This is a genomic window from Blastococcus haudaquaticus (assembly GCF_900230285.1).
Taxonomy (GTDB): domain Bacteria; phylum Actinomycetota; class Actinomycetes; order Mycobacteriales; family Geodermatophilaceae; genus Blastococcus_B; species Blastococcus_B haudaquaticus.
In genome coordinates, this window is sequence record NZ_OCNK01000003.1 from 848,649 (window position 1) to 950,647 (window position 101,999).

A 101,999-nucleotide genomic window follows, 5' to 3' on the forward strand; every position below is an offset into this window, starting at 1 on the left:
CTTGATCGACTTCGCCGACTTCTGCGAGTGGTGCGCGTCGTGCGGTGACTTGTCGCCCATGGCGGTCTCCGTCGATGAGGGCCGGATCGATGCCGGGACGCTACGCCGGTCCGGGCCGCTGATCGACGGGTCCGATCGCGCTGTCTCCCGCCGGCCGCGACGTGCCTCTGAGAGGTGACGACGGTCCGGCACCCGGCCGGACCGCTCCCTCGGGAGGTGGCCCGTCATGGCCGGCACCAGCGCACCCGCGTACCTGCAGCTGCTCGAGGAGGCCCTGGAGCTGGGCAGGGTCGACGGCCGGTTCGCCGCGGCGTTCGAGCCGGCGACGGCACCACGAGGGGACCGCTGTCTCGGCCGGACGCCGGAAGAGTTCGCCCGCCTCCTGTGGGAGGACCGGCCCGGCACGCCTCCGGCCGGCCTCGAGCTGAGCGCGCCGCACTGGTACGCCACCGGCTTCGGCGAGGGGATGGCCGCGGCCGGGGTGGGGCGGACCCGGGCCGGGGGAGCGCTGCTCCACCGGCAGGTCTTCAGCTGACCGGTGCCGCCCGGCCGGTCATCATCGACGCATGGTCCGGACGGCGTTCGTGGTCGTGGGCGTCGTCGTCGTGGTGCTCGCCCTGATCACCGGCCTGCTGTGGGGGTTCCAGCGGAAGCTGGTCTACCTGCCCGACGCCGGACCCGTGGGGTCGGCCGACGCGCTCGTCCCGGGCGCGCGGGACGTCGTGCTGCGGACGTCGGACGGCCTCGATCTGGCCGCCTGGCACGTGCCCGGCCGGTCGCCGGATCTGGTCACGGTGCTCGTCGCCAACGGGAACGGCGGGCACCGCGGGATGCGTGCCCCGCTCGCCCGTGCCCTCTCGGCCGAGGGCCTCGGGGTCCTGCTGTTCGACTACCGGGGGTACGGCGGCAATCCGGGCGATCCGACGGAGGACGGGCTCGCCCGCGACGTGCGGGCCGCCCGGTCGTACCTGGTCGAGGAGGCCGGGGTGCGTCCCGACCGGCTGCTCTACTTCGGCGAGAGCCTCGGCGCCGCCGTCGTCACCGAGCTGGCCACCGAGCATCCGCCGGCGGGGCTGGTCCTCCGTTCGCCGTTCGTCGACCTCGCGTCGGTGGCGGCCGTGCACTATCCACTCCTGCCGGTGCGGTTCCTGTTGTGGGACCGGTTCCCGGTGGCGGAGCGGGTCGCGCGGGTCGACGTCCCGACGACGGTCGTCCTCGGCGCCGGCGACACGATCGTGCCGCCGGAGCAGAGCCGGGCCGTCGCCGATGCCGCGGCGGAGCTGCACCGGCTGGTGGAGGTGCCCGGTGCCGACCACAACGACCCCGTCCTGCTGGACGGCGAGGCGGTGGTCGAGGCCGTGCTCGAGCTGGCGTGAGCCCCATGCGCCGGCCGGATCGCCCGAGCCGACCGCTCAGCTCGCCGTCACCAGGCCGGCCCGCCACGCCATCGCCACCAGCTGGGCCCGGTCGCGGGCGGCCAGCTTGGTCAGCACGCGACCTACATGGGTGCGTGCGGTCGCCGGGCTCATGTGCAGCTCCCGCCCGATCTCGTCGTTCGAGAGCCCCTTCGCCACCGCGACGAGCACCTCGCGCTCGCGGTCGGTCAGGTGCTGGAGCAGGCTCGAGTCGGTCGGCGGGGGAGCGTGCAGCGCGGCGGCCAGCACGCTGCGGGTGACGGCGGGATCGAGGACCGCCTCGCCCGCGGCGGCGGCGCGCACTGCACTGCGCAGGGCCTCGGGTTCGGCGTCCTTGAGCAGGAAGCCGCTGGCGCCCGCCCGCAGCGCGCCGAACACCAGCTCGTCGTCGTCGAAGGTGGTCAGCGCGAGCACGGCGACGCCGCCGAGAGCCGGGTCGGCGACGATCCGCCGGGTGGCCTCGATGCCGTCGAGCACCGGCATCCGCAGGTCCATGAGGACGACGTCGACGTCGCGAGCCACCCGCAGGCGGTCCAGCGCCGCGCGCCCGTCGCCGGCCTCCCCGGCGACCTCCAGCCCGTCCCCGCGCTCCAGCACCGCGCGGATGCCGGCCCGGACCAGTGGCTGGTCGTCGACCACGAGCACCCGGATCACGGCAGCGCGCCGACCCGCAGTGGGGTCACCGGCAAAACTGCGGTCACCGGCAGCACTGCGGTCATGGCGAAACCGCCGCCGTCCCGGTTGCCCGCCGTCAGGCGGCCGCCCAGCAGCGCCACCCGCTCGCGCATCCCCTGGAGCCCGTGCCCGGGGGTGCCGGTGCCCGGGTCGCCGGCGCCGTCGTCCGCCACGGTGACGGTGAGGTCGGCCGGGCCGTGCTCCACCGTCACGGTGGCGGACCGGGCGTGCGCGTGCCGGAGCACGTTGGTCAGCGACTCCTGCACCAGCCGGTGCACCGTGGCCTCGACGGCCGGGGGCAGCGGGCGCTCCTCACCCCGCACGTCGAGTCGGACGTCCAGGCCGGTCGACGCCGTCGCCGCGACCAGGTCGGCAAGATCGGCCATCCCGGCCGCCGGCTCGACGCTCGTGGCGTCGTCGCCCCGGAGCAGGCCCACGGTGTCGCCGAGGTGGTGCAGCGCGTCCCGGCTCACGGTGCGGATGGTCTCCAGCGACCGGCGGGCGGCCGCCGGGTCGTCGTCCAGCGACTCGGCGGCGACAGCGGCGTGCAGGGTGACGACGGCGACGGCGTGGCCCAGCAGGTCGTGCACGTCCCGGGCGATACGCATCCGCTCGTCGGCGACCCGCCGTTGCGCCTCGGCCTCGCGCTCGTGCTCGGCCAGCCGGAGCCGCTGGTCGAGCTCGGCCTGCCAGCCCCGGCGGGACCGGACGGCGTCGCCGAGCGCCAGCACCGCGGCCAGCAGCGCCAGGGAGAGCGCGCCGTCGTACCCGATGACGACCCCGGGGTTCTCGTCCCGCTCGCCGCCGAGCAGCCGGAACAGGGTGGACAGCAGGAGGCCGGAGCCGCCCACCAGCGCCCCCAGCCGTGCCCGGCCGGCCTGGGCGACGATGAACAGCGCAGGGGCGAGCGGGAGCACGAGCCCGATCGCGGCGTAGCCGGTCAGGTAGTAGCCGAAGAGCAGCGTGATGCTCAGTGCCAGCGCCGGCACGGGGGCTCGGCGGGCGAACAGCATCGGCAGCCCGACGACGACCACGAGGGCGAACGCGAGGGCGTCGGGAGGCCGCGCCTCGGCCTCGAGGTGGCCGGCCAGCGCGGCCCAGGCCGGCAGCACGGACGCGAACACCAGTGCGACGTCGACTCGCCCCGGGCGCCAGGTCATGCCGGGAGGCTAGGGCGTTCCGGCGGTACCGGGAATCCACGCGACGACGTAGCCGTGCCGTCCCGGCGTACGCCGAGATCCGTAGCGGAGTCGGTCCGTGCGGCGGACGCCCTGTCGCTCCGGCGTTCCTAGCGTCCTCGGCGTCCTGTCCGGTCAGCCGTCTGGAGACACCGTGCTCGCCTCCCTCGCCCGATCCTGCGTCCGCGCGCGCTGGCTGGTCACGGCCGCGTGGATCACCACCGTCGTCGTCCTGTCGGTGCTCGCCGGCGCCTTCGCCGGCCCGACCAGCGACGACTTCTCGCTGCCGGGTTCCGAGAGCCAGCGCGCCGCCGACCTGCTGGCCGACGCCGGCTTCACCGCCCGGTCGGGCACCCAGGCGCAGGTCGTGCTGCACGCCGAGGACGGCGTGGACACCGCTGCGACACGGGACGCGGTCGAGGACCTCGCCACCGGCATCCCCCGCGAGCTGCCCGGGGCCGAGGTGACCAGCCCGTTCGACCCGGGCGGTGAGCGGCAGATCGCCCCTGGCGGGGACATCGCCTACCTGCAGGTCGACCTGCCGCTGAAGGACCAGGTCGAGGTGGCCGACGCCGTGGACCGGCTGGAGGAGCTGCGGGACGACGTCGACGTGCCCGGACTGCAGGTCGAGATCGGCCTGCCGTCGGCGGAGGAGTCCAGCGGCCCGCCGGCCGAGGTGTTCGGCGTCCTGGCGGCAGCAGTCATCCTGCTCATCGCGTTCGGCTCGTTCGTGGCGATGCTGCTGCCGCTGCTGGTCGGGGTGCTCGGGGCGCTGGGAGGGGTGGCGGCGATCGAGCTGGCCGCCCACGGAATCGACGTGCCCAGCTATGCCGCCGCTGCCGCCGGGATGATCGCGATCGGGGTCGGCGTCGACTACGCGCTCCTCGTCGTCACCCGCTTCCGGGAGGCGCTGCGCGACGGGCTGCCGGTGCCCGAGGCCGTCGCCCTGGCGCAGCACACGGCGGGCCGGTCGGTGCTCTTCGCGGGCATCACGGTGGTCATCGCCTCGCTCGGCCTGGTCCTCATGGGCATGGAGCTGATCACCGGCATGGCGATCGGCATCGCGGCGTCGGTGCTGGTCACGATGCTCGGCGCGGTGACGCTGCTGCCGGCCCTCCTCGGGATCGTCGGTCCGCGCCTCCAGCGGGCCCAGGGCCGGCCGCGCCGGTTCGGCCGGCGCGATCGCTCCGGGGCGGCGGCCGAGCGGTGGTCGCGCTCGGTGCAGCGTCGTCCGCTGGTCTTCGCGGTGGCTGCGCTCGGCACGCTGCTGGTGCTGGCCATCCCGGTGCTCGACCTGCGCCTCGGCTTCAGCGACGCGGGCACGCTGTCGGAGGAGAGCAGCGCCCGCAAGGCCTACGACCTGGTCGCCGAGGGCTTCGGTCCGGGGGTGAACGGGCCGTTCGTCGTGGCCGTCGACGCGCCCTCCGGCACGGCGGGGCCGGCGGCGGAGGAGCTCGCCCAGGCATTCGCCGCCGACCCGGGCGTGGCGTCGGTGAGCCCGGCGATGCTCTCCGAGGACGGCGGCACCGCGGTGCTGCAGGTCGTGCCGACCTCCGCGCCACGCGACGAGGCGACCGCCGACCTGGTGCACCGGCTGCGCGACGACGCCGTTCCGCCGGTGGTGGACGGCACGGGCGCGGAGGTGGCCATCGGCGGTGCGCAGCCGGCGGCGATCGACTTCGCCGACTACACCGCCGAGCGGCTGCCGCTGTTCCTCGCCGTCGTCCTCGGCCTGTCGTTCCTGCTGCTGACCGTGGTGTTCCGCGGCCTGCTCGTGGCACTCAAGGCGGTGGTGGTGAACCTGCTGTCGATCGGTGCGGCGTTCGGTGCGCTGGTCGCCGTCTTCCAGTGGGGCTGGCTGACCGACCTGCTCGGCATCGAGGGGGTGGGGCCGATCGAGGCGTGGGTGCCGATGCTGCTCATCGCGATCGTGTTCGGCTTGTCGATGGACTACGAGGTCTTCCTGCTGTCGCGGATCCGGGAGGAGTACGACCGCACCGGCGACAACGCGACCTCGGTCGCGACCGGGCTGGCGCGGACGGCTCGGGTGATCACCGCGGCCGCTGCGATCATGGTGTGCGTCTTCGGCAGCTTCGTCCTGGGCTCCGATCGGGACCTGCAGCTGTTCGGCTTCGGCCTCGCGGTGGCGGTGCTGATCGACGCGACGCTGGTCCGGATGGTGCTGGTGCCGGCGACCATGGAGTTGCTGGGCAGGGCGAACTGGTGGCTGCCCGCGTGGCTGGACCGGCGGCTACCGCACCTGACGGTCGAGGGCTCGGTGAGCCTGCCGCGGGAGCCGGAGCGGGTGCCGGCCGGCGCGCGGTAGCGGCGTCAGCCGGCGATGCGGGTGCACTCCTCGCACCGGCCGGCGCCGGACGGGGCTGCCCAGTCCTGTCCGGCGCGGACGGTCACCAGCACGCCGCACACCGACTGGTCGAGGCCGTCGACGACCGGGCGGGCGACGGCGTGGCTGAGCCTCGCGGCGCCCGGAAGGTGGGCCGCCGAGGTGGCGTAGGTGCTCGTCGCGTGCAGGGTCGCCGTCATGGACGAGAGCGTGCCCGAGACATGTGACGATCTGACTGCGGTGATGCGTTGATCCCGCGATGATCCGTCCCTCGACCGGCTCCGGCCGGGGCGCCGGCCTCTGCGCGCCGTTCACCTGACCGGGTGGACCTGCCTCCTCCAGGCGCTGCTTTGTCCACAGAACGGCTGATCCGGCGCCCGCGGACTGATCCGTTTCCATACAGTCCGGCTGTTCCGTCATGATCGACCGGGCTCGACGGGGGTGCCGTGCCGACCGCTCTGGATGTCGTGGACGGCGAGGTCCGGGAACTCATCCGGCGTCGCGGCCTCGACCCCTTCACCGACCCCGCGCCCGTCCGGGTGCTGGTCCGCGACGTCGTCGCCGACTACTCCGAGCGCTCGCTCACCTCGGCGCTGCCGCCGATCGGTGACACCGAGTCCGTGGTCCGCGACGTCCTCGACCGGGTGGCCGGCTTCGGCCCGCTGCAGCGCTACCTCGACGACCCGGAGATCGAGGAGATCTGGGTCAACGAGCCGGGCCGGGTGTTCATCGCCCGCCGCGGCCGCAGCGAACTGACGACGACGATCCTCGCGCCCGGCGAACTCGCCGACCTGGTCGAGCGGATGCTGCGCACCTCGGGTCGACGGATCGACATGTCGACCCCGTTCGTGGACGCGACCATGCCCGACGGGTCGCGGCTGCACGTCGTCATCCCCGACATCACCCGCCGCCACATGGCCGTGAACATCCGCAAGTTCGTGCTGCAGGCGCACAGCCTCGACGAGCTGATCGCGCTCGGGACGATCACCACCCAGGCGGCCCGGTTCCTCGAGGCGGCCGTGGCCGCCGGGCTCAACGTGCTGGTGTCCGGCGGTACCCAGGCGGGGAAGACGACGCTGCTCAACTGCCTCTGCGCGGCCATCCCCGCCCAGGAGCGGGTCATCACCTGCGAGGAGGTCTTCGAGCTCCGCGTCCCGCTGCCCGACGTCGTCGCGATGCAGACCCGCCAGGCCAACCTCGAGGGCGCGGGCGAGATCCCGCTGCGCCGCCTGGTCAAGGAGGCGCTGCGGATGCGGCCCTCTCGCATCGTGGTCGGTGAGGTGCGCCAGGAGGAGTGCCTCGACCTGCTGATCGCGCTCAACTCCGGGCTGCCGGGCATGTGCACGCTGCACGCCAACAGCGCCCGCGAGGCCGTGGTGAAGATGTGCACGCTGCCGCTGCTGGCCGGCGAGAACATCGGGACGGCGTTCGTCGTCCCCACCGTGGCGTCGAGCGTCGACCTCGTCGTGCACGTCGGCACCGACGTGTCGGGTCAGCGGCGGGTGCGCGAGATCGTGGCCCTGCCGGGGCGGGCGGAGAACGGCGTGATCGAGACCGCCGACATCTTCACCACGCGCGAGGGGCGGCTGGTGCGCGCCGACGGCTACCCGCCGCACCCCGACCGCTTCGCCGCCCGGGGCCTCGACCTCGCCGGACTGCTGGCGTGACCGGGCAGCCGAGATGACGCAGTCGGGTGCGCTGCTGGGGCTGCTCCTGGGTGTCGGCCTGCTGCTGATCTGGCGCAGCGGTCCGCGGGCGCCGCAGGCCCGCTCCACGCCACGGTCACCAGGGCGGCGTCAGGTGCTGCTCGCCGAGGCCGGCCTGACCGGCATCAACGCCGCCCAGCTGCTGGCGCTCCAGGTCGGTCTCGGACTGCTGGTCCTCGTCGTCGTACTGCTGACCACCGGCACCGTGACGGTCAGCCTGGTCTTCGCGCTGTTCGGCTTCGCGCTGCCGTACGTGCAGGTGCGCCGCCTGGCGGCCCGCCGCAAGGCCGACCTGCGCGAGGTGTGGCCCGAGGTCGTGGACAACCTGGCGTCGGCCGTCCGGGCGGGGATGTCGCTGCCCGAGGCGCTGGCGGCGCTGTCCACGCGCGGTCCGGAGGTGCTGCGGCCGCCGTTCGCCCGCTTCGCCGCGGAGTACCGGTCCACCGGCCGGTTCAGCACCTGCCTGGACCGCCTGAAGGACGACCTCGCCGACCCGGTGGGCGACCGCATCGTCGAGACGCTGCGGGTGGCGCGCGAGGTGGGTGGTACCGACCTCGGCCGGGTGCTCCGGACGCTGGCCACCTTCCTGCGCGAGGACGCCCGCGCCCGCGCGGAGCTGGAGACCCGGCAGGGCTGGGTGGTGTCCGCCGCCCGGCTGGCCGTGGCCGCGCCCTGGGTGGTGCTGCTCCTCCTCGCGACGCAGTCGACGACGCTGGCCGCCTACGACTCGGCGCTGGGCACCGCGATCCTGCTGATCGGCGGTGCCGTGTGCGCCGTCGCCTACCGGCTGATGCTGCGGATCGGGCGGCTGCCCGAGGACGTGCGGGTGTTGCAGTGAACGAGCTTGCGAGTTCACCAGCGGACACAGCAGCGCCGCGAACGCGGTCGACGAGCGCCAGCGAGGAGAACTCGTGAGCGCGGGACTGACCGGGATGCTGCTGGGCCTGATGGCGGCGGTCGGGCTCGTGCTGGCGGTGAGCTACGCGCCGCCGTTCCGATCGGTGCGGCTGGTCGACCGGCTGGCGCCCTACGTGCACGACACCCCACCGCCGTCGCGGCTGCTGGGCACCGCCACCGAGCCGGGTCTGCTCACCGCCGTCCGCCGGGTCTTCGGTCCGGCGATCGGCGACGGCGCACGGCTGGTCGACCGCATGCTCGGCGGGCGGGCCGCCGTCCGGCGCCGCCTGGACGCGCTGGCCACCGACACCACCGTCGAGGACTTCCGGGTCGAGCAGGTCGTCTGGGGTGGCCTGGGGCTGCTCGGCGCCGCGGTCGTGGCGGCCGTCGGCTCCGTCGCTGCGGGCGGGCTGAACGTGCTGTCCGCCGGGCTGCTCTGCGTGGCGGGGCTTCTCGGTGGTGTCCTGGGGCGCGACTGGTGGCTGACCCAGCAGGTGCAGCGCCGCGAGGAGCTGCTGCTGGCCGAGTTCCCCGTCGTCGCCGAGCTGCTCGCCCTCGCGGTGACGGCGGGAGAGAGCCCGACCGCGGCGATCGCCCGCGTCACGCGGCTGTCCGGTGGGGAGCTGGCCAGGGAGCTCGGCGAAGCCCTCGGCCGGGCGCGGTCGGGTGTGCCGCTGGTCGACGCGCTCCAGGGAGTGGCCGACCGCACCTCGTTGGACCCGCTCGCGCGGTTCATCGACGGGCTCCTGGTGGCCATCGAGCGCGGCACCCCGCTGGCCGAGGTGCTGCGCGCCCAGGCCGCGGACGTCCGGGAGGCCGGGAAGCGCCGGCTGCTCGAGGCGGGTGGCCGGAAGGAGATCGCCATGATGGTGCCGGTCGTCTTCCTGGTGCTGCCGGTCACCGTTCTCTTCGCCCTGTTCCCGGGGCTGATCAGCATCGTCTCGCTGGCGCAGTGAGCCAGCGGGACACGAGGAAAGGACTTTCCATGCGCGGTATCGCGTACCTGACCGCCGCAGCCGCGGCCCTCGCCGCGCGGGTGCGCGGCGAGGATCCCGAACGGGGCGACGTCCCGGGCTGGGTGATGATCACGGTGATGACGGCGGCCCTCGTGCTGGCCATCCTCATCCCGTTCCGGGAGGCGATCGTCTCCGCCGTGGAGAACGCGCTCACCTCCGTCACGAGCGGTGGCTGAGCAGCCGGTTCCATCAATGGACGACGGCGAGCGAGGCAGCGCCGTCGTCGACTTCGTCATGGTCTCGTTGTTGATCGTGGCGCTGCTGCTGGCCGTGCTGCAGGTCGCCGTCTACGTGCACGTGCGCAACGTGGTGACGGCGAGCGCGCAGGCCGGTGCCCGGTACGCCGCGAACGCCGACGTGGACACCTCCGCCGGGGCGCCGCGGACGGTGGAGATCGTCGCGCGGGCCACGTCCGTGCAGACCGCGGAGGGCCTGGCCTGCACGTCGGCGGAGGAGGTCGACGCCAGCGGGCTGGTGCTCGTGGTGGTGCGCTGCACCGGATCGGTGCCGTCGCTGCTGGCGGCGCTGGGCAACCTGCTGCCGCTGGAGGTCACCGGCCGCGCGGTGAAGGAGCTGGCATGACCTGGCTGCGGCGCCGGCTGGCCGACGAGCAGGGGTCCGCTCTGGTGGAGTTCGTCTTCATCGCGCTGGTCGTGTTCGTGCCGCTGATCTACATCATCGCCGGGTTCTCGGCGGTGCAGCGCGGTGTGTTCGCCTCGACCGCAGCCGCCCGCGAGGCCGGCCGGGCGATCGCTACCGCGCCCGACCCGGTGACCGGGCAGGAGCGGGCACTGCGGGCCGCTGAGCTGGCGGTCGAGGACCAGTCGGTCGACGTCACCGACCTGCAGCTGGCCTACGCGCCGGCGGGTGCCGACTGCGCGGCGGCCGGCGGGTACACCCCGACGCTCACGCCGGGGGAGGAGTTCTCCGTCTGCGTCACGGTGACCGTCCGCATCCCGCTGCTGCCGGAGTTCATCGACGCGAACACGGCGACCGGCCAGTTCGTCGTCGAGCGCGACCGCTACGTCGACGCCTGATGCCGTCACCGCGGCGGCCGCGCTCCGGCGTGCGCGACCGCCCCCGCTCCGGCGGCGGCACCCGCCCGGGCGGCATCCACGACCGAGGCGCCTCGCGCCAGCGCCGCCGCCAGGGCTCCGACGAAGGCGTCACCGGCGCCGGTCGTGTCGACCACCGCCTCGACCGCCGCCCCCGCCACCCGCAGCGGGCCGGCGCCGTCGGCGGTCACGTGCCCGTCCGCGCCGAGGGTGACGCACACCGAGCGAGCCCCGGTCGCCGCCAGCAGCGACGCCGCGAAAGCTGTCGGATCCGTGGCGACCGGGGCGCCGGCCAGCCGCAGCAGGTCCGCGGCCTCGTGGCGGTTCACCACCACCGGGTCCGCGGCCGCGAGTGTCGGAGGCGAGAGCTCCACGACCGGCCCGCAGCTGACGACCAGCCGCGCTCCCTCACGGGCCGCCAGCTCGGCGGCGGCGTCCACCACGGCGGCGCCCAGTTCAGTCTGCGCCAGCACCACCGCCGCCGCCGCAGGAGCTGCGTGCACGATCTGGGGAGTGACCGTCTCGTTCGCGCCCGCGCAGACGACGATCGCGTTCTCCCCGGCGGCGTCCACGACGATCACCGCGGTGGACGTGGGCACGCCCGCAACGACGGCGACCCGTGACACATCGACTCCGCGGGCGACGAGGTCGTCGAGCTGGGCGCGCCCGCCGTCGTCGCCACCCACCGCACCGAGCATCGCGGTGACGGCACCCGCCCGGGCGGCCGCGGCCGCCTGGTTGCCGCCCTTGCCACCGCTGGTGGTGGAGAGCCGCCCGCCGGTGACGGTCTCGCCCGGCGCCGGCCGGCGCTGCGTCCGCGCCACCACGTCGTGGTTGAGCGAGCCCACGACGAGCACGTCCACGGCGGGCGGCGTCGTCACCGGGCCTGGCCCTCGCCGGCCAGCCAGCGCACGGCCTGCTGCCACAGTCGGGCGAAACCGGGCCACGAGGTGAACTCCTCGGGTGCCCAGTGCGGGCCGATGTCGCTGGCGTAGGCCAGTGTCCGACCGGCCCCCGCCACGCCGAGCACGAGCAGCGGGTGGTCGTCGAACGCGGCCACGGTCTGCGCGTCGTCCTTGGGCACCAGCCGCTGGTAACCGAGCAGCGCCGGCGTTTCGGCGTCCAGGCCATCGGTCACCGGGTGGGTGCCCACCAGCCGGGCGCGCACCCCCTGCGGGGTCTCCTCCCGGTCGTCGCCGGTCTCCATCACCACCGGCAGCACCTCGGCCAGCGCGCCCGACCGGTAGTTGGCCTTGGCTTCGATGCCTTGGAAGGACAGGTAACCACCGACCATGGCGAGGCCTCCGCCGTCACGTACCCAGTCACGCAGCAACGCGAGCCGGTTCGGGGAGGCCTGCCCGCGGACGAAGGTGCGCGAGGGCAGCAGCAACGTGTTGGCCCCGATGTCCGACAGCAGGACGACGTCGTAGGCGTCCAACTGCTCCCGCGTGGTGGGGAAGTGGGTCGCCGCCACGTGCGACGGCATGTAGGTCAGGTCGATGCCGCCGTCCTCGAGGGCGGCGATCAGCGCCTGACCGCCCTCGGCGTAGTCGACGGTGGTGAAGCTGTCGAAGCCCTTGGTGTGGATCGAGGTGACGGACCAGGACTCGCCGGCCAGCAGGGCGCGCGTCATGTGGATCTCCTTGCAGCAGCAGCAGTGGTGGGGATGAAGAGGGGACGCGCGGGCTCAGCCGCAGATGTCGGCGATGGTCAGGGCGAAGACCTTCGTGGCGGCGAGGAGGTCGGCCTCCTCGACGTTCTCGTCGGCCTGGTGGGCGACACCCATGTGGCCCGGGCCGAAGTTGATCGTGGGGCTGCCCGAATCGATCATCAGGCCCATGTCGGTGTGCGACATGCAGCCCTGCAGGTCGCTGGCGATGCCGACCTCACGGGCGTGGGCGAGGGTGCGCTGCACGACGGCCTCGGTGTCGGGGGTCTCGCCGCAGTCGGCGTCGACGAGCCAGGTGATCGTCGGCGGGTTGGCCGTGAACCAGTCGTCGTCGGTGACGAAGGTGGTGAAGAGCTCCTCGAGCTCGGCCTTCACGACGCTGCCCAGCCCGTGGGCGTCCTTCTGGCCCGGCAGGTACTGGGCGTTGAACCGGATCGCGCAGCGGGAGGCGTAGGTGGTGGGGTACTCGCCGGCGTCGATCTGGGCGACGTGGATCTGGCACGGGATCGGCAGGTATCGGTGGTTCTTCACCGGGTCTGCGGCCCATTCGGCGTTCTTGGCCCGGATGGCGTCGAGCAGGCGGTGGCCGTAGGCGATCGCGTCGACGGCGCCGCCCTCCTGCCAGGGCTTCTTCTCCAGTTCGATGTGCCCGGCGCGGCCGTGCAGCACGACCTCGCCCCACAGGATTCCCCGGCACAGCGGCGCGATGTTGAGGTCGGTGGCCTCCGGGACGATCGTGCCCAGCGGCGCCACGTACCCGCGGTCGACGAGCGCGAGGGTGCCCATGCCGCCGGCCTCCTCGTCGGCGACCGAGGCGATGATCAGGTCGTTGCGCAGCCGGACACCGGCAGCCTTGAGCGCGGCGAGCCCACCGAGCGCCGCGGCCATGCCGCCCTTCATGTCGACCGTCCCGCGGCCGTAGATCTTCCCGTCCTTGCGGGCCCCGCCGAAGGGGTCCTCGGTCCACAGACTGCCGACGCTGACGACGTCGCAGTGGCCCTGGATCATGAAGGCGGGCGCGTCGGGGTCGGTGCCCTTGAAGCGGGCGACGACGTTGGGCCGGCCGGTGAAGTCGCGGCCCGGGTAGTAGCCCGGCCCGTCGGCCCGGTGGGCGAGTTCGTCGGCGCTGGGCTCCCAGACGTCGATCTCGTCGGCGCCCAGCTCCCGCAGCCGGCGTTCGAAGACGGCCTGCACGGGGGCCTCGCCGGAGATCTCCGCCGGGTCTCCGAACCACGGGTTGACGCTGGGAGTGCGGATGAGCTCCTGCAGCAGCTCGATCGTCGCCTCCTCGCCCGCTTCGACGGCAGCGAGGATCTGCTCGCGGGTGACGGTGGTGGGTGCGGTCATGGGAATGCCTTTCCGTGGGTCAGAGCGCGGGCTGCGCGGTCTGGGACCGCGAGCGCACGAGCATGGAGACGATGAGCACGGCCCCGAGCAGGCCGATCTGGTAGGTGCTGCCGACGCCGGCCAGCTGGAGGCCGGAGTTGAGGACGGCGACGAGCAGCAGCGCGAGGAAGGTTCCGGACAGCCGCCCGGTCCCGCCGGTGATCGCGGTGCCGCCGAGGACGGCGATGGTGATGGCCTGCAGCTCGAAGCCCGTGCCGGCGGTCGGCCGGGCGTTGAGCAGCCACGACGCCGTGACGATCGCGCCGACCGCCGCCAGCGTCGAGGCGATGACGTACAGCGAGAGGCGGATCCGCTTGACGTCCACCCCGACCAGGCCGGCGGCACGCTCGTTCGAGCCGACCTGGTAGACCCGCCGGCCGAAGACCGTGCGTTGCATGACGAAGGCGCCGATCACGAACGCGGGGATGAGCACGCAGAGCACCTGGAAGGGCACCCCGGCGATCGAGGTCTGGCCGATCGTCGAGAACCCCGCGCGGTCGAAGCCGTTGATGTCGACACCGTCGGACAGGACGTTCGCCGCCGACGAGAACAGATAGAGCGTGCCGAGGGTGACGATGAGCGGCGGCAGCTGGAGCCCGGTGATGAGGCCGCCGTTGACGAGCCCGAGCAGGGCGCCGACGACGAGGGTGAGCAGCGCGGCCAGCCAGGGGTTGAGCCCGCCGTTGACCGCGAGGAGCCCGAACACCACCGAGCACAGCGAGAGCGTCGAACCGATCGAGAGGTCGATGCCGCCGCCCCCGCCCAGAATCACCAGCGTCTGCCCCAACGCCAACAGCCCGATGACGGCGCTGTACTGCAGCAGACTCAGAAGGTTGCCGGTGTTGAGGAAGTACGGCGAGATGAGGCTCATGGCCACCATCGCGACGGCGATGAGCGCCAGCAGTACGACGCGTCGGTCGCGCAGGGCGGCGCTCACTCCGCCACACCCGAGCGCCGGCGCAGCAGCACGACCGCGCCGTTGACGCCCACGGCCAGCAGGATCACGCAGCCGACGAGCAGCCCGTTCCACAGTGACGGCACCCCGGCCAGGACGATGCCGTTCTCGAGCAGCGCGATGAAGACCACCCCTCCCAGGGTTCGCAGGACGGAACCTTCTCCGCCGAGGATCGAGGTGCCGCCGACGACGACCGAGGCGATGGCGAGCAGACTGAGTTCGCCCCCGCTGGATGCCTGGACGACGCCGACGCGCGCCAGGTACGTGCAGGCGGCGAGCCCCACGAGGAGCCCGAGGACGAGCGACCCGAGCAGGCGCACCCGCCGCACGTCGATGCCGGCCAGCCGGGCGGCCTCGACGTTCGACCCGATGGCGAACACCGACCGGCCAACGCGGGTGCCGACGAGCACGAGGTGCAGTGCCGCGTAGACGACCAGGACGACGAGGAGCATGAGCGGCACCCCGGCCGCCCGCTCGCTCCCGGACAGGAACGGCAGGACCGGACCGGAGAACACGTCGCGGCGGTTCCACAGCGCGAACAGCGCGGTCTGGAAGAGCGCGCTGGTGCCGAGGGTGGCGACGATCGACGGGATCGACAGCCGCGCCGTCAGCAAGCCATTCAGCAGCCCGAGCAGCGCACCCCCGATGAGCGCCACGATCAGCGTGAGGGCGCCCGGGGTCCCGCTGGACATCAGGGTGGCGAGGAACCACGAGATCAGGCCGACCGCGTATCCGGTGGACACGTCGATGCCGCCCATGAGGACGACCACCGTCAGGCCCGCGGCGATCAGCGCGATGTCGGCGGCGTTGACGGCCACGTTGACGAGGTTGTCGGCCGACAGGAACCGCGAGGAGAGCAGGGCGAAGACGATCACCTCCCCGATCAGCAGAGCCGGTAGGAGCAGGCTCTGCACCCTCTCCAGCGCGACGAGCGCCGGGCTGCGGGACGGGCCGGTGACGGTGACGGCGCTCATGCGGCCACCCCCGTCGCGGCGCGCAGGATCGCCTGCTCGGTGATCTGCTCGCCGGAGAGGCGGGCGGTGACCCGGCCCTCGTGCAGGACGGTGACGTCGTCGGCCAGGGTGAGCATCTCCGCCATCTCGCTGCTGATGACGAGCACGGCGGCCCCCGCCGCGGCCAGCTCGCGCACCCGTCGGTGGATCTCGCTCTTGGTCGCGACGTCGATGCCGCGGGTCGGCTCGTCGAGCATGAGCACGGTCGGCTCGGTGGCGACCAGTCGGGCGAGGAGGACCTTCTGCTGGTTCCCGCCGGACAGGGAGGTGATGGGGGCGCCCGACCCCTGCGCCTTGATCGCGAGGTCGTCGGACCAGCGCTTGACCAGGGCGGCCTCCCGGGCCCGGGAGAGCACGCCGAACCGGGTGAGCACGGCGAGCGAGGCGGCGGCGAGGTTCTCGCCGACGGTCATGTGCGGCAGCAGACCCTGCGTGCGCCGGTCCTCCGGCAGGTAGGCGATCCCGCGGGCCAGCGCGTCCCGGCTGGATCGGGGCCGGTAGGGGACGCCCCGATAGGTGACCTCCCCGGCGTCGATGCGGTGCTCGCCGAACAGGGCCATGGCCAGCTCGGTGCGCCCCGCGCCGACCAGGCCGTACAGCCCGCTGATCCACCCGGCCCGCACCTGCAGGTCGACTCCGGCGAACGCGCCGTGGGCGGTCAGCCCGTGGGCTTCGAGCATGACCGCGCCGCCGCCGTGCCCGCCGGTGGGGGCTTCGGTGGTGGACGTCTCGGCGACCAGGTGTCCCGCGCGGTCGACCTCGATCTCCCCGCTCGATCCCATCATCGCCAGCAGGGCCTCCCGGTCGGCCTCGTGCGTCTCCCCGGCGTTGCGGCCGTCGCGGAGCACGACGAATCGGTCGGCCACCCGCTCGAGCTCGTCGAAGCGGTGGGTGATGTAGCAGATGCCGGTGCCCTCGCCGGCCAGCTGGTCGACGAGGGCGAACAACCGGTCCGCCTCGGTGGCGGTGAGGATGGAGGTCGGCTCGTCGAGGATGAGCAGCTTCGCGCGCATGGAGATCGCGCGGGCGATGAGCACCTGCTGCTGGTCGGCCAGCGACAGGTCGCCCATCTTCCGGCCCAGCAGGCGGGCCGGCAGACCGAGCCGGTCGAGCAGTGCGCTCGCCTCGTCGCGCATCGCCCCTCGGTCGAGGCGCCCCCGGCGGGTGGGCTGCCGTCCCATCCACAGGTTCTCCAGGACCGACAGGTGCGGGAACCCGGAGGGCTCCTGGTAGACGATCGAGACGCCGGCGCGATTGGCGTCGTCCGGGGAACGCGGCGCGAACGGGGCGCCGTCGAGCGTAATGGACCCGGCGTCCGGGCTGTGGACGCCGGCGAGCACCTTCATCAGGGTCGATTTGCCGGCGCCGTTCTCGCCCATGATCGCCACCCGCTCACCGGCGGCGACGACGAGATCGACGTCGGAGAGGGCCCGGGTGGCCCCGAAGCGCTTGGTGATCCCGGAGGCCGTCAGCAGTGGTGGGGCACCACCACTGCTGACGACCGTCCCGGTGCGGTCGGTCATCGCGCTCAGAAGTCGTAGTCGGCGTAGTTCTCGGCGGTGAACACCGAGGGCTCGCCCAGCAGCAGGATCCCGGTGGCCTCGTCGTAGGTGACCGGCTCGTCCAGACCCGGCACCTCGTTCTCGGCGGCGAACTCGTTGCCCTCGACCAGCTGGGCGAGCGCCCAGACGGTCAGGTAGCCGAGGTCCTCGACGTTCCACAGCACGGTCGAGGTCATCGCGCCGCTCTCGAGGAAGGGAGCAGCGGTCTGAGGGGAGCCGAACCCGGTGACGGCGACGGTGCCGATCTTGTCCGCGGTGGTCACGGCCTGACCGACGCCGGGCACGGCCGTCGATGGCACGGCGATGATGCCCGCCAGGTCGGGGTAGGCGGTCATGAGGTTCTGGGCCTCTTCGAGGGCCTGCGCAGTGTCGGTGGTGTACCGGATGCCGCCGACCAGCTCCATGTCCGGGTACTCGGCCGCAGCTTGCGCCTCAGCGGCGTCGATCCAGGCGTTGAAGGTTGCCGAGTCGGCGCTGCCGGAGATGATCCCGTACTGCCCAGTACCGCCCGTCGCGTCGGCGAGCTGATCCATCACCGTGGCGCCGAGCTGCTCGTCGGAGGCCTGCGAGACGAACACCGAACGGTCGCTGTCGGGTGCGTCGGCGTCGGACGTGGCGATCTGCACGCCGTCGTCCTGCGCCCGAGTGATCGAGCTGTTGATCGAGGTCGGGTCCAGCGGGCTGATGGCGATCGCATCGAAGCCCTGGGAGACCAGGTTGTCGAGGATGCGTACCTGCTCGGTGGCGTCGACGGTGGCCGGGCCTGCCTGCTCGTACTCGACGCCGAACTCCTCGGCAGCGCGCTGGGCGCCTGCGTCGAAGCCGTTGAAGTAGGGGATGCCCTCGACCTGCGAGACGAAGGCGACCCGCGTTCCGCCGTCGTTGGCGGCGGCCGACTCACCCGTGGTGGAGGACTGGGTCTCCGAGCAGCCGGAGGCGAGGAGCACCGTGATGGCGAGGGAGGCGGTAGCAACGACGGACCTTTTCACGGTCACTCTCCTTGGGTGGTGCACCGCCCGAAAAGCTTGAGCCGTGCAATCGATTGCCGATGTCCCGGACGCTAGGGTGGTCCAGCGCTCGGGGTCAAGCAGCGGTCTGGCGTGGTAACAGGATGTTTACGTGCGGACGGAAAGGTAAGCGATTGCCTCAAGTCACCCTTGCGATGGTCGCCGAGGAGGCTGGCGTGTCCACCGCGACGGCCTCGCGCATCCTTTCCGGGGCCCGGGCGGGCAGTCCCGAGACGGCCGCCCGCGTGCGGACGGCGGCCCGGGACCTCGGCTACACCGGCAACTCCATCGCTCGTGCGCTGCGCCGGCGGACCACCGGAAACGTCGGCATGGTCGTGCCAAGCATCGGGAACCCGTTCTTCACGAGCCTGGTGGAGGAGGTGGAGCACCACCTCGCCGGGATGGGGCTGAACCTCTTCCTCTGCGACGCCCGCAATGACCCGGAGCTGGAGGCCGAGAGGCTCACCTCGCTGACCCGGGGCAACGTCGATGGCATCCTCATCAGCCCCGTGGACTCCGAGCGGAGCCGCGCCGCCCTGGAGGCGACCGCCGCCACGGTGCCGGTCGTACAGCTCGACCGCTTCGTCCGGGGAAGCGACGGCGACCGGGTGATCCTCGACGACGACCACGCGATCCGCCTCGTGGTCGAGCATCTGGCCGACGTCGGGGCGACGACGGCAGCCTTCGTCACCTCCACCGCGGGCAGCTCCTCGGCGCACCTGCGGCTGGCCGGCGTGCAGCGCTGGGGGCTCCAGTACGGGGTCTCGATCGCCCCTGATCATGTGCTGGACGGCGAGTTCACGCTGCTCTGGGGTGCGCGGGCCGCCGATCGGCTGCTGGCGACCGGGCCGCTGCCCGACGCCGTCATCTGTTCCGACGACCTGCTCGCGGTGGGCATGGTGATGCGCCTCGCGCAGCAAGGTGTGCACGCGCCGACCGACGTCCTCGTCTCGGGCTTCGACGACATCGACCTGGCATCGCTGACGGTCCCGTCGATCACCACTCTGCGCCAGCCCCGCGAGCGGATGGCGGCCGAGGCGGTCCGCCTCCTCGCGGCCCGCACGGCCGACCCGTCCCGAGCCGGCTCCACTGTGTCGCTGCAGGGCGTGCTCGTCGCACGGGCCAGCACCGCGCGGCGGCACGATGCAGCGCCGGCCGGGCCGTCCTGATCGCCGATCACGGGGGCGGGAAGGCTCGCCGCAGCTGGGACCGCGACGCGCTGCACTGCGCTGGACACGCCGAGGTGAACCGGGGCGCCGCGGACGGTGGAGATCGTCTCGCCGGCCACGTTCGAGCAGAGCGCGGAGGGTCTGGCCTGCACGTCGGCGGGGACCGCTACGTCGACGGCCGCTGACCCGTGTCCACCCGGCGGATGACGTAGGGTGCCGCGGCCTACGACTTTGGTCGTACCGGAGTCGGCACCTCCGGGCGATGTGGAGCACCCCTCGCGCCGGACACGCTCATGCCATGACCCACGTGCAGGGCTCCACCGTCCAGCTGGACCCGGACCGCGGCTTCCGCGGCGCCGCGGTCACGGACGTCATGGCGATCCTCGGCCTGGTCTTCGCCGTCGTCCTCTTCCCCCTCGGCATCGTCTTCAGCGCCCTCGGCCTCCGCAACACCCGACGCGACGGCACCCGCGGACGCGGCCTCGCCCTCGCCGGGATGACCGTGTCCCTCCTGGTGGCGGGGACCATCGTGCTGCTCGTGGCACTGACCGGCCTGTGAGCACCGAGGTGAGGGAACGAGGTCCCGCGGTGCCCTCGACCGTTCCTGACCCGGCGAGCGTCGTCGCCGCCCGCCAGCTCGCCGAGGAGGCGCACCAGCGCCGTCCGCACGTCCGCCGGTCCCGGCCTCTGAAGCTCCGGCCACTCCGTCCCCGACCGGGCCCGCCGGCCGGCACCGGAGCCGCCGGATAGCGACCGCCGGCGCCGTCGCGGTGCAACGCGTTGCGCCGCTCTGGACGCCCGACACCGACCACGCCACACTCCGCTGACCAGCACCGGACGACGACGTCACGGAGGTCGGCATGGCGTATCCGTTCGACCGCAGCGGCATCGAGACGGGCCCGGACGGAATCCGCCGGTACGCCAACCTCCCGCAGAACCTCCTGGCGCTCCTGAGATCGGCGGTCGACGGCCGGCCGGACGGCGAGGCGCTGGTCGAGCTCGGCGGCGAGCGGGTCACCTACCGGCAGCTGTGGGACCGCGCCGCCCGCGTCGCCGGCGGCCTGCGCGCGGCAGGCGTCCAGCCGGGGGACCGCGTCGCCAACCGCCTGCCCAACGGCAACGACTGGGTCTACGGGTTCTGGGGCACGCTGCTCGCCGGCGCCGTCGTCGTCCCGGTGAACACCCGCTTCGCCGAGCCCGAGGTCCGCTACGTCCTCGACGACTCCGGCGCCGCCTACGCCTTCGAGCCCGGACAGCCGCTGCCCGACGGCGATCCGCTCGAGACCACCGACCAGGGGCTCACCGACCTGGCCGCGATCTTCTACACGAGCGGCACGACCGGCTTCCCCAAGGGTGCGATGACCACCCACGAGAACTTCCTGTCCAACGTCGAGACCTGCCTGCGCTGCCTCGCCGTCGACCGGTCGGAGCCCGCGTCCACGCTCATCTCGGTGCCGCTGTTCCACGTCACCGGCTGCAACTCCCAGCTCCTGGTGGTCACGGCGCTGGCCGGGACGTCGGTGATCATGCCGGCGTTCGAGGTGCGGGCCTTCCTCCGCGCCATCCAGGACGAGCGCATCTCGCTGCTCACCACCGTGCCGGCGATCTACTGGCTGGCACTGCAGCAGCCGGACTTCGGCGACGTCGACACCTCGTCGGTCCGCTCCCTCAGCTACGGCGGCGCCCCCATCGCCCCCGACCTGGTGCACCGCATCCAGCAGGCGTTCCCCACCGCCCGGGTCGGCAACGGCTTCGGGCTCACCGAGACCGCGTCCGTCTCCACCTACCTGCCGCACGAGGACGCCGCCGAACACGCCGACACCGTGGGTTACCCCGCGCCGGTGGTCGACGTGCGGCTGGCCGACCCCGACCCGGTGAGCGGGGTGGGGGAGCTGCTCATCCGCGGCCCGAACGTCGTCCCCGGGTACTGGCGCAAGCCGGAGCAGACGGCGGAGACGTTCGTCGACGGCTGGCTGCACAGCGGCGACCTGGCCCGCATCGACGACGACGGACGCGTCTCGATCGTCGACCGCAAGAAGGACATGATCAACCGCGGCGGGGAGAACGTGTACTGCGTCGAGGTGGAGAACGCGCTGGCCGCCCACCCCGACGTGGGCGAGGTCGCCGTCATCGGCGTGCCCGACTCGATGATGGGCGAGAAGGTCGGCGCGGTGGTGGTGCCCCGGCCCGGCCGCACACCCGACGTCGCGGACCTGACCTCCTTCGCGGCCGAGCACCTGGCCGACTTCAAGGTGCCCCAGTACGTCGTCATCCGGTCCGAGCCGCTGCCCCGCAACCCCGGCGGCAAGGTGCTCAAGCCCTCCCTGCGCGAGCAGACCGACTGGCCCACCCAGCGCTGAGACCCGTCCACCGAAGGGAAGACATGCCCACCGTCGAGACCGTCCGAGGCCCGATCGACACCGCGGACCTGGGTCCCACGCTCATGCACGAGCACGTGTTCGTGCTCTCCACCGAGCACCTGCAGAACTACGGCGAGAACGACTGGTGGGACGAGGACGAGCGGGTCGCCGACGCGGTCGAGCAGCTGAACGCCCTCAAGGCGCTCGGCATCGACACGATCGTCGACCCCACGGTGTGGGGGCTGGGCCGCTACATCCCGCGCGTGCAGCGGGTGGCCGAGCACACCGACCTCAACATCATCGTGGCCACCGGCCTCTACACCTACGACGAGATCCCGCACCAGTACGAGCACCGCGGCCCGGGCCTGCTGCTCGACCTCCCGGTCGACCCGATGGTCACCGACTTCACCCGCGACATCCGCGACGGGATCGCCGGCACCGGGGTCAAGGCGGCGTTCCTCAAGTGCGTGGTGGAGGCCAAGGGCCTGACCCCGGGCGTGGAGCGCAACCTGCGCGCCTGCGCCGCCACCCACCGCGACACCGGCGCGCCGATCACCGTCCACACCTCCGTCGGCAACCAGGCCGGGCGAATGGCCCTGCAGGTGTTCCGCGACGAGGGCGTCGACCTCACCAAGGTCGTCATCGGCCACGCCGGCGACAGCAACGACCTCGACTACCTCTCCGAGCTGGCCGACGCCGGCTGCCTGCTCGGGATGGACCGCTTCGGTCTGGACATCTACAACCCGACGTCGTCGCGGGTGGACACCATCGTCGCCCTCGCCGAGCGCGGTTACGCCGACCGGATGGTGCTGGCCCACGACGCGAGCTGCTACATCGACTACTTCCCGGGCGCCGAGGCGCAGGCGGCCAAGCAGCAGATCGCGCCGAACTGGAACTACACGCACATCAGCACCGACGTGCTGCCCATGCTGCGCGAGCGGGGCATGACCGACGACCAGATCCGGCAGATGCTGGTGGAGGCCCCGCGGCGCTACTTCGAGTGACCGGGACGGCGCCCCGTCGGGGATCGTGTCGTCATGGCCCCGCCGCCGTCCGACCAGCCGTCCGGCGACCAACTGCCCGACGACCCGCCGCCCGGCCCCGAGTCGGCCGCGCTGGTGGCGGCCGGCGAGCCCGGTCCGCACAACGCCGTCACCGTCGCGGCCGTCTTCTGGACGGCGGTCACCGAACCCGACGGGCCGGACCTCGAGATCCTCGGCCTCGTCGTCACACCGGAGAGCTGGCAGTGGTGGGGCGACTTCGCCCGCGCCGCCCTCCTGCTGCCCGGCTGCGGCATGGCCTCCGAGGCGCAGCCCTCGGCCGACGACCCCGACGTCGTCTACCTGAGCTTCCTCCCCGAGGCGGGGGAGGGGGATGCCGTCATCGCGACGCTGGTCTGGCGTCCGGGGCTCGGCGGCTGGCGAGTGCACGCGCTCGGCGAGCGGGTGCGGCCGGACCACGTGCCGCACGACCGCTGACCCGGGCCGCCGGGCTCACCGGCGACGACGGGTGCCGAAGAGACCGCGGGTGAGCTCCCGGCCCAGCGCGGACGCGGCCGAGCGGGTGAAGGACCGGAAGGCCGACGAGCCGAGCACCTTCGCCACCAGGTCCTCCTCGGCCGGCTCCGGTGCCCGGCGGCGGGCACGGGACCGCGGCGTCGGCGGCGCGTCCGGGATCTCCGGCCACGGGTTCGGGAGTTCCGCCTCGGGAGCCGGCACCGGGGCGGGCGGTGGGGGAGCGAGCCGGGCGGCCAGCCGCTCGTAGGCAGAGTCGCGGTCCACCGGCTCGCCGTACTTCGGCCAGAGCGGCGAGGCGGCGACGGCCGCCGTCAGCACGGCCGGATCGACCGGTGCCATGAGTGACCGCGGGGCGCGCAGCATGGTCGCGGCGACGGGCGTGGGGGAGCCGCGCTCGGACAGCACGGTCACCGCGGCCTCGCCGGTGCCGAGCGACGTCAGCAGCTCCTCGAGGTCGTAGTCCTCGCTCTTCGGGAACGTGGACACCGTCTTGCGGAGGGCCTTCGCGTCCTCGGGGGTGAAGGTGCGCAGCGCGTGCTGCACGCGGTTGCCGAGCTGCCCCAGAACCGCGCTCGGCACGTCCGTCGGGTTCTGGGTGACGAAGAAGATGCCGACGCCCTTGGAGCGGATGAGCCGCACGGTCTGGGTCACCGACTCGAGGAACGCCTTGCTCGCGCCGCTGAACAGCAGGTGTGCCTCGTCGAAGAAGAAGACGAGCTTGGGCTTGTCCAGGTCGCCGACCTCGGGCAGCTCCTCGAACAGCTCGGCGAGCAGCCACATGAGGAAGGTCGAGAACAGCGCCGGCCGGTCCTGGACGGCGGCCAGCTCGACGGCGCTGATCACCCCCTGGCCGTCGGCGGTGGTCCGCATGATGTCGGCGGGCTCCCACTCCGGTTCCCCGAAGAAGACGTCCCCGCCGATCTCCTCCAGGCCGATGAGGTTGCGCAGGATGACGCCCGCGGTGGCCGGCGAGAGCCCGCCGAGGTTCTTCAGCTCCGGCTTGCCCTCGTCGCTGATCAGCCAGCTGACGACCGACCGCAGGTCCTTGAGGTCCAGCAGCGGCAACCCCGCGTCGTCGGCGTAGTGGAAGATCAGGCCGAGGGAGCTCTCCTGCGTCGGGTTGAGGTCGAGCACCTTGGACAGCAGCACCGGGCCGAAGCCGGTCATGGTGGCCCGCACCGGCACGCCGGGCCCGATCCCGCCCAGGGACAGGAACTCCACCGGGTAGCCGGTGGGCGTCCAGGCGTCACCTGTCTGCTCTGCCCGGGCGGCGACCCGCTCGCCGGTCGCGCCGGGCTGGGCCAGCCCGCTCAGGTCGCCCTTGATGTCGGCCAGGACCACCGGCACCCCGGCGGCCGACAGCTGCTCGGCCATCACCTGCAACGTCTTCGTCTTTCCCGTGCCCGTCGCGCCCGCGACGAGGCCGTGCCGGTTGAGCATCGCCAGCGGCAGCCGCACCCCAGCCGCGGGATCAGTCACACCGGCGTGCATCACCGACCCGAGCTCCAGGGCTCTGCCCGCGGTGGCGTAGGCGGCGGCGATGCGCGCCTGGACTCCGGCCCCTGCTCCGTCTGCTGCTCCCGGCTCGGTCACAGCGGGACCGTAGCGGCCGGCGCGGCTCCCGGCCGGGGACCGGTGCGACTTTCCATGGCGCGCCATGGAATGGCATGAGCCTCTCTGGCGTGGGGTAGGCCCGGGCGGCCAGCGAGGTGCCGGGAAACAGTCTGCGGTCTCGCTGCACCTCTCATCGGAGTTCTCCGGCATGCGCATGTTGTCCCGGCTCACCCTCGTCCCAGCGGCAGTGCTCGGCGCTGTCCTCCTCACCGCAGCACCCGCCCTCGCCGCGCCGTCCGAGCAGGACACCGCCTGGATGCAGCTGGCCCACCAGAGCAACCTCACCGAGATCGCCGCGGGTACTGCGGCTCAGCAGCAGGCGACCACCCAGGAGGTGAAGGACCTGGGCGCGATGTTCATCCAGATGCACACCGAGCTGGACACGGCGCTCACGCAGGCCGCCCAGCAGCTGGGGGTGCAGCTGCCGGCCGAGCCCAGCCCGGAGCAGAAGCAGCAGCTCGCCGCCGTCCAGGCCAACACGGGCCAGGCGTTCGACACCGCCTGGATCGCCCAGCAGATCGGCTCGCACAGCACCACGCTCGCGGCGACGCAGAAGGAGCTGGCGTCCGGTTCCGACGAGACGGTCCTGACCCTGGCGCGCACGTCCACGCCGGTGGTCCAGCAGCACCTCGTCGAGCTCCGGACGGTGGCCGCGAAGTACGGCGTCCCGACGTCGGTGCCCGGCGGCACCGGTGGCCAGGCCGCTGACGACGGCACGATGGGTCTCGGCTGGGGCCTCGCCGGTCTCGGCGCGGTGGCGATCGGCGCCGGCGCCTTCGGCCTGGTGCGCCGTCGCTCGACGGTTGCCTGACCGACGCATGACCGCCCCGCGACGCCGGACCCTCATCGGTCTGGTGGTCGCGGGGCTGCTGCTCGTCGGCTCGGGGCTGGCCCTGACCCTCGCCTCGCCCCGGGCCGACGCCCAGGCCTTCGGTCCACCGCCGGTTCCGCCGTCCCGGTCCGCGGACCGGCCGACCGCGAACCCGCCGGCGCCGGAACCCACTGATCCCGCACCGCTGCCCGAGGTGCCTGCCGCGCCGGTCGGGATCTCGCTCCCGCTGACCCCGGGTCCCGTTCCCCTGGTCCCCGTCGGCGTCCTCGACACCGGCGCCCTGCTGCTCCCCGAGCGGCCGTCCGTCCTGGGTTGGTACGCCGCGGGCGCGCTACCAGGCAGCCCGTCCGGCACCGTCGTCGTCGCCGGGCACGTCGACTCGGCCGAGTTCGGCGCCGGCCCCCTGGAGACCCTCCTCGAGGTCGGCATCGGGGACGCCGTCGAGCTGACCGACGCCGCGGGCGGCACCCACCGGTACGCGGTCGAGTCGCGGACCTCGTACCCGAAGTCGGCACTGCCGCGAGAGCTGTTCCGCGCCGACGGACCACCCCGCCTGGCCCTGGTCACCTGCGGCGGCGCCTTCGACGAGGGCACCGGCCAGTACGCCGACAACGTCGTCGTCCTCGCCGTGCCCGCGCACTGAGACCGGCTCCGGCCGCTCAGCGCGGCAGGTGCTGCCAGTCCCGCGGCGAGAGCCCGAAGGCCGCACGGAAACGTCGTGCGAAGTGGCTCGGGTCGGAGAAGCCGCAGGCCTGCGCCACCGAGGCGATGGCCCGTTGCCGGCCCGCCGGGGCGGCGAGGAGCGCGCGAGCCTCCTCCAGCCTCCGGCCGATGATCCACTGCTCCAGGCTCAGCCCCGCCTCCGCGCACGACCGGTAGAGCAGGCGGACCGAGACGTTGTGCGCCCGCGCGATCCGCTCCGGCGTCAGGTCGGGCTCGGCGAGGTGCTGCTGGGCGTAGACGAGCACCCGGCTCACCAGCGTCTCCGCCCGCACCTGTGGCCGGATCGCGACGTCGCCGGCGGCGGACACCAGAAGTGCCCGGACCAGCTCGGTCGTCGCCCGCCCCAGGGATGCCGCACCCGGGTCCAGGGACAGCTGCTCGGCCCGGTCGGCCAGCCGTTGCAGGTGGGCGCGCACGAGCCCGTGCAGTGGGCTCGCCCGAAGGCGGGGACCCGCTCGCCGCACGACGTCTACCGGCAGTGCCAGGTGCTCGTACGGGATCTGGAAGGCGCGCGACCCGCCCCAGCCGCCCCAGGAGAAGGCGTAGGGGCCGGTCAGGTCGCTCAGCATCAGCGAGTCGTCCCGGACGGCGGACTCGGCGTCGAACTGGCTGAACCGGCCCACCCCACTGGCCTGGAAGGCGAGCGCGACGACCGGCGTCGCCTCCATGCGCAGGTGACGTGACGTGCGCAGCAGCCGGAAGCCGGTCGAGTCCGCCGTGAACAGGTTGGCGGAGCCGAACTCCCACAGGTGCATGCGTGCCCGGACCCCGCCGGACGGGTCCTCGTGGTCGATGCGGCAGGGCACCGAGGCCTCGCCCATGGCGGCGCGGAAGGCGTCGACGCGCTCGGCGCGCGGTACGGCCGCGGTGTCGAGGAGGAGCATCCGGCCTTCCTGGAGTCGGGGGCAGGCGCGGCAGTGGTGCGCAGGTCGGGCCGCTGACGCCGCCGAGCGTGGCAGAGGCCGTCGCCACGCGGAACGTCCCGACGCGCGAAACCTGCGTGCAGCGTGGGTCCGGAACCGTGCAGCGACAGCACATAGGCACCGGTCCCGCGCTGCCAGGCTCCGTCCATACGGATGCACGGACAACTGATCCACGCGGAGAGCGGCATGGGCCTCGTCACCACCCCGGACGGCACCGACATCTTCTACAAGGACTGGGGGAGCGGTCAGCCCGTCGTCTTCAGCCACGGCTGGCCGCTCAACGCGGACGCCTGGGACGGCTCGGCGCACGTCATGGCCTCGAACGGCTTCCGGACGATCGCCCACGACCGGCGTGGTCACGGGCGGTCGAGCCAGACGTGGCACGGCCACGACATGGACACCTACGCCGACGACCTCGCCGCGCTGATCGACTCCCTCGACCTGCACGACGTGATCCTCGTCGGGCACTCCACGGGCGGCGGCGAGGTGACCCGGTACCTCGGCCGGCACGGCACCGGGCGGGTGGCCAAGGCCGTGCTGCTGGGAGCGGTCCCGCCGCTGATGCTCCGCACCGATGCCAACCCGGAGGGGCTGCCGATCGCGGCCTTCGACGCCATCCGCGCGGGGGTGACCGGCGACCGCTCGCAGTTCTACAAGGACCTCGCCGTCCCCTTCTACGGCATGAACCGTGAGGGGGCGCAGATCTCGCAGGGCGTCGTCGACGCGTTCTGGCTGTGGAGCATGCAGGTCGGGCTGAAGGGCGCCCTGGACTGCATCCGCGCCTTCTCCGAGACCGACTTCACCGACGACCTGCGCCAGATCGACGTGCCGGTGCTGGTCGCCCACGGCGACGACGACCAGATCGTCCCGTTCCTCGCCTCGGCACCGAAGACGGCCGATCTGCTCAAGGACGCGCAGCTGAAGGTCTACCCCGGGGCGCCGCACGGCTTCACCGGGGCGCTCGAACAGGAGTTCACCGCTGACCTGCTCGCCTTCGCGCGGGCCTGAGAGGAACGCAGAGATGACCCCCGTCCCCACCCCCCGCCCCTCGCAGACTCCGCCTCCCGGTGGTCCCGACACCATCGTCCTGGTGCACGGGTTCTGGGTCACCCCCCGCAGCTGGGAGGACTGGAAGGCGCACTACGAGGCCAAGGGCTACCGCGTCCTGACCCCCGCCTACCCCGGTTTCGAGGTCGAGGTCGAGGCGCTCAACGCCGACCCGACGGTCATCGCGGAGCTCACGCTGCCGACGATCGTCGACCACTACGCGGCTGTGATCGAGGAGCTGGACACGCCGCCGATCATCATCGGCCACTCCGCAGGCGGGACGCTGACGCAACTGCTCCTCGACCGCGGGTACGGCGCCGTCGGTGTCACCCTCAACTCGGCGCCGACCGAGGGCGTGCGGGTGCTGCCGCTGTCGCAGCTCAAGTCGACGTTCACCGCCTTCAAGAACCCGGCCAACCGGCACCGCGAGGTCCCGCTGACCGAGGCGCAGTGGCACTACGCCTTCACCAACACGTTCAGCGAGGAGGAGTCGCGGCGGCTCTACCAGCGGTACGCGATCCCGGCCCCGGGCCGGATCATCTGGAGCGGGGTGCTGGCCAACTTCATGCCCGGCCCACAGGACGCGCACGTCGACTACGCCAAGCCCGACCGCGTCCCGTTGCTGTTCATCTCCGGCGGCGAGGACCACATCATGCCGCCGAGCGTGCAGCGCTCGAACGCCAAGCACTACACGACGGGCGTCGTCGAACTGGAGGAGTACCCGGGGTACGCGCACCTGCTGCCGGCGCAGGAGGGCTGGCAGGCGATCGCCGACCACGCCCTGGAGTGGGCGCTGGCCCACGCGGTGACCCGGAAGCAGGAGGCCGGCCAGCAGTGAAGGACGTCCGGCTCACCCACATCGGCGGGCCGACGGTCCTCATCGAGGTGCACGGCTGGCGGCTGCTGGTCGACCCGACGTTCGACGCCCCCGGACGGAGGTACGCCTTCGGCTGGGGGACGTCGTCCCGGAAGGTCACCGGACCCGCCGTCCCGGCCGCCGCCGTGCTGCCCGTCGACGCGGTGCTGCTCAGCCACGACCACCACGCCGACAACCTGGACGACGCCGGTCGCGCCCTGCTCCCGCGGACCGGCGCCGTCGTCACGACCGAGGCCGGAGCGCGGCGCCTGGGCGGAGCGGCCCGCGGGCTGCGTCCCTGGGGGACGACGGAGCTGACGGCTCCCGGGAGACCGACCATCGAGGTGACCGCGACGCCCGCCCGGCACGGTCCGCCGTTGAGCCGGCCGGTGGCCGGCGCGGTCGTCGGCTTCGCGCTGCGCTGGGACGGCCTGGACGACGGCGTCCTGTGGATCTCCGGGACACCGTGCTCTTCGGCGGCGTGCGCGAGGTGGCTGACCGGTTCGACGTCGACACCGCGTTGCTGCACCTGGGCGGGGTCCGCTTCCCGGTGACCGGGCCGCTGCGCTACTCGATGACCGCGGGCCAGGCGGTCGAGCTGTGCCGGGTGCTGCGGCCGCGGACGGCGATCCCGGTCCACTACGAGGGCTGGTCGCACTTCCGCCAGGGCCGCGACGCGATCGAGGCCGAGTTCGCCCGCGCGCCGGCCGACGTCCGTGCGCGCCTGCGCTGGCTACCGCTGGGAGAGGCGGTGCAGCTCGCGGCGTGATGCGGTGGGGTGGGCGCGCGCGGCCCACCCCACCGGGCCCCGTCAGCCGCCGCGCTCGACCTCTGCCTGCACCACACCGCGGAGGGCGGTCAGCAGCGCCCCGTCCGACGTGTCGCCGCGGTCGAGCGCCTGGCGGGCCGGCTCGGGCAGCAGCGAGAGGTCGACGGTGTCGAGCCACGCCACGTCGTCGCCGTTGCGCCGCCCCACCTGCAGCCCCTCGCCGTCCCTGCGCAGGACGTACTTCTCGCTGTCGATGCTGATCGTCATGTCGTCGCTCATGGCGGGCCCCTACCCGCGAGGACGGCCGTTCCACGCCCCGATGCCGGGGCGATGATGACGCCGTGGACGAGGAGTGCTGCGAGGTCGTGGTCACCGCCGCCGACGCCGACTGGCTGGCCGGCTTCACCCGCACCCTGGTCGAGGAACGGCTGGCCGCGTGCGGCCACCAGCTCGCCGCCATCCGCTCGGTCTACCGGTGGGAGGGCGCAGTGCACGAGGAGCCCGAGGCCCGGGTGGCGCTGCACACCCGCCGCTCGCTGGTGCCCGCGGTCGTGGCCCGCACCGGGGAGCTGCACCCCTACGAGGTGCCGTGCGTGATCGCGCTGCCGCTGGTGGACGGGAACCCGGCGTACCTGCGCTGGGTGGTCCAGGAGACGCGCGAGCCCTGACGGGCCGGTGGGCGGCCTCACCCTTTGGGGCCGGTCCGGCCGGCGGGGCCTGTGGCTCCGGTCACCGCTGCCGATGGATACCGGGACGAGGGCACCACGGACGGTGGCCCTCCCGGAGCAGGGTGGTGACGTGGAAGTAGCACGCAAGCGCTTCGAGCTGCCCCCTGACGTGCGCCACCAGCGGGACGCCGACCTGGACGCCGCGCTCCTGCACACCGTGCTCGACGCGCTGCCCTCGCCCACGGTCCTGCTCGACCCCGACGGCATCATCGCCATGACCAACCGGGTGTGGGTCACCTCCGGTGAGGAGCACGGCACGATCATCCCGCCGGGCGCGGACTACTACGCGGCGGCGACCGCGGTGCACGGGGACGCCGAGGGACATGCGCTGGTCCGGTCCCTCCGGACACTGGCGCGGGGCGAGTGCGACGCCGTCGCGGTGGACCGCGAGGTGCCCAGTCCGAGCGACGAGAAGCCGCGCTGGTACCACGTGCAGGCCTCGCGGGTGGGCATCTACGGCCACGTCGTGGTCACCCACACCGACGTGACGGCCCGCGTCCTCGCCGAGCGCACCTCGCTCTGGCGGGCCCGGCACGACCACCTCACCGGGCTGCCCAACCGCGCCCACCTGCACGAGCTCATCGACGAGGAGCTGGGGCGGGGCGACCAGGCCCCCGTGGCCGTGCTCTTCCTGGACGTCGACGGGTTCAAGGACGTCAACGACTCCCTCGGGCACGACGTCGGCGACGACCTGCTGCGGCAGCTCGCCGCTCGGCTCGCCGAGTGCACCCGTGCCGGCGACACAGTCGGGCGGCTCGGCGGTGACGAGTTCGTCGTCATCGGCCGGGATTGCGACGAGGACGGGGCACTGGCCCTGGCCCAGCGGTTCCACGACTCGTTCGACCGTCCCTTCGACCTGGCCGGCCGCACCGCCCGGCTGACCGCCAGCATCGGCGTGGCCACCACGGACGGTTCGGGTACCTGCGTCCGGTCGACCGACCTGGTCCGCGACGCCGACCTGGCGATGTACGCGGCGAAGGCCGCGGGCCGCAACCGCGTCGAGGTGTTCACCCCCGACCTGCGGACGGCGGCCGAGCAGCGGGCGACGCTCGCCGGTGAGCTGCTGCTCGCCATCGAACGCGACGAGCTCGTCCTGCACTACCAGCCGGTGATGGGCCTGCCGTCGCGCCGGTGCACCGGCGTCGAGGCGCTGGTCCGCTGGCAGCACCCCGAGCGCGGTCTCCTGTACCCCGGTGACTTCCTGCCGACGGCGCGGCAGCACGACCTCATGACGCCGCTGGCCCGCTGGGTCCTGCGCGAGGCGACGCGGCAGACGGCCGCCTGGCGGGACGCCGGGCTGGTGCTGGTCACCGGCGTCAACATCAACGCGACCCACTTCACCTCGGGCACGCTCGTCGACGACGTCATGGGCGCTCTGGCCGACGCCGGGCTCGACGCGTGCCAGCTGGTCGTGGAGCTCACCGAGACCTCCGTCGCCGACGATCCCGAACGGGCCGCGGCCCAGTTCGCGGAGCTGCGCACGCGCGGCGTCGAGGTCTCCATCGACGACTTCGGCAGCGGCTTCTCCTCGATCGGCCAGCTGGTCAACATGCCGGCGGGGGTCCTGAAGATCGACCGGAGCCTGGTCGCCTTCACCGAGGGCCGGCGCCGGCAGACGGCCGCAGCCATCGCGGCCGTCGTCGCCCTGGGACAGGCCTGCGGCATCCGCAGCCTGGCCGAGGGCGTGGAGACCGCCGAGCAGCTGGACCTCGCGGAGTCGCTCGGCTGCAGCTTCGCCCAGGGCTACCACATCGCGCGGCCCATGCCGGCCGGCGAGCTGCCGAGCTGGATCGCCGCACACCCGCCGGCCACGATCCCCGTCGCACTGGTCTGAGGGGGACTGCTCAGCCGGGCTCGCCCCGCGCCTTGCGGCGCAGGATCACCGCGATGTCCACGACGGCGACGGCGCCGAGCACGAGGAGCGCGATCCCGGGCCAGGCCGGCAGCTCATCGACCGCCAGCCAGCCCAGGCCGCCGCCGACGCAGACGACCAGCCCGAAGACGGCCAGGACGAGCCGGAGGGTGAGCGCCGACCGGGCCGGCGCGGCTCCGCCGAAGCCGGCGGTGGGGTCGTGGTGGTCGGGCAGGCCGCGTTCGTAGTCCGCCCGGGATCGTCGTCGGCGGGGCTCGCTCATGCCATGGATGCCTACCCCCGCGCCGGGCGCACTACCCTGGCTAGACGTGGCTGCCGACTTCTCCGTCGTACTCGACGAGCTCAACACGACCCTGGAGTCGATCGAGGCCGTCCTGCGCATCGACGACATGCGCAACGAGATCGCCGACCTGGAGCAGCAGTCCGCCGCGCCGGACCTCTGGAACGACGTCGAGGCCGCGCAGGCCCTGACCTCGCGCCTCTCCTTCCTGCAGGGCACGCTGCGCCGGGTCGAGGAGCTGCGCAGCCGGCTGGACGACGTCGGCCTCATGCACGAGATGGCCGCGGAGGAGAACGACGAGGCCACGATCGCCGAGACCGAGCGCGAACTCGTGAGCATCCGCTCGGTCATCGACGAGCTCGAGGTCCGCACGCTGCTCAACGGCGAGTACGACTCGCGCGAGGCCCTGGTAACGATCCGCTCGGAGGCCGGTGGCGTGGACGCCGCCGACTTCGCCGAGATGCTCATGCGCATGTACCTGCGCTGGGCCGAGCGCCACAAGTACCCGACCGAGGTCTACGACGTCAGCTACGCCGAGGAGGCCGGCATCAAGTCGGCCACCTTCGCGGTCAAGGTGCCGTACGCCTACGGGACCCTCTCGGTGGAGCAGGGCACCCACCGCCTGGTCCGCATCTCCCCGTTCGACAACCAGGGCCGCCGGCAGACCTCCTTCGCCGGCGTCGAGGTGCTGCCCGTCGTGGAGCAGACCGACCACGTCGACATCCCCGAGAACGAGATCCGGGTCGACGTCTTCCGCTCGTCGGGACCGGGTGGCCAGAGCGTCAACACCACCGACTCCGCCGTCCGGATGACGCACATCCCGACCGGCATCGTCGTCTCCTGCCAGAACGAGAAGTCGCAGATCCAGAACCGGGCCGCGGCGCTGCGGGTGCTCCAGGCCCGGCTGCTCGTCGTCCGCCAGGCCGAGCAGCGCGCCGAGATGGACGCGCTCAAGGGGGAGGGGAGCAGCTGGGGGAACCAGATGCGCTCCTACGTCCTGCACCCCTACCAGATGGTCAAGGACCTGCGGACCGACGTGGAGACCGGCAACCCGGCCGACGTGCTGGACGGCGGCATCGACTCCTTCATCGAGGCCGGCATCCGCTGGCGCCGTCAGCAGGAGACCGTCGACGCCGGCTGACAGCCTCGGGAGCATCGCAGCGAAGAACGAGCGAGGAGCGGACCCAGGCGCGGAAGCCGGCCAGTGTCATCGCCCCCTGACGCGGACGTCGGCGATGCCGGCACGTGGGTCCTTTCACACGGAACGGGCCGATCCGGAGCCGGACGCAACCGTCCGTGACGGGTGACCGGGGCGTTCGCGGGAGCCGGTGACTCAGCGCGAGAACGAGTCCCGCGCGTTCTCCCGAGAACGGGGCCCCGGCACAGCCGGGGCAGGTACCGTGGCGCCTCGTGATCGAACTGCAACACGTCACCAAGCTCTACCCGGCCAGTGGCCGGCCGGCTCTCGACGACGTGTCCACCGAGATCGACAAGGGCGAGTTCGTCTTCCTCATCGGGTCCTCCGGTTCCGGGAAGTCGACGTTCCTCCGGCTGCTGCTGAAGGAGGACACCCCCACCTCGGGCACGATCAGCGTGAACGGCAAGGTCCTGAACACGATGAGCAAGTGGCAGGTGCCCAAGCTGCGCCGGACCATGGGCTGCGTCTTCCAGGACTTCCGCCTGCTCCGCGACCGCACGGTGGCCCAGAACGTCGCCTTCGCGCTCGAGGTGATCAACAAGCCCACGCGCACGATCAAGCGGGTCGTGCCCGAGGTGCTGGAGATGGTCGGCCTCGAGGGCAAGGCCCAGCGGCTGCCCAGTGAGCTCTCCGGTGGTGAGCAGCAGCGGGTGGCCATCGCCCGCGCGTTCGTCAACCGGCCGCTGGTGCTGCTCGCCGACGAGCCGACGGGAAACCTCGACCCGGAGACCAGCGAGGGCATCATGCTGCTGCTCGAGCGCATCAACCGCACCGGCACCACGGTGATCATGGCGACGCACGACTACCACATCGTCGACTCCATGCGCCGTCGCGTGATCGAGCTCAACGGGGGAGTGCTGACCCGCGACCAGTCGCGCGGCGTCTACGGGGTCGGCCGCTAGCCGCGCGGCTGCTGTGCCGTCAGGCCACGTGCCGCTGACCGTCCCGTCCTCGTCTCCCGCCGTGCAGAAATCCAGATAGGGAATCCATGCGCGTCAACTTCGTCCTCTCCGAGGTGGCCACCGGGCTTCGTCGCAACCTGACCATGACGGTCGCGATGATCCTGACGACGGCGATCTCCCTCGGACTCATGGGCACCGGCCTCCTCATCGCCGGGATGATCTCCGACATGAAGGAGATCTACTACGACAAGGTGCAGGTCTCCATCTTCCTGGCCGACGACGTCACCGAGGAGCAGCGGACCGCCATCCAGTCCCGGCTGGAGGACTCCGACGAGGTCAAGACCTTCATCTACGAGTCCAAGGACGAGGCGTACGAGCGCTTCCAGCAGCAGTTCAGCCAGCAGCCGGAGCTCGTGGAGAACACCCCCGCGGACGCGCTGCCCGAGAGCTTCCGCGTCGAGCTGATCAACCCCGAGCGCTACGAGGTCATCAAGGCCGAGTTCCCCGCCGGCGCCGAGGGCGTGGACCAGGTGCGCGACGAGGGCGACTTCCTGGACCGGCTGTTCAGCCTGCTCAACGGCGCCCGCAACGCCACGATCGCCGTGGCGGTGGTGCAGGCGCTGGCGGCGCTGCTGCTGATCTCCAACACCATCCAGCTGGCCGCGTTCAACCGCCGCAACGAGACGAACATCATGCGGCTGGTCGGCGCCTCGCGCTGGTACACCCAGCTGCCGTTCATCCTCGAGGCCGCGGTCGCCGGGCTCATCGGTGCGCTGCTCGCCATCGGCGGGCTGGTGCTCACCAAGGTGCTCTTCGTCGACCGGACGCTGGCCGGGCCGATCAAGGCCGGGATCATCCCGCCGGTCGACTGGTCGGCGATCGCGTTCATCGCCCCGGTCATCGCGGCCGCCGGCGTCGGCCTGGCCGGCATCGCGGCCTACGTGACGCTCCGGTTGTACGTCCGCCTGTAGTCCTCACGCGAGTGCGACGAACTCGTGGTCATCAGCACGTGATGGCCACGAGTTCGTCGCATTCGGGGGCCGACCGCGGGCCAAGTAACCTGGTGGGATGCCGCGTGAGACCGGGCGCAAGCTCATCGCCCAGAACAAGAAGGCGCGGCACGACTACTCGATCCTCGACACCTACGAGGTGGGCCTGGCGCTCACCGGTACCGAGGTGAAGAGCCTGCGTGCCGGCCGGGCCTCGCTCGTCGACGGGTTCGCCTCGATCGACGACGGCGAGGTGTGGCTGCAGCACGTCCACATCCCGGAGTACATGCAGGGGACGTGGACCAACCACGCCCCGCGCCGCAAGCGCAAGGTGCTGATGCACCGCGCCGAGATCGACAAACTGCTCGGCAAGATCAAGGACGGCGGGCTGACGCTCGTCCCGCTGGACCTGTACTTCAAGGACGGCAAGGTCAAGGCCACCCTCGCGCTGGCGAAGGGCAAGAAGTCCTACGACAAGCGGCAGGACCTCGCCGAGCGCGACTCGCGCCGGGAGATGCAGAAGGCCTTCGGCCGGTACGTGAAGGGCCGGCGCTGACCGTCCCGACCTGACCGAGGCCACCCGTCGCCATCGGCCTACGGTGGTCGGCATGCGCGGAATGGCCTACGACCGGTTCGGCGACGACGACGTCCTGCAGCTCCGGGACGACCTGCCCGACCCGCCGGTGGGGCCCGACACCGTCCTCGTGCGGGTGCACGCCGCGGGCGTGAACCCGGTCGACCTGGGCATCCGTGCCGGCGGGCTGCAGAGCTTCTACCCGCACCACTTCCCGATCGTCCCGGGTTGGGACGTCGCCGGTGTCGTCGAGGCGGTCGGCCCCGCCGTCGTCACCTTCGCGCCCGGTGACGAGGTGTTCGGCTACGTGCGCCGCGACGACGTCCAGTGGGGGACGGCGGCCGAGCTCGTGCCGGCGCCGCAGCGCTGCCTCTGGCACAAGCCGGAGTCGCTCTCCTTCGCCGAGGCCGGCGCACTGCCGCTGGCCGGGCTCACCGCCTACCAGGCGCTGACCGAGGCGCTCGACGTGAGCGAGGGCGACCGCGTCCTGGTGCACCGGGCCTCGGGGGGTGTCGGCTTCAACGCCGTCCAGATCGCCGTCGCGCTCGGCGCCCACGTCATCGGGACGGCCAGCCCGCGCAACCACGGCTTCCTCCGGGACGCCGGCGCCGCCGAGGTGCTCGACTACTCCGCCGGGCCCGTCAGCGCCCAGCTGTCCGAGCCGGTGGACGCCGTCCTCGACCTGGTCGGTGGCGACACCCTGGCCGACGCCCCGAAGCAGGTCCGCGACGTCTCCCGCATCGCCTCGATCGTCGATCCGTCGGTCAACGACATGGGCGGGCGCTACGTCTTCGTCCGGCCCGAGCAGCACGACCTCGAGGAGCTCGGCCGCATGGCCGACGCCGGCCAGCTGCGGGTGCCGATCGCCAAGGCGTTCCCGCTCGAGGACCTCGTCGCTGCTCACCGGATGGTCGGCGAGGGGCACGTGCGCGGCAAGGTCGTCGTCACCCTTCGCTGAGGCGGCCGTCCCGGCGTCGCCGGCCGACGGCGAGCGCGACGGGCAGCGCCGTGAGGCACCCGCTGACGGTGCGCACCGCCGCCGATGCGGCCACCTGCCAGAGCGGGTTCCGGGTGCCCACCACCGTCGGGCGGACCACGCCCGCGGCAGCGGGCAGGAGGAGCACCGCCGCGGCGAGGCCGACCCGGGCGATGACGCCACGGCGTCCCGCCGCCCGGATTGCCCACCGGCCCCACCGCGGGGCCGCCGCGGCGACACCCAGGGTCGCCAGGGTCGGCCCGAGCTGGATCCCGCGATCGCGTCGGGCGAAGCGGACCAGCGCGACCGCGAGGTCGGGCACGGTGCCGAGGACGACCACGGCCTGGAACGCCAGCGCGTCCACCTCCCCGGGCGTCAGCTCGGCGCCGACGGGGCTGGGGCTGGTCACCGCGTCAGCATGGCAGGCGGCACGCCGCGAGGAGCCGTCCTAGGGTTCCGGCCATGGTGCGACCGCCGGCCGACGACGCCGACGTCCCGCGGTACTGGCGGGAGCTCGGCCTTCCCGGGCTGCTGGACGTGCACGTGCACTTCCTGCCCGAACGGGTGCAGGCGAAGGTCTGGGAGTACTTCGAGGCGGCCGGCACGCACTACGGCTCGGACTGGCCGGTCGCCTACGCCCTGCCGGAGGACGAGCGGCTCGCGGTCCTGGACCGGCTGGGGGTGCGGGCGTTCCCGACGCTGCCCTACCCGCACAAGCCGGGGATGGCTGCCTGGCTCAACGAGTGGTCGGCCGGTTTCGCGGCCGGCCGGCCGCAGATCCTGCAGTCGGCCACGTTCTACCCCGAGCCGGGAGCGGACGGATACGTGGCGGCGGCGCTGGACGCCGGTGCCCGGGTGTTCAAGGTGCACGTGCAGGTCGGGTCGTTCGACCCTCGCGACGCGCTGCTGGAGGACGTCTGGTCGCGGCTGGAGCATTCGGGCACGCCCGTCGTCATCCACTGCGGCTCGGGTCCGCTGGCCGGGGAGCACACCGGACCGGCACCGGTCACCGGGCTGCTCGAACGCTTCCCCCGGCTGCAGCTGATCATCGCCCACCTCGGCATGCCGGAGTATCGCGAGTTCCTCGACCTGGCGGACCGGTACGAGCGGGTGCACCTGGACACCACGATGTTCGCCACCGACTTCACCGAGCGGCTGATGCCCTTCGACCCGGCCGACCGGCCACGGCTGTCGGCCCTGCGTGCCAAGGTGCTGCTCGGCAGCGACTTCCCCTCGATCCCGTACGCGTACGCGCACCAGCTCCAGGCGCTGCACCGGCTGGACCTGGGGGAGGAGTGGCTGCGCGCCGTCCTCTGGGAGAACGGCGCCCGCCTGTTCGGACTGGAGACCTGATGCCGAGCTTCACCCTGACCGCCGCCGTGCTCGGGACGCCGGACCCGCGCGGGCTGGCGCGCTTCTACCAGCGGCTGCTCGACTGGCCGATCCGCGACGACACCGACGAGTGGGCCACCCTCCGGCCGGCCGACGGGAGCACCGGGCTGTCCTTCCAGCTGGAGGCCGACCACGTGCCGCCGGTGTGGCCGCCCGAGCAGGGGACCCAGCAGATGCAGCTGCACCTGGACCTCCTGGTCGACGACCTCGAGGCCGCCTGCGCCGTCGCCGAGGACGCAGGCGCGGAACGCATCGGCGGCCACGAGGACGACGACGAGATCGTGCGGGTCTACCGCGACCCCGCCGGGCACCCGTTCTGCCTGTTCGTCCGTCGCTGAAATCACTGGCCCCGTCGCCGACGGCTGCCTAGCCTTCGGCGACGTGGCCGATCTCCCTGTCCTGCCCGGCGGCCTGGCCGTGCGTCCCCTGAGTCCCGACGACGTGACGGCCGCCGCCGCGCTGTTGGAGGCCGCCGAGGCGGTCGACGACACCGGCGAGCACTGGAGCCCCGACGACCTGACGGAGTGGTGGGTCAACGACCTCTTCGACCTGACGCTCGACAGCGTCGCCGTGACGACGACGGGCGGTGACCTGGTCGCCTGGGCGACCGTGCTCGCGCTCCCCACCTTCCGCGACGCGTTCCGGATCACCCTCGAGGCGCGCGTGCACCCGGCCTGGCGCAACCGCGGCATCGGCCGGGCGCTGCTGGCCTGGCAGCTCGAGCGGGGCCGGGAGCTGCACGCCGAGCGGCATCCGGGCTCCCCGGCCGTCCTGGCGGTGGAGGTCTACACGTCGATGTCCTCGCTGGAGGGCCTGGTCCGCCGGGCCGGACTCACGCAGGAGCGCTGGTACTTCGTCATGGAGCGCCCGCTCACCGACCTGCCGGCCGTTCCGCCGGTCGAGGGCGTCGAGCTCGTCGCCTTCACCTGGGACCGCGACGACGAGATCCGGCGCGCGCACAACGCGGCCTTCACCGAGCACCACGGATCGGCCGAGCGGGACGAGGCCACCTGGCAGACCCTCTTCACCGGCCAGCGCGGCTTCCGGCCGGAGCTGTCGTCCCTCGCCGTCGCCGACGGCGCGGTCGTCGCCTACGCCCTGGCCTACGTGTTCGAGGCGGACACGGCCGCCAACGGCTACGAGACGGTCGACCTCGGCCAGATCGGCGTGCTGCCGTCCGCCCGCGGCCGCGGGCTGGCGAGGGCGACCATCGCATCCGTGCTGCGGGCGGCCGCCGACCGCAAGTTCGGCAGGGCCGCGCTGCAGGTCGACAGCGAGAACGTCACCGGCGCGCTCGCCCTCTACGAGGGGCTGGGGTTCAGGAAGCGGCGGACCCAGGTCCAGTGGGTGCTCGGACTGGCTCCGGTGAGCACCGGCACACCTCAGTAGGGTGCGGCGCATGGTCAGCGCCGATCACTTCGACCCCGCCCTCGTCGGTCGTGCTCACCGCGCGATCGACCCGCTTCACTCGCAGCTGTACTTCGCGCCGGAGCACGACGAGCACCTCAGCGCCATCGGGCTGCGGCCGGGGCGGATGTCCTACTTCGCCGGGCGGGCGGCGCCCATGGGCGCCGTCGGCGCGGGCGTGGTGACGGCGACCTTCTACAACTTCTCGCCGTCGCTGGTCGCGCACATGATCCCGCGCGCGTGGACCCTCGCCTCCCCGGAGCAGGTGCTCGCCGCACGGCTCGACGCGGCCCGGGCCTCCCTCACCCGGTTGCTCGGCGAGGCCGCCGCCGCCCCGGAGGTTGCCGAGCTCGCCGGCCTGCTGCAGGAGGCGTGCGCGGCGCTGACCACCGAGGGCCGCCCGCTCTTCGCGGGCCACGCCGACCTGCCCTGGCCGGAGGAACCGCTGCTGGCGGTGTGGCACGGGGCGTCCCTGTTGCGCGAGCACCGCGGCGACGGGCACGTCGCCGTCCTCCTGCACGCGGGGCTGACCGGCCTGGAGGCACTGATCACGCACAGCGCCACCGGTCGTGGGTTCACCGAGCCGGCCGCCAAGGCGACCCGGGGGTGGAAGGACGAGGAGTGGGCCGCCGCCTGCGCCGCGCTGGCCGACCGCGGCCTGCTCGACGACGCCGGCCTGACCGCCGAGGGCGAGGAGCTGCGCGCGCGCATCGAGGTGCAGACCGACGCACTGGCCGCCGATCCGTGGCTGTTCCTGGGCGCGGAGAAGACCGCGCGGGTCGTGGAACTCGGCAAGGGGTTCTCCCGGCGGCTCGCCGAGGCAGGCGCTTTCGGGCAGGGGATCTTCGGCCGCTGACTCGCTCGCCTGCGGCGTCCTCAATATGGTCGGGGTCTCATCCCGGCCGAGGGGGGCGCCATGACCGCGACGGAGCGGGCACCAGGGCAGCAGACGAAGCGGACCGACGTCGAGGCGGCCTTCCGCGGTAGCGCGACCTACCGGAGCCTGGGGGAGCAGACCCTCAGCCCGGCCGAGGAGCGGTTCGAGAAGGGCCGCCGCACCGTCGGGCTGTTCCTCGCCCCGGTCGTCACGATCGTCTTCGCGCTGCTCCCGGTCGACCTCCCGCGCGCCCAGCACCTGCTGGCGGCGATCCTGCTCGGGGTCATCGTCCTGTGGATCACCGAGCCGGTGCCGATCCCGGTGGGCGGCCTCATCGGCATCGGCGCGATCGTCGTCCTCGGCGTGGTGCCGGCCGACGACGCCCTGGCCCCCTTCGGGTCCACGACGGTCTTCACCTTCATCGGCGCCTTCATCCTGGCCATGGCGATGCTCAAGCACGGCCTGGCCCGCCGGTTCGCGATGTTCGTGCTGTCGCTGAAGTGGGTGGGCACGTCGACGTACCGGGTGGTCATCGCCTTCGGCGCGATCACCGCACTGCTCTCCGCGTTCGTCTCCAACACCGCGACCGTCGCAATGCTCCTGCCCACCGCCCTCGGCATCATCGCGGTCATCGCCAAGCTCCTGCAGGACAAGGACCTGGTGAAGCCCGACTTCGACCCGCTCCGCCTCCGGGTCGGCGTCGCGGTCATGCTGATGCTCGCGTACGGCGCGAGCGTCGGCGGCCTGCTCACCCCGGTCGGCACGCCGCCGAACCTGATCGGCCGAGGCCTCATCGAGGAGGCCACGGGGGAGCGGATCGGCTTCCTCGACTGGATGCTCATGGCCGCCCCGATCTGCCTGCTCATGTTCGTCGCGCTGGCCGCCGTCCTGCTGCTGCTCAACAAGCCGGAGATCCGGCGGATCGAGGGCGTCAGCGAGTACGTGCAGAAGGAGCGGTCGGAACTGGGGACGTTCTCCCGCGCCGAGAAGAACACGCTGATCGCCTTCTCGATCACCGTGGCGTGCTGGATCTTCCCCGGTGTCATCGCGCTCACCGCCGGCACCGAGTCGGACCTGTACGCCACCATCAGCGACCGGATGGACGAGGGCATCATCGCCGTCCTGGGCGCGTCTCTGCTGTTCCTGCTGCCCACCGACTGGAAGGCGCGGGAGTTCACGCTCAACTGGAGCGACGCGGCGAAGATCGACTGGGGCACGATCCTGCTGTTCGGCACCGGGATCATCTTCGGCTCGCTGCTGGCGAGCACCGGCCTGGCCGAGACGATCGGTGAGGCCTCCGCGGAATCCCTCGGGCTCACCAGCACCTTCGCGATCACGATCTTCGCGGTGATCCTGGCGATCATCATCAGCGAGACGACGAGCAACACCGCGTCGGCCGCCGTGGTGGTGCCGATCATCATCCCGGTGGCGATGGCGGCGGGGATCAACCCGTTCGTGCCGGCGCTCGCGGCCACGTTCGCCGCGTCGTTCGGCTTCATGCTGCCGGTGTCGACGCCGCAGAACGCGATCGCGTACGGGTCGGGCGTCGTGCCGATCACCAAGATGATCCGGTCGGGCTTCTCCTTCGACATCCTCGGCGCCCTGCTGATCGTGGTCCTGCTGCCCGTGATGGTCGACCTGGTGCTCGGCTCGGTCGGCTGAGCTTCGCCGGGTGTTCACCCGGAGGAGCGACGCCTCCTGGACACCCCGTGACACGATGGACGACGGCCTCCTCGACGGGAGCAGGCGAGAACCGGAGGGAGAGCGACGCATGCCCAGCGAACCTCCCAGTACCGGTCCCCGGGTCCTCCCCGCCCGGCGCTGACCCGGTCGGTGCTGCGCGAGGACCTCCCGGTGTTCCTCGCCGTCCGCAACTCCCGGGAGTCCGTCATGACCGAGCGCCGCCTTGCGCCCCTGAACGCCCTCACCACGCTGACCCGTCGTCCGGCCCGGGTGGAGCGTCTCGTCCCCGCCCCCACCTCGTCCGTACCCGCACCGCGGTCCCGGGTCGTCGACAACGCCGTCTACTCCGACGGACGGAGGGTGGCGACACCCGCCAGCGCGGAGGAGAGCCGCGAGGAGCTCGCCCACGGGGAGGGCCGCCTCGTCTGGCTCGGCCTCTACCGGCCCGAGCCCCAGGAGCTGGGCGGGCTGGCGGAGCTCTTCGATCTCCCCGAGCTGGCGGTCGAGGATGCGATCCAGGCCCACCAGCGGCCGAAGTTCGAGCGGTACGGGGACACGCTCTTCGTCGTCCTCAAGGCGGCCCGCTACCTGGACGCGACCGAGGAGGTCGAGTTCGGCGAGCTGCACCTGTTCCTCGGTGCGGACTTCGCCATCACCGTGCGGCACAGCGAGTCCCCGGACCTCTCGCGCGTGCGGCGCCGTCTGGAGAGCGAGCCCGCGCTCCTGGCCAAGGGCAGCGAGGCGGTGCTGTACGCCATCCTCGACGCCGTCGTCGACGGCTACTCGCCGGTGGTCGCGGGCCTCGCCAACGACATCGACGAGATCGAGACGCAGGTCTTCGGCGGCGACCCGGGGGTGTCCCGGCGCATCTACGAGCTGTCGCAGGAGGTGCTCGAGTTCCAGCGCGCCGCCGCGCCGCTCACCGGCATCCTCGCCGCCATCACGGCCGGCTTCGACAAGTACGGGGTGGACGAGGAGCTGCGCAGCTACCTGCGCGACGTCGCCGACCACGTCACGCAGGTCAACGAGCGGGTGGAGGCCTTCCGGCTGCAACTGCGCGACATCCTGACCGTCAACGCGACCCTCGTGGCGCAGCGGCAGAACGAGGAGATCCGCGAGCTGACCGAGGCGTCGATCGCGCAGGGCGAGGAGGTCAAGAAGATCTCCGCCTGGGCGGCCATCCTGTTCGCGCCGACGCTGGTCGGCACCGTCTACGGCATGAACTTCGACGACATGCCGGAGCTGCACTGGGCCTGGGGCTACCCGCTGGCCCTCCTGCTGATGGTCGGGGTCAGCCTGACGCTCTACCTGGTGTTCAAGCGCCGCGACTGGATCTGATCCGACCCCTTGCTCTTCTCTGTCAGTTGTCGCTAACGTTAGCGCACGCTAACAAAAGGGGAGTGTCATGGGACGTCCCGTGGCGATGTTCGAGATCGTGAGCGACCAGCCCGCCCGTGCCAAGGAGTTCTACTCCGGGTTGTTCGACTGGTCGGTGGACGAGGACCCGGAGTGGGGCGGCTACGCACTGGTCGACACCGCCTCGGGCGACCAGTCGATCCCCGGGGGGATCGGCCCGTCGACGGGGGAGGGCGACACCGGCGTGAAGATCTACGTCCGCGTGGACGACCTCCCCGGCTACCTCGAGCGCGCGGAGCGGCTCGGGGGCCGGCGGCTCGTCGAGCCCACCGAGCTGCCGGGCGGCTTCGGCACCTTCGCGGTGCTCGCCGACCCCGACGGGAACCAGGTCGGGCTGTGGGCGTGACCGCGGAAGAGGCCACGGACGACGTCTTCCGGGCGCTCGCCGACCCCCGCCGGCGGCAGATCCTGCGCCTGGTCGCGCAGGAGGAGCTGGCCGCCGGCGAGATCGCGGGAGCGTTCGACGTGACGAGGACGGCGGTCAGCCAGCACCTGAGCGTGCTGCGCTCCGCCGACCTGCTCACCGAGCGGCGCGACGGCACCCGGCGGCTCTACCGAGCGAACCCCGACCGGATCGCGGACCTCCGCGCGGCGCTCGACGAGCTGTGGGCCTCCTCCCTCGACCTGGGCCGCCGGCTGGTCGAGGCCGACCGCGCGGCCGGCGGCGACGCGCAGGGAGGGGTCCGGTGAGCGCGGCCGACGCCGTCCCGGACAACGTCCGGCCGCTGCGGCCCCCGATCCGCCGGTCGACGCTGGTGCGCAGCGATGCCGACCACACCTTCCGGGTGTTCACCGAGCAGCTCGCTGCCTGGTGGCCGCTGGTGCCGTTCTCGGTCGGCCGGGAACGGGTCCGCGACGTCACGCTGGAACCGCGGACCGGAGGACGCGTCTACGAGACGTGGGACGACGGCACCGTGTGCGAGTGGGGCGAGATCCTGCAGTGGCAGCCGCCGTCCGGCCTGAGCATGACCTGGAACGCCACGGGGACGCCGACGTGCGTGGAGCTGCGCTTCCGAGCCCTCGGAGCGCGGCTGACCGAGGTGCAGCTCGAGCACCGCGGCTGGGACGCCCTCACCGACCGCGAGCTCGGCGAGGACTGCGCGCTGCCCGGCGGCTACCTCGGCGGCAGCTTCGCGCAGGGCTGGACGACCATCCTCGGCCGGCTCAGCGACGCGGCCGGCCCCACCCTTCCGGTCGAGAGGTAGAGGAGTCGACATGTCGGTCACCGACGAGGACATGCAGCAGCTGCTGGCCGCCAGCCGGACCTACACCCTGATGGTGCTGCGGGACGGGCCGAACATGGGCTCGCCGGAGACGCCCGGCCTCATCTGGGAGCACGGACGCCGGAACCTCGGGTTGAAGTCCGACGGCGCGATGCCGGTCGTGTGCGCTGTCGACGACGACTCCGACCTGTGCGGGATCGCCGTCCTCGACATGGAGCTGGAGGAGGCGCGCCGGGTGATGGACGGCGACCCCGGCGTTCAGGCCGGGATCTTCACCTACGAACTGCACACCACCCGCAGCTTCCCCGGGTCCGCGCTGGCCTGACGTGCCGGAGGGGCGGAGCTGCGCGGCTCCGGCCCTCCGGGCAACCGGTGTTCGCGTGCAGGCGGACGGGTGACCGGAGAATGGGGCCGGTCGTCATGATCGGCACCGTGACGCGTGCGTGGGTGGACGAACCGGGTGTCGTCCGGCTGCCCGGCGGCGGATCGGTGCGCGGCCGGCGGCTGGGCGATGCTGCCGTGCCGGCGGACTTCGCCCTCGTGCTGGCCGCCGGCCCGGCGCCGTCCTGGCCGCACCGGCGGGTGCGCTGGTCCGACTTCTGGGTGCCCCGGGACACCGCCGACGCCCTCGACGCGCTGCACGAGGCGCGCCGTCGGGCCGCTGCAGGCGAGCGGGTCGAGGTGGCGTGCGGGGGAGGGGTCGGCCGGACCGGGACGGCGCTCGCGGCCCTCGCCGTCCTGGACGGGCTGACCCCCGACGACGCGGTGGCGTGGGTGCGGCGCGAGTACCACCCGCGCGCGGTCGAGACGCCCTGGCAGCGGCGCTGGCTGCGACGGGTCCGCTGAGGACACCCCCGGCCGGGGGAACACATCGCGGCAGGGAGCCGTTATCCTCCTTGCACAACTACACAGGGGGTGAATGGTCTCGACTTCGGTCGGGTGACCAGGGGAAGCGAGCCGAGGAAGGCAACGATGAGCTCGTTAACCATCCGTTGCAAACCACACAAGCGCCGATTCCAATCAGCGCGACTTCGCTCTCGCTGCCTAACAGCAGCTAGACGAGTCTGTCAGCCCGGGTTCGTCATCGGCCCGGATCCTGGCATCAGCTAGATGACTCACTGCACGCACCGGTCGCGGGTGCGTGTGGGACACCAAACAGCGACTGGGCCTGTCACGTCGACTTGTTCGCATGATCGACGGGGTCGAGCAGAGGCAACGCGGACTGCGCTCGGAGAAGCCCTGGTGATGCGTCGAAGGACGCGGGTTCGATTCCCGCCACCTCCACCACCCCTGTTGTGTCGAGAGCCCCGGTCGGGTCACCGACCGGGGCTCTCGTGCGTCCGCGCGGGGCGCACGACGTTCCGGCAGCCGAGGAGCCCGAGTCCTGCCATCCTCTTCTCGACGGCGCGACGTCGAGCGGTGCGCCGTGAGCGTGCGGGCTCGGCTGATGACGACGCAGGAGGGCGCATGAGTGCGACGGCGGGGCGAGCTACGGCGCAGCCGGACCAGGAGGGCCGCCGCGGCGGGTTCAGCTCCCGGCGCGTCTTCATCCTGGCGGCGATCGGATCGGCCGTCGGGCTCGGCAACATCTGGCGGTTCCCCTACGTCGCCTACGAGAACGGCGGCGGGGCCTTCGTGGTGCCGTACCTGGTCGCCCTGCTGACCGCCGGCATCCCGTTCCTGCTGCTGGACTACGCGATCGGCCACCGCAACCGCGGCTCCGCACCGCTCTCCTTCGCCCGGCTGCGCCGCGGCGCCGAGGGGCTCGGCTGGTGGCAGGTGGGCATCTGCTTCGTCATCGCCATCTACTACGCGGCGGTCATCGCCTGGGCGCTGCGCTACACCTTCTTCTCCCTCGACGAGGCGTGGGGCGCCGACCCGGAAGGATTCTTCTTCGGCGAGTTCCTCCAGGCCGGGGACGTCGAGGTCACCGCCGACGTGGTGCCCGGGGTGCTCGTCCCTCTCGCGCTGGTCTGGCTGGCAGTCCTCGCGATCATGGTCCTCGGCGTCCAGCGCGGGATCGGCGCGACCTCGGTGATCTTCATCCCGGTGCTGGTGCTCGCCTTCGCCGCCCTCGTGGTGCAGGCGCTCTTCCTGCCGGGGGCGGCCGACGGCCTCGACGCGCTGTTCACGCCGGACTGGTCGGCACTCACCTCGGCCCCCGTCTGGGCCGCCGCGTTCGGCCAGATCTTCTTCTCGCTGTCGATCGGCTTCGGCATCATGATCACGTACGCCTCGTACGTCGGCCGTCGCGAGGACATGGTCGGCTCCGGCCTCGTCGTCGGCTTCTCCAACTCCGGCTTCGAGCTGCTCGCCGGCATCGGCGTGTTCGCCGCCCTGGGCTTCATGGCCCAGGCCGGCGGGGTCGCGGTCGGCGAGGTCGCCAGCGGCGGTATCGGCCTGGCCTTCATCGCCTTCCCGACGATCATCAGCGAGGCCCCGGCCGGCGCCCTCATCGGCGTCCTGTTCTTCGCGTCCCTGGTCATCGCCGGCATCACCTCGCTGGTCAGCGTGATCGAGGTCGTCATCTCCGCGGTCCGCGACAAGCTCGACACCAGCCGTCGCGCCGCGACCGTCGCCGTCGTCGTCCCCGCCGCGCTGCTGAGCCTGGCGCTGTTCAGCACCACGAGCGGTATCTACGTGCTCGACGTCGTCGACCACTTCGTGAACCAGTACGGCATCCTCGTCGTGGCGCTGGTCAGCATGCTGGTCGTCGCATGGGCGCTCCGGGCCCTGACCGGTCTGGGTGAGCACCTGAACGTCCACGGCCGCCCCCGGGTCGGCACCGGCTGGCGCGTGCTGACGAGCGTCGTCGCCCCGGTGGGCCTGGCCCTCGTGCTCGTCTTCGCGCTGCGGGACGATCTCCGGGCGCCGTACGAGGACTACCCGTCCTGGCTCCTGCTGGTCTTCGGGTGGCTGCTGGCGGCGGTGCTCCCGCTGGTCGGTTTCCTGCTCGCCCGGCTGCCGTGGCGTGCCGGCACCCACCTGGACGGGCCGCCACCCGGGTCCGATCCGGCGGCGCCGTTGGACGTGACAGCCACCGCGGACCCGACTCCCCGGGACCGTCCGGGGTCCGGGCACGACGAGGGAGGGCTCCGATGAGCACGGACGCGATCATGATGATGGTCGTGGCGATGATCGTGATCTGGGGCGGCCTCGCCCTGGCCATCGTCAGCCTGGTGCGCCACGGCGCCGTCGAGGAACGCACCGAGAACCTGACCCGGGACCTCTGACCTACCGGCGCGCGGCCTCCATCGCGGGCGGCAGCTGCTCCGCCCACGGGCCGGCGGCTGTTTCTCCGTCCGTGCCGACCGCGACGCTGCGGCCGTGATCACGACGGCACCGCAGCCGGCGGACCGCGTCACGCGGCCCGGAGGTCGAGGGCGCCGGAGCGGAGGGTGTCCAACGACCGGTGCATGCCGACGCTGACCGCGCCCAGGGCGAAGAAGCCCTCGTCGTCGCCGACGTCGGAGGTGCGCAGCAGCGAGGTCAGCCGCTGCAGCGCCGCCTCCGCGGTCGCGATCGCCGACTCACGGCGGTCGGTGCCGGTCTCGTCGAGCACGGCGTAGGGCGTGCAGACGACGCCGGCGAGGCCGTCCAGCGCGTCGGCCAGCACCCAGCCCGTCCCGCCGTCGATGCGGTCGATGCCCCGGCGGTGCGGCTGGAACTCCACGACCAGCGTCGTGAGGTCGTCCACCAGGACGGCGACGCGGTCCAGTGCCCGGGACTGCTCCCGGATCCGCAGCGCGGACCCGCCCCAGTGCCGGGCCCGCGGGTTCGCCCGCCGGGCGCGTTCCACGATCCGCTCCGCGGCGCGCATCCCGTCCAGCGCGACGTCCAGCCCCCGGCCGCGGTCGGCCCACTGGTCGGGGGTGGGCATCTCGCCCTCCCGGAGTCCGGCAGCGATGTCCCGCAGGTGCTGGGCCAGCAGGGCCCGGGTGACGTCGATGCGGCGCTGGGCGGCGGTCAGCTGCAGCGGCGGGAAGAGCAGCGTCGTCACCAGGACGCCGATCGCCGCGCCGAGCAGCGTGAGCCCGGCGTACGCGGCGGCGTACCGGGCCGGGTCCTCGGCGCCCACGGTGAGCATCAGCACCGCGGCGAAGCTCACCCAGCTCGCGTGCTCCCGGAGCACCGGCCACTGCTCCAGCGCGATCGCCAGGGCCACGATCAGCGCGATGGTCAGCGCGCCGGGCAGCCACAGGGTGAGCTCGTGCACGGCCACGGCGAGGCCGAAGCCGAGGAGGATCGCCAGGACCGTCCGCCAGGCCGCGGACGCCGAGTCGGCGACCGTGGGGTGCACCGCGATGACCGCGCCCAGCGGGGCGTAGTAGGCGTAGTCGGCGAGCGGTGACGGCAGCATGATCGCCACCTGCCACGCGAGTGCCGCCGCCAGCGCCGCCCGCACACCGCGCTGCACCCACGGCCGCCGGCGCAGTTCCCCCGTCGGTCTCACCCCTCCGGCTACGGCCGCGCGCTGCGCGGGGCCGCCGAAGCGCCGTCGCCGGACTCCCCGGCCTCGACGACCAGCACGAAGTCGTCGCCGTGCCGGGTGATGCCGTCGACGACGGCCTGCTCGACCGCCTCGGTGGCGTACGTGCGGCGCAGCACCATCGGGTCCGAGCGCACGTCCTTGGCCAGGGAGACGGCCAGGCCGACCATCACGAGGGCGAAGGGCAGGGCGGCGATGATCGTCAGGTTCTGCAGCCCGGTCAGGGCCGCGTCGCCGCCGATCAGCAGCATGACCGCGGCCACCGCGCCCATCACGACGCCCCAGAAGATCACCGTCCGCCGGCTCGGCGACAGGGTGCCGCGCTCGGACAGCGAGCCCATCACGATCGAGGCGGCGTCGGCACCGGACACGAAGAAGATCGCCACGAGCACCATGACCAGGACCGTCATCGCCGTCGCCAGCGGGTACTGCTCGAGCACGCCGAACAGCTGGCCCTCCGACGTGGCCTGGCCGGCGACGTCCGCGCCGTCGCGCTGGGCGGCGATGCCTGCCCCGCCGAAGATGGCGAACCACATGAGCGACACCACGCTGGGCACCAGCAGCACGCCGGTCACGAACTGCCGGATGGTGCGGCCCCGGCTGATCCGGGCGATGAAGACGCCGACGAACGGCGTCCAGGAGATCCACCAGGCCCAGTAGAAGACGGTCCAGCCGCGCAGCCACTCGGCCATCGCGTCGCCGCCACTGGCCTCGGTGCGGGCGGCCATCTGGGCCAGGTCGGAGAAGTAGCTGCCGATCGCACCGGGCAGCAGGTTGAGGATGAGCACCGTCGGGCCGACGACGAAGACGAAGGCGGCCAGGACGACGGCGAGCACCATGTTGATGTTCGACAGCCACTGGATGCCCTTGGCGATGCCGGACACCGCGGAGGCGACGAAGGCGGCGGTCAGCACGGCGATGATCGCCACCGTGATGCCGTTGCCCACGTTCCCGGCCCAGCCCAGGATCTCCATGCCGCTGCCGATCTGCAGCGCGCCGAGGCCGAGCGAGGCGGCCGAGCCGAACAGCGTCGCGAAGATCGCCAGGACGTCGATGACCTTGCCGGCCGGCCCCTGGGTGCGGCGCCTGCCGAACAGCGGCTCGAACGCCGCGCTGATCAGCTGCCGGCGTCCGCGGCGGAAGGTGCCGTAGGCGATGGCCAGGCCGACGACGGCGTAGATCGCCCAGGGGTGCAGCGTCCAGTGGAACAGCGTCGTCGCCATCGCCGTCTGGATCGCCTCGGGCGTCTCCGCCTCGACGCTGCGCGGCGGGGGCGAGACGTAGTGCGCCAGCGGCTCGGCGACGCCGTAGAACATCAGGCCGATGCCCATGCCGGCGCTGAACATCATGGCGATCCACGAGACGGTCCGGAACTCCGGCGCCTCGTCGTCGCGACCCAGCGGGATGCGGCCGTAGGTGCTGGCCGCCAGCCACAGGACGAAGACGACGAATGCCGACGCCAGCATCACGAACAGCCAGCCGAGGTTGGTCTCGATCCAGGTGAGCGCATTGCCGCTGGCGGAGCCGAGGCCGGTGGGGCTCAGGAACCCCCAGGCGACGAAGGCGAGGGCGAGCACGGCGGACACGGCGAAGACGCCGCGGTCGAGCCGGCCCTTCTGGTCGGCGGTGGCCGCCGGCGGCTCCGCGATGGCTGGGTGGGAACCGGTGTCGGCCGGCGACGTGGCAGGGGCGCCGGACTCCGTCGGCTCCGGATCGCGCGGGCCCGTCGGTGCAGTGGGTGTGAACGTCACAGCAGTTGCTGCGCCCCCCGTGGGGCGCCCTCCGTTCGTGGTGCGGAGACGCGGTCAGCGCGTCAGAGGCGGTCGGTGCGCGCGGTTTCGGCGCTCGAGCGTCCGGTCACAGGGTCGTCGGGCGGCCCGGCATGCGCAAAGTGAGCGGACGTCGGTGGTTCATGTCCGCGGCCGCCCGACGAAAACTGTATGTCCCTCGGACGGGGGGGACGGCGTCGGCGGGTGAGGGGACACCCGCGTCCGCATGGTCATGCACGAGCATGCATAATCGTTCTCGTGTCCAAGGTGCTCACCTCCCTGCCCGTCGGCGAACGCGTCGGCATCGCCTTCTCGGGCGGTCTCGACACCTCAGTGGCGGTCGCCTGGATGCGCGACAAGGGCGCGGTGCCGTGCACGTACACCGCCGACATCGGCCAGTACGACGAGCCCGACATCGGCTCGGTGCCCGGCCGTGCGACGGCGTACGGCGCGGAGATCGCCCGCCTGGTCGACTGCCGTGCCGCACTGGTGGAGGAGGGGCTCGCCGCCCTGACCTGCGGCGCCTTCCACATCCGCTCCGGCGGCCGCAGCTACTTCAACACCACCCCGCTCGGCCGCGCCGTCACCGGCACGCTGCTCGTGCGGGCCATGCTCGAGGACGACGTCCAGATCTGGGGCGACGGGTCCACGTTCAAGGGCAACGACATCGAGCGGTTCTACCGGTACGGGCTGCTGGCCAACCCGTCGCTGCGCATCTACAAGCCGTGGCTGGACGCCGACTTCGTGACCGAGCTCGGCGGCCGCAAGGAGATGTCGGAGTGGCTGGTCGCTCACGACCTGCCCTACCGGGACAGCACGGAGAAGGCCTACTCGACCGACGCCAACATCTGGGGCGCCACCCACGAGGCCAAGACGCTGGAGCACCTCGACACCGGCATCGAGACCGTCGAGCCGATCATGGGCGTCCGGTACTGGGACCCCGCCGTGGAGATCCCGACCGAGGACGTCACGATCGGGTTCGCGCAGGGCCGGCCGGTCAGCATCAACGGCAAGGAGTTCGCCTCCGCCGTCGACCTGGTGCTCGAGGCCAACGCCATCGGCGGCCGGCACGGCCTGGGGATGTCCGACCAGATCGAGAACCGGATCATCGAGGCCAAGAGCCGGGGCATCTACGAGGCGCCGGGCATGGCTCTGCTGCACATCGGCTACGAGCGCCTGGTCAACGCCATCCACAACGAGGACACCCTCGCCACCTACCACGCCGAGGGCCGTCGGCTGGGCCGGCTCATGTACGAGGGCCGCTGGCTGGACCCGCAGGCGCTGATGCTGAGGGAGTCGCTGCAGCGCTGGGTCGGCATGGCCGTCACCGGGGAGGTCACCCTCCGGCTGCGCCGCGGCGAGGACTACTCGCTGCTCGACACGTCCGGTCCGGCCTTCAGCTACCACCCGGACAAGCTGTCGATGGAGCGCACCGAGGACTCGGCCTTCGGCCCCGTCGACCGCATCGGGCAGCTGACCATGCGCAACCTCGACATCGCCGACTCGCGCGCCAAGCTGGAGCAGTACGCCCTCCTGGGCATGGTCGGCGGCGCGACGCGGGCACAGATCGGGGCGGCGCAGGCAGCCTCGACCGGCCTGATCGGCGCCATGCCCGAGGGCGGTGCGGAGGTCATCGCCTCGCGGGGTGAGGTCTCCGACGAGGACCAGATGCTGGACCGGGCCGCGATGGAGTCGGGCACCGACTGAGGAAGGACTCCTCTGCCCCCACGCCTCGCGTGCTCGGCGCGGGCCCCTGCGGAGGGGCCGGTTCCAGCATCTCACCGCCGCTCGCGCGGGGTCAGCGCTTGCCGCTGCGGGTGAACGCCAGCGAGATCTGCTCGGCGGTGACCAGCATCAGCGGGAGGAAGTGGTCCCGCAGGTCGTCGAGTCCCACCCGGGGTGCGGCGGCGGCGATGTTGAGCGCGGCCACGGTCCGGCCGTCGCTCCCGCGGATCGGCGCGGAGATCGAGCGCAGCCCCGTCTCCAGCTCCTGGTCGACCATCGACCAGCCCTGGCCACGTACCTGCGTCACCACGGCCCGGAGGTCGTCGGGGTCGACCGTCGTCCGCTCGGTGAACGCGGGGAACGGGCCCGTGGCGAGGTAGGCGTCGAGCTCCTCGTCGGGCAGGTCCGCCAGCAGGACCCGCCCCATGGAGGTGGCGTGCGCGGGCAGCCGGGAGCCGAGCCCCAGGGAGATGGCCATGATCCGCCGGGTGGGGACGCGCGCCACGTAGACGATGTCGGGCAGGTCCAGCGTGGCCGCCGAGCACGACTCGTGAGTCTGCTCGACGAGCTCCTCCATGAGCGGCTGGGCGATGTCCCAGAGGTTCAGCGACGACAGGTAGGCGAAGCCGAGCGACAGCACCCTGGGGGTCAGGGAGAACAGGCGCCCGTCGGCGCGGACGTGGCCCAGGTGCTCCAGGGTCAGCAGGATCCGCCGCGCCGTCGCCCGGGTGATCCCGGCCAGCCGGGCGACCTCGCTGAGGGTCAGCCGGGGGTTCTCCGTCGAGAAGACCTGCAGCACCGCCAGCCCGCGTTCCAGCGACTGCAGCGTGTCGGCACGGGCCGGTGTCTCCATGGGGCTCAGGGTAGGACGGTCCGTGCGCTCTGCGAACAACTCGTCCGGGGGACGTCGGGCGCGGCGGTTCGGCGCGGAGCCCGAGCACCCACGATCATGAGCGGATGATCACGATCGGGTCGACGGCCGTGTCCCTGCGGCCACGCCGGTCGTTGCGCCGGTCGTGACCACGCGGGGCGGCAGCGACACGGTCGGCCGGGACGGCGGCCGGGGGTCGTGGGAGCCCACCGGGCGGGCCGCCGTACCCGCGATCGTGCTGCTGGTCATCGTGGCCAACCTGGTCGGCGTCGCCACCGTCGTCCTCCTCCTCATCGGGGTGGAGGACGGCAGCGGGGACGGGGGCCGCGGACCGGTGCTGTGGGCCGTCGCCGCGTACCTGGTGCTGGCCCTCCCCGCCGGGACGATCGCGGGGTTCCGGCGGCAACGGGTCACCAGCCGCTGGCTGATGGCGCGCCGGGAACCGACCGGCGAGGAGGCGGGCCAGGCACTCCGCCTGCCGGTGGACACCGCCCTCATCGCCGGGCTCATCTGGCTCGTCGGGGCCGTCCTGGTGGCCGGGGTGTCCGCGGTGTCCTTCCCCGATCCGCTGGTCGGGCTGCGCACCGGGATCGCCACCCTGCTGGGGGGCATGGCGACCGCCGGCGTCACCTACCTCCTTGTCGCCCGGGCGGCGCGCTCGGTCACCGCGCTCGCGCTGGCCGCCCATCCGCCCGCCGGGGCGCTGACCCTCGGGGTCCGCCCCCGCCTGCTGCTCACCTGGGGCCTCACCAGCGCCGTCCCGATGCTCGGCGTCGTCCTGCTGTTCGTCGACCCCAGCAATCCGCGCGGGCCCGGCCGGGGTGCCGTGGTGTTCCTCGTCGTCGTCGCGCTGCTCGTGGGCGGACTGGCCACCCTGCTCACGGCGCGCGCGGTCGGTCAGCCGCTGCGCGACCTCCGGACCGCCGTCCAGCACGTCGGGCGCGGGGAGTACGACGTCAGCGTCGTCGTCGACGACGCCGGCGAGATCGGCCTGCTCCAGGAGGGCGTCAACACCATGGCCGCCGGTCTGGCGGAGCGGGAGAAGCTGCGCGACCTCTTCGGCCGCCACGTCGGGACGTCGGTCGCCGACCGGGCCCTGGCCACCGGCGTCTCCCTGGGCGGGGAGGAGCGCACCGTCGCCGCGTTGTTCGTGGACATCGCGGGCAGCACGTCGCTGGTCCGCCGCACCAGCCCGGCGGAGATGGTCGGGCTGCTCAACCGGTTCTTCCAGGTCGTCGTCGAGACCATCGAGCGCGACGGCGGCCTGGTCAACAAGTTCGAGGGCGACGCCGCGCTCTGCGTGTTCGGCGCGCCGACCGACCACACCGACCCGGCCGGTGCAGCCCTGCGGGCCGCCCGGAGGATCTGCGACGCCGTCCGCGAGGCCGGCGAGGTGGACGTCGGCGTGGGCGTCGCCTGCGGCCGCGTCTGGGCGGGGCAGGTCGGCGCGGCCAGCCGGCTGGAGTACACGGTGATCGGCGACCCGGTGAACGAGGCCGCGCGGCTCACCGAGCTCGCCAAGGACCACGTCGGCCGCGCCGTCGCCAGCGAGTCGACGGTGCTCGCCGCCTCGCCCGAGGAGCGGGAGCACTGGGTGCGCGACACCGATGTGGAGCTCCGCGGACGGGGCGAGACCACGACGACCTGGGTGCGATCGACCTAGCCGCCGTCGAGGGCGGTCGTGGGCTGATCCACCTCATCCGCGCGCCAGGACGCGGATGACCGCACGATCGCCTAGTGGTGCGAGCGGACCACCACGAGGACGTCCTCGGGCTGGAGCGTGCCGATCAGCGGGTCGTCGAAGCGCAGCGTCCGGCCGCCCCGGGTGACCGAGAGGACGATGTCGCGCAGCGAGCGCGAGTCGAGCCCGACCTCGCTGGAGCTGACCGTGCGCTGGTGCAGGTCCAGGCCCTGGCCGCCGGTGACGAGGTCCTCGACGACGGCGACCACGCGCGGGGCGTCGGTGGAGAGGCCGAGCAGCCGCCCGGACGTCGCCGAGGTGGTGATGACGGTGTCGGCGCCGGACTGGCGGAGCAGGTTGGCGTTCTCCTCCTCCCGGACGCTGGTCGTGATCGGCACGCTCGGGTTGATCTGCCGCACGGTGAGCGTGATCAGCACGGAGGCGTCGTCCCGGTTGGCCGCGACGATCACCGCGCGGGCCCGTTCGACCGATGCCCGGCGCAGCACCTCGGTGCGGCCGGCGTCGCCGACGATGCCGGTGAGCCCCAGGGAGTTGGCCTCGTCGATCGCCCGCGGCTCCGGGTCGACGACGACGATCTTGTCCGGTGGTGTCCCGTTGGCGATGAGCGAACGGATGGCGCTGCGGCCCTTGGTGCCGTAGCCGCACACGATGACGTGCTGGCGCACGCGGGACCTCCAGCGTCGGATGCGGAACTCCTCCCGCGAACGCGCGGTGAGGGCTTCGAGCGTCGTCCCGATGAGGACGATCAGGAACATGATCCGCAGGGGCGTGATCAGCAGGATGTTGATGAGCCGGGCCTCGGCGGTGACCGGGGTGATGTCGCCGTAGCCGGTCGTGGAGAGCGTGACCGTCGCGTAGTAGGTCGCGTCGAGGAGGGAGATCTCGTCCCCGCGGCTGTCCTCGTAGCCGTCCCGGTCGATGTAGACGATCAGCACGACGACGACGAGGACGATCGCGGCGATGAGGACGCGGCGCAGCACCTGCCGTACCGGGGAGACCTCTTCGTGGGCGATCTGGACACCGGTGTGCTCGGTCTCGGTGCCGACAGCCTCGAACTTCACTCCGCGGACAGTAGTGAGCGGGCCGGTCGCGTGCGCGCCGCCGCACCCGTTCGGGTCATCCGATCCGGACGGGTGCGACGGCGCGCGTCAGCGGCCGCGGTTCAGGAGGAGACCTTCTCCCGCTCCTTGGCGGCCAGTTCGCGCTTGAGCACCTTGCCCGCGGCCGAGACCGGGATGGCGTCGATGAACACGACGTCGCGGAGCCGCTTGTACGGCGTCACCTTGTCGTTCACCGCGGTCATGACCGACTCGGCGGTCAGTGCGCTGCCGGCGTCGTCGCCCTTGCGGACGACGTAGGCGACCGGCAGTTCTCCGGCCTCCTCGTCCGGACGGCCGACCACGGCGGCCCCGGCCACCCCGGGCACGGCGAAGAGGATCTCCTCCAGCTCGCGCGGGAACACGTTGTAGCCCTTGTAGAGCAGCATGTCCTTGGTGCGGTCGACGATCGACAGGTAGCCGTCCTCGTCCAGGATCCCGACGTCGCCGGAGTGGAACCAGCCGTCGGAGTCGATGGACTCCGCCGTCGCCTCCGGGCGGTGGGCGTAGCCACGCATGACCTGCGGGCCGCGGATGCACACCTCTCCGCGCTCGCCGGCCGGCAGCGGGTCGCCGCCGCCGAGCGGGCGGATGCTGATCTCGGTGTCGAAGATCGGAACGCCCACGGTGCCGGGCTTGCGGGTGCCCGAACGGAACGAGGGTGCGCCGGTGGCCTGCATGGTGACCTCGGTGAGGCCGTAGCCCTCGCCGATGGTCGCGTTCGGCAGAAGGCCGGCCATCTTGTCGATCAGCGACTTCGGCAGCGGAGCCGCCCCGCTGCTCACCCCGCGGACGGAGGACAGGTCGGCGTCGGCGAACCCCGGCACCTGCAGCAGCGCCACGAAGATCGGCGGTGCGCCCCCGATGGCCGTGACCTGGTACTTCACCATGTCCTCGACGTACTTGACCGGGTCGAAGCGCATGTGGATCACGGTGGTCGTGCCCGCCATGACCATGCCGCTCAGGTAGCCGATGGCCCCCATGGCGTGGAACCACGGCGTGAGGTTGATGATCCGGGCCTCGCCGAGGCGGGTGGAGATCTCCTCCTCGCCGAGCACCTGCCGGAGCGTCACGTTCCCGTCCTCGTCCAGCTCCGGGAGGGATCCCGACGTCCAGCAGGCCGACTGCAGCACGTTGGTCACGATGTTCCGGTGCGGCAGCTCGACCCCCTTGCTCACGCCGGTCGTGCCGCCGGTGTACGCGAGGTGGGCGAGGTCGTTCGCGATGTCGACGTCGGCGTCGAGGTGCCGGTCGGTGGGGTCGCCCGCCAGCAGGTCGGCGAGGTCGATGTCGCCGTCCGCCAGGTCGAGGCGGGCGGCGAAGTCGGCGATGTGCGTCTCGCCCGTGACGACGACGGTCTGCACCGGGGTCTGCGCCAGCGCGCCGCGGACGAACGGCAGCACCTGGTCCCAGGTGACCAGCAGCTTCGCGCCGGCGTCGGTGAGCTGGGCAGCCAGGTCGGCCGCCGGGAGCAGCGGGTTGGTGGGGGAGAACGTCGCCCCGGACAGCATGATCCCGTAGTACAGGGGCGGGTACTGGCGGCAGTTCGGGATGTGCACGGCAACGACGTCACCGCGCCCGATCCCGTGGTCGGCCAGCCACCCGGCCACCGCGTGGGCGCGACGGCCCATCTCCGCGAACGTCAGCTCGACGTCGCGGTCGATGAACGCGGTCCTGTCGCCCCACCGCCGGACGGCGGCGCGCAGGATCGACCCGACCGGCACCTCCGGGTAGTCCAGCGAGCGCGGGAGTCCCGGCGGCCAGCTGGAGGTGGTGGTCGACTCCGACTGCGTGGCGGTCATGCATGTCCCTTCGTTGATGGGTCTCTCCTCGTTGAGCGTCGGCACCCAGCGTGGCCCAGCTCACACGCCCTGTCGAGATCCGGCCGGTCTGTGACTATGTCCCGATGAGCGACCAGCGCACGGCACTCGTCCTCGGCGGTGGCGGCATCACCGGCATCGCGTGGGAGATCGGCGTCCTCGCCGGCCTGGCCGAGGCCGGCACCGACCTCAGCGGCGCCGACCTGGTCGTCGGCACCTCGGCCGGCTCGGTCGTCGGCGCGCAGGTGGCCTGCGGCGTCGGCCTCGAGGAGATGTACGAGCGCCAGCTCGCGCCCGCGACGGGGGAGACGGTGGCTCGGCTCAACCGCGCGACCCTCGCCCAGTTCGGCTGGGCGATGCTGCGCAGCCGCGGCCGGGACGTGGACTTCCGCCGCCGCATCGGCGCGCTGGCGCTGGCGGCGGAGAAAGCCGGGCTCACCCCGTCGGAGCAGGAACGCCTCGACGTGATCGGTGCCCGGCTCGGCGGCAAGGAGTGGCCCGAGCGGGATCTCCGGATCACCGCTGTCGACGCGGAGACCGGCGAGTTCACGCCCTTCGACAAGAACTCCGGCGTCCCCCTGCTGCACGCGGTGGCCGCGAGCTGCGCCGTCCCCGGCGTCTATCCGCCGGTGACCATCGACGGGCGGCGCTACGTCGACGGCGGCATGCGCTCGGCGGCCAACGCCGACCTCGCCCAGGGCTACGACCGGCTCGTCGTCCTCGCGCCGATCCCGCGCGGCTTCGGGCCGATGGCCAGCGTCGACGCCCAGGTCTCGGGCATGGTGTCGCGGGTCGCGGTGGTCTCCCCGGATTCGGACAGCCGGACGGCGATCGGCCGCAACGTCCTCGACCCGGCCGCCCGGGCGCCGTCGGCCCGGGCCGGTCGCGCCCAGGCGGCGACGGTCGCCACCCGCATCGCCGACGTCTGGAACGGCTGACCCGTCGATCGATCACGACGTCGGCGGGGCGACGCTCCGACCTGAGCGGGGACGTCTCCACCGCGACGTCACGATCGCGGGGCAGCGGCCGGGTGTCAGCCGCGACGCCAGAGCCAGACGCCCACGCCGGCGAACCAGAAGGCCATCAGATAGGTCACCGCCCACCCGACCGGCGGCAGCAGCAGACCGAGCGCGCACACGGCGCTGACCACGACCAGCGCCCGCGAGGCCGCAGCCGTCCGCGCGGCCAGTGCGACGGCGATCAGGAATCCGGCGCCGACCCAGGCCGCCATGGGGTGAGCCGTGTTCATGAGCACCAGTGCCGCTTCGGTCGCGTTCGCGCTGACGCCGCCGTCGAACACGTACGTGCCGACGCCGACCGCGGCGCCCGGTGCGGCGAAGGTCGCGGCCAGCAGCAGGACGTGCACCGCACCCAGGAGCGGGAGCAACCGGACGGCCGCGCTGTCGCCGCCCCGCCGGAGCCGAACCGCCAGCCCGCCCGTCACTGCGATGGCCAGCAGCGCGTAGCCGCCGACCAGGACGGCGGCGAGCTGGGCATGGGACGACTCCAGCGCGGCGGCCGCCTCGGCCGGCGTGTCCGACCCGCCCATCGAGTCGCCGGAGAGGACGGTCGCGGCGGCGAAGCAGGCGAGGGCGCCGACTCCGGCCAGGGCGCTCAGGGGCGAGTGGGTACGTGAGGTGACGGAGCCCTCGACGGTTGCGGTGGTCATGGCAGATCCCTTCTCGATCGGCGCGCGGGCCGCCCGGCGCGGGGACCACGCTGCTCGGCGCCGGTCGCTGGTCCGTATGTCCGAGGAGCCATTCGGAGGTGGTCTTCGGCTGCCTGGAGGAACCGAGCGGCAGACCCGGCATCGGTCGTGCGGGGGACCCCGGTTGCCGCTCCCGCGTCCTACGCTCCCGCCATGTCGGGTCCGGGTTCGCGGTGGCGGGCGCTTCCGCTGTGGGCGCGTGACGGGCTCCTGGCGCTGGCACTCACCGTCGCGGGCCAGGTCGAGTTGGTGCTCCTCGGCGACGAGGTCGCCGGGTCGCGGCCCCTCCAGCACGTCGCGTTCGCGGTGATGACCGGCAGCCTGCTGCTTCGTCGACTGCGACCCGTGGCCGCGGCCGGAACGGTGGCAGCGGGGCTTGCGTTCCAGACGCTGCTCGGGGACGCACCCGCGGTCGCCGGTTTCGCCGCCCTGCTGATCGCCACGTACTCGGTCGCGCAGTACGCCGAACGGCGGATCGACGCCCTGCTGGGGCTGCTCGCGATCCTGACGGCGATCGAGGTCTACCCGTTCGTGGTCGACGACGTGAGCATCGGGGACGAGATCGGGAACGTGGCCATCCCGATCATCGTGTGGGTCTTCGCGCGGCTCGCCCGCGAGCGCCTCGACCGGGCGGTGCAGGCGGAGCGCGACGCGCTGGCGGCCCACGACCAGCTCCGCGAGGAGGAGCTGGCCCGCACCGCTGCGCTGGCCGCCGAGCGCCGGCGGATCGCCCGGGACATGCACGACGTCGTCGGGCACGGCGTGACGCTGATGCTGCTGCATGCCGACGCTGCGCAGGCCAGCCTCCGCGGTCGGGAGCCGGCTGCGGTACAGGCGCTGGACGTCGTCCTCACCGCGGGTCGGACGGCGCTGGTGGACCTGCAGCGGATGCTGCGGGTGCTCCGGGACGACGCGACCGGCGAACCGGGGGACGCCCAGCCCGGCACGCTCGCGGCCGTCGAGGGGTTGGTCGACGCGGCCGCGTCGGCCGGGCGGGACGTCCTGCTCTCGGTGGACGGCCAGGTGCGACCGCTTCCGGCGGCCGTCGAGGCGACCGCGTACCGCGTGGTGCAGGAGTCGGTCACGAACGCGCTCAAGCACGCGCCCGCTGCCCGGATCCGCGTTCGGCTCAGCTACACGGAGCGGGCGCTACAGGTGGACGTGGCCGACGACGGGCGGGTGGAACCGGGCGGGCCGAAGGGGGCCGGCTTCGGGCTGGTCGGCATCCGCGAACGCGTCGCTCTCTTCGACGGCCGGGTGAGCGCCGGACCGCGGGAGGACGGTCCGGGGTGGCGGGTGCGGGCGCAGTTGCCGGTCCCCTCGCCCGAGGCGGCGTCGGTGTGACCGTACGGGTCCTGCTGGCCGACGACGAGGCGCTCGTGCGGGCAGGCCTGCGCATGATCCTCGAGGCAGAGGCCGACCTGGAGGTGGTCGGTGAGGCATCGGACGGCGTCGACGCCCTGCGCATGTGCCGCGACCTGCACCCCGACGTGGCGCTCCTGGACATCAGGATGCCCGGACTGGACGGCATCCAGGCCGCGCGCCGGATCACGAGGGAGCCGGAGAACCGCACGGCCGTGGTCATGCTCACCACGTTCGACGCCGACGAGCACGTGGTCGAGGCGCTGCGGGCAGGGGCGTCCGGCTTCCTGCTCAAGTCGATGCCGCGCGACCAGCTCGTCACCGCCGTCCGGGCCGCCGTGAGTGGCGACTCGCTGCTGGCGCCGACCCTGCTGCGCCGCCTCCTCGACGACTTCGTCAGCCGCGCCCGGACACCGCTCACCACCGCCCCGGGAGTCGATCAGCTCACCCCGCGGGAGGAGGAGGTGCTCCGCCTGGTCGCCCGTGGCCTGTCCAACGCCGAGATCGCCGCAGCCCTCGTGCTCGGCGAGGGCACGGTGAAGACCCACGTCGCCCGCGTGCTCGCGAAGCTGGGTGTCCGCGACCGCGTGCAGGCGGTGGTGGTGGCGTACGAGTCGGGCCTGGTGCGCCCAGGTGGCTAGACGACCGGCTCGGCCACCAGTGAGCCGGCCGAGTGCTCCTGGCGCAGCGCCGTCTTGAGCACCTTGCCGCTGGGGTTGCGGGGCAGGGCCCCGACGACCGAGTACTCGCGCGGGTTCTTGTAGCGCGCCAGCTTCTCGCGGCAGTACGCCGCGAGCTCCTCCGGCGTGGGCGGGTCGGCCGCGTCGCGGGGCACGACGACGGCCAGCGGCGCCTCGCCGTACCGGGTGTCGGGGATGCCGATCAGCGCCACCTCGAGGACCTTGGGGTGCGCCGACAGGACGTTCTCCACCTCGGCGCAGTAGATGTTCTCCCCGCCGGAGATGATCATGTCCTTCTTGCGGTCGACGACGTAGAAGTAGCCGTCCTCGTCCTGGCGGACCAGGTCGCCGGAGTGGAACCAGCCGCCGGCGAACGCCTCGGCCGTCTCCGCGGGTTTGTTCCAGTACTCCTTCATGACCATTGGGCTGCGGTAGACGATCTCGCCCACCTCGCCCGGCGCGACGTCGGCCATCGCGTCGTCGACCACCCGCACCTCGACGTTGAGGATCGGGGTGCCGACCGAGCCGATCTTCCGCACGGAGTCCTCGCCGCGCAGCAGGCAGGTCACCGGGCTGCACTCGGTCTGCCCGAACGCGGTGACCACCTCCGCCTGCGGGAACGCGTCGATCAGCGCCCGCAGCAGCGTGGTGGACGCGGGCGCCGCTCCCCAGGACACGCGGCGCAGGTGCGAGAGGTCGCGGGCGCCCAGGTCGGGGACGGCGAGGACGGCGGCCCACATCGCGGGCACCAGGAAGATGCTGGAGACCCGCTCGCGCTCCATCAGGTCGAGTGTCTCGGCGGGATCGAAGGCGCCCGACCGCAGGATCACGTTGGTGCCGCCGAGCAGCAGCGGCGGCAGGCCGCCGGCGAGGCCGGCGATGTGGAACAGCGGCGCTCCCGGCACGCCGACCCGGTCGTCGGGGTCCCAGCCCAGCGTGGTGATCTGGCTGAACGCGTGCATCAGCAGGTTCCGGTGCGTGAGCACCGCACCCTTGGGGCGGCCGGTGGTCCCGGAGGTGTACATGATGAAGGCCGGCTCGTCCTCGTCGACGACGACGTCGAGCGGCTCGGTGCCCGCCGCGGCGAGGGCCTCCTCGTAGTCGTCCCCGATCACGAGCACCGTGGTGAGCGACGGCGCCTGCTCGCGCGCCTTCGCGGCTACCTCGGCCAGCGGGGCGTCGACGACGAGGGCCACGGCGCCGGAGTCGGTCAGCACGTAGGCGACCTCGTCGGCCACGAGCCGGAAGTTGACCGGGACGACGACCGCGCCGAGCCGCACGCCCGCGAGGTAGGTCTCCCACGCCTCCATGCCGTTGAGCGCCAGCACGGCGATCCGGTCGCCCGTCGCGACCCCGCGCTGCCGCAGCGCCCGGGCGAGCCGGGTGACCCGTTCGTCGAGCTCGGCGTAGCTGCGCCCGCCGCCGTCGAACCGGAGCGCCGGCGCGGCGGGCGTCGTGCGGCTCCAGCGGGCGAGCTGATCGCTCATGGTCATGCCGCGGCCCTGCAGGACGGGGATCCGGTCGGTCATCGGGACTCCTCGACGTCCAGCAGGTTGTGACCTGCGTCATGCTGTCGGGGGGAGCGGCGGACGGTCAACCCTGACTGTCGAGGTCGAGCATCCGGGCGGCGAGCCGCTTCCACAGGGCCAGGTGCGGGTCGGTGGTCGCGGGCCGGTCGTCGAAGGCGTAGACGAGCGCGACGCCCCGCATGCTCGTGAACAGCAGCTCGGTCAGGTCCGGGTAGAGCGGGGCGCGGGCGATCTCCGCACCCCAGATCCCGTCGGCCACCGCCGCGATCGCGGCCCGCAGCCGCCGCTCCTCGCCGCGCAGCGCACCGCGCAGGGCGGGGTCGGTACGGGCCGCGGTCCAGAGCTCCATGGCCGCCCAGAACGGCGGCTCCTGGAACGTCGTCCACATCAGGTCGATGGCCCGGTCGACGCGCTCGCGCCCGGTCGGCCCGTCGTCCATGAGTGCGGCGGCCCGGTCCCGCACCTCCTCGAGCCGCGTCGTCGCCACGTGCTCGGCCGCGGCGACGAGCAGTTCGGCCCGGGAGGGGAAGTGGTGCAGCAGCCGGCCGCGCGACACCCCGGCCCGCGCCTGGACGGCCAGCGTGGAGGCGCCGGCGTACCCCTCCTCGACCAGGCAGGCGACCGCGGCGTCGAGGATGAGCAGCCGGCTGTCGGCGGTCCGCTCCGACCGGGAGCGCGGCCCGGCGACGACGCCGCTGTCGAGGGGCTCGGCGGTCATCCGGCGAAGCGTAGGCCGAAGGCCCGGTCAGCAACAGTCACCGTTGACCGTTCCGGGTGACGGCTGTCACGCTGCGGCCGACCCGCTCATCGAGGAGAGGCGCCGCCCGTGGACTTCGACGACAGCCCCGACGAGGCCGCCTACCGAGCGCGGGTGCGCGAGCTGCTGGAGCGGCACTCGGGCGAACTGCTGCGGCTCTCGCCCGGGCAGGAGAACGTCGACGCCCGCACGCACGAGGCGGAGATGCGCCGGACCCAGCGCGTGCTGGCCGACGCCGGGCTGGTCGGCGTCCCCTGGCCGAAGGAGTTCGGCGGGCAGGGCGGCACGCTCGTGCAGCAGTCGATCGTCTCGCAGGAGCTGGCCCGGGCCCGCGTGCCGGTGCTGATCAACCACATCGGCATCGGGATGTGCGGGCCGACGGTCATCGGGCACGGCAGCCAGGACCAGCGCGACCGCTACCTCGCCCGCCTGCTGCGCGCCGACGACGTCTGGTGTCAGCTGTTCAGCGAGCCGGCGTCCGGATCCGACCTCGCGGCCCTGCGCACCACGGCGGTCCGCGACGGCGACGACTGGGTGGTGAACGGCCAGAAGGTCTGGACGACGCTGGCGCACGTCTCCGACTACGGGATCCTGCTGACCCGGACCGACCCGGAGCGCCCGAAGCACGCCGGTCTCACCATGTTCGTCGTCGACATGCACGCGCCGGGCGTCACCGTGCGGCCGCTGCGCCAGATGGGCGGGCAGTCGGACTTCAACGAGGTCTTCTTCCACGACGTCCGCATCCCCGACAGCGAGCGGCTGGGCGAGCCGGGGGAGGGCTGGCGGGTGGCCCTGACCACCCTGATGAACGAGCGGGTGGCCATCGGCGGTGCCGGGGGCGCCATCGGACCGACCGTGGAGACGCTCGCGCAGCACGCGCGGGACCGCCTGCCCGCCCTCGACCCCGAGCGGCAGGTGCTCGCCCGCCAGGCGGTGGGCCGGGCCGTCGTCGCGGCCCTGGGCGCCCGGTACACCGGCTACCGGCGGCTGACCGTGCTGAGCCAGGGCGGGATCCCCGGACCCGAGGCCAGCGCCGGGAAGCTCGCGGGCACCGAGGCGGCCCGCCTGGTCGCCGACGCCGGGGTCCGGCTCCTCGGTGACGACGCCCTCTACGCCGCCACGGCCGACGGCGACGACCAGTGGCAGCGCACGCAGGCCTACGTCCCGGGCATCGCCATCGCCGGCGGGACCGACCAGGTGCTGCGCAACATCCTCGGCGAACGGGTGCTGGGCCTGCCCCCCGAGCCGCGCAACGACAAGACCGCGGCCTTCTCGGCGAGTCGCTCCGACGGAGGTGCCCGGTGAACTTCGACCTGGACGACGACCAGCGGGACATCGCCGCCGGTGCCCGCGACTTCTTCCGCGGCTCCGCGTCGCCGGCCGCGGCCCGCGCCGGGCTGGAGGGCGGCCGGCTGGAACCGGGACGCAAGGCGCTGGCCGACATCGGCTTCACCGGGATCACCGTGCCGGAGGAGTCGGGCGGGTCGGGTCGGCCGCTGCTCGACCTGGCGGTGGTGGCCGAACAGGGCGGCGCGGTCCTCGCCGCGCCGTCGCTGGTGACCGCGGCCCGGGCGTCGGTCCTGCTCGCCGGGGAACCGCACCTCGCCGCTCAGCTGGCCGACGGATCGACGGCGTTCGCCGTGCTCGACGGCAGCCCGGACGGCTCGGCGCCGTCGATCGACGCCGCGGACGCCTCCGCCTTCCTGGCGCTGGACGGCGACGACCTCGTGCTGGGGGAAGGTGAGGTCGTCCCCGGCAGGCCGCTGGACGCCACCCGCGGGCTCGCCTCGGTGCGGCTGACCTCGCGCCGGGTGCTGGCGACCGGCGCCGCCGACCTGTGGGCGCGGGCCCGGCAGGTGGGCGCGGTCGTCCTGGCGGCCGAGGACCTCGGAGCTGCCGAGCGCTGCGTGCAGCTCGGGGTGGCCTACGCGCAGGAACGCGAGGCGTTCGGCCGGCGGATCGGCTCGTACCAGGCGGTCAAGCACATGCTCGTCGACGCCTGGGTCGGTGTGGAGCAACTGCGCTCGCTGGTCTGGTGGTCCGCCTGGGCCGCCGACTCCGCGCCCGCCGAGCTGCCCCTGGCCTCGTCGGCGGCCAAGGCGTGCGCGGCGGGTGCCTTCGAGCAGGCCGCCGCGACGCTGATCCAGGTGCACGGCGGGATCGGGTTCACCTGGGAGCACGACGCCCACCTGTTCTGGCGCCGCGCCAAGGTGGACCGGCTGCTGCTGGGCGACGAGGCCGAGCACCTCGACGTCGTCGCCCGGCTGGCGGTGTCCGGAGCGTTCGCCGCGTGACTCCGACGGACCTCACCGAACTCCGGTACGACGTCGCCGACGGGATCGCGACCGTCACGTTGCACCGGCCGGAGCGGCTGAACGCCTTCACGCTGACGATGGCCGACGAGCTCGCGCGCGTGGCCGCTGCGGCGGACGCCGACGACGACGTGCGCGTCGTGGTGGTCACGGGCGCGGGGCGGGCGTTCTGCGCGGGAGCCGATCTCGGCGGCGGGCCCGGGACCTTCGGCGACCGGCGGTCTCGGGCCCGTCCGCCGGGCCCCCTCAGCCAGGACATCGGCGGCTTCCCGCGCGACGCGGGCGGAGTGGCCGCGCTGCCGTTCGCCGCCCTGCGCAAACCGGTGATCGCCGCCGTCAACGGACCCGCCGTCGGCATCGGGGCGACGCTCACCCTGCCCATGGACATCCGCATCGCCGCCGAGTCGGCCCGCTTCGGGTTCGTCTTCGGCCGGGTCGGCATCGTCCCGGAGGCGGCGTCGTCGTGGTTCCTGCCGCGCGTGGTGGGGATCAGCCAGGCGATGGAGTGGGTCGCCACCGGCCGGGTCTTCGACGCCGGGGAGGCGCTGCGCGGCCGGCTGGTCTCCCGGGTGGTCCCCGACGCCGACCTGCTGCCGACCGCCTACGCGCTCGCCCGCGAGATCGTGGCCAACGCCAGCGGCGTCGCGGTGGCCGCCGCCCGGCAGCTGCTCTGGTCGATGCTCGGTGCGCCGTCGCCCTGGGACGCCCACCGGGCGGAGTCGCGCGCCCTGGTCGAGCTGGGCGACGGGCCGGACCCGGGCGAGGGGGTGGCCGCCTTCCTGGAGAAGCGGTTCCCGTCGTTCACCGCGCGCCTGGCTGACGGTGCCGTCGCGGGAGTGCCGCGGTGGCCCGATCCCCCGGACGATGTCGCGGCGGGGCCGGCGTGACGCCGGAGGCCTACCCCTTGCGCAATAGCGAATAGTCCATTCACTATTGCGGGGTGCTGATCCCCTTCGACGACTACGCGCGGTGCGACGCGGTGGAGCTCGCCCGTCTGGTCCGCACGGGGGCCGTCTCCGCCGCGGACCTGGCCGAGACCGCCCGAGCCCTCATGGACCGCCGGTCCGCCCTCAACGCGGTGGCCGATCTCGCCGGCCCGCCCGACGACGTCCCGCCAGGAGGCGGCCCGCTCGCCGGCGTGCCCTTCGCCGTCAAGGAGCTGCTCGCCTGGCCCGGCCTGCCGTGGACGTTCGGTTCCCGCCTGATGGCCGCCAACCCGGCACCCGGCTTCTCGCCCTACGCCGCCCGGATCCGGGACGCCGGTCTGAACGTGCTCTGCTCGACGGTCAGCTCGGAGTTCGGACTGCTCGGGAGCACCGAGACCGCACTGCGCGGCACCACCCTCAACCCGTGGCGCGAGGGGCTCTCCGCCGGGGGGTCCTCGGGCGGGTCGGCCGCCCTCGTCGCCGCCGGGATCGTCCCCATGGCACACGGCAGCGACGGGGGCGGCTCCCTGCGCGTGCCCGCGGCCATGAACGGGCTCTTCGGTTTCAAGCCGTCCAACGGGCGCTGCGTGCCCACCGGTCCGGCGGCGGCGGGGCTCGCGGCCCTCGTGGTCGAGGGGTCCATGAGCCGCACGGTGCGCGACACCGCGCACTTCCTCGCGGCCACCGAGCGCACCGACGCCGGGGCGCCGTACCCGCCGGTCGGCCTGGTCGCCGGCCCCGACCCGGTGCGCCTGCGCGTCGGCGTCCTGATGGACACGCTCATGGGCCGCGCGCCCGACGAGGACGTGCGCCGGGAGGTGGACCGCGCGGCCCGCCTGTGCGAGTCGCTCGGCCACCACGTGGAGGCCGCCGACCCGCCCGACATCGACGCCGCGGCGTTCAGCCGGGGATTCTTCACCGCGGCCGCGATGACGATGACGGACGTCGCCCGGATGGTGACGCCGATGCTGGGGCGCCCACCCGGACCGGACGAGCTCGAGCCCTTCACGCTGGAACTCATCGACTGGGCCGCCACGCTGCCCCCCGGCGCACCGGCGGAGCTGGAGCTCACGCTGGCCGACGTGGCGCGCCGCTACCTGGTCCTGTTCGAGCGGTACGACGTCGTCCTGAGCCCGACGCTCGCCTCCGTGGGCTGGCCGCTGGGACACCTCGCGCCGGACGTGGGCCGGGAGACGCTGATCCGGCGCACCGAGGAGGCCGTCGGCTACACCCCGCCGCACAACGTGGCCGGGTGCCCGGCGATGTCGGTGCCGCTCGGCTGGTCCGACGGCCTGCCCGTCGGGGTGCACGTCGCGGCGGCGCCGGGCGCCGACGGGCTGCTGCTGGCGTTGGCGTCCGAGCTGGAGGAGGCCGCCCCGTGGTCCGGTACCGCGCCCGACCCGACCTGGCTCGAGCGGCCGTCCTGATGGCGCAGGTGCTCAAGCCCGAGATGCGTGCGCGGATCGAGCGCGCCGCACTGCGTTGCTTCGCCGACCGCGGGTTCGCCGGCACCTCCATGGCGGAGATCGCGGCCGCTGCCGGGACCGCCCCCGCGAACGTGTACCGCTACGTCGCGTCCAAGGAGGAGCTGCTGGCAGCGGTCGTCCCGGCCGACCTGCCCGCCCGGCACGACCGGCTCCTGGACGCGCGGGTCGCCGCGCTCGCCGGACAAGCTGCCGACCAGGGAGCCGCCGACGAGTTGCTGGAGTTCTGGTCGGCCCAGCCCTTGGCGGTCGTCGTCCTCCTCGATCGTGCCGAGGGCACGCCGTTCGAGGGCTATCCCGCCGCCTTCGTCCGCCGGTTGGTCGCGCACGTCGAGCGCTCCCTGGACGACCCGCCGTCCCCGCTGCAGCGGGAGATGCTCGACCTCGTCTTCGACAACACCCGCCGCGCGATCGCCCGCATCCTGCGGACCGCGACGGAGCGCGACCACGTGCGCGAGCTGGTCGTGGCCTTCTGGAGCTACCAGCTGCCCGGCCTCGACGGGTTGCTCGCCCACCTGCGGGACCGAGCGGAGGGCCGCCCGCCCGCGCAGCTCTGATCGGGGGCTCGCTGCACCGTTTGTCCACACCCGGTGCCGGGGCAGGACGGCCGCGTGGACAGCCAGATCACCCTGCGGGTGGACGGGGCGGCGCATCCGCTGGCCGTCGACACCCGGACGACGCTCCTCGACGCGCTCCGGGAGCGGTTGCGCATCACCAGCCCGAAGAAGGGCTGCGACCACGGTCAGTGCGGGGCGTGCACGGTGCTGCTCGACGGCCGGCGCGTGAACAGCTGCCTCGTGCTGGCCGTCACCGTCGGGGACGCGGAGGTCACGACCTCCGACGGCCTCGCGGTCGACGACGTACCGCACGCCCTCCACCGCTCGTTCGTCGAGCACGACGCGTTCCAGTGCGGCTACTGCACCCCGGGGCAGGTCTGCTCGGCGGCGGGGATCCTCGCCGAGGCCCGGGCCGGCTGGCCGAGCGCCGTCACCCCGGACGTCGCCGCCGACACCGTCGAGCTCACCGACGACGAGATCCGCGAACGGATGAGCGGCAACCTCTGCCGCTGCGCCGCCTACGCGAACATCGTCCCCGCCGTCGCGGACGTCGCCCGCGCCGAGGGCGTGCGGCGATGAGGGAGTTCCGCTACGAGCGGGCCGCCGATCCCGCCGCCGCCGTCGCCCTGCTCGCCGCCGCCCCGGACGGCGCGTTCCTGGGCGGCGGCACGAACCTGGTCGACCTGATGAAGCTGGGCGTCGCGACGCCCGACGTGCTGGTCGACGTCCGCGAGCTCACCTCCCGCGAGGTCGCCGACCTGCCCGACGGAGGGCTGCGCATCGGCGCGGGCGTGCCGAACGCCGACCTCGCGGCCGACCGGCGGGTCCGGGAGCGGTTCCCGGTCCTCGCTCAGGCGCTGCTGGCGGGCGCGTCCGGGCAGCTCCGCAACCGGGCCACCACCGGCGGCAACCTGCTGCAGCGCACCCGCTGCGGGTACTTCACCGACGTCACGAAGCCGTGCAACAAGCGGTCGCCGGGCAGCGGGTGCGGCGCGCTCGAGGGCGTGCACCGCAACCACGCGATCCTCGGCCAGACGATCGCCGGCAGCGACGACCCGGCGACCTGCGTGACCACCCACCCGTCGGACATGGCGGTCGCGATGGTGGCGCTCGACGCCGTCGTCCGGGTGCTCGGTCCTGACGGGGAGCGCGAGATCCCGATCGCCGAGCTGCACCGCCTCCCGGGCAGCGACCCCTCCCGCGACACCACCCTGCGGCACGGGGAGCTGGTCACCGCGATCGACGTCCCGGCGCTCGGCATGCCGTCGCGCTACCGGAAGGTGCGCGACCGGGCCTCCTTTGCCTTCGCCCTCGTCAGTGTGGCCGCGGCCCTCGACGTGCGGGACGGCGTGGTCCGCGACGTGCGCCTGGCGCTCGGGGGAGTGGCGCACAAGCCGTGGCGCGCCTCGGCCGCGGAGTACGTGCTGCGCGGCATGCCGGCGACCGAGGCGTCCTTCGCCGCGGCCGTGGAGTCCGAGCTCGAGGCGGCCACGCCGCTGCGGGACAACGCGTTCAAGGTGCCGATGGCCCGCAACGTGGTCGTCCGGACGCTGCTCGACCTGGCGGGGCGCGACACGGAACGGGAGCTCGCATGACCACGATGGACCGTCTCGTCGGCGCCGGCGTCGACCGCATCGACGGGCCGGCGAAGGTCCGGGGCACCGCGCCGTACGCGTACGAGCAGGACCCGGGCGAGCCCATCGCCCACCTCGCGGTCGTGCAGAGCACCGTCAACCGCGGCCGGATCAGCCGGCTCGACCCGTCGCGGGCCGAGGCCCTGCCCGGCGTCCTGGCCGTGCTCACCCCGGCGAACGCGCCGCGGCTCGGGAAGGGCCTGGCGTCCGACCTCCCGGTGCTCCAGTCCCTCGACGTGCACTACCAGGGTCAGGTCGTGGCCGCCGTGGTCGCCGAGACGTCCGAGATCGCGAAGGCGGCGGTGGGCGCCATCGCCGTCGGCTACGACGCGGAGCCCCCGGACGTGGCCCTGAGCCCGGACCGGGAGGACCTGTACGCGCCGGAGAAGCTGATGGCCGGCTTCGCCACCGACTCGATCATCGGGGACGTCGACGGCGCCCTGGCGGCCGCCGTGGTGAGCATCGACGCGACGTACGAGACGCCCACCCAGCACCACAACCCGATCGAGATGCACACGTCGATGGCGCGGTGGGACGGCGACTCGCTGACCCTCTGGGACGCCGACCAGGGGCCGCACAACATCGTCAACGACCTGGTCACCGGCTTCGGGCTCGACGCCGGGCAGGTGCGGGTGATCTCGCCGTACGTGGGCGGTGCGTTCGGCTCGAAGGCGTTCACCCACCCCAACCAGATGCTCGCCGCGATGGCGGCCCGCGTGGTCGGCCGCACCGTCGTCTACGAGCTGACCCGCCAGCAGATGTTCTCCCTCGTCGGTCACCGGACGCCCACCATCCAGCGGCTGCGGCTGGGCGCCGATCCCGAGGGCCGGCTGACCGCGATCAGCCACGAGGTGGTCGAGCACACCGCGCGGATCGCGGAGTTCGCCGAGCAGACGGCAACGCCCACCCGGGTCCTCTACGCGGCGCCGCACCGCCGTACGACGCACCGGCTGGCCCGCCTGGACGTCCCGCCGCCGACGATCATGCGGGCGCCGGGGGAGACGCCGGGGATGTTCGCGCTGGAGTCGGCGATGGACGAGCTCGCCGTCGTCCTGGGCCTGGACCCGGTGGAGCTGCGCATCCGCAACGAACCCGAGCGGGATCCGGAGCGGGACCTGCCGTGGTCGACCCGCAATCTCGTCGAGTGCCTGCGCACCGGCGCGGAGCGGTTCGGCTGGGCTGGCCGCGACCTGCGTCCCGGCGTCCGCACGGAGGGCCGCTGGCTGGTCGGCACCGGTGTCGCGTCGGCCACCTACCCGACCCGGCGCCGGAAGGCGCAGTGCCGCATCTCCGTCGACGGGGCCGGCCGATATGTCGTCGAGATCGACGGCTCCGACATCGGGACCGGCGCCTGGACGGCGCTGACCCAGATCGCGGCGGACGCGCTGGGCACCGACATGGCGTCGGTCGAGCTGCGGATCGGCGACAGCCGGCTGCCGTTCGCCGGCGGCGCCGGCGGCTCGACCGGGCTGGCCTCCTGGGGGACGGCGATCGTCTTCACCGCCCGCGACCTGCGGAAGCAGCTGGACGAGCAGCACGGCGGGCAGCCGCCCGCCGGGGGGCTCAGCGTCGACGGCGAGCTCCCCGGGGAGTCACCGCACGCGAAGACGCACTCGATGCACGCCTACGGAGCCCACTTCGTCGAGGTGCGGGTCGACCGTGACAGCGGCGAGGTGCGGGTGCCGCGGGCGACGAGCGTGTACGACGCCGGGACGATCGTGAACGCCAAGACGGCCCGCTCCCAGCTGCTCGGCGGTTTCAGCATGGGCGTCTCGATGGCCCTGCACGAGGGCTCGGTCACCGACGAGCGGTACGGCCACTACGTCAACCACGACCTGGCCGAGTACCACGTCGCGACCAACGCCGACATCGGCGAGATCGACATCAGCTGGCTCGACGTCGACGATCAGCTGGCCAACCCGATCGGGCTCAAGGGCATCGGCGAGATCGGCATCACCGGGGCCGCTGCCGCCGTCGCCAACGCCTACTGGCACGCGACCCGGCTGCGTATCCGTGACCTGCCGATCACGCCCGACAAGTACTTCCGGGAGCTCGGTGAGAGCTGAGCGGACCCAGGACCGGCCTAGGACGGGGCCTGGTGCAGCGCCTTGATCGTGGTGGGGTCGAGGTGGCGCAGCAGGGTCTCGCCGAGGTCCCGCATGTTCTCGACCTGCTCCGGGGTGAGCTGGTCGAAGAGGTGGGTGCGCACCCCCTCGACGTGCACGGGGGCGGCGGCCTCCAGCGCGGCGAAGCCCTCGTCGGTGAGGACGGCGAGCTGGCCGCGACCGTCCTCGGCGCAGACCTGCCGGCGGACCCACCCGCGCTCCTCGAGGCGGGACACCGCGTGGGAGAGGCGGCTGCGGGAGGACAGGCACTTGTCGGCCAGCTCGCTCATGCGCATCATCCGGCCCTCGGTCTCCGAGAGCGCCACGAGGATCTCGTAGTACGCGTGGGAGATGCCGGTCTCGTGGGTGAGCTCCCGGTCCAGCCGGTCCTGCAGGAGCTGCGCGCTGTAGAGCCAGGCCCGCCAGGCGCGCTGCTCGTGGGCGTCGAGCCAGCGCGGCTCCCCGGGGGGCGGGGTCTCCGGTGCACCGGGTGATGCGGACGACACGTACGCGGTCATGTGCTCAGCGTACTAGCCGAATAGTCAAGCCTTCAACTACGCTAGGGTCGAGCAGAAGGTCAAACGCTCAACATCTTGGAGGATCGCAATGACCAGCTCCACCACCACCCAGATCCCCGGCTACGTCGTCGGCACCTGGGACATCGACGCCAGCCACTCGACGGTCGGCTTCTCCGTCCGTCACATGATGGTCAGCAAGGTCCGTGGTTACTTCCGCGAGTTCGCCGGTGAGATCGTCACCGCCGCTGACCCGGCCCAGTCCACCGTCACCGCCACGGTGAACATGGACTCGATCGACACCCGTCAGGAGCAGCGTGACGCGCACATCCGCTCCGCCGACTTCTTCGACGTGGGCAACCACACCGAGATGACCTTCCGCTCCACCTCGGTCAGCACCGACGGCGCCGACTGGACGGTGGCGGGCGACCTGACCATCAAGGGCATCACCAAGCCGGTCACCCTGGAGCTCGAGCTCAACGGCTTCGGCCCGGACGCGTACGGCGGCACGCGCGCCGGCTTTTCCGCCAAGACCGAGATCTCCCGCAAGGCCTACGGCGTCGACATCGACATGCCGATGGACGGCGGCGGCGTGGTCGTCGGCGACAAGATCAGCGTCGAGCTCGAGATCGAGGCCGTGCTCCGCACCGCCTGATCACCAGCACCACCCAGAGGGGCCCCGGGCGCACTGCGCTCGGGGCCCCTTCGCGTCGAGTGGGCAGTTGTGTTCGCTCCCGCCGGCGTGTGCGCGCGTGTCGACGACCACAACTGCTCAGTCGGCACCGAGCAGGTCGACTGGGAGACTCGGCGACATGTCGACCAGCACCCTCGTCCGCACCCGCTTCCCGTCCGCCGTCCTCGTGGCCGTGGGCCTGGCCGCCGGGTTCGGCATCGCGCAGGGCACCGGCATCCGGGCGCTCGGCGGTGCGGTCTTCGCCGTGGCCGGCCTCGCCGCCGGGGCGCTGTGGCAGCACCGACGCGGGACGGCGACCGCCGTGGCGCTGGCCGCCCTGTACGTCGGGGCCTTCGTCCTGGCCCACGTGCTGGCCATCGGCGTGGGGCTGCCGGCCTGGCTGGCGGTGAGTCTGGTCACCCTCGCCGCCGCAGGAGTGACGTTCGCGGTGGCCGACGGCGCACGACGGCAGGACCACGCCGCCTGAGCGACTACCATGGGAAGGTCGCCGGGCCGGCGGCCGTTACACGAGGCGACAGGCGCACCAGAGCGCCGGATCCCCATGACTTTCTGAGGTGCTTCTTCGCATGCCCACCCGTGACGACCTGCGCAACGTGGCGATCATCGCCCACGTCGACCACGGCAAGACCACCCTGGTCGACGCCCTCCTCCGCCAGGCCGGCGCCCTCGGGCGCGCCAAGGGCGAGGGGACGGACAACGACTCCACGCAGGACCGCGTGATGGACTCGATGGACCTCGAGCGCGAGCGCGGCATCACCATCCTCGCCAAGAACACCGCGATCCACCTGGCCGACGAGAACGGCAACCCCGTCGTCGTCAACATCGTCGACACCCCCGGTCACGCCGACTTCGGTGGCGAGGTCGAGCGCGGCCTGTCGATGGTCGACGGCGTCGTCCTCCTCGTCGACTCCTCCGAGGGCCCGCTGCCGCAGACCCGCTTCGTGCTGCGCAAGGCGCTGGGCAAGGGCCTGCCGGTCATCCTCGTGGTCAACAAGACCGACCGCCAGGACGCCCGCATCGGCGAGGTGGTCGACGAGACCTACGAGCTGTTCATGGAACTGCTCGAGGACTCCGGCATGGACGTCGACAACCTCGACTTCCCCATCGTCTACAGCAACGGCAAGACCGGCCAGGCCTCGCTCACGCGCCCGGAGAACGGCACGTCGCCGGACAGCCCCGACCTGGGCCCCCTGGTGAAGACGCTGCTCGACACCATCCCGGCACCGGTCTACGACGCCGAGGAGCCGCTGCGCGCGCAGGTCACCAACCTCGACGCCTCTCCCTACCTCGGCCGCCTCGCCCTGCTGCGCATCCACTCCGGCACGATGAAGAACGGCCAGCAGGTCGCCTGGTGCAAGGTCGACGGCACGATCAAGAACGTCAAGATCACCGAGCTGCTCGTCACCGAGGGCCTCACCCGCACCCCGGCCGACAGCGCCGGCCCCGGTGAGCTCGTCGCCATCGCCGGCATCGAGGACATCATGATCGGCGACACCCTCGCCGACCCGAACGACCCGCGCCCCCTGCCGCCGCTCACCGTCGACGAGCCGTCGATCTCGATCACGATCGGCATCAACACCGCGCCGCTGGCCGGGAAGTCGGGCAAGAAGCTCACCGCCCGGCTGATCAAGAACCGCCTCGACCAGGAGCTGGTCGGCAACGTGTCGGTGCGCATGCTGCCCACCGACCGGCCCGACACCTGGGAGATGCAGGGCCGTGGCGAGCTCGCGCTCGCGATCCTCGTCGAGCAACTGCGCCGCGAGGAGTTCGAGCTGACCGTGGGCCGGCCTACCGTCGTCACCAAGGAGGTCGACGGCAAGCTGCACGAGCCGGTCGAGCGCGTGACGATCGACGTCCCCGGCGAGTACGTCGGCACGCTGACCCAGGCGCTGGCCACCCGTCGCGCGCGCCTGGAGAACCTGGTGCACCACGACACCGGCTGGGCCCGCATGGAGTACATCGTCCCGTCGCGCGGCCTGATCGGGTTCCGCACCGAGTTCCTCACCGAGACGCGCGGCACCGGCGTCCTGAACCACAACCTCGAGGGCTACGAGCCGTGGCTGGGCGACATGCGCGCCCGCCCGACCGGCTCCCTGGTCGCGGACCGCCAGGGCGTCGCGACGACGTACTCGATGTTCTCGCTGCAGGAGCGGGGCCAGATGATGGTCCAGCCGGGCACCGAGGTGTACGAGGGCATGATCGTCGGTGAGAACTCCCGTCCGGACGACATGGACGTGAACATCACCAAGGAGAAGAAGCTCACCAACATGCGCAAGTCCACCTCCGAGGAGCTGGAGCGGCTCATCCCGCCGCGGATCCTGAACCTGGAGCAGGCGCTGGAGTTCTGCGCCGAGGACGAGTGCGTCGAGGTCACGCCGGCCACGGTGCGCATCCGCAAGGTCGTCCTGGACCAGACCGAGCGCGGCAAGGCCAAGAACCGGAAGCCCAAGCCGGTCTGAACAGCCGCCACGGCGCGATGAGAAGGGCCCCTCCGGTCACCGGAGGGGCCCTTCTTCGTTCACGGCGGGGCGAGCTGGTGGCCGCCCGAGCACAGGTGGTGACGACGGGCCGAGGGGCGGCGGCGCGCCCGTTCCCGCCTGGGGCGGACACGCCCTGACCTCGACGTACGTTGCCGATGGGTCCGTGTGCGGCGGATCCAGGGCGAGCGACGAGAGGCGGCCGAGCGCTGATGACGACGATCACCCGAACGGCTCCGGAGAACGGCTTCCGGGGCGGGATCGACGTCCGGGTGAGTCTTCGGGACGGGGCCGGTGACGGGACCTCTGCCTTCGACGGCGGCTGGTTCCCCCGGAGCCGAGACCTGGCGGTCGAGCTCCCGGAGCTGATCGCCGAGCTCGACCGGCGCGGCGTCCGGGTCGAGCGGTTCACCTACGCGCTGGAGGCGTGGGCGCCGGTGGCCCGCAAGATCGTCGTCCAGGGGCGGGTGGTGCGCACCGGCGGCTTCCGCAGCATGGACCGCGGCGTCGTCTGTCTGACCTGGGACGGCGGCACCCGCCGCGCCGACCTGCTGGTCGTGCCGCCGGAGACCGACGTGCTCACCGGCGCCCGCGCGCTGCGGTTGTCGACGCGGCGCGGGCTGCCCCGGTCCCCGCAGATGGTGCTGGCCGCGGCCCGGTCGACGCCGCTCCCGCAGGTCCCGGAGTACCGCCGGGCCGTGTAGGGGCCGGTCCACCCAGCTTGCGCCGAGCGCGAACCTGCTGGACGGCGGGGGAGCGGCTCGGCTGGAGTGGAGCCATGCGACTCCTCGTCCTCGGTGGCACCCGGTTTCTCGGCATCCACGTCGCCGCCGCTGCGCAGGCGCGCGGGCACGAGGTCGCCACGCTCACCCGGGGCGTCTCCGGCGAGCCACCGGAGGGCGTGCGCGCCCTGCACGGTGACCGCGACGACCCCGACGCCCTCCCGAGGGCGCTCGACGGCTGGGCGCCCGAGATCGTCGTCGACACCTCCTGCCGGACGAGGTCCGCGGCCGGGAACGCGGCCGCCGCCCTGGCGGGTGTCTCCGGGTACGCCTTCGTCAGCAGCCTGAACGCTTATCGGGCGTGGCCGCCCGGCCCGGTCGGGCCGGAGGCGGGTGCCGCCACCTGGGACACCGAGGACGACGACTACGGGCCCGTCAAGGCGTTCGCCGAGCGCGAGATCGGTGCGGCCGTGGGGACCGGCTTCCTCACCGCGCGGGCAGGGCTGATCATCGGTCCCTACGACTACGTCCACCGGCTGGGCTGGTGGCTGGAGCGCATAGCGCAGGGGGCCGGGTGGTCGTCCCCGCGGAGGGGCTCGACCAGCCGATGGGCATGGTGGACGCCCGCGACCTGGCGGGCTGGCTGGTCGACATGGCCGAGCGCGGGGTGTCCGGAGCGGTGAACAGCACCGGCCCGAACGGGATGACCACGCTGGCCGGCCTCCTCGAGATCTGCCGGGAGGTCACCGGCGGCGACGCGGAGTGGGTGCCGGTGCAGGAGGCGGAGCTGGTCGCCGCCGGGGTGGAGCCGTGGATCCACCTGCCGCTGTGGCTGCCCGCCGAGACGGCGCGCACGGCGTGGGACGTCGACACCACCCGGGCACGGGAGCTCGGCCTGCCCAGCCGGCCGCTGCGCGACTCGGTCGCCGACACCTGGGCCTGGCAGTAGACCGACGACCGGCCGTACCAGTCGGCGCTCGGCCTGCCGCGTCCCGGACTGCCGCCGGAGCTGGAGACCCGCCTCCTGGCCGGCCACTGACGTCGACCGCGCGCCGGTCCACCGATCCTCGCGGTCGACCGCGTGGTCGGGTGCCGTCCGGCGAGGTCGACCCGAGCCGGGACGGCGAAGGCCCCGTCCGGCAGCTGCCGGACGGGGCCCTCGGCCTCGGCCTCCTGCGAGCGGTGGGGGGCAGGAGGTGTTGTCAGTCGCGCGGGGCGCTCGGACGTCCGGCCGAGACCTGCTCCTCGGCGGAGAGGTCCTGGACGACGTTCTGCTCCGCCTCCGCCGTGCGGGCCGCCTCGGCGGCGATCGCGTCGGCGGACTCCAGCGCCCGGTCCTTGCGGTACTCGAGGAAGGACCACACGACCGCGGCGGCCCAGGTCACGGTGATGACCGCGTAGATCGCGTAGCGCGCGCCGTCAGGTGCGTCGACCCAGTCGCTCGTCAGCAGCGTGCGGCTGTTGGTCAGGACGATCATCCCGCCCACCAGTGACCCGAGCAGTCGCGGCGGGATGTGCCGGACCAGCCAGGCGGCGATCGGGGCTGCGATGAGCCCGCCCACGAGCAGCACCGCGACCCACGAGAAGTTGACGCCCTGCGAGCCGAGCGCGAACAGGAAGCCGAGGCTGGCGGCCACGGCGACGAGGAACTCCGACGTGTCGATCGAGCCGATCACCTTGCGCGGTTCCATCCGGCCGCTGGCCAGCAGGGCGGGAGTACCGACCGGACCCCACCCGCCACCACCGGTGGCGTCGACGAAGCCGGCGACCAGGCCCAGCGGCCCGAGGAAGCGCTTGCGGACCGGCTTGCCGAGATTGCGCCGGTCGATGCCGCGGAGGGTGAACCGGACGAGGATGTAGGCGCCCAGCGACACCAGGATCAGCGACATCACCGGGGCGGCGACCGCGGTCGAGAGGCTGGACAGGAAGGTCGCGCCCGCGAAGGCGCCGACGGCGCCGGGCAGACCGACCTTGGCGACGACCTTCCAGTCGACGTTGCCGAACTTCCAGTGCGAGAGACCCGACGCGAGCGTCGTCCCGATCTCCGCGAGATGGATGGTCGCCGAGGCGGCCGCCGGGTTGGTGCCGATGGCGAGGAGCAGGGTGGTCGACGTGACGCCGTAGGCCATGCCCAGGCTGCCGTCCACCAGCTGCGCACCGAGGCCCACGAGGGCCAGCAGGACGAGGGTCTTCACGGGGGGTGACTCCGAGTCTCAGGGAACCGCGGGCGCGCGCACAGGCGCGGCGCAGCGGGATCGAACGAGGGGGAAGGGGACGTCGCCGTCAGGGGCGGGAGTCAGCAGCCCGGACAGGTGGCGGTGCAGACGCGCAGCAGGTCGACGTGGATCCGCCCCACGAGGAGCACCGCCGTCGCCGCCACGGCGATATGTCTACCAGATCGATCGGGATATGCAACGAGGGGTCCCAGGCTGCGGGATCAGGCGCGCAGCACGTCGTTCCGGATGGTGACCCATGAGATCAGCCCGCCGGCCGCGAAGAGCGCGGCGCAGAGCATCGTCGCCATGCGATAGCCGTCGGTGAACGCTGCGGGGTCGGTGTAGTCCGACCCGCCGAGCCCCACGGCCACCGGCAGCGCCGCGACGGCCAGCAGCTGGGCGGCGCGGGCCACCGCGTTGTTCACGCCGCTCGCGACCCCGGCCAGCGCGTCCGGCGCCGCCGCGAGCACCGTCGCGGTCAACGGGGCGACGGTGACGGCCATGCCGAGTCCTTGGAGCAGCGAGCCGGGCAGCACCTCGACGGCGTAGGGCAGGCTGCCGTCGACGCGGGCCAGCAGCAGCGTCCCCACGGCCACGACGAGCGGGCCGACGGTCATCGGCAACCGCGGCCCGATCCGTTGCGCCAGGGCGCCGAAGCGGGGCGCGAGCAGCGTGATGACTAGGATGGAGGGCAGCATCGCCGCCCCGGCCGCCGTGGCGTCGTAGCCGAGCACCGTCTGCAGCTGCAGCACCAGGAACAGCCCGCCGCCGCCCAGCGCGCCGTAGACGGCCAGGGTCGCGAGGTTGGCCCCGGTGAACTGCCGGTCGGCGAAGACGCCGAGAGGGAGCATCGGGTCGGCCGTCCGGCGCTCCCGGGCGACGAAGGCGAAGCCGCTCAGGACACCGAGCGCCGCGGCGGCGAGGACGTCGGAGCGGCCGGGATCCTCGCCGGCGGCGATCAGCGCGTAGGTGATGCCACCCAGCGCCGTGGCGCCCAGCGCCGCGCCCAGGTGGTCGAACCGCCCGTGGTGGCCGCCGTCCCGGCTCTCCGGCACGTGCCGGCCGGCCACGGCCACGATGACGACGGCGATCGGGACGTTGATCAGGAAGACCAGCCGCCAGCTGACCGTGTCGACGAGCACCCCGCCGAGGAACGGGCCGATCAGTCCGGCGATGCCGCCCAGCGCGGACCACAGGCCGATCGCCCGGGCGCGGTCGGCCGTCCGGAACGACGACTGGATGAGCGCCAGGCTGCCCGGGGTGAGCAGGGCGCCGCCGATGCCCTGGAAGGCGCGCGCGGCGACCAGCTGGCCGGTGCTCTGCGCCAGCCCGCACAGCAGCGAGGCCGCGGCGAACCAGACGACGCCGATGACGAACACGCGGCGCCGGCCGTACCGGTCACCCAGGGAGCCACCCAGCAGGATCAGGGACGCCAGGGTGAGGGTGTAGCCGGTGACGGTCCACTGCAGCCCCGACAGCGACGAGTCGAACTCGCGGCCGATCGCCGGCAGGGCCACCTGGACGGCGGTGGCGTCGAGGAACGCCATGCCCGAGGCCAGGACCGTGACGACGACCAGCCATCGGCCCGGTGGGGTGCCGAGTGCGAGCGGTTCCGCCACCCGCTCGCCGGCCACGCGCCTCAGCCTACGAAGAAGTCGGTGACGAAGAAGGCCACCGCCGCGACGGCTCCGGCCGCCGGCAGCGTGACGATCCAGGCCACCACGATGTTGCCGGCGACGCCCCAGCGAACGGCCGAGAGCCTGCGGGTCGACCCCACGCCCATGATCGAGGTGGTGGTGATGTGGGTGGTGGACACGGGGACGGCGAAGACCGTCGCGGTGGTGACCATGACGCTCGAGGCCACCGTCTGCGCGGCGAACCCCCCGGCGGGCGTCAGCTGGATGATCCGCCGGCCCATCGTCCGCATGATCCGGAAGCCGCCGGCGTAGGTGCCCGCACTGATCGCCCCGGCCGCGGCGAGCACGACCCAGAAGGGGACGTCGAAGCTGTCGATCTCGCCGGCGGTGAACAGCGCCAGCGTGATGATGCCCATCGTCTTCTGGGCGTCCTGCATCCCGTGGCCCAGCGCCATCGTGCCGGAGCTGAAGATCTGCGCGAACCGGAAGCCGCGGTTGGCCTTCGACACGTTCGCCCCGCGGAACGTCCACAGGATCGCCAGCATGAAGAGGTAGCCGAGGCCGAAGCCGACCAGCGGCGACACGATCATCGGGATGATGACCTTGTCCAGGACGCCCATCCACTGCACCGAGTGGGCGGCGGCCAGCGCCGCACCGACGAGGCCGCCGATCAGCGCGTGCGACGACGACGAGGGCAGCCCGTACCACCAGGTGATCAGGTTCCAGGTGATCGCACCGATGAGGGCGGCGAAGACGATGGTGAGGCCGTCGCCGCCCTCGGGCGGGTCGATGATCCCTGCCCCGACGGTCTTGGCCACGCTGGTGGAGATCAGCGCCCCGACCAGGTTCATGACCGCGGCGAGGGCCAGCGCCACGCGAGGGGTGAGCGCCTTGGTCGAGACCGCGACCGCGATCGCGTTCGCGGCGTCGTGGAACCCGTTGGTGTAGTCGAATGCCAGGGCGACCAGGACGATGACGACCAGGCCGATGAAGGCCGCGTCCATCAGCAGGAACCCATCAGGAGAGATCCATCCGGGCTCAGGACTCCTTGACGGCGATCGTCTCGACCACGTTCGCGAGGTGCTCGAACGCGTCGGCCGCCTCCTCCAGCTGGTCGGCGACCTCCTTGAGCTTGAGGATCTCCAACGCGTCGAACTCGCCGCTGTAGAGCCGGGAGAGCAGCCGCCGGTAGAGCTTGTCGGCCTCGTTCTCCAGCCGGTTGACCTCGATCCAGTAGTCGGAGAGGTCCTTCAGCGTCCGCAGGCGGGGCATCGCCTCCGCCGTGGTCTGCGCGCAGCGCTGGAGCAGCGACGCCTGCTGGCTCATCTCGGCCGGCAGGGTGCCCAGGCCGGTCAGGATGACCAGGTCCGCGGCGGCCTCCACGTAGTCCATGACGTCGTCGAGGTTGCTGGCCAGCGAGTAGATGTCCTCGCGGTCGAACGGCGTCACGAAGCTGGTGTTGAGCTGCCGGAAGATCGCGTGGGTCACCTGGTCGCCGGCGTGCTCCAGGTCGCGGAGCTTGCCGGCCAGCTCGGCACGTCGGGCGTGGTCGTGGATGAACTCACTGAGGACGTCGGTGGCCGCCACCAGGTTCTCCGCGCTCGCGGTGAACAGGGGGTAGAAGCTCGAGTCCTTGGGGGTGAGGCTGAAGGGCACGCAACGGCTCCGTATCGGGAGGGTGAACGGACGGCGTCCTCCAGATGACGACGCACGGCCGTCCGGCAGCATAGGTGGCACGGGCCCGCCGACGCCCGCTCGAGGCCTCAGGCGTGAGCAGCGTCGCCTCTGCCGTCCCCGTCCTTCACCCGGCCGAGGGAGGAGACGAGGTCGGCACGCGCCCGGGCGACACGGGAGCGGATGGTGCCGACCGGGCAGCCGGCCACCTCCGCGGCCTCGGCGTAGGACAGGCCGAGGAGCTGGGTGAGCGCGAACGCCTCCCTCCGGTCCGGGTCGAGCCCGGCCAGCAGGTCCGTGACCGCCACGCCCTCGGCAACGGGGTCGCCGTGCGGCGCCCGGCCCAGGGCCTCCAGGTCGGCGTCGTCCCGCACGAGGGTGAGCCGGCGGCGCCGACGGGAACGGACGGCGTCGGCGCAGACCCGACGGGCGATGGACAGCAGCCACGTCCGGACCGAGGACCGGTGCTCGAAGCGGTGCAGCGCGCCGAACGCGCGCAGGTAGGTCTCCTGGGTGAGGTCGTCGGCGTTCTGGCCGTCGCCGAGGGCCGCGCACAACCGCCAGACGTCGGACTGCGTGGCGCGCACGAGCGCCGCCGCGGCCAGGGGGTCGCCCCCGGCGGCGTCGGTCGCGATGCGGTCCAGTTCGTCCATGTCCTGATCTTCGTCGTGGGGGGTCCGCCGGGATGCCGGCCGGAGAACTTTCACCCCTCCGGGAACCGTACGGCCTCCGCGGACGACCAGAGGACCATGACGTGCTCCCCGTTCCGCGAGGCGATCTCCGCACGCCTCGACGGCGAGGCCCTCGGGATGTCCGCCCGTGAGCTGGACGACCACCTGGGCGGATGCGCCGACTGCGCCGGCTGGGCAGGTGACGCCGCGCTCGTCACCCGCCGCGCGCGGCTCGCGTCCGCGCCGCCTGTGCCCGATCTCACCGTGGCGGTCCTCGGCGCGCTGCCGCGGGAGCTGCCGGGCGCCGCCGCCGCGGCACGGGCGCGCCTGGCCGACTCGGCGCTCCGGCTGGCCCTGCTCGCCCTCGGTGTCGCGCAGGCCGCGCTGGCCTATCCGGTGCTGACCTCCGGCGCCGGCGCCATGAGCGCGCCCGTGCACATGGCGCACGAGACGGGAGCCTGGAACCTCGGGGTCGCGGCCGCGTTCCTCGCCGTCGCCGCCGGTCCGCGGCTCGCCGCGGGCGCCCTGCCCTTCCTCGGGTCCTTCGCCGCCCTGCTCCTGCCCGTGACCCTGGCCGATCTGGGCGCGGGGCACGTGCACGCCGAGCGGGCGGTGGCCCACCTGCTGCTGTTCGCGGGGGTGCTCGCGGTGTCAGTCGTCGCCTGGCGCGGCCGCCGTCGCCGGTCGGTCCGGTCCCTGGCCTCCCAGCGAGTGGCCGCGTGAGGCGCTCCTGGTTCCTGCTCGTCGCCCTCCTGGCCGTCTGGCTGGGCGGTGGCGTCGTCACGGCGGCCCCGGCGGCCGCGCACGCGACGCTGGTCTCCACCGATCCCGGCGAAGGCGCCCGGCTGGACGCCGTCCCGGCGCAGGTGACGCTGGAGTTCAGCGAGGGCGTCTCGCTCGGCGCCGGCTACGCGCGGGTCCTCGGTTCCGACGGGGAACGGGTGGACACCGGTGCCGCCGCTGTCGACGGGCGCGTGCTCACCGTCCCGCTGCGGGCGGACCTGCCCGACGACGGCTTCCTGGTCACCTACCGCGTGATCTCGGCAGACTCCCACCCCATCTCGGGCGCGTACTCGTTCGTGGTGGGCGACGGGGAACTCGTGCCGACCGCCGGGGGTGCCGCCGAGGACCGCACCGACCCGGTCGTGGGCGCGGCCCTCCCGGTCAGTCGCTGGCTCGGTTTCGCCGGTCTCGCCCTGGCCGTCGGGATCCCCGTCCTGGTGCTGCTGTGCTGGCCCGCCGGCTGGAGCTCGGCGCCGCTGCGCCGTCTGAGCAGCTGGGGGGCGGGCCTGGTGGCGGGGGCGGCCGTGGCGTCGTTCCTGCTCCAGGGTCCGTACGCGGCCGGCACCGGTCCCGGATCCCTGCTCGACCCGGCCCTGCTGTCGGCCACGCTCTCGTCCGCGACCGGCTGGACGCTGCTGGCCCGCGCCGTGCTCGCCGTGGCGCTGCTGATGGTCCTGCGCCCCGTCTGGCGCCACGGCGAGCCGCCCGCGCCGGCCTCGGTGGCCCTCGCCGGTGTCCTGGCGCTCGGCGTCGTCGTCACGACGGCGGCCGTCGGGCACCCGGTGGCCGGGCCGTGGCCGGTCCTCGCGGTCGTGGTCGCCGCCGTGCACGCCGGCGCGATGGCCGTGTGGCTGGGCGGCCTGGCCGCGCTGCTCGCCGTCGTCCTGCGACCGTCGACGGCGGGCCCGGACCTCGCCGGCGTGCTCACCCCGTGGTCGAGGGTCGCGTTCGGGGCGGTCGCGGCGCTGGTGGTCAGCGGCACGGTCCAGGCGGTCCGGGAGGTCGAGTCCCCGACGGCGCTGTTCGTCACGACCTACGGGTGGGTGCTGGTCGCCAAGCTGGTGCTGTTCCTCCTGGTGCTGGCGGCCGCGGGGGTGTCCCGGGTCTGGGTGCAGCAGCGGCTCGGCGTCCGGAGCAGCCGGCCGGCCGGGCGGCGGGCGCTGACCGCCCACGCCTTCTCCGCCTCCTCCGCCTCCTCCGCTTCCTCCTCGGGGCCGCAGCCCGTTGCCGGGGAGGACGGCGTCGACGGTGCGGCCGGACTGCGGGACCGCCTGCAGGCCGAGGCCGCAGCCGAGCACGTGCCCGCTCTCCGGCGCTCCGTGCTGGTGGAGTTCGCGATCGCCGCCGTCGTCCTGGCGCTGTCGGCCGTGCTGGTGGGCACGCCGCCCGCGCGGTCCGCGGTCGCCCAGCCGGTCGACGTCCTGCTGCCGCTGCAGGCCAGCAGCGGCCCGTCGGGCAGCGTCCAGGTATCGGTGGACCCGGCGCGCCCGGGGCCGAACACGCTGCACGTCTACCTGTTCGACGACACCGGCCGGCCCACGCAGCCGGCCGGCATCACGGTGAGCCTGACCGAGTCGGCGCAGGAGATCGGCCCCCTCGACGTGGAGCTGGCGCCCGCCGGCCCCGGCCACTACGTCAGCGACGGGATGACCATCCCGGGGGCCGGCACCTGGACGCTGGCGATCAGCGTCCGGCTCGACGAGTTCACCGCCACCACCGCCCGTACCGATTTCCCGGTCCGCTGACTCCTCCGGGAGCACCGGACCACCAGACCCCCCGATGAACAGGAGTTCCGTGTCCTCGAGTGCCCGCCCCCGCCCCCTCGCCCGGCTCGTCGTCCTCGTGACGGCGGTCCTCACCGCACTGGCCGCGTCGATCGTCGTGGCCGGCACCGCGGCGGCGCACGTGACCGTCGCCAGCCAGGACGCCTCCCCGGGCGGTTACGGGAAGATGACCTTCCGCGTGCCGAACGAGAGCGACACCGCCAGCACGATCGGCCTGCGCATCCAGATCCCGCAGGAGGCCGCCCTGGCCTCGCTGCGCACGCAGCCCATGCCCGGCTGGACGGCGACGCTCACCACGGCCGACCTCGAGGAGCCGCTGGAGAACCACGGCCAGGAGATCACGTCCTACGTCTCGGTCGTGGAGTTCCGCGCCGAGGCGGGCAGCGGGATCGCCCCCGGGCAGTTCCAGGAGTTCGCGCTCTCCGGCGGCCCGTTCCCCGACGCCGACCGGCTCACCTTCCCGGCGGTGCAGCTCTACAGCGACGGCACCGAGGCGGCCTGGATCGAGCCGTCGATCGAGGGGCAGGAGGAGCCGGAGAAGCCCGCTCCCGTGCTGACCCTGGCATCAGGCACCGCGTCGGACACCGGCACCGGCACGACCGGTTCCACGACCGGCACGGACACGGTGGCCTCCTCGGAGGACGCCGACCACGGGCACGCGGCCGCGGTCGAGGACGACCCGGGCGGGCTGGCGCTGTTCCTGGCCATCCTGGCCTTCCTGACCGGCCTCGCCGGCGTCGTCCTCGGCTGGCGGGCCAACCGTCGTACCGTGTCGTCGTGAGCCGTGCCGTCGTCCGTGGAGCCCCCGGCGGTCGCCTGCGCCCCGCGCTGGCGGCCCTGTCGCTGTCCGCCGTCCTGCTGGTCACCGCCTGCGGTGGTGGGACGTCGGACGAGGCGCAGGGCGACGGCGCGGGGCAGGGCGCAGCCGGCGGGCACGAGCACTCCGCGGACGCCCCGGCGGCCGTCGAGGGCCCCGACGACCGCTTCGCGGGACTGGACCTGGCCGAGCCGTACCGGCGGCCGCAGTTCACGCTGACGGACACCACCGGGGCGTCCTTCGACTTCTCGGCCGCGACGTCCGGCCGGCCCACGCTGCTGTTCTTCGGCTACACGGACTGCCCGGACGTGTGCCCCACGACCATGGCCGACGTCGCGGTGGCGCTCCGCGGGATCGACGCCGCCGTGCTCGAGCAGCTGCAGGTCGTCTTCGTCACGACCGACCCGGCGACCGACACCCCGGAGGTCCTCGGCGAGTACCTCGGCCGCTTCGACGCCGACCTGCCGCTGCAGTTCATCGGCCTCACCGGCGACCAGGAGCAGATCGACCAGGCCCAGCTGTCCACGGGCGTGCCGCTGGCCGAGGACCGGGGACGGCTGCACTCGTCACTGCTGCTGCTGTACGGCACGGACGACGAGGCGCATGTCGCGTTCGACGCCGGGAACACCGCCCGGGACATCGCCGCGGACCTCCGCCTGGTGGCGGAGGAGGTGTGACGCGGCCGGTGGGCCGACTGCTGGTGGTGCTGGCCGGCCTGCTCGCCACGCTGGCGGTCGCGGGTCCGTCCGCCGCGCACGTGGGCGGTGAGCAGGCCGGCAGCGACTTCGATGCCCGGGTGCTCGCCACGACGCCCGAGGTGCCCGGCCTGACGGTGCGGGTGCTGCAGTTCGGTGACGAGCTGGAGCTGGTCAACGGGACCGGCACCGAGGTGCTCGTCCCCGGCTACGACGGCGAGCCCTACCTGCGCATCGGGCCCGACGGCGTGTGGCGGAACGCCAACAGCCCGGCCACCTACATCAACCTCGACAGGTACGCGCAGGTCGACCTCCCCGCTCACGCCGAGCGGGGGGCCGAGCCGGACTGGCAGCAGGTCTCGACCGAGCCGCACTACGTCTGGCACGACCACCGCACGCACTGGATGAGCGAGAACGTGCTGCCGCCGGCCGTGGCGGCCGACCCCACCAGCGAGCACACCGTCTTCGAGTGGGTCGTGCCGCTGGTGCACGGGGACACCGACGTCGAGGTGAGCGGCGTGCTCACCTGGAGCCCACCACCGGCGCCCTGGCTGGTCTGGCCGCTCTACGCGGCCCTCGCCCTGCTGGCTGCGGCGACCGGCCTGCTGGCCCACTCCGCGCGCCCGCTGGGGGCGCTGCTCCCGCTCGGCGCGGCGGCCGCTCTCTGGCACGCGGGGGCGACGCCCGAGCCGCCGGTGAGCATCGCCTCGCACACGGGGGCGGTCGTGTCGGCGCTGCTCCCGGCCCTGATCGCGGCGCTCGTCGCGGGGCTCGGCTTCCGGGCGGCCCGGCGCGGCCGCGGAGCCATGACGGGGTTGTTCGCCGTGGTCCTGGGCTGGCTGCTGCTCGTGCAGGGGCTGCCCGACGTCGACGTCCTGTGGGCGGCGAACGTGCTGTCCAGCGGTCCGCAGCTGGCGGCGCGGGTGGCGGTGGCACTCCTGCTGGCGCTGGGCGCCGGCTTCGTCATCGGCGGCATCGCCGCCGTGCGCCGGTTCCGCGAGGTCGCACCGTTGGACGAAGCGAGCCCGGGGCGTCCGGTCCCGGTCGGCTGACCGGGACCGGACGTCGGCGTCAGCCGACCTCGGCCACCTCGTCGACGACGTGGTTGAGCGTGCCCGGGAGCAGCGTGTTGGCCCGCTGCAGGTCGGTCTCGAAGTCGACCTCCACGGCGGCGAACTCCGAGATGTCGAGCGGGCGGAAGCGCAGGCCGTGCTGCTGGATGGCCGTCTCCATCCCGCGCTCGAAGTAGTCCTGGTCGCCGCAGTTCTCGAGGTGGGCGATCAGCGCGGCCTTGTCGCCGGAGGAGACGTAGTTGATCCCGACGGCCTCGCCGAGACCGCCGACGACGGTCTTGGACAGCTCCTGCACAAACCCGTCCTCGTCGAGGGTGTACTTGACCTCCTCCTCGGCCACGGTATTCGTGTCGACGCAGACGAAGCTCTGGTCGGCCCGGAGGAAGGGCAGCGCCAGCTCGAGCACCGCCGGGTCGAAGACCACGTCACCGTTGAGCCACAGGACGCCGCCCTCGCGCGAGGTGCGCAGCGCACGCAGCAGGCTCTTGGAGGTGTTCGTCGTCTTGTAGTGCGGGTTGTAGGCGAACAGCAGCTCCGGCGCCGCCTTCATGATCAGCTTGCCGCGGTACCCGACGACCGCGGTCACCGAGGTGTCCTCGCCGAGGACGGCGCGCAGGCAGCCGAGCTGGCGCGCGAGGATGCTCTGCCCGTCCCGCAGCGCGGTCAGCGGCTTGGGGATGGACCGGCCCAGCCGGGTGCCCATGCCGGCAGCCAGGATGACGACCTGCACGGGGGCCTGAGCCGTGCGCGACCGGGTGGTGTGGGTCGCGGGGGTCCTGTTCCGCAGGACAGTGGTCAGAACGCGGTCGGTGCTACGCACGGTTCTCATCTCCTTCGAGAGGTCGGGGTGCCGGTGGTTCCCGGCGCGGGCGCGCCGGACGGGAAGAGCAGGTCGAGCACGCGCGCGGTGGCCGCGCCGTCCTCCAGGTGGGTGAAGGTCTCCTGGAACCGGGCGTACCGGTCCGCGGTGTCGGCGGCGATCGCGTCGATGTCGGCGATCGCCTCCACGAGCTCCTTGCTGGTGTGCAGCAGGGGAGTCGGGGCAGCCTCGGCGAGGTCGAAGTAGAAGCCTCGCAGCTCGTCCCGGAAGTAGTCCAGGTCGTAGGTGAAGAAGAGCATCGGCTTGCCGGTGATGGCGAAGTCGAACATCGTCGACGAGTAGTCGGTGACCATCAGGTCGGCCGCCAGGTACAGGTCCCGGATGTCGGGGTGGCTGCACACATCGCGGACCGCCGAGCCCTCGGTGATCTCCAGCCGGTCCATGACCATGTTGTGCAGCCGGAGCAGCAGCACGTGGTCATCGCCCAGCCGCGCCGCAAAGTCGTCCAGGTCGATCGCGAACTCGAAATCCTGGGGGCCGGTCTTCCGGAACACCAGGTCGTCGCGCCAGGTGGGGGTGTAGAGCACGACCTTCTGGTCGTCGGTGATCCCCAGGTCGGCACGCACCGCGGCGCGCACCTCGTCCCGCTGCGGCGAGCTCAGCAGGTCGTTGCGCGGCAGGCCGGTCTCGTGGATGGGCCCCGTGTAGCCGAACGCCTTGCGCAGGCGCTCGGTGCTCACGGCGTTCGGGGAGAGCAGCAGGTCCCAGCGGGCGATGTCCTGCGCCAGGTAGGCCAGCCGGCCCTCGGGAGCCCACAGCACGTCGTTGTGGATGCGCTTGAGCATCGTGCCGTGCCAGGTCTGCAGGTACGTCGTGCCCGGCCGCTTCTCCCAGTCGAGGGGGATGTGGTCGTTGGAGACGACGATGTCGGCGTTCTCCAGGGCGGCGATGCACTCCGGGCTGCCGAACTCGATGGTGTCGACGCCGGCCGGGAAGGTGGCCCGCAGGTGCGGCGCCGCCAGCCAGGTGTGCGTCGCGCCGGCCGCGGGGGAGTCGGCGCCCTGCGCGAGCAGCGCCTCGTAGATCGCGCGCGGGCTGTCGGAGAAGTGGCCCCGGAAGGCGCTGTAGACGATGTTCACCGGGCCGCTCCTGACGCGAGCAGGGCGCCGTCGGAGTCGCGGCGGGTCAGGACGGGGAGCAGGAGGTCCGCGACCTCCTGCCACGAGCTGACGACGGCGAGCACGCCGGCCGCCTCGAGCAGCGCCCGGCGCTCCTCGCGCTCGGCCGGGGCCACGAACAGCAGGTTGCCGATGGTGGGGCAGCCGGCGGCCACGGCCGACTGCGCGCCCGGGAGCGAGTCCTCGACGGCCAGGCCGGCCTGCGGCGCGATGCCCAGGCGGTCGCAGGCGTGCAGGTAGACGGCGGGATCGGGCTTGCTCGTCGGGGTGGGCAGTGAGTCCTCGGCGCTGAACCGGCGGGCCGGCGGGATCAGGTCGTCCAGCTGCGTCGCGGTGAAGCACCCGGCCAGGCGGGCGAGCGCGCTGGAGCTCACCGCGGCGAGCGGCAGGTGCTCGGCGAGCGCCCCGAGGGCTGCCGACGTGGGCGCGTGCGGTCGGAGGGTCGCCGCGAGGTGCGCGGTCACCGCCCGCTTCTCCTCCAGGACCCACGGCTCGACGTCGACGTCGGGGACGCCGGCCTCGGCGGCCAGCCGCCGTGCGGTCGACCGGAAGTTCAGCCCGGTCGTGGCCAGCCGCAGCTCCTCGGCGGTGAACCGGCGGTCGCTGCCGATCTCGGCGAGGAACGCGTTGGTCACCTCGACCGAGGCGTCGAAGGCCGGCTCCTCCGACGGGAAGAGGTTGCCGTCGGCGTCGCAGAGCAGGATCTGGACCTGCTCCAGCGTCGGCGTCAGGTCGGTCGGCACGGAGGAGGCCCCTCTCGGATCGCGGTCATGGGTCACGGGTGCAGTCTCCCGGACCGGAGGAGTGCGGCCGCCACGGTCGTCCGGACACCGTCTCGGTCGATCCGCACGAGCGCGTCGGTGAGCTCGGCGACGAACACGGGGTCGTCCCCCAGGTCGCCGAAGATCGACCGGACGCCCAGCAGCGGGCGCGGGTCCGTGCCGCCGGCGAGCGACAGCCGCTGGAGGAGGTCGGCGTTGGGGTCGTCGATCACGACCGGCCGGCCGTCGGCGTCGACGCCGCGCAGGTACACGAACCAGGCCGCCACCGCGACGGTCAGCAGCGCGTGCGGCCGGCCGGCGACGAGGGCCTCGCGCAGCGAGGGCAGCAGGTGGTGCGGCATCTTCGTCGACCCGCGGCGGCAGAGCCGGTACAGCTGGTCGGCGATCGCCGGGTTGGCGAACCGCTTCAGCAGCGACTGCTCGTACTCGACGAGATCGATGCCGTCCGGCGGCGGGAGCAGCGGCAGGACCTCGGCGTCCATCAGCTGCTCCGCGTACTCCGCGAGCAGCGGATCGGCCATGACCCGGTCGATGCTGGTGTGGCCCGCGAGCGAACCCAGGTACCCGAGAGCGCAGTGGCTCGCGTTGAGCAGCCGGGTCTTCATGAGCTCGTAGCGGGCGACGTCGGGGACGAACCGCACGCCGACGAGGTCCAGCGGGGGACGGCCGTTGCAGAAGTCGTCCTCGATGACCCACTGCGAGAACGGCTCGGTGATGACCGGCCAGTTGTCGTCGACGCCGTACCGCTGGGCGACGGCCTCCCGCTGTTCGGGCGTCGTGTGCGGGGTGATCCGGTCGACCATGCTGCTGGGGAAGGACACGCGGTCGGTGATCCACCGGGCGAGCACCTCGTCGCGCAACCGCGCGAAACCGACGATCGCGGCGCGGGCGGCGTCGCCGTTGCGGTGCATGTTGTCGCAGGAGACCACCGTGAACGGCGGCAGCCCGGCACGGCGACGGCGGTCGAGGGCCTCGACGATGTAGCCGAAGACGGTGCGGGGACTGGCGGTCTCGGTCAGGTCCCACCGGATGTCGACGTCGTCGGCGTCGAAGTCGCCGCTGTCGGGACACAACCGGTAGCCGCTCCCGGTGATGGTCAGCGACACCATCCGGATGCGCTCGTCGGTGAGGAGATCCAGGACGACGGCGGGATCGTCGGGCGCGAAGTGGTAGTCGACCATCACGCCCACGACGCGGGCCCGCTCGCCGTCGGGGCTGCGCTCGACCACGGTGTAGAGGTGGTCCTGCGGGGCCAGGGCATCCTTCATGTGCCGGCTGTGCAGGCCGACACCGACGACACCCCAGGCGTCGCTGATGCGGCGCTCGGCGACCTCGTCGAAGTACAGGAGCTGGTGGGAGCGGTGGAAGCCACCGACGCTGAAGTGGACGACGGCCGGCGTCAGGGCGCTGCGGTCGTAGGTCGGCACGATCAGCTGCTCGTCGTGCAGCCCGAGGGTGTCCTGGGTGAGCTTGCGGATGCCGGTGGGGGAGGCGACCACGTTGGGCAGGTCGGCCAGGGCGATGTCCCTGGCGCTCGTCCCCGTGGGGATCTCCGGGGTGAGCGTTCCTGTGCTCAGGGGGAGGGGGACGATCTCTGCCTGCGTCAACGCATCCCTCCGTCTCTACGTCTGTGGGCACGGCTCATCGCGACCGTCCCGGTTACGGGCCGACGGTGACCAGCAGTACACGGGTGCGGCCCTGTGCCGCGCAATGGTTCCGGTGCCCCGGCGCTCGGCGGACGCCGAATCGTTAGACGCCGGAGCGGCGCGGGATGTTTCACGCCTGGAGGTCCAACATGCCCTGTCGGCGGCCCTGTGAAACGTCCGGACCACCCGCACGGGTGTACCCGCGCGGCCCTCTGTGGCCAGCCCCACACCCCTTTCCATGACTGCCGATGAGCGGGACGAGGGCCGGTTGCGAATGACAGCGTTGTCAGTAACGCGTGGGACTGGGGAGCAGTGTGAGGCACGCCGCTCGGCGTGTCGCGATCGACGCGCCGGACGCCTGGTCACAGGACGGTCACGGACTGTTTGGATGGCGCACAGCCGAACTCCCCTTCGGCGCTCCGCGGTCAAGCGAACGGGCAGGTGCATGCGCGCACGTCACGGTCAGGCTCCCACCACCCTCGTGACCGCGGTCCGTGCCGGCGGACGCAACCGCCGGGCCCAGACGGCCTCGGCTCCGGCCACCGCCCGCCGTGGGGGCTTCCTGCTGAGCGCCCTGCTCGCCGGTGGCCTGGCCGCTGCCGGCCTCGGGCTGCACAGCGCCCCGACCGCATCCGCGGGAGCGACCTCGGTGCTGGAGGCGCAGCAGGCGCTGCTCACCGGCGACGAGGCCCTCGAGGTCATGCCGCAGGCCTCGGTGACCGTGGCGGAGGCCCAGGCGCGCCTGCAGGAGGTGGCCGCATCCCGCGCCGCTCGCGCCGAGGCGGAGGCCGCGGCGATCGAGGCCGCGCGGCCCAAGTTCGTCTCCCCGGTCGACGGCGCCCGTCTCACGAGCGGCTTCGGCAGCCGGTGGGGGACGTTCCACTACGGCATCGACCTCGCCGCCCCCATGCGGACCCCGGAGTACGCGGCCGGCGACGGCGTCGTGCTGCGGGCCGGTGCGGCCAGCGGCTTCGGGCTCGCGGTCTACATCCTCCACGAGAACGGCGACGTCACCGTCTACGGCCACATGGACTCGATCCTCGTGGAGCCGGGGGAGTACGTGGACGCCGGGCAGACCATCGCGCTGCTGGGCAACCGAGGTCAGTCGACCGGCCCGCACCTGCACTTCGAGGTGCACCGCGGCGGCGAGGACGGCGAGCGCGTCAACCCCGTCTCCTGGCTCGCGGACCGCGGCGTCCGCGTCTGACCCGGACGCCCCGCCTCGACCGCGCGGGACATCCGCCGATCACGCGGTCTACCGCGAGGTCGGGTGCCGTACGCCGCGGCCGACCCGCAGGCTCGTGATGGGATCGCGCCGTGGCGCGGGCGGTCGAGGACTCCAACCGGAGGATGCTGCGCGCCCGGGACGCCATGGACCGGCGGTACGCCGAGCCGCTCGACGTCGCGACGCTGGCGCGGATCGCGCACGTCTCCGAGGCCCACTTCATCCGCACGTTCCGCGCCACGTTCGGCGAGACGCCGAACCGGTACCTGCAGCGGCGACGGGTGGAGCGGGCGATGTTCCTGCTGCGCTCCGGGGACCGCAGCGTCACCGACATCTGCATGGACGTCGGCTTCTCGAGCCTGGGCACGTTCAGCAGGGTGTTCCGCGACATCGTGGGTGAGCCGCCGTCGGCCTACCGGCGGCGCGGGCCGCTCCCGCCGGTGCCGTCGTGCTTCGCGATGGCCTGGCTGCGACCGAGCAGTTTCGGAGAAGCACCGGGGACGTGAGGGCCCCTAGCGTTGCCGCCATGCTGACCCGACTGAACATCTCCGGTATCTACGTCCTCGACCAGGACCAGGCGCTCGACTTCTACGTCGGCAAGCTCGGTCTGGAGGTCGACACCGACGCCGACCTCGGCTTCATGCGGTGGCTCACCATCCGCGTGCCGGCCGACCCCGACCGTAAGATCCTGCTCGAGCGTCCCGGCGCGCCGTCGATGAGCGAGGACACCGCGGCCGAGGTGCGCGCCCTGATGACGAAGGGGGCCGCCGGGGGCCATCTCTTCTTCGCCTGCGAGGACGCCTACAAGACCCACGCCGAGCTCAAGGCCAAGGGTGTCGAGGTCACCGAGGAACCCGAGGACCGCGGCTACGGCATCGACTTCGGCCTCCGCGACCCGTTCGGCAACCACGTCCGCATCGCCCAGCTCAAGGAAGCGTGAGCGGGCATCCCCGAGGGTGTGGCCTCCCACCGGGGGCCACACCCCTGCGCGGATCGGGTGAACCGGGGCTGTACAGTTGCCCCCGGCCCGGACACACCAGACCGGGCCGCAAGGGGCTGTGGCGCAGCTGGTAGCGCACCACACTGGCAGTGTGGGGGTCAGGGGTTCGAGTCCCCTCAGCTCCACCCCGATGACCAGGCCGTTCCCCTTCGGGGGAGCGGCCTGAGTCGTCTCTCGTTGTGGTTGGAGTTGCCTGCCCTTACGTGGCAGCAGCAGGGCGCCCATCCGGTCGGCGGCCTCGCGGGCCAGCGCCGGCATCACGTGCCTGTAGGTATCCGTCGGGGGCTGGGCCGCCGCACCGATCAGGCGACCGCCGCGTCCGCCCCGCGCAGTACGTGCGTGAGGGCGGCGAGCGTGGCGCGCGCACCGTGTTCCCTGAGGGACGTCAGCGCACGGCGGTAGGGCTCGACGAATCGCTCGTCGTCCACCAGGTCGCCGAAGAAGCTCTGGTCGGCGATGAACGCGAGCGGGTCCATGTCCAGCCGGCCGGCGTTCGCCCGAAGCCGGTCGGCATGCCGGTCGACGAGGGGGAGGGGACGACCATGGTCGTCCCACCCCTCGGCGAACCTCGCCCAGCTGGCGACGATGGCGGCGGCGCGGTGGACCTCCCCGCCGGAGGCGAGGCCGGCCCGGAGCACCGGCAGCACGTACTTGGGGATCAGCGCCGAGGTCTGGGCGCACAACCGGGACACCTGGTCGGCGACGGCCGCGCTGCCGAACCGCTCGAGGAGGGCCTCCTTGTAGTGCTCCAGGTCCACACCCGGTACGGCCGGGAGCGTGGGGCTGACCTCGTGATCCATGTAGCCCTGCAGGAAGCCGTTCACCAGCGGGTCCCGGCACGCGTCGTGGACGTGCTGGTAGCCCGCCAGCGCGGCGAAGTAGGCCATCGCCTGGTGGCTGCCGTTGAGCAGCCGCAGCTTCATGGCCTCGTAGGGAGAGACGTCGTCGACCAGTTGCACACCGACCTCCTCCCAGGGTGGCCGGCCGGCGGGAAAGTGGTCCTCGATGACCCACTGCGCGAACGGCTCGCACACCACCGGCCACGTGTCGGCGACGCCGAAGAGGTCCCGCAGCATCGCGATGTCGTCCGGTGTGGTCTGCGGCGTTATCCGGTCGACCATGCTGTTGGGGAAGGGCACCTCGCGCTCGACCCAGGTTCCGAGGTCGGGATCCCGCAGGGAGGCGAATGCGGCGAAGGCGTGGCGGGCCACGTCGCCGTTGCCCTGCAGGTTGTCGCAGGAGAGCACGGTGAACGGGGAGAGACCGCGGTCCCGGCGACGCGCCAGCGCTTCGGTCACGAGTCCGAACGTCGTGCGGGGGACGGCGTCGGGTCGGAGGTCAGCCCGGATGTCCGGCGCGCCGTCGTCGAAGCTGCCGGTCACCGGGTCGGTGTTGTAGCCCCGCTCGGTGATTGTGAGGGACACGATGCGCGTGTCCGGGTGGGCCATCTTCTCCACGACGGCCTCGGGGTCGTCGGGCGCCAGCAGGTACTCGATGATCGAGCCGATCACCCGCGGCTCCAGGGTGCCGTCCGGGTGCTTGACGACGAGCGTGTACAGGCCGTCCTGTGCGGCGAGGGCATCGCGCATCCGCCGTTCGTCGGGTAGGACGCCGACCCCGCAGATGCCCCAGTCCATGGCCAGGCCGGCGTTCATGAGCCGATCGGCGTACATCGCCTGGTGAGCCCGGTGGAAGCCGCCGACGCCGAGGTGGACCACCCCCGTGCGAACCCGACGTCGGTCGTACGCGGGCGTTGCCACCGCCTGGGTCAGCGACGGCAGGTTCCGGCTGGTCAGCCTGCTGAGGGGCGGGCGTGCGAGCAGAGGTGGAGGGATCGACACGTCCTTACCCTAACGTAAAGTTAGGGTTGCGGCCGGGTGAGGTGAGCAGCCGCGGCTCGACGCCCCTGCTACGCGGCTGTGCTCCGCGCTGCTCTGTCCGCGGGCAGGAACACCTTCTCGGGGTCACGCTCGACGACGTCGCCGAGGGCCTCGTCGACGCGGACCATGATCTCCGCGCCGAGTTGGACGCCGGCCGCCTTGACGTTGTCGTGCACCTGCTCGGGGCGGCTCGCGCCGATGATCGCCGCGGCGACGTTCGGGTTCTGCAGCACCCACGCCAGAGCCAGCTGCGCCATGGTCAGCCCGAGGTCGTCGGCGATGGGACGCAGCTGCTGGACGCGGGTGAGGACGTCGTCGGCGAGGAATCCCTCGACCTGGAAGCCGACGCCCGAGTGGCTCGCACGGCTGCCGTCCGGCGGCTGCTCGCCCGGGAGGTACTTGCCGGTCAGCACCCCCTGGGCCAGCGGTGACCAGACGATCTGGGACAGACCCTCCGCCTCGCAGGTGGGCACGACCTCGTCCTCGATGACCCGCCAGAGCATCGAGTACTGGGGCTGGTTGCTGATCAGTTGCACGCCGAGGTCACGGGCGAGGGCCGCAGCGGCGGCGATCTGGTCGGCCCGCCACTCGGAGACGCCGAGGTAGAGCACCTTGCCCTGGCGCACCAGGTCGGCGAAGGCGGTCATCGTCTCCTCGAGCGGCACGGTGGGGTCGTACCGGTGCGCCTGGTACAGGTCGACGTAGTCGGTCCCGAGCCGGCGCAGCGACGCGTGGCAGCTCTCGATGATGTGCTTGCGCGACAGTCCGCGGTCGTTTGGACCCGGACCGGTCGGCCAGTACAGCTTGGTCGCGATCTCCAGCCCTTCGCGGCGCTGACCGGCCAGCGCTCGGCCGAGAACCGACTCCGCAGCGGTGGCGGCGTAGACGTCGGCGGTGTCGAACGTCGTGATCCCGACGTCGAGGGCCGCATGCACGCAGGCGACCGCGGCATCCTCCTCCACCTGGCTGCCGTGTGTCAGCCAGTTGCCGAAAGCGATCTGCGAGACGTTGAGGCCCGAGCGGCCCAGGCGACGGAACTCCACGCCGGCCGAGGGTAGTGCCGCTGGCGGCTCAAAGCGACCGTGACGTCACAGTAGAGTCGGTGTCCTCGGCAGCCGAGCCGGAGCGACGGCGGCAGGGGATCATCCTCCTGTGCGCCTCGTCTACAACTCGTTCTACGGCCGGTACTCCGACAGTCCACGCGCCGTCTACGAACGCCTGGTCGGCTCAGAAACCGCCAACGCCCACGTGTGGTTGGTGGCGGACGGCCACGAGCACGGATTCCCGGCCGGGGTGGACACCGTGACGCTGGGCAGCGAGGAGTGCGTGGCGGCTCTGGAGTCCGCGGATGCCGTCGTCAGCAACACGTACCTGGAGTTGGACTGGAACAAGCGGCCGGGCACGGTGTACCTCCAGACGTGGCACGGCACGCCCCTGAAGCGGATCCACTACGACGCGCCGTCGATCGGGCCCGACGACCGGCTGGAGCGCTTGGACGTGGACGTCGCCCGGTGGGACTACCTCCTCTCGCCCAACCGGCCGAGTACCGATCGGCTCCGCGGAGCCTTCCGCTACGACGGGACGGTGGTGGAGACCGGCTACCCGCGCAACGATGTCCTGCTGGCCGACGACCGGGAACTGCGCCGGGCGGTCGTGCGCGCGGAGCTCGGTCTGGAGGAGGGCACCACCGCGGTGCTCTACGCACCGACATGGCGGGACGACGAGTACTACGCCCAGGACGTGCAGCTGGGCCTGGACGTGAGCGCCTTCGTGAAGGCCATGGGCGACGGCTGGTGCCTGCTACCCCGCGTCCACTACTACATGGCCGACCGGCTGGCCCTGCCGCAGAGCCCCGGCGTGCGAGACGTGTCCTACTATCCCGACATCCGGGACCTGTACCTCGCCGCGGACGTCCTGGTCACCGACTACTCGTCGGCCATGTTCGACTTCGCCGTCACCGGCAAGCCGATGATCTTCTACACCTACGACCTCGCTCACTACCGGGACTCCGTCCGCGGCTTCTACTTCGACTTCGTGCCGGAGGCTCCCGGGCCCGTGGTGGAGACGATGCCCGAGCTGCTGGACGCCCTGCACCGGGTCGGGGCGACCGAGGAGCGCTACGCCGACCGCTATGCGGCCTTCCGGGAGCGGTACTGCCACCTCGAGGACGGTTCTGCCACCGACCGCGTGATCGACCTGCTGGCGCGGGGTTGCTGACAGGCCGGTAGGGGCGGCCACCTGCCGGCCGTCAGTCCGCTCTGGTCGCCAGGTAGACCGTGTTGGTCGCGACCCCGTCCTGGAGTCGGTTCGGAAAGCTCACCACCCGCGCAGCGACCTCGACGTAGACCTGCCCGAGGACGGCCAGATAGGTCTCGTCGGGTGGGTCGTTCGACCAGAGCGCGAACACACCCCCCGGGCGCAGACGCCGGGACAGGCGGCGGCTTCCGTCCACGCCGTAGAAGCCGGCGCTGCCGTCGGCGAGGAGGTGGCGCGGTGAGTGATCGATGTCCACGAGCACGGCGTCGAACAGCCGGTCCGGTGCCACCGGATCGAATCCCGCGCCGTCCACCATGGTGAAGAAGTCGCCATGCACGAATCGGCAGCGTTCCTCCGCGGTCAGTGTCGGACCGGCCGGGACCAGGCCCTGCTCGTGCCAGCGGATCACCGGCTCGAGCGCTTCCACCACCAGCAGGTCCTGGACTCGCCGGTCGGCGACCACCGCCTGGGCGGTGAAGCCGAGCCCCAGTCCGCCGACCACGACGTCGAGGTTCGATCCCGGCAGGCGAGCCAGCGCGAGCCGGGCAAGCTCCACCTCGGCCACGGTGAAGAGCGAGGACATCAGGAACTCGTCGCCGAGCTTGACCTCGAAGACGTCCTCGCCGGTGACCACGTCGCGTCGGCGACGCAGGCTCACCTCGCCGATCGGGGTGGTGCTCCAGGCGAGTTCCTCGATCCGCGGTGTCACGCGTGCTCAGCGCTGGGTGCGGAGGTGGCCTGTGAGGCTGTCGGCGAAGTGCTCGGCGACCGCGAGTTGCTCCCGCAGGGCCGTGACCCGTGCGGTGGCCGCCTGGTGGAACATCCGCAGGCGGTCCACCAGCTGCTTCCGGTCGCCGGTACCGGAGTCGAGGTCGGCGAGGAGGGTCAGCAGCTCCTGCATCTCCTCGAGCGTGAAGCCGAGTGGCTTCATGCGCTTGATGACCTCGAGACGCGAGACGTCGTTCTCGCTGTACAGCCGGAAGCCGCCCTCGGAGCGGGCGGTGGGGATCACCAGCCCGTTCTCCTCGTAGAAGCGGATCGTCCGCAGGCTCAGACCCGTGCGTTCTGCCACCTGGCCGATCTGCATCAGCTCGCCGCGGGGGGTGTCGGTCACCCCCTCTTCATAGGGCATGCCCCGTCGGCCGTCTGCACGGCCGTCCCGGGTCGCCGGAGTGGGCATCAGTGTTCACCCGCCAGCTGACCGGTGTGCCGGTCGAAGCGATCCGCCGAGTGGCCCTGCAGACCGACGATCTCCACGTTCTTGCCACGGGTCTCGTACTTGTGGGTGATGGCGTCCAGCGCGGCGACGGTGGAGGCGTCCCAGACGTGGGCCCGGGAGAGGTCGATGACGACGTTCTCGGGGTCCTGGGCGTACTCGAACTGGGTGTAGAGGTCGTTGCTCGACGCGAAGAACAACGCACCGTCCACCGAGTAGCGCGCGGTGCCACCCTCGACCACCCGCTCGACGTCGACGAGGTGGGCGATGCGCTGGGCGAAGAGCACGCAGGCCACGAGGACGCCGACGCCGACGCCGATGGCGAGGTTGTGGGTGAGCAGGGTGACCGCGACCGTGGACAGCATCACGGTGGTCTCGCTCTTGGGCATCTTGTGGATCGTCTGCAGGGAGTGCCAGTCGAAGGTCGCGATCGACACGAAGATCATGACGGCGACCAGGGCGGCCATCGGGATCACGGCGACGATGTCGCCGAGCGCCACGACGA

General features: G+C 72.8%; 107 protein-coding genes, 1 tRNA gene and 1 other RNA gene (1 of these 109 only partly in view). 70 read left to right on the forward strand and 39 right to left on the reverse strand.

Going from position 1 to position 101,999, the window contains the following annotated elements; all coding sequences use genetic code 11:
- On the reverse strand, positions 1–60 hold the 5' portion of the coding sequence (locus CRP30_RS22535) for a hypothetical protein (protein ID WP_159961746.1). 87 nt of this gene lie to the left of the window's left edge; 60 of the gene's 147 nt are visible here — the first part of the coding sequence; it begins with the start codon at positions 58–60; its stop codon lies off the left edge, out of view.
- Positions 61–226: 166 nt separating this feature from the next.
- Here CRP30_RS22535 and CRP30_RS15565 point away from each other — a divergent pair, with 166 nt between their 5' ends.
- Together CRP30_RS15565 and CRP30_RS15570 are read left to right on the forward strand one after the other, a co-directional pair.
- Positions 227–535, forward strand: coding sequence for a hypothetical protein (locus CRP30_RS15565; protein ID WP_097184813.1), 309 nt, complete (start codon positions 227–229; stop codon positions 533–535).
- Positions 536–566: 31 nt separating this feature from the next.
- Positions 567–1,376, forward strand: coding sequence for an alpha/beta hydrolase (locus tag CRP30_RS15570; protein WP_097184814.1), 810 nt, complete (start codon positions 567–569; stop codon positions 1,374–1,376).
- A 36-nt stretch (positions 1,377–1,412) separates the two neighbouring features.
- On the opposite strand, the gene CRP30_RS15575 is transcribed toward CRP30_RS15570, so the two are convergent.
- Positions 1,413–2,069 (reverse strand): response regulator, encoded by a 657-nt coding sequence (locus CRP30_RS15575; RefSeq protein WP_097184815.1) that lies wholly within the window; start codon positions 2,067–2,069, stop codon positions 1,413–1,415.
- A complete protein-coding gene (locus tag CRP30_RS15580) occupies positions 2,066–3,250 on the reverse strand; it encodes a sensor histidine kinase (protein ID WP_097184816.1) in 1,185 nt (394 codons plus the stop codon). The genes CRP30_RS15575 and CRP30_RS15580 overlap by 4 nt, the downstream gene beginning before the upstream one ends.
- Positions 3,251–3,422: 172 nt before the next feature.
- Here CRP30_RS15580 and CRP30_RS15585 point away from each other — a divergent pair, with 172 nt between their 5' ends.
- Positions 3,423–5,594, forward strand: a complete 2,172-nt coding sequence (locus CRP30_RS15585) for an MMPL family transporter (RefSeq protein WP_159961748.1) — start codon at positions 3,423–3,425, stop codon at positions 5,592–5,594.
- A 5-nt stretch (positions 5,595–5,599) separates the two neighbouring features.
- On the opposite strand, the gene CRP30_RS15590 is transcribed toward CRP30_RS15585, so the two are convergent.
- Positions 5,600–5,812, reverse strand: a complete 213-nt coding sequence (locus CRP30_RS15590) for a hypothetical protein (protein WP_097184818.1) — start codon at positions 5,810–5,812, stop codon at positions 5,600–5,602.
- Positions 5,813–6,058: 246 nt separating this feature from the next.
- On the opposite strand from CRP30_RS15590, the gene CRP30_RS15595 reads away from it, so the two are divergent.
- The 6 genes from CRP30_RS15595 to CRP30_RS15620 all read left to right on the forward strand — a co-directional run bounded on the left by CRP30_RS15595 (position 6,059) and on the right by CRP30_RS15620 (position 10,268).
- Positions 6,059–7,279: a TadA family conjugal transfer-associated ATPase gene (locus CRP30_RS15595; protein WP_235003442.1), complete on the forward strand. Its 1,221-nt coding sequence runs from the start codon at positions 6,059–6,061 to the stop codon at positions 7,277–7,279.
- A 13-nt stretch (positions 7,280–7,292) separates the two neighbouring features.
- Positions 7,293–8,156, forward strand: coding sequence for a type II secretion system F family protein (locus tag CRP30_RS15600; RefSeq protein WP_097184820.1), 864 nt, complete (start codon positions 7,293–7,295; stop codon positions 8,154–8,156).
- Positions 8,157–8,229: 73 nt separating this feature from the next.
- Positions 8,230–9,171, forward strand: coding sequence for a type II secretion system F family protein (locus CRP30_RS15605; RefSeq protein WP_097184821.1), 942 nt, complete (start codon positions 8,230–8,232; stop codon positions 9,169–9,171).
- Between the two features lie 29 nt (positions 9,172–9,200).
- A complete protein-coding gene (locus tag CRP30_RS15610; protein WP_097184822.1) occupies positions 9,201–9,407 on the forward strand; it encodes a hypothetical protein in 207 nt (68 codons plus the stop codon).
- A gap of 16 nt (positions 9,408–9,423) precedes the next feature.
- Complete coding sequence (locus tag CRP30_RS15615; RefSeq protein ID WP_200814773.1) at positions 9,424–9,813, forward strand: TadE/TadG family type IV pilus assembly protein; 390 nt, start codon at positions 9,424–9,426, stop codon at positions 9,811–9,813.
- On the forward strand, positions 9,810–10,268 hold the full coding sequence (locus CRP30_RS15620; RefSeq protein WP_097184824.1) for a TadE/TadG family type IV pilus assembly protein: 459 nt from the start codon (positions 9,810–9,812) through the stop codon (positions 10,266–10,268). The genes CRP30_RS15615 and CRP30_RS15620 overlap by 4 nt, the downstream gene beginning before the upstream one ends.
- A 5-nt stretch (positions 10,269–10,273) precedes the next feature.
- Here CRP30_RS15620 and CRP30_RS15625 read toward each other — a convergent pair whose 3' ends face one another.
- From CRP30_RS15625 to CRP30_RS15655, 7 genes are read right to left on the reverse strand one after another with little or no spacing between them, the layout of a single operon-like run.
- Positions 10,274–11,167: a PfkB family carbohydrate kinase gene (locus CRP30_RS15625; protein WP_097184825.1), complete on the reverse strand. Its 894-nt coding sequence runs from the start codon at positions 11,165–11,167 to the stop codon at positions 10,274–10,276.
- Positions 11,164–11,919 (reverse strand): glutamine amidotransferase, encoded by a 756-nt coding sequence (locus CRP30_RS15630; protein WP_097184826.1) that lies wholly within the window; start codon positions 11,917–11,919, stop codon positions 11,164–11,166. The genes CRP30_RS15625 and CRP30_RS15630 overlap by 4 nt, the downstream gene beginning before the upstream one ends.
- Before the next feature lie 54 nt (positions 11,920–11,973).
- A complete protein-coding gene (locus tag CRP30_RS15635; protein WP_097184827.1) occupies positions 11,974–13,302 on the reverse strand; it encodes a M20/M25/M40 family metallo-hydrolase in 1,329 nt (442 codons plus the stop codon).
- 19 nt (positions 13,303–13,321) lie between these two features.
- Positions 13,322–14,278: an ABC transporter permease gene (locus CRP30_RS15640; RefSeq protein ID WP_097184828.1), complete on the reverse strand. Its 957-nt coding sequence runs from the start codon at positions 14,276–14,278 to the stop codon at positions 13,322–13,324.
- Positions 14,275–15,270 (reverse strand): ABC transporter permease, encoded by a 996-nt coding sequence (locus tag CRP30_RS15645; RefSeq protein ID WP_097184829.1) that lies wholly within the window; start codon positions 15,268–15,270, stop codon positions 14,275–14,277. The genes CRP30_RS15640 and CRP30_RS15645 overlap by 4 nt, the downstream gene beginning before the upstream one ends.
- The gene (locus tag CRP30_RS15650) at positions 15,267–16,832 is read right to left on the reverse strand and encodes a sugar ABC transporter ATP-binding protein (protein WP_097184830.1); all 1,566 of its coding nucleotides are present in this window, start codon (positions 16,830–16,832) and stop codon (positions 15,267–15,269) included. Before CRP30_RS15650 ends, CRP30_RS15645 begins: the two co-directional genes overlap by 4 nt.
- 5 nt (positions 16,833–16,837) lie before the next feature.
- Positions 16,838–17,860: an autoinducer 2 ABC transporter substrate-binding protein gene (locus CRP30_RS15655; RefSeq protein ID WP_159961750.1), complete on the reverse strand. Its 1,023-nt coding sequence runs from the start codon at positions 17,858–17,860 to the stop codon at positions 16,838–16,840.
- Between the two features lie 173 nt (positions 17,861–18,033).
- Between CRP30_RS15655 and CRP30_RS15660 the strand changes: the two genes are divergently transcribed.
- The 5 genes from CRP30_RS15660 to CRP30_RS15680 all read left to right on the forward strand — a co-directional run bounded on the left by CRP30_RS15660 (position 18,034) and on the right by CRP30_RS15680 (position 22,885).
- A complete protein-coding gene (locus CRP30_RS15660) occupies positions 18,034–19,047 on the forward strand; it encodes a LacI family DNA-binding transcriptional regulator (protein ID WP_255407349.1) in 1,014 nt (337 codons plus the stop codon).
- Positions 19,048–19,345: 298 nt separating this feature from the next.
- Positions 19,346–19,606: a DUF4190 domain-containing protein gene (locus CRP30_RS15665; protein ID WP_200814774.1), complete on the forward strand. Its 261-nt coding sequence runs from the start codon at positions 19,346–19,348 to the stop codon at positions 19,604–19,606.
- 301 nt (positions 19,607–19,907) lie between these two features.
- On the forward strand, positions 19,908–21,407 hold the full coding sequence (locus tag CRP30_RS15670; RefSeq protein ID WP_097184833.1) for a class I adenylate-forming enzyme family protein: 1,500 nt from the start codon (positions 19,908–19,910) through the stop codon (positions 21,405–21,407).
- Positions 21,408–21,430: 23 nt separating this feature from the next.
- Positions 21,431–22,411 (forward strand): phosphotriesterase family protein, encoded by a 981-nt coding sequence (locus CRP30_RS15675; RefSeq protein ID WP_097184834.1) that lies wholly within the window; start codon positions 21,431–21,433, stop codon positions 22,409–22,411.
- Between the two features lie 33 nt (positions 22,412–22,444).
- The gene (locus CRP30_RS15680) at positions 22,445–22,885 is read left to right on the forward strand and encodes a hypothetical protein (RefSeq protein ID WP_097184835.1); all 441 of its coding nucleotides are present in this window, start codon (positions 22,445–22,447) and stop codon (positions 22,883–22,885) included.
- A gap of 15 nt (positions 22,886–22,900) precedes the next feature.
- Here the strand turns inward: CRP30_RS15680 and CRP30_RS15685 are convergent, their stop codons facing one another.
- On the reverse strand, positions 22,901–24,517 hold the full coding sequence (locus CRP30_RS15685) for a helicase HerA-like domain-containing protein (protein WP_235003445.1): 1,617 nt from the start codon (positions 24,515–24,517) through the stop codon (positions 22,901–22,903).
- 169 nt (positions 24,518–24,686) lie between these two features.
- Between CRP30_RS15685 and CRP30_RS15690 the strand changes: the two genes are divergently transcribed.
- Complete coding sequence (locus CRP30_RS15690; RefSeq protein ID WP_159961752.1) at positions 24,687–25,349, forward strand: DUF4142 domain-containing protein; 663 nt, start codon at positions 24,687–24,689, stop codon at positions 25,347–25,349.
- 7 nt (positions 25,350–25,356) lie between these two features.
- On the forward strand, positions 25,357–26,013 hold the full coding sequence (locus CRP30_RS15695; RefSeq protein WP_097184836.1) for a class F sortase: 657 nt from the start codon (positions 25,357–25,359) through the stop codon (positions 26,011–26,013).
- A 16-nt stretch (positions 26,014–26,029) separates the two neighbouring features.
- On the opposite strand, the gene CRP30_RS15700 is transcribed toward CRP30_RS15695, so the two are convergent.
- Positions 26,030–26,977, reverse strand: a complete 948-nt coding sequence (locus tag CRP30_RS15700) for a helix-turn-helix domain-containing protein (RefSeq protein ID WP_097184837.1) — start codon at positions 26,975–26,977, stop codon at positions 26,030–26,032.
- Positions 26,978–27,169: 192 nt separating this feature from the next.
- Here CRP30_RS15700 and CRP30_RS15705 point away from each other — a divergent pair, with 192 nt between their 5' ends.
- From CRP30_RS15705 to CRP30_RS22810, 4 genes are read left to right on the forward strand one after another with little or no spacing between them, the layout of a single operon-like run.
- On the forward strand, positions 27,170–28,024 hold the full coding sequence (locus CRP30_RS15705; RefSeq protein WP_235003447.1) for an alpha/beta fold hydrolase: 855 nt from the start codon (positions 27,170–27,172) through the stop codon (positions 28,022–28,024).
- A gap of 13 nt (positions 28,025–28,037) precedes the next feature.
- Positions 28,038–28,901 (forward strand): alpha/beta hydrolase, encoded by an 864-nt coding sequence (locus CRP30_RS15710; protein ID WP_097184839.1) that lies wholly within the window; start codon positions 28,038–28,040, stop codon positions 28,899–28,901.
- The gene (locus CRP30_RS15715; protein WP_200814776.1) at positions 28,898–29,473 is read left to right on the forward strand and encodes an MBL fold metallo-hydrolase; all 576 of its coding nucleotides are present in this window, start codon (positions 28,898–28,900) and stop codon (positions 29,471–29,473) included. Before CRP30_RS15710 ends, CRP30_RS15715 begins: the two co-directional genes overlap by 4 nt.
- Complete coding sequence (locus CRP30_RS22810; RefSeq protein WP_200814777.1) at positions 29,410–29,688, forward strand: MBL fold metallo-hydrolase; 279 nt, start codon at positions 29,410–29,412, stop codon at positions 29,686–29,688. Before CRP30_RS15715 ends, CRP30_RS22810 begins: the two co-directional genes overlap by 64 nt.
- Positions 29,689–29,730: 42 nt before the next feature.
- Here the strand turns inward: CRP30_RS22810 and CRP30_RS15720 are convergent, their stop codons facing one another.
- Positions 29,731–29,967 (reverse strand): hypothetical protein, encoded by a 237-nt coding sequence (locus CRP30_RS15720; protein ID WP_097184840.1) that lies wholly within the window; start codon positions 29,965–29,967, stop codon positions 29,731–29,733.
- Between the two features lie 62 nt (positions 29,968–30,029).
- On the opposite strand from CRP30_RS15720, the gene cutA reads away from it, so the two are divergent.
- Both cutA and CRP30_RS15730 read left to right on the forward strand, forming a co-directional pair.
- Entirely contained in the window at positions 30,030–30,356 is a 327-nt protein-coding gene (cutA, locus tag CRP30_RS15725; protein WP_097184841.1) for a divalent-cation tolerance protein CutA, read from the forward strand.
- Between the two features lie 130 nt (positions 30,357–30,486).
- A complete protein-coding gene (locus CRP30_RS15730) occupies positions 30,487–32,250 on the forward strand; it encodes a putative bifunctional diguanylate cyclase/phosphodiesterase (protein WP_235003448.1) in 1,764 nt (587 codons plus the stop codon).
- A gap of 10 nt (positions 32,251–32,260) precedes the next feature.
- Here CRP30_RS15730 and CRP30_RS15735 read toward each other — a convergent pair whose 3' ends face one another.
- Positions 32,261–32,551 (reverse strand): DUF6343 family protein, encoded by a 291-nt coding sequence (locus CRP30_RS15735; RefSeq protein ID WP_097184842.1) that lies wholly within the window; start codon positions 32,549–32,551, stop codon positions 32,261–32,263.
- Positions 32,552–32,597: 46 nt separating this feature from the next.
- Between CRP30_RS15735 and prfB the strand changes: the two genes are divergently transcribed.
- The 5 genes from prfB (at position 32,598) to CRP30_RS15760 (ending at position 37,190) form a co-directional block, all read left to right on the forward strand.
- Positions 32,598–33,710 (forward strand): peptide chain release factor 2, encoded by a 1,113-nt coding sequence (gene prfB / locus CRP30_RS15740; RefSeq protein WP_097184843.1) that lies wholly within the window; start codon positions 32,598–32,600, stop codon positions 33,708–33,710.
- 269 nt (positions 33,711–33,979) lie between these two features.
- Positions 33,980–34,669 (forward strand): cell division ATP-binding protein FtsE, encoded by a 690-nt coding sequence (gene ftsE, locus CRP30_RS15745; protein WP_097184844.1) that lies wholly within the window; start codon positions 33,980–33,982, stop codon positions 34,667–34,669.
- 86 nt (positions 34,670–34,755) lie between these two features.
- Positions 34,756–35,640 carry a permease-like cell division protein FtsX gene (gene ftsX, locus CRP30_RS15750; protein ID WP_097184845.1) on the forward strand — a complete coding sequence of 295 codons (885 nt, stop codon included), beginning with the start codon at positions 34,756–34,758 and terminating at the stop codon, positions 35,638–35,640.
- Positions 35,641–35,737: 97 nt separating this feature from the next.
- A complete protein-coding gene (gene smpB, locus CRP30_RS15755; protein ID WP_097184846.1) occupies positions 35,738–36,214 on the forward strand; it encodes an SsrA-binding protein SmpB in 477 nt (158 codons plus the stop codon).
- 52 nt (positions 36,215–36,266) lie between these two features.
- Positions 36,267–37,190 (forward strand): NADP-dependent oxidoreductase, encoded by a 924-nt coding sequence (locus CRP30_RS15760; protein ID WP_097185030.1) that lies wholly within the window; start codon positions 36,267–36,269, stop codon positions 37,188–37,190.
- Here CRP30_RS15760 and CRP30_RS15765 read toward each other — a convergent pair.
- Positions 37,177–37,617: a hypothetical protein gene (locus tag CRP30_RS15765; RefSeq protein WP_097184847.1), complete on the reverse strand. Its 441-nt coding sequence runs from the start codon at positions 37,615–37,617 to the stop codon at positions 37,177–37,179. The two genes, CRP30_RS15760 and CRP30_RS15765, sit on opposite strands and share 14 nt — an antisense overlap.
- Before the next feature lie 53 nt (positions 37,618–37,670).
- On the opposite strand from CRP30_RS15765, the gene CRP30_RS15770 reads away from it, so the two are divergent.
- The 14 genes from CRP30_RS15770 to CRP30_RS15835 all read left to right on the forward strand — a co-directional run bounded on the left by CRP30_RS15770 (position 37,671) and on the right by CRP30_RS15835 (position 48,439).
- On the forward strand, positions 37,671–38,561 hold the full coding sequence (locus CRP30_RS15770; protein WP_097184848.1) for an amidohydrolase family protein: 891 nt from the start codon (positions 37,671–37,673) through the stop codon (positions 38,559–38,561).
- Positions 38,561–38,938, forward strand: a complete 378-nt coding sequence (locus CRP30_RS15775; protein ID WP_097184849.1) for a VOC family protein — start codon at positions 38,561–38,563, stop codon at positions 38,936–38,938. The genes CRP30_RS15770 and CRP30_RS15775 overlap by 1 nt, the downstream gene beginning before the upstream one ends.
- 43 nt (positions 38,939–38,981) lie before the next feature.
- Positions 38,982–39,989: a GNAT family N-acetyltransferase gene (locus CRP30_RS15780; RefSeq protein WP_097184850.1), complete on the forward strand. Its 1,008-nt coding sequence runs from the start codon at positions 38,982–38,984 to the stop codon at positions 39,987–39,989.
- A gap of 10 nt (positions 39,990–39,999) precedes the next feature.
- The gene (locus CRP30_RS15785; protein WP_097185031.1) at positions 40,000–40,863 is read left to right on the forward strand and encodes an SCO6745 family protein; all 864 of its coding nucleotides are present in this window, start codon (positions 40,000–40,002) and stop codon (positions 40,861–40,863) included.
- A 60-nt stretch (positions 40,864–40,923) separates the two neighbouring features.
- The gene (locus CRP30_RS15790) at positions 40,924–42,546 is read left to right on the forward strand and encodes an SLC13 family permease (protein ID WP_097184851.1); all 1,623 of its coding nucleotides are present in this window, start codon (positions 40,924–40,926) and stop codon (positions 42,544–42,546) included.
- Positions 42,547–42,738: 192 nt separating this feature from the next.
- Entirely contained in the window at positions 42,739–43,905 is a 1,167-nt protein-coding gene (locus CRP30_RS15795) for a magnesium and cobalt transport protein CorA (protein ID WP_235003450.1), read from the forward strand.
- Positions 43,906–43,972: 67 nt separating this feature from the next.
- Positions 43,973–44,329: a VOC family protein gene (locus CRP30_RS15800; RefSeq protein WP_097184852.1), complete on the forward strand. Its 357-nt coding sequence runs from the start codon at positions 43,973–43,975 to the stop codon at positions 44,327–44,329.
- On the forward strand, positions 44,326–44,673 hold the full coding sequence (locus tag CRP30_RS15805; protein ID WP_097185033.1) for an ArsR/SmtB family transcription factor: 348 nt from the start codon (positions 44,326–44,328) through the stop codon (positions 44,671–44,673). Before CRP30_RS15800 ends, CRP30_RS15805 begins: the two co-directional genes overlap by 4 nt.
- Positions 44,670–45,188, forward strand: a complete 519-nt coding sequence (locus CRP30_RS15810; protein WP_200814778.1) for an SRPBCC domain-containing protein — start codon at positions 44,670–44,672, stop codon at positions 45,186–45,188. Before CRP30_RS15805 ends, CRP30_RS15810 begins: the two co-directional genes overlap by 4 nt.
- Positions 45,189–45,198: 10 nt before the next feature.
- Entirely contained in the window at positions 45,199–45,531 is a 333-nt protein-coding gene (locus tag CRP30_RS15815; RefSeq protein WP_097184853.1) for a hypothetical protein, read from the forward strand.
- Positions 45,532–45,638: 107 nt separating this feature from the next.
- Positions 45,639–46,052: a protein-tyrosine phosphatase family protein gene (locus CRP30_RS15820; protein ID WP_235003451.1), complete on the forward strand. Its 414-nt coding sequence runs from the start codon at positions 45,639–45,641 to the stop codon at positions 46,050–46,052.
- A gap of 65 nt (positions 46,053–46,117) precedes the next feature.
- Positions 46,118–46,493: a transfer-messenger RNA gene (gene ssrA, locus CRP30_RS15825) on the forward strand.
- A 180-nt stretch (positions 46,494–46,673) separates the two neighbouring features.
- Positions 46,674–48,308: a sodium-dependent transporter gene (locus tag CRP30_RS15830; protein WP_097184854.1), complete on the forward strand. Its 1,635-nt coding sequence runs from the start codon at positions 46,674–46,676 to the stop codon at positions 48,306–48,308.
- Positions 48,305–48,439, forward strand: coding sequence for a methionine/alanine import family NSS transporter small subunit (locus CRP30_RS15835; protein ID WP_097184855.1), 135 nt, complete (start codon positions 48,305–48,307; stop codon positions 48,437–48,439). Before CRP30_RS15830 ends, CRP30_RS15835 begins: the two co-directional genes overlap by 4 nt.
- Before the next feature lie 128 nt (positions 48,440–48,567).
- Here the strand turns inward: CRP30_RS15835 and CRP30_RS15840 are convergent, their stop codons facing one another.
- Both CRP30_RS15840 and CRP30_RS15845 read right to left on the reverse strand, forming a co-directional pair.
- Positions 48,568–49,659: an FUSC family protein gene (locus CRP30_RS15840; protein WP_097184856.1), complete on the reverse strand. Its 1,092-nt coding sequence runs from the start codon at positions 49,657–49,659 to the stop codon at positions 48,568–48,570.
- 8 nt (positions 49,660–49,667) lie between these two features.
- Entirely contained in the window at positions 49,668–51,446 is a 1,779-nt protein-coding gene (locus tag CRP30_RS15845; RefSeq protein ID WP_097184857.1) for a BCCT family transporter, read from the reverse strand.
- Positions 51,447–51,722: 276 nt separating this feature from the next.
- Between CRP30_RS15845 and argG the strand changes: the two genes are divergently transcribed.
- Positions 51,723–53,171 (forward strand): argininosuccinate synthase, encoded by a 1,449-nt coding sequence (argG, locus tag CRP30_RS15850; protein WP_097184858.1) that lies wholly within the window; start codon positions 51,723–51,725, stop codon positions 53,169–53,171.
- A gap of 91 nt (positions 53,172–53,262) precedes the next feature.
- Here argG and CRP30_RS15855 read toward each other — a convergent pair whose 3' ends face one another.
- A complete protein-coding gene (locus CRP30_RS15855; protein WP_097184859.1) occupies positions 53,263–54,042 on the reverse strand; it encodes an IclR family transcriptional regulator domain-containing protein in 780 nt (259 codons plus the stop codon).
- Between the two features lie 163 nt (positions 54,043–54,205).
- Here CRP30_RS15855 and CRP30_RS15860 point away from each other — a divergent pair, with 163 nt between their 5' ends.
- Positions 54,206–55,723: an adenylate/guanylate cyclase domain-containing protein gene (locus tag CRP30_RS15860; protein WP_097184860.1), complete on the forward strand. Its 1,518-nt coding sequence runs from the start codon at positions 54,206–54,208 to the stop codon at positions 55,721–55,723.
- Positions 55,724–55,794: 71 nt separating this feature from the next.
- Here the strand turns inward: CRP30_RS15860 and CRP30_RS15865 are convergent, their stop codons facing one another.
- Positions 55,795–56,823, reverse strand: coding sequence for a potassium channel family protein (locus CRP30_RS15865; RefSeq protein ID WP_097184861.1), 1,029 nt, complete (start codon positions 56,821–56,823; stop codon positions 55,795–55,797).
- Between the two features lie 101 nt (positions 56,824–56,924).
- The gene (locus tag CRP30_RS15870) at positions 56,925–58,661 is read right to left on the reverse strand and encodes a class I adenylate-forming enzyme family protein (RefSeq protein ID WP_097184862.1); all 1,737 of its coding nucleotides are present in this window, start codon (positions 58,659–58,661) and stop codon (positions 56,925–56,927) included.
- 104 nt (positions 58,662–58,765) lie between these two features.
- Here CRP30_RS15870 and CRP30_RS15875 point away from each other — a divergent pair, with 104 nt between their 5' ends.
- Entirely contained in the window at positions 58,766–59,617 is an 852-nt protein-coding gene (locus tag CRP30_RS15875; RefSeq protein ID WP_097184863.1) for a patatin-like phospholipase family protein, read from the forward strand.
- Between the two features lie 95 nt (positions 59,618–59,712).
- Here CRP30_RS15875 and CRP30_RS15880 read toward each other — a convergent pair whose 3' ends face one another.
- A complete protein-coding gene (locus CRP30_RS15880) occupies positions 59,713–60,348 on the reverse strand; it encodes a hypothetical protein (RefSeq protein WP_097184864.1) in 636 nt (211 codons plus the stop codon).
- Positions 60,349–60,540: 192 nt separating this feature from the next.
- Here CRP30_RS15880 and CRP30_RS15885 point away from each other — a divergent pair, with 192 nt between their 5' ends.
- A complete protein-coding gene (locus tag CRP30_RS15885; protein WP_097184865.1) occupies positions 60,541–61,731 on the forward strand; it encodes a sensor histidine kinase in 1,191 nt (396 codons plus the stop codon).
- Positions 61,728–62,390 carry a response regulator gene (locus CRP30_RS15890; protein ID WP_097185036.1) on the forward strand — a complete coding sequence of 221 codons (663 nt, stop codon included), beginning with the start codon at positions 61,728–61,730 and terminating at the stop codon, positions 62,388–62,390. Before CRP30_RS15885 ends, CRP30_RS15890 begins: the two co-directional genes overlap by 4 nt.
- Here CRP30_RS15890 and CRP30_RS15895 read toward each other — a convergent pair.
- Both CRP30_RS15895 and CRP30_RS15900 read right to left on the reverse strand, forming a co-directional pair.
- A complete protein-coding gene (locus tag CRP30_RS15895) occupies positions 62,387–63,958 on the reverse strand; it encodes a long-chain-fatty-acid--CoA ligase (protein WP_097184866.1) in 1,572 nt (523 codons plus the stop codon). The genes CRP30_RS15890 and CRP30_RS15895 overlap by 4 nt on opposite strands.
- A 64-nt stretch (positions 63,959–64,022) precedes the next feature.
- Positions 64,023–64,676: a TetR/AcrR family transcriptional regulator gene (locus tag CRP30_RS15900; RefSeq protein WP_097184867.1), complete on the reverse strand. Its 654-nt coding sequence runs from the start codon at positions 64,674–64,676 to the stop codon at positions 64,023–64,025.
- A gap of 108 nt (positions 64,677–64,784) precedes the next feature.
- On the opposite strand from CRP30_RS15900, the gene CRP30_RS15905 reads away from it, so the two are divergent.
- Genes CRP30_RS15905 through CRP30_RS15940 form a run of 8 tightly spaced genes read left to right on the forward strand, consistent with a single transcriptional unit; the run spans position 64,785 to position 73,694 of the window.
- Entirely contained in the window at positions 64,785–66,020 is a 1,236-nt protein-coding gene (locus CRP30_RS15905) for an acyl-CoA dehydrogenase family protein (protein WP_097184868.1), read from the forward strand.
- The gene (locus CRP30_RS15910; RefSeq protein WP_097184869.1) at positions 66,017–67,009 is read left to right on the forward strand and encodes an acyl-CoA dehydrogenase family protein; all 993 of its coding nucleotides are present in this window, start codon (positions 66,017–66,019) and stop codon (positions 67,007–67,009) included. Before CRP30_RS15905 ends, CRP30_RS15910 begins: the two co-directional genes overlap by 4 nt.
- Positions 67,006–67,914: an enoyl-CoA hydratase-related protein gene (locus CRP30_RS15915; RefSeq protein WP_097184870.1), complete on the forward strand. Its 909-nt coding sequence runs from the start codon at positions 67,006–67,008 to the stop codon at positions 67,912–67,914. Before CRP30_RS15910 ends, CRP30_RS15915 begins: the two co-directional genes overlap by 4 nt.
- A gap of 53 nt (positions 67,915–67,967) precedes the next feature.
- Positions 67,968–69,380: an amidase family protein gene (locus CRP30_RS15920; RefSeq protein WP_097184871.1), complete on the forward strand. Its 1,413-nt coding sequence runs from the start codon at positions 67,968–67,970 to the stop codon at positions 69,378–69,380.
- Positions 69,332–69,994, forward strand: a complete 663-nt coding sequence (locus CRP30_RS15925) for a TetR/AcrR family transcriptional regulator (RefSeq protein ID WP_097184872.1) — start codon at positions 69,332–69,334, stop codon at positions 69,992–69,994. The genes CRP30_RS15920 and CRP30_RS15925 overlap by 49 nt, the downstream gene beginning before the upstream one ends.
- A 54-nt stretch (positions 69,995–70,048) precedes the next feature.
- The gene (locus tag CRP30_RS15930; RefSeq protein ID WP_097184873.1) at positions 70,049–70,573 is read left to right on the forward strand and encodes a 2Fe-2S iron-sulfur cluster-binding protein; all 525 of its coding nucleotides are present in this window, start codon (positions 70,049–70,051) and stop codon (positions 70,571–70,573) included.
- Positions 70,570–71,589 (forward strand): FAD binding domain-containing protein, encoded by a 1,020-nt coding sequence (locus tag CRP30_RS15935; protein WP_097184874.1) that lies wholly within the window; start codon positions 70,570–70,572, stop codon positions 71,587–71,589. The genes CRP30_RS15930 and CRP30_RS15935 overlap by 4 nt, the downstream gene beginning before the upstream one ends.
- Positions 71,586–73,694 carry a xanthine dehydrogenase family protein molybdopterin-binding subunit gene (locus tag CRP30_RS15940; protein ID WP_097184875.1) on the forward strand — a complete coding sequence of 703 codons (2,109 nt, stop codon included), beginning with the start codon at positions 71,586–71,588 and terminating at the stop codon, positions 73,692–73,694. The genes CRP30_RS15935 and CRP30_RS15940 overlap by 4 nt, the downstream gene beginning before the upstream one ends.
- Before the next feature lie 17 nt (positions 73,695–73,711).
- Here CRP30_RS15940 and CRP30_RS15945 read toward each other — a convergent pair whose 3' ends face one another.
- A complete protein-coding gene (locus tag CRP30_RS15945) occupies positions 73,712–74,251 on the reverse strand; it encodes a MarR family winged helix-turn-helix transcriptional regulator (protein ID WP_097184876.1) in 540 nt (179 codons plus the stop codon).
- Between the two features lie 88 nt (positions 74,252–74,339).
- Between CRP30_RS15945 and CRP30_RS15950 the strand changes: the two genes are divergently transcribed.
- The 6 genes from CRP30_RS15950 to CRP30_RS23095 all read left to right on the forward strand — a co-directional run bounded on the left by CRP30_RS15950 (position 74,340) and on the right by CRP30_RS23095 (position 79,090).
- The gene (locus CRP30_RS15950; protein ID WP_097184877.1) at positions 74,340–74,903 is read left to right on the forward strand and encodes a YceI family protein; all 564 of its coding nucleotides are present in this window, start codon (positions 74,340–74,342) and stop codon (positions 74,901–74,903) included.
- A 157-nt stretch (positions 74,904–75,060) separates the two neighbouring features.
- Positions 75,061–75,408, forward strand: a complete 348-nt coding sequence (locus tag CRP30_RS15955) for a hypothetical protein (RefSeq protein ID WP_097184878.1) — start codon at positions 75,061–75,063, stop codon at positions 75,406–75,408.
- Positions 75,409–75,508: 100 nt separating this feature from the next.
- Entirely contained in the window at positions 75,509–77,401 is a 1,893-nt protein-coding gene (gene typA / locus CRP30_RS15960; RefSeq protein ID WP_097184879.1) for a translational GTPase TypA, read from the forward strand.
- 230 nt (positions 77,402–77,631) lie between these two features.
- Positions 77,632–78,123, forward strand: a complete 492-nt coding sequence (locus CRP30_RS15965) for a DUF5994 family protein (protein WP_097184880.1) — start codon at positions 77,632–77,634, stop codon at positions 78,121–78,123.
- A gap of 74 nt (positions 78,124–78,197) precedes the next feature.
- Positions 78,198–78,824 (forward strand): NAD-dependent epimerase/dehydratase family protein, encoded by a 627-nt coding sequence (locus CRP30_RS23090; protein WP_235003452.1) that lies wholly within the window; start codon positions 78,198–78,200, stop codon positions 78,822–78,824.
- On the forward strand, positions 78,821–79,090 hold the full coding sequence (locus CRP30_RS23095; protein WP_235003453.1) for a Rossmann-fold NAD(P)-binding domain-containing protein: 270 nt from the start codon (positions 78,821–78,823) through the stop codon (positions 79,088–79,090). The genes CRP30_RS23090 and CRP30_RS23095 overlap by 4 nt, the downstream gene beginning before the upstream one ends.
- A gap of 253 nt (positions 79,091–79,343) precedes the next feature.
- On the opposite strand, the gene CRP30_RS15975 is transcribed toward CRP30_RS23095, so the two are convergent.
- The 5 genes from CRP30_RS15975 to CRP30_RS15995 form a co-directional block, all read right to left on the reverse strand.
- Positions 79,344–80,336, reverse strand: a complete 993-nt coding sequence (locus tag CRP30_RS15975; RefSeq protein ID WP_097184881.1) for a sulfite exporter TauE/SafE family protein — start codon at positions 80,334–80,336, stop codon at positions 79,344–79,346.
- A gap of 242 nt (positions 80,337–80,578) precedes the next feature.
- Positions 80,579–81,991 carry an MFS transporter gene (locus CRP30_RS15980; RefSeq protein WP_235003454.1) on the reverse strand — a complete coding sequence of 471 codons (1,413 nt, stop codon included), beginning with the start codon at positions 81,989–81,991 and terminating at the stop codon, positions 80,579–80,581.
- A 5-nt stretch (positions 81,992–81,996) separates the two neighbouring features.
- A complete protein-coding gene (locus tag CRP30_RS15985; RefSeq protein ID WP_097184882.1) occupies positions 81,997–82,998 on the reverse strand; it encodes an inorganic phosphate transporter in 1,002 nt (333 codons plus the stop codon).
- A gap of 34 nt (positions 82,999–83,032) precedes the next feature.
- Positions 83,033–83,650, reverse strand: a complete 618-nt coding sequence (locus CRP30_RS15990) for a DUF47 domain-containing protein (protein WP_097184883.1) — start codon at positions 83,648–83,650, stop codon at positions 83,033–83,035.
- Positions 83,651–83,757: 107 nt separating this feature from the next.
- Positions 83,758–84,321: a sigma-70 family RNA polymerase sigma factor gene (locus CRP30_RS15995; RefSeq protein WP_097184884.1), complete on the reverse strand. Its 564-nt coding sequence runs from the start codon at positions 84,319–84,321 to the stop codon at positions 83,758–83,760.
- A gap of 96 nt (positions 84,322–84,417) precedes the next feature.
- Here CRP30_RS15995 and CRP30_RS16000 point away from each other — a divergent pair, with 96 nt between their 5' ends.
- From CRP30_RS16000 to CRP30_RS16020, 5 genes are read left to right on the forward strand one after another with little or no spacing between them, the layout of a single operon-like run.
- On the forward strand, positions 84,418–85,062 hold the full coding sequence (locus tag CRP30_RS16000) for a zf-HC2 domain-containing protein (RefSeq protein ID WP_097184885.1): 645 nt from the start codon (positions 84,418–84,420) through the stop codon (positions 85,060–85,062).
- On the forward strand, positions 85,059–86,867 hold the full coding sequence (locus CRP30_RS16005) for a copper resistance CopC/CopD family protein (RefSeq protein WP_097184886.1): 1,809 nt from the start codon (positions 85,059–85,061) through the stop codon (positions 86,865–86,867). The genes CRP30_RS16000 and CRP30_RS16005 overlap by 4 nt, the downstream gene beginning before the upstream one ends.
- A 49-nt stretch (positions 86,868–86,916) precedes the next feature.
- Positions 86,917–87,687, forward strand: a complete 771-nt coding sequence (locus tag CRP30_RS16010; protein WP_235003455.1) for a YcnI family copper-binding membrane protein — start codon at positions 86,917–86,919, stop codon at positions 87,685–87,687.
- Entirely contained in the window at positions 87,684–88,400 is a 717-nt protein-coding gene (locus tag CRP30_RS16015; RefSeq protein ID WP_235003456.1) for an SCO family protein, read from the forward strand. Before CRP30_RS16010 ends, CRP30_RS16015 begins: the two co-directional genes overlap by 4 nt.
- Positions 88,397–89,470, forward strand: a complete 1,074-nt coding sequence (locus tag CRP30_RS16020; RefSeq protein ID WP_097184888.1) for a hypothetical protein — start codon at positions 88,397–88,399, stop codon at positions 89,468–89,470. Before CRP30_RS16015 ends, CRP30_RS16020 begins: the two co-directional genes overlap by 4 nt.
- Positions 89,471–89,489: 19 nt before the next feature.
- On the opposite strand, the gene CRP30_RS16025 is transcribed toward CRP30_RS16020, so the two are convergent.
- From CRP30_RS16025 to CRP30_RS16040, 4 genes are read right to left on the reverse strand one after another with little or no spacing between them, the layout of a single operon-like run.
- The gene (locus tag CRP30_RS16025) at positions 89,490–90,311 is read right to left on the reverse strand and encodes a phosphocholine cytidylyltransferase family protein (protein ID WP_235003457.1); all 822 of its coding nucleotides are present in this window, start codon (positions 90,309–90,311) and stop codon (positions 89,490–89,492) included.
- 5 nt (positions 90,312–90,316) lie between these two features.
- Positions 90,317–91,450, reverse strand: a complete 1,134-nt coding sequence (locus CRP30_RS16030; protein ID WP_097184890.1) for a CDP-glycerol glycerophosphotransferase family protein — start codon at positions 91,448–91,450, stop codon at positions 90,317–90,319.
- Positions 91,447–92,232: an HAD family hydrolase gene (locus tag CRP30_RS16035; protein WP_097184891.1), complete on the reverse strand. Its 786-nt coding sequence runs from the start codon at positions 92,230–92,232 to the stop codon at positions 91,447–91,449. Before CRP30_RS16035 ends, CRP30_RS16030 begins: the two co-directional genes overlap by 4 nt.
- A gap of 32 nt (positions 92,233–92,264) precedes the next feature.
- Positions 92,265–93,878 carry a mannitol dehydrogenase family protein gene (locus tag CRP30_RS16040; RefSeq protein WP_235003458.1) on the reverse strand — a complete coding sequence of 538 codons (1,614 nt, stop codon included), beginning with the start codon at positions 93,876–93,878 and terminating at the stop codon, positions 92,265–92,267.
- A gap of 520 nt (positions 93,879–94,398) precedes the next feature.
- Between CRP30_RS16040 and CRP30_RS16045 the strand changes: the two genes are divergently transcribed.
- The 4 genes from CRP30_RS16045 (at position 94,399) to CRP30_RS16060 (ending at position 96,267) form a co-directional block, all read left to right on the forward strand.
- On the forward strand, positions 94,399–95,124 hold the full coding sequence (locus tag CRP30_RS16045) for a M23 family metallopeptidase (RefSeq protein ID WP_235003459.1): 726 nt from the start codon (positions 94,399–94,401) through the stop codon (positions 95,122–95,124).
- A gap of 110 nt (positions 95,125–95,234) precedes the next feature.
- Positions 95,235–95,648, forward strand: a complete 414-nt coding sequence (locus CRP30_RS16050) for a helix-turn-helix domain-containing protein (protein WP_097184893.1) — start codon at positions 95,235–95,237, stop codon at positions 95,646–95,648.
- 20 nt (positions 95,649–95,668) lie between these two features.
- Complete coding sequence (locus CRP30_RS16055) at positions 95,669–96,082, forward strand: VOC family protein (protein WP_097184894.1); 414 nt, start codon at positions 95,669–95,671, stop codon at positions 96,080–96,082.
- A gap of 112 nt (positions 96,083–96,194) precedes the next feature.
- Positions 96,195–96,267 (forward strand) — tRNA-Ala (locus CRP30_RS16060).
- Positions 96,268–96,444: 177 nt separating this feature from the next.
- On the opposite strand, the gene CRP30_RS16065 is transcribed toward CRP30_RS16060, so the two are convergent.
- On the reverse strand, positions 96,445–97,983 hold the full coding sequence (locus CRP30_RS16065; protein ID WP_235003460.1) for a mannitol dehydrogenase family protein: 1,539 nt from the start codon (positions 97,981–97,983) through the stop codon (positions 96,445–96,447).
- A gap of 68 nt (positions 97,984–98,051) precedes the next feature.
- Positions 98,052–99,065 carry an aldo/keto reductase family protein gene (locus CRP30_RS16070; protein WP_097184895.1) on the reverse strand — a complete coding sequence of 338 codons (1,014 nt, stop codon included), beginning with the start codon at positions 99,063–99,065 and terminating at the stop codon, positions 98,052–98,054.
- Positions 99,066–99,174: 109 nt separating this feature from the next.
- Between CRP30_RS16070 and CRP30_RS16075 the strand changes: the two genes are divergently transcribed.
- Complete coding sequence (locus CRP30_RS16075; protein ID WP_097184896.1) at positions 99,175–100,239, forward strand: CDP-glycerol glycerophosphotransferase family protein; 1,065 nt, start codon at positions 99,175–99,177, stop codon at positions 100,237–100,239.
- Positions 100,240–100,270: 31 nt separating this feature from the next.
- On the opposite strand, the gene CRP30_RS16080 is transcribed toward CRP30_RS16075, so the two are convergent.
- The 3 genes from CRP30_RS16080 to CRP30_RS16090 all read right to left on the reverse strand — a co-directional run.
- Positions 100,271–100,987 carry a spermidine synthase gene (locus CRP30_RS16080; RefSeq protein WP_097184897.1) on the reverse strand — a complete coding sequence of 239 codons (717 nt, stop codon included), beginning with the start codon at positions 100,985–100,987 and terminating at the stop codon, positions 100,271–100,273.
- A 6-nt stretch (positions 100,988–100,993) separates the two neighbouring features.
- Complete coding sequence (locus tag CRP30_RS16085; RefSeq protein ID WP_235003461.1) at positions 100,994–101,392, reverse strand: MerR family transcriptional regulator; 399 nt, start codon at positions 101,390–101,392, stop codon at positions 100,994–100,996.
- Positions 101,393–101,457: 65 nt separating this feature from the next.
- The coding region (locus tag CRP30_RS16090; protein ID WP_143278480.1) for a SulP family inorganic anion transporter at positions 101,458–101,999 on the reverse strand (542 nt) is incomplete at its 5' end.

Coding starts and splice junctions, on each gene's coding strand:
- CRP30_RS15610 (WP_097184822.1), top strand. CDS start 9,201: ATGCGCGGTATCGCGTACCTGACCGCCGCAGCCGCGGCCCTCGCCGCG.
- CRP30_RS15675 (WP_097184834.1), top strand. CDS start 21,431: ATGCCCACCGTCGAGACCGTCCGAGGCCCGATCGACACCGCGGACCTG.
- CRP30_RS15950 (WP_097184877.1), top strand. CDS start 74,340: ATGACCAGCTCCACCACCACCCAGATCCCCGGCTACGTCGTCGGCACC.
- CRP30_RS15770 (WP_097184848.1), top strand. CDS start 37,671: ATGGTGCGACCGCCGGCCGACGACGCCGACGTCCCGCGGTACTGGCGG.
- ftsX (WP_097184845.1), top strand. CDS start 34,756: ATGCGCGTCAACTTCGTCCTCTCCGAGGTGGCCACCGGGCTTCGTCGC.
- CRP30_RS15880 (WP_097184864.1), bottom strand. CDS start 60,348: ATGACCACCGCAACCGTCGAGGGCTCCGTCACCTCACGTACCCACTCG.
- CRP30_RS15565 (WP_097184813.1), top strand. CDS start 227: ATGGCCGGCACCAGCGCACCCGCGTACCTGCAGCTGCTCGAGGAGGCC.
- CRP30_RS15985 (WP_097184882.1), bottom strand. CDS start 82,998: ATGGACGCGGCCTTCATCGGCCTGGTCGTCATCGTCCTGGTCGCCCTG.
- CRP30_RS16055 (WP_097184894.1), top strand. CDS start 95,669: ATGCTGACCCGACTGAACATCTCCGGTATCTACGTCCTCGACCAGGAC.
- CRP30_RS15835 (WP_097184855.1), top strand. CDS start 48,305: ATGAGCACGGACGCGATCATGATGATGGTCGTGGCGATGATCGTGATC.
- CRP30_RS15895 (WP_097184866.1), bottom strand. CDS start 63,958: ATGACCGACCGGATCCCCGTCCTGCAGGGCCGCGGCATGACCATGAGC.
- CRP30_RS15645 (WP_097184829.1), bottom strand. CDS start 15,270: ATGAGCGCCGTCACCGTCACCGGCCCGTCCCGCAGCCCGGCGCTCGTC.
- CRP30_RS15600 (WP_097184820.1), top strand. CDS start 7,293: ATGACGCAGTCGGGTGCGCTGCTGGGGCTGCTCCTGGGTGTCGGCCTG.
- CRP30_RS15855 (WP_097184859.1), bottom strand. CDS start 54,042: ATGGAGACACCGGCCCGTGCCGACACGCTGCAGTCGCTGGAACGCGGG.
- CRP30_RS15760 (WP_097185030.1), top strand. CDS start 36,267: ATGCGCGGAATGGCCTACGACCGGTTCGGCGACGACGACGTCCTGCAG.
- CRP30_RS15945 (WP_097184876.1), bottom strand. CDS start 74,251: ATGACCGCGTACGTGTCGTCCGCATCACCCGGTGCACCGGAGACCCCG.
- CRP30_RS15700 (WP_097184837.1), bottom strand. CDS start 26,977: ATGCTCCTCCTCGACACCGCGGCCGTACCGCGCGCCGAGCGCGTCGAC.
- CRP30_RS16000 (WP_097184885.1), top strand. CDS start 84,418: ATGACGTGCTCCCCGTTCCGCGAGGCGATCTCCGCACGCCTCGACGGC.
- CRP30_RS15690 (WP_159961752.1), top strand. CDS start 24,687: ATGCGCATGTTGTCCCGGCTCACCCTCGTCCCAGCGGCAGTGCTCGGC.
- CRP30_RS23090 (WP_235003452.1), top strand. CDS start 78,198: ATGCGACTCCTCGTCCTCGGTGGCACCCGGTTTCTCGGCATCCACGTC.
- CRP30_RS15650 (WP_097184830.1), bottom strand. CDS start 16,832: ATGACCGACCGCACCGGGACGGTCGTCAGCAGTGGTGGTGCCCCACCA.
- CRP30_RS15955 (WP_097184878.1), top strand. CDS start 75,061: ATGTCGACCAGCACCCTCGTCCGCACCCGCTTCCCGTCCGCCGTCCTC.
- CRP30_RS15570 (WP_097184814.1), top strand. CDS start 567: ATGGTCCGGACGGCGTTCGTGGTCGTGGGCGTCGTCGTCGTGGTGCTC.
- CRP30_RS15735 (WP_097184842.1), bottom strand. CDS start 32,551: ATGAGCGAGCCCCGCCGACGACGATCCCGGGCGGACTACGAACGCGGC.
- CRP30_RS15670 (WP_097184833.1), top strand. CDS start 19,908: ATGGCGTATCCGTTCGACCGCAGCGGCATCGAGACGGGCCCGGACGGA.
- CRP30_RS15680 (WP_097184835.1), top strand. CDS start 22,445: ATGGCCCCGCCGCCGTCCGACCAGCCGTCCGGCGACCAACTGCCCGAC.
- CRP30_RS15785 (WP_097185031.1), top strand. CDS start 40,000: ATGGTCAGCGCCGATCACTTCGACCCCGCCCTCGTCGGTCGTGCTCAC.
- CRP30_RS15790 (WP_097184851.1), top strand. CDS start 40,924: ATGACCGCGACGGAGCGGGCACCAGGGCAGCAGACGAAGCGGACCGAC.
- CRP30_RS15720 (WP_097184840.1), bottom strand. CDS start 29,967: ATGAGCGACGACATGACGATCAGCATCGACAGCGAGAAGTACGTCCTG.
- CRP30_RS15815 (WP_097184853.1), top strand. CDS start 45,199: ATGTCGGTCACCGACGAGGACATGCAGCAGCTGCTGGCCGCCAGCCGG.
- CRP30_RS15705 (WP_235003447.1), top strand. CDS start 27,170: ATGCACGGACAACTGATCCACGCGGAGAGCGGCATGGGCCTCGTCACC.
- CRP30_RS15695 (WP_097184836.1), top strand. CDS start 25,357: ATGACCGCCCCGCGACGCCGGACCCTCATCGGTCTGGTGGTCGCGGGG.
- CRP30_RS15635 (WP_097184827.1), bottom strand. CDS start 13,302: ATGACCGCACCCACCACCGTCACCCGCGAGCAGATCCTCGCTGCCGTC.
- CRP30_RS15900 (WP_097184867.1), bottom strand. CDS start 64,676: ATGACCGCCGAGCCCCTCGACAGCGGCGTCGTCGCCGGGCCGCGCTCC.
- CRP30_RS15630 (WP_097184826.1), bottom strand. CDS start 11,919: ATGACGCGCGCCCTGCTGGCCGGCGAGTCCTGGTCCGTCACCTCGATC.
- CRP30_RS15940 (WP_097184875.1), top strand. CDS start 71,586: ATGACCACGATGGACCGTCTCGTCGGCGCCGGCGTCGACCGCATCGAC.
- CRP30_RS15870 (WP_097184862.1), bottom strand. CDS start 58,661: ATGACCGCCACGCAGTCGGAGTCGACCACCACCTCCAGCTGGCCGCCG.
- CRP30_RS15965 (WP_097184880.1), top strand. CDS start 77,632: ATGACGACGATCACCCGAACGGCTCCGGAGAACGGCTTCCGGGGCGGG.
- CRP30_RS15665 (WP_200814774.1), top strand. CDS start 19,346: ATGACCCACGTGCAGGGCTCCACCGTCCAGCTGGACCCGGACCGCGGC.
- CRP30_RS15590 (WP_097184818.1), bottom strand. CDS start 5,812: ATGACGGCGACCCTGCACGCGACGAGCACCTACGCCACCTCGGCGGCC.
- smpB (WP_097184846.1), top strand. CDS start 35,738: ATGCCGCGTGAGACCGGGCGCAAGCTCATCGCCCAGAACAAGAAGGCG.
- CRP30_RS15830 (WP_097184854.1), top strand. CDS start 46,674: ATGAGTGCGACGGCGGGGCGAGCTACGGCGCAGCCGGACCAGGAGGGC.
- CRP30_RS15620 (WP_097184824.1), top strand. CDS start 9,810: ATGACCTGGCTGCGGCGCCGGCTGGCCGACGAGCAGGGGTCCGCTCTG.
- CRP30_RS15615 (WP_200814773.1), top strand. CDS start 9,424: ATGGACGACGGCGAGCGAGGCAGCGCCGTCGTCGACTTCGTCATGGTC.
- CRP30_RS15875 (WP_097184863.1), top strand. CDS start 58,766: ATGAGCGACCAGCGCACGGCACTCGTCCTCGGCGGTGGCGGCATCACC.
- CRP30_RS15935 (WP_097184874.1), top strand. CDS start 70,570: ATGAGGGAGTTCCGCTACGAGCGGGCCGCCGATCCCGCCGCCGCCGTC.
- CRP30_RS15710 (WP_097184839.1), top strand. CDS start 28,038: ATGACCCCCGTCCCCACCCCCCGCCCCTCGCAGACTCCGCCTCCCGGT.
- CRP30_RS15800 (WP_097184852.1), top strand. CDS start 43,973: ATGGGACGTCCCGTGGCGATGTTCGAGATCGTGAGCGACCAGCCCGCC.
- CRP30_RS15660 (WP_255407349.1), top strand. CDS start 18,034: ATGGTCGCCGAGGAGGCTGGCGTGTCCACCGCGACGGCCTCGCGCATC.
- CRP30_RS15995 (WP_097184884.1), bottom strand. CDS start 84,321: ATGGACGAACTGGACCGCATCGCGACCGACGCCGCCGGGGGCGACCCC.
- typA (WP_097184879.1), top strand. CDS start 75,509: ATGCCCACCCGTGACGACCTGCGCAACGTGGCGATCATCGCCCACGTC.
- CRP30_RS15885 (WP_097184865.1), top strand. CDS start 60,541: ATGTCGGGTCCGGGTTCGCGGTGGCGGGCGCTTCCGCTGTGGGCGCGT.
- CRP30_RS15580 (WP_097184816.1), bottom strand. CDS start 3,250: ATGACCTGGCGCCCGGGGCGAGTCGACGTCGCACTGGTGTTCGCGTCC.
- CRP30_RS15775 (WP_097184849.1), top strand. CDS start 38,561: ATGCCGAGCTTCACCCTGACCGCCGCCGTGCTCGGGACGCCGGACCCG.